The sequence below is a fragment of the Amycolatopsis rubida genome (assembly GCF_900115345.1).
Classification (GTDB): domain Bacteria; phylum Actinomycetota; class Actinomycetes; order Mycobacteriales; family Pseudonocardiaceae; genus Amycolatopsis; species Amycolatopsis rubida.
This window is the reverse complement of sequence record NZ_FOWC01000013.1, coordinates 57672-170348: the sequence shown is the minus strand read 5'-3', so window position 1 is coordinate 170348 and position 112677 is coordinate 57672. Positions and strand designations below refer to the sequence as shown.

At 69.9% G+C, this 112677-nt stretch carries 108 protein-coding genes, 2 tRNA genes and 3 pseudogenes (2 of these 113 running past the window's edge); 57 read left to right on the top strand and 56 right to left on the bottom strand.

Features of this window, described 5'->3' with window-relative positions:
* The 3 genes in view from BM362_RS35890 to BM362_RS35880 are tightly spaced (at most 56 nt apart) and all read right to left on the bottom strand, a layout consistent with a single transcriptional unit that may run on beyond the window.
* On the bottom strand, positions 1–1406 hold the 5' portion of the coding sequence (locus BM362_RS35890; protein ID WP_067595290.1) for an LCP family protein. The gene continues 16 nt to the left of window position 1, outside the view; only the first 1406 of its 1422 coding nucleotides appear in the window; it begins with the start codon at positions 1404–1406; its stop codon lies off the left edge, out of view.
* 56 nt (positions 1407–1462) lie between these two features.
* Positions 1463–2206, bottom strand: a complete 744-nt coding sequence (locus BM362_RS35885) for an SDR family NAD(P)-dependent oxidoreductase (RefSeq protein ID WP_067595287.1) — start codon at positions 2204–2206, stop codon at positions 1463–1465.
* Positions 2203–2625: a VOC family protein gene (locus BM362_RS35880; protein WP_067595284.1), complete on the bottom strand. Its 423-nt coding sequence runs from the start codon at positions 2623–2625 to the stop codon at positions 2203–2205. Before BM362_RS35880 ends, BM362_RS35885 begins: the two co-directional genes overlap by 4 nt.
* A gap of 72 nt (positions 2626–2697) precedes the next feature.
* On the opposite strand from BM362_RS35880, the gene BM362_RS35875 reads away from it, so the two are divergent.
* Entirely contained in the window at positions 2698–3375 is a 678-nt protein-coding gene (locus BM362_RS35875; protein ID WP_093576168.1) for a GntR family transcriptional regulator, read from the top strand.
* A 276-nt stretch (positions 3376–3651) separates the two neighbouring features.
* On the opposite strand, the gene BM362_RS35865 is transcribed toward BM362_RS35875, so the two are convergent.
* Genes BM362_RS35865 through BM362_RS35855 form a run of 4 tightly spaced genes read right to left on the bottom strand, consistent with a single transcriptional unit; the run spans position 3652 to position 6977 of the window.
* Complete coding sequence (locus tag BM362_RS35865; RefSeq protein ID WP_093576167.1) at positions 3652–4896, bottom strand: MFS transporter; 1245 nt, start codon at positions 4894–4896, stop codon at positions 3652–3654.
* Positions 4893–5435 (bottom strand): ArsR/SmtB family transcription factor, encoded by a 543-nt coding sequence (locus tag BM362_RS35860; protein WP_208865433.1) that lies wholly within the window; start codon positions 5433–5435, stop codon positions 4893–4895. The genes BM362_RS35865 and BM362_RS35860 overlap by 4 nt, the downstream gene beginning before the upstream one ends.
* Before the next feature lie 58 nt (positions 5436–5493).
* Positions 5494–5625 carry an MFS transporter small subunit gene (locus tag BM362_RS50115; RefSeq protein WP_255366233.1) on the bottom strand — a complete coding sequence of 44 codons (132 nt, stop codon included), beginning with the start codon at positions 5623–5625 and terminating at the stop codon, positions 5494–5496.
* Positions 5625–6977 (bottom strand): OFA family MFS transporter, encoded by a 1353-nt coding sequence (locus BM362_RS35855; protein WP_067595273.1) that lies wholly within the window; start codon positions 6975–6977, stop codon positions 5625–5627. Before BM362_RS35855 ends, BM362_RS50115 begins: the two co-directional genes overlap by 1 nt.
* Before the next feature lie 139 nt (positions 6978–7116).
* Here BM362_RS35855 and fdhD point away from each other — a divergent pair, with 139 nt between their 5' ends.
* Entirely contained in the window at positions 7117–7941 is an 825-nt protein-coding gene (fdhD, locus tag BM362_RS35850) for a formate dehydrogenase accessory sulfurtransferase FdhD (protein ID WP_067595270.1), read from the top strand.
* Here fdhD and BM362_RS35845 read toward each other — a convergent pair whose 3' ends face one another.
* On the bottom strand, positions 7942–9255 hold the full coding sequence (locus BM362_RS35845) for a carotenoid oxygenase family protein (RefSeq protein WP_093576165.1): 1314 nt from the start codon (positions 9253–9255) through the stop codon (positions 7942–7944).
* 65 nt (positions 9256–9320) lie between these two features.
* Between BM362_RS35845 and BM362_RS35840 the strand changes: the two genes are divergently transcribed.
* Together BM362_RS35840 and BM362_RS35835 are read left to right on the top strand one after the other, a co-directional pair.
* Entirely contained in the window at positions 9321–9971 is a 651-nt protein-coding gene (locus BM362_RS35840) for a TetR/AcrR family transcriptional regulator (protein ID WP_093576164.1), read from the top strand.
* 48 nt (positions 9972–10019) lie between these two features.
* Entirely contained in the window at positions 10020–10949 is a 930-nt protein-coding gene (locus tag BM362_RS35835) for an alpha/beta hydrolase (protein ID WP_067595261.1), read from the top strand.
* 108 nt (positions 10950–11057) lie between these two features.
* Here BM362_RS35835 and BM362_RS35830 read toward each other — a convergent pair whose 3' ends face one another.
* From BM362_RS35830 to tig, 5 genes are all read right to left on the bottom strand, one after another.
* Positions 11058–11456, bottom strand: a complete 399-nt coding sequence (locus tag BM362_RS35830; protein WP_202505556.1) for a hypothetical protein — start codon at positions 11454–11456, stop codon at positions 11058–11060.
* 70 nt (positions 11457–11526) lie between these two features.
* Entirely contained in the window at positions 11527–12822 is a 1296-nt protein-coding gene (clpX, locus tag BM362_RS35825) for an ATP-dependent Clp protease ATP-binding subunit ClpX (protein WP_037813853.1), read from the bottom strand.
* A gap of 223 nt (positions 12823–13045) precedes the next feature.
* Entirely contained in the window at positions 13046–13708 is a 663-nt protein-coding gene (locus tag BM362_RS35820; protein ID WP_067595255.1) for an ATP-dependent Clp protease proteolytic subunit, read from the bottom strand.
* A gap of 25 nt (positions 13709–13733) precedes the next feature.
* Positions 13734–14339 (bottom strand): ClpP family protease, encoded by a 606-nt coding sequence (locus BM362_RS35815; protein ID WP_067595252.1) that lies wholly within the window; start codon positions 14337–14339, stop codon positions 13734–13736.
* A gap of 143 nt (positions 14340–14482) precedes the next feature.
* Positions 14483–15874, bottom strand: a complete 1392-nt coding sequence (gene tig, locus BM362_RS35810; protein ID WP_067595249.1) for a trigger factor — start codon at positions 15872–15874, stop codon at positions 14483–14485.
* Between the two features lie 174 nt (positions 15875–16048).
* On the opposite strand from tig, the gene BM362_RS35805 reads away from it, so the two are divergent.
* From BM362_RS35805 to BM362_RS35780, 6 genes are all read left to right on the top strand, one after another.
* The gene (locus BM362_RS35805) at positions 16049–16897 is read left to right on the top strand and encodes a fructosamine kinase family protein (RefSeq protein ID WP_093576163.1); all 849 of its coding nucleotides are present in this window, start codon (positions 16049–16051) and stop codon (positions 16895–16897) included.
* A 382-nt stretch (positions 16898–17279) separates the two neighbouring features.
* Positions 17280–18800, top strand: a complete 1521-nt coding sequence (locus BM362_RS35800) for a sensor histidine kinase (protein ID WP_093576162.1) — start codon at positions 17280–17282, stop codon at positions 18798–18800.
* Between the two features lie 39 nt (positions 18801–18839).
* A complete protein-coding gene (locus BM362_RS35795) occupies positions 18840–20651 on the top strand; it encodes a glycosyltransferase family 39 protein (protein ID WP_093576161.1) in 1812 nt (603 codons plus the stop codon).
* Positions 20652–20721: 70 nt separating this feature from the next.
* The gene (locus BM362_RS35790) at positions 20722–21987 is read left to right on the top strand and encodes a bifunctional glycosyltransferase family 2/GtrA family protein (RefSeq protein WP_093576160.1); all 1266 of its coding nucleotides are present in this window, start codon (positions 20722–20724) and stop codon (positions 21985–21987) included.
* Entirely contained in the window at positions 21984–23816 is a 1833-nt protein-coding gene (locus BM362_RS35785) for an ArnT family glycosyltransferase (protein ID WP_093576159.1), read from the top strand. The genes BM362_RS35790 and BM362_RS35785 overlap by 4 nt, the downstream gene beginning before the upstream one ends.
* A gap of 88 nt (positions 23817–23904) precedes the next feature.
* Positions 23905–24606 carry a PP2C family protein-serine/threonine phosphatase gene (locus BM362_RS35780; protein WP_093576158.1) on the top strand — a complete coding sequence of 234 codons (702 nt, stop codon included), beginning with the start codon at positions 23905–23907 and terminating at the stop codon, positions 24604–24606.
* Here the strand turns inward: BM362_RS35780 and BM362_RS35775 are convergent.
* From BM362_RS35775 to BM362_RS35760, 4 genes are all read right to left on the bottom strand, one after another.
* Positions 24603–25088 carry a DUF2127 domain-containing protein gene (locus BM362_RS35775; RefSeq protein ID WP_067595229.1) on the bottom strand — a complete coding sequence of 162 codons (486 nt, stop codon included), beginning with the start codon at positions 25086–25088 and terminating at the stop codon, positions 24603–24605. The genes BM362_RS35780 and BM362_RS35775 overlap by 4 nt on opposite strands.
* Positions 25089–25251: 163 nt before the next feature.
* A complete protein-coding gene (locus tag BM362_RS35770; RefSeq protein ID WP_093576157.1) occupies positions 25252–25725 on the bottom strand; it encodes a hypothetical protein in 474 nt (157 codons plus the stop codon).
* A 184-nt stretch (positions 25726–25909) separates the two neighbouring features.
* Entirely contained in the window at positions 25910–26140 is a 231-nt protein-coding gene (locus BM362_RS35765) for an HC3 family zinc finger protein (RefSeq protein WP_067595226.1), read from the bottom strand.
* A gap of 594 nt (positions 26141–26734) precedes the next feature.
* On the bottom strand, positions 26735–27361 hold the full coding sequence (locus BM362_RS35760; RefSeq protein ID WP_067595221.1) for a maleylpyruvate isomerase family mycothiol-dependent enzyme: 627 nt from the start codon (positions 27359–27361) through the stop codon (positions 26735–26737).
* A 486-nt stretch (positions 27362–27847) separates the two neighbouring features.
* On the opposite strand from BM362_RS35760, the gene BM362_RS35755 reads away from it, so the two are divergent.
* The 5 genes from BM362_RS35755 (at position 27848) to BM362_RS35735 (ending at position 31943) form a co-directional block, all read left to right on the top strand.
* Positions 27848–28186 carry a hypothetical protein gene (locus BM362_RS35755; protein ID WP_143132580.1) on the top strand — a complete coding sequence of 113 codons (339 nt, stop codon included), beginning with the start codon at positions 27848–27850 and terminating at the stop codon, positions 28184–28186.
* A 976-nt stretch (positions 28187–29162) separates the two neighbouring features.
* A complete protein-coding gene (locus BM362_RS35750) occupies positions 29163–29432 on the top strand; it encodes a DUF397 domain-containing protein (RefSeq protein ID WP_425285753.1) in 270 nt (89 codons plus the stop codon).
* A gap of 141 nt (positions 29433–29573) precedes the next feature.
* Positions 29574–30452: a helix-turn-helix domain-containing protein gene (locus BM362_RS35745; protein WP_244287394.1), complete on the top strand. Its 879-nt coding sequence runs from the start codon at positions 29574–29576 to the stop codon at positions 30450–30452.
* 32 nt (positions 30453–30484) lie between these two features.
* Positions 30485–31354 (top strand): SAM-dependent methyltransferase, encoded by an 870-nt coding sequence (locus tag BM362_RS35740; protein ID WP_067595305.1) that lies wholly within the window; start codon positions 30485–30487, stop codon positions 31352–31354.
* A gap of 40 nt (positions 31355–31394) precedes the next feature.
* Positions 31395–31943: a phosphoribosyltransferase family protein gene (locus BM362_RS35735; RefSeq protein ID WP_067595214.1), complete on the top strand. Its 549-nt coding sequence runs from the start codon at positions 31395–31397 to the stop codon at positions 31941–31943.
* Here BM362_RS35735 and BM362_RS35730 read toward each other — a convergent pair whose 3' ends face one another.
* Positions 31944–32786, bottom strand: coding sequence for an NAD(P)H-binding protein (locus BM362_RS35730; protein WP_093576154.1), 843 nt, complete (start codon positions 32784–32786; stop codon positions 31944–31946). It abuts the gene before it with no gap.
* An 89-nt stretch (positions 32787–32875) separates the two neighbouring features.
* Here BM362_RS35730 and BM362_RS35725 point away from each other — a divergent pair, with 89 nt between their 5' ends.
* Entirely contained in the window at positions 32876–33253 is a 378-nt protein-coding gene (locus tag BM362_RS35725) for a winged helix-turn-helix transcriptional regulator (protein ID WP_093576153.1), read from the top strand.
* 56 nt (positions 33254–33309) lie between these two features.
* Here the strand turns inward: BM362_RS35725 and BM362_RS35720 are convergent, their stop codons facing one another.
* Positions 33310–34149, bottom strand: a complete 840-nt coding sequence (locus BM362_RS35720; RefSeq protein WP_093576152.1) for an MmyB family transcriptional regulator — start codon at positions 34147–34149, stop codon at positions 33310–33312.
* A 101-nt stretch (positions 34150–34250) separates the two neighbouring features.
* Between BM362_RS35720 and BM362_RS35715 the strand changes: the two genes are divergently transcribed.
* Complete coding sequence (locus tag BM362_RS35715; RefSeq protein ID WP_067587735.1) at positions 34251–35015, top strand: SDR family oxidoreductase; 765 nt, start codon at positions 34251–34253, stop codon at positions 35013–35015.
* Position 35016: 1 nt separating this feature from the next.
* Here BM362_RS35715 and BM362_RS35710 read toward each other — a convergent pair whose 3' ends face one another.
* Complete coding sequence (locus BM362_RS35710; protein WP_093576151.1) at positions 35017–36471, bottom strand: amidohydrolase; 1455 nt, start codon at positions 36469–36471, stop codon at positions 35017–35019.
* A gap of 598 nt (positions 36472–37069) precedes the next feature.
* Here BM362_RS35710 and BM362_RS35705 point away from each other — a divergent pair.
* Together BM362_RS35705 and BM362_RS35700 are read left to right on the top strand one after the other, a co-directional pair.
* A complete protein-coding gene (locus tag BM362_RS35705; protein WP_093576150.1) occupies positions 37070–37405 on the top strand; it encodes an ArsR/SmtB family transcription factor in 336 nt (111 codons plus the stop codon).
* Positions 37402–37872 (top strand): SRPBCC domain-containing protein, encoded by a 471-nt coding sequence (locus BM362_RS35700; RefSeq protein ID WP_093576149.1) that lies wholly within the window; start codon positions 37402–37404, stop codon positions 37870–37872. Before BM362_RS35705 ends, BM362_RS35700 begins: the two co-directional genes overlap by 4 nt.
* 216 nt (positions 37873–38088) lie before the next feature.
* Here the strand turns inward: BM362_RS35700 and BM362_RS35695 are convergent, their stop codons facing one another.
* Complete coding sequence (locus BM362_RS35695; protein WP_093576148.1) at positions 38089–39315, bottom strand: alkaline phosphatase; 1227 nt, start codon at positions 39313–39315, stop codon at positions 38089–38091.
* Between the two features lie 134 nt (positions 39316–39449).
* On the opposite strand from BM362_RS35695, the gene BM362_RS35690 reads away from it, so the two are divergent.
* Positions 39450–40172, top strand: a complete 723-nt coding sequence (locus tag BM362_RS35690; protein WP_093576147.1) for a dienelactone hydrolase family protein — start codon at positions 39450–39452, stop codon at positions 40170–40172.
* Here BM362_RS35690 and BM362_RS35685 read toward each other — a convergent pair.
* Positions 40169–41302, bottom strand: a complete 1134-nt coding sequence (locus BM362_RS35685) for an ROK family transcriptional regulator (protein WP_093576146.1) — start codon at positions 41300–41302, stop codon at positions 40169–40171. The genes BM362_RS35690 and BM362_RS35685 overlap by 4 nt on opposite strands.
* Before the next feature lie 79 nt (positions 41303–41381).
* Between BM362_RS35685 and xylA the strand changes: the two genes are divergently transcribed.
* Together xylA and aspS are read left to right on the top strand one after the other, a co-directional pair.
* The gene (gene xylA / locus BM362_RS35680; protein ID WP_067587718.1) at positions 41382–42533 is read left to right on the top strand and encodes a xylose isomerase; all 1152 of its coding nucleotides are present in this window, start codon (positions 41382–41384) and stop codon (positions 42531–42533) included.
* A gap of 387 nt (positions 42534–42920) precedes the next feature.
* Complete coding sequence (gene aspS, locus BM362_RS35675; protein ID WP_093576145.1) at positions 42921–44165, top strand: aspartate--tRNA(Asn) ligase; 1245 nt, start codon at positions 42921–42923, stop codon at positions 44163–44165.
* Between the two features lie 55 nt (positions 44166–44220).
* Here aspS and BM362_RS35670 read toward each other — a convergent pair whose 3' ends face one another.
* Positions 44221–44673 carry a MarR family winged helix-turn-helix transcriptional regulator gene (locus tag BM362_RS35670; RefSeq protein WP_067587712.1) on the bottom strand — a complete coding sequence of 151 codons (453 nt, stop codon included), beginning with the start codon at positions 44671–44673 and terminating at the stop codon, positions 44221–44223.
* Positions 44674–44873: 200 nt separating this feature from the next.
* Between BM362_RS35670 and BM362_RS35665 the strand changes: the two genes are divergently transcribed.
* Together BM362_RS35665 and BM362_RS47860 are read left to right on the top strand one after the other, a co-directional pair.
* Complete coding sequence (locus BM362_RS35665) at positions 44874–46145, top strand: serine/threonine-protein kinase (protein WP_093576144.1); 1272 nt, start codon at positions 44874–44876, stop codon at positions 46143–46145.
* Positions 46146–46242: 97 nt separating this feature from the next.
* Positions 46243–46392, top strand: a complete 150-nt coding sequence (locus tag BM362_RS47860) for a hypothetical protein (RefSeq protein WP_157905028.1) — start codon at positions 46243–46245, stop codon at positions 46390–46392.
* A gap of 29 nt (positions 46393–46421) precedes the next feature.
* Here the strand turns inward: BM362_RS47860 and BM362_RS35660 are convergent, their stop codons facing one another.
* Positions 46422–47933: a SpoIIE family protein phosphatase gene (locus tag BM362_RS35660; protein WP_093576143.1), complete on the bottom strand. Its 1512-nt coding sequence runs from the start codon at positions 47931–47933 to the stop codon at positions 46422–46424.
* A 155-nt stretch (positions 47934–48088) separates the two neighbouring features.
* Here BM362_RS35660 and BM362_RS35655 point away from each other — a divergent pair, with 155 nt between their 5' ends.
* A complete protein-coding gene (locus BM362_RS35655) occupies positions 48089–52816 on the top strand; it encodes a HAMP domain-containing protein (protein WP_208865432.1) in 4728 nt (1575 codons plus the stop codon).
* On the opposite strand, the gene BM362_RS35650 is transcribed toward BM362_RS35655, so the two are convergent.
* Positions 52785–52858: transfer RNA gene (locus BM362_RS35650), tRNA-Gly, on the bottom strand. The genes BM362_RS35655 and BM362_RS35650 overlap by 32 nt on opposite strands.
* A 124-nt stretch (positions 52859–52982) precedes the next feature.
* Here BM362_RS35650 and BM362_RS35645 point away from each other — a divergent pair.
* Both BM362_RS35645 and BM362_RS35640 read left to right on the top strand, forming a co-directional pair.
* Positions 52983–53056: transfer RNA gene (locus BM362_RS35645), tRNA-Pro, on the top strand.
* Between the two features lie 1611 nt (positions 53057–54667).
* A complete protein-coding gene (locus BM362_RS35640; protein ID WP_093576142.1) occupies positions 54668–55237 on the top strand; it encodes a dihydrofolate reductase family protein in 570 nt (189 codons plus the stop codon).
* Between the two features lie 43 nt (positions 55238–55280).
* Here BM362_RS35640 and BM362_RS35635 read toward each other — a convergent pair whose 3' ends face one another.
* The 3 genes from BM362_RS35635 to BM362_RS35625 all read right to left on the bottom strand — a co-directional run bounded on the left by BM362_RS35635 (position 55281) and on the right by BM362_RS35625 (position 59433).
* Positions 55281–56282, bottom strand: coding sequence for an RNA polymerase subunit sigma-70 (locus BM362_RS35635; protein WP_093576141.1), 1002 nt, complete (start codon positions 56280–56282; stop codon positions 55281–55283).
* A gap of 129 nt (positions 56283–56411) precedes the next feature.
* Entirely contained in the window at positions 56412–57923 is a 1512-nt protein-coding gene (locus tag BM362_RS35630; RefSeq protein WP_093576140.1) for a S1 family peptidase, read from the bottom strand.
* 472 nt (positions 57924–58395) lie between these two features.
* Positions 58396–59433 carry a M48 family metallopeptidase gene (locus BM362_RS35625; RefSeq protein WP_093576139.1) on the bottom strand — a complete coding sequence of 346 codons (1038 nt, stop codon included), beginning with the start codon at positions 59431–59433 and terminating at the stop codon, positions 58396–58398.
* A gap of 276 nt (positions 59434–59709) precedes the next feature.
* Here BM362_RS35625 and BM362_RS35620 point away from each other — a divergent pair, with 276 nt between their 5' ends.
* A complete protein-coding gene (locus BM362_RS35620) occupies positions 59710–60534 on the top strand; it encodes an SAM-dependent methyltransferase (RefSeq protein ID WP_093576138.1) in 825 nt (274 codons plus the stop codon).
* A 65-nt stretch (positions 60535–60599) separates the two neighbouring features.
* On the opposite strand, the gene BM362_RS35615 is transcribed toward BM362_RS35620, so the two are convergent.
* A complete protein-coding gene (locus BM362_RS35615) occupies positions 60600–61553 on the bottom strand; it encodes a hypothetical protein (RefSeq protein WP_067584735.1) in 954 nt (317 codons plus the stop codon).
* Positions 61554–61655: 102 nt separating this feature from the next.
* On the opposite strand from BM362_RS35615, the gene BM362_RS35610 reads away from it, so the two are divergent.
* The 4 genes from BM362_RS35610 (at position 61656) to BM362_RS35595 (ending at position 64681) form a co-directional block, all read left to right on the top strand.
* Complete coding sequence (locus BM362_RS35610) at positions 61656–62240, top strand: TetR/AcrR family transcriptional regulator (protein ID WP_232791757.1); 585 nt, start codon at positions 61656–61658, stop codon at positions 62238–62240.
* Between the two features lie 86 nt (positions 62241–62326).
* Positions 62327–62752, top strand: coding sequence for a HutD/Ves family protein (locus BM362_RS35605; RefSeq protein WP_067584728.1), 426 nt, complete (start codon positions 62327–62329; stop codon positions 62750–62752).
* Positions 62753–63869: 1117 nt separating this feature from the next.
* Positions 63870–64199, top strand: coding sequence for a tetratricopeptide repeat protein (locus tag BM362_RS35600; RefSeq protein ID WP_093576137.1), 330 nt, complete (start codon positions 63870–63872; stop codon positions 64197–64199).
* Entirely contained in the window at positions 64187–64681 is a 495-nt protein-coding gene (locus tag BM362_RS35595) for a DinB family protein (protein ID WP_067584722.1), read from the top strand. Before BM362_RS35600 ends, BM362_RS35595 begins: the two co-directional genes overlap by 13 nt.
* On the opposite strand, the gene BM362_RS35590 is transcribed toward BM362_RS35595, so the two are convergent.
* The gene (locus tag BM362_RS35590; RefSeq protein ID WP_143132579.1) at positions 64671–65918 is read right to left on the bottom strand and encodes an outer membrane protein assembly factor BamB family protein; all 1248 of its coding nucleotides are present in this window, start codon (positions 65916–65918) and stop codon (positions 64671–64673) included. The two genes, BM362_RS35595 and BM362_RS35590, sit on opposite strands and share 11 nt — an antisense overlap.
* A gap of 270 nt (positions 65919–66188) precedes the next feature.
* On the opposite strand from BM362_RS35590, the pseudogene BM362_RS50810 reads away from it, so the two are divergent.
* The 3 genes and pseudogenes from BM362_RS50810 to BM362_RS35575 form a co-directional block, all read left to right on the top strand.
* Positions 66189–66825: pseudogene (locus tag BM362_RS50810) on the top strand (molybdopterin-dependent oxidoreductase); the annotation flags it as partial.
* A gap of 103 nt (positions 66826–66928) precedes the next feature.
* A complete protein-coding gene (locus tag BM362_RS35580; RefSeq protein ID WP_093576135.1) occupies positions 66929–67111 on the top strand; it encodes a hypothetical protein in 183 nt (60 codons plus the stop codon).
* Positions 67112–67125: 14 nt separating this feature from the next.
* A pseudogene (locus tag BM362_RS35575) lies at positions 67126–67528 on the top strand (fasciclin domain-containing protein); the annotation flags it as partial.
* Between the two features lie 48 nt (positions 67529–67576).
* On the opposite strand, the gene BM362_RS35570 reads toward BM362_RS35575, so the two are convergent.
* From BM362_RS35570 to BM362_RS35545, 6 genes are read right to left on the bottom strand one after another with little or no spacing between them, the layout of a single operon-like run.
* Positions 67577–68926 (bottom strand): MFS transporter, encoded by a 1350-nt coding sequence (locus tag BM362_RS35570; RefSeq protein WP_067584712.1) that lies wholly within the window; start codon positions 68924–68926, stop codon positions 67577–67579.
* On the bottom strand, positions 68916–69317 hold the full coding sequence (locus BM362_RS35565; protein WP_067584709.1) for a RidA family protein: 402 nt from the start codon (positions 69315–69317) through the stop codon (positions 68916–68918). The genes BM362_RS35570 and BM362_RS35565 overlap by 11 nt, the downstream gene beginning before the upstream one ends.
* The gene (locus tag BM362_RS35560) at positions 69314–70006 is read right to left on the bottom strand and encodes a hypothetical protein (RefSeq protein WP_093576134.1); all 693 of its coding nucleotides are present in this window, start codon (positions 70004–70006) and stop codon (positions 69314–69316) included. Before BM362_RS35560 ends, BM362_RS35565 begins: the two co-directional genes overlap by 4 nt.
* Complete coding sequence (locus BM362_RS35555) at positions 70003–70992, bottom strand: membrane dipeptidase (RefSeq protein ID WP_093576133.1); 990 nt, start codon at positions 70990–70992, stop codon at positions 70003–70005. Before BM362_RS35555 ends, BM362_RS35560 begins: the two co-directional genes overlap by 4 nt.
* Positions 70993–72645, bottom strand: a complete 1653-nt coding sequence (locus BM362_RS35550; protein WP_093576132.1) for a hypothetical protein — start codon at positions 72643–72645, stop codon at positions 70993–70995.
* Positions 72642–74102, bottom strand: coding sequence for an aldehyde dehydrogenase family protein (locus BM362_RS35545; protein ID WP_198545418.1), 1461 nt, complete (start codon positions 74100–74102; stop codon positions 72642–72644). Before BM362_RS35545 ends, BM362_RS35550 begins: the two co-directional genes overlap by 4 nt.
* A gap of 112 nt (positions 74103–74214) precedes the next feature.
* Between BM362_RS35545 and BM362_RS35540 the strand changes: the two genes are divergently transcribed.
* From BM362_RS35540 to BM362_RS50110, 4 genes and pseudogenes are all read left to right on the top strand, one after another.
* Positions 74215–75093 (top strand): LysR family transcriptional regulator, encoded by an 879-nt coding sequence (locus BM362_RS35540; RefSeq protein WP_067584690.1) that lies wholly within the window; start codon positions 74215–74217, stop codon positions 75091–75093.
* Positions 74996–75580 (top strand): annotated as a pseudogene (locus BM362_RS35535) (sigma-70 family RNA polymerase sigma factor); the annotation flags it as partial. The gene BM362_RS35540 and the pseudogene BM362_RS35535, both read left to right, overlap by 98 nt.
* 178 nt (positions 75581–75758) lie before the next feature.
* The gene (locus BM362_RS35530; protein WP_093576131.1) at positions 75759–77027 is read left to right on the top strand and encodes a cation:proton antiporter domain-containing protein; all 1269 of its coding nucleotides are present in this window, start codon (positions 75759–75761) and stop codon (positions 77025–77027) included.
* Between the two features lie 494 nt (positions 77028–77521).
* Positions 77522–77653 carry a hypothetical protein gene (locus BM362_RS50110; protein ID WP_255366180.1) on the top strand — a complete coding sequence of 44 codons (132 nt, stop codon included), beginning with the start codon at positions 77522–77524 and terminating at the stop codon, positions 77651–77653.
* Between the two features lie 517 nt (positions 77654–78170).
* Here the strand turns inward: BM362_RS50110 and BM362_RS35525 are convergent.
* Both BM362_RS35525 and BM362_RS35520 read right to left on the bottom strand, forming a co-directional pair.
* Entirely contained in the window at positions 78171–80840 is a 2670-nt protein-coding gene (locus BM362_RS35525) for an alpha/beta hydrolase (protein WP_093576130.1), read from the bottom strand.
* 31 nt (positions 80841–80871) lie between these two features.
* Positions 80872–81063: a hypothetical protein gene (locus tag BM362_RS35520; RefSeq protein ID WP_093576129.1), complete on the bottom strand. Its 192-nt coding sequence runs from the start codon at positions 81061–81063 to the stop codon at positions 80872–80874.
* Between the two features lie 121 nt (positions 81064–81184).
* On the opposite strand from BM362_RS35520, the gene BM362_RS35515 reads away from it, so the two are divergent.
* Positions 81185–81649, top strand: a complete 465-nt coding sequence (locus tag BM362_RS35515) for a hypothetical protein (protein WP_093576128.1) — start codon at positions 81185–81187, stop codon at positions 81647–81649.
* On the opposite strand, the gene BM362_RS35510 is transcribed toward BM362_RS35515, so the two are convergent.
* Positions 81636–82538: an NmrA/HSCARG family protein gene (locus BM362_RS35510; RefSeq protein ID WP_093576127.1), complete on the bottom strand. Its 903-nt coding sequence runs from the start codon at positions 82536–82538 to the stop codon at positions 81636–81638. The genes BM362_RS35515 and BM362_RS35510 overlap by 14 nt on opposite strands.
* Before the next feature lie 95 nt (positions 82539–82633).
* Between BM362_RS35510 and BM362_RS35505 the strand changes: the two genes are divergently transcribed.
* Positions 82634–83203, top strand: a complete 570-nt coding sequence (locus tag BM362_RS35505) for a TetR/AcrR family transcriptional regulator (protein WP_067584670.1) — start codon at positions 82634–82636, stop codon at positions 83201–83203.
* Here the strand turns inward: BM362_RS35505 and BM362_RS35500 are convergent.
* A complete protein-coding gene (locus tag BM362_RS35500) occupies positions 83178–84041 on the bottom strand; it encodes an NmrA family NAD(P)-binding protein (protein WP_093576126.1) in 864 nt (287 codons plus the stop codon). The two genes, BM362_RS35505 and BM362_RS35500, sit on opposite strands and share 26 nt — an antisense overlap.
* A gap of 115 nt (positions 84042–84156) precedes the next feature.
* Between BM362_RS35500 and BM362_RS35495 the strand changes: the two genes are divergently transcribed.
* Positions 84157–84723 (top strand): TetR/AcrR family transcriptional regulator, encoded by a 567-nt coding sequence (locus tag BM362_RS35495; protein ID WP_093576125.1) that lies wholly within the window; start codon positions 84157–84159, stop codon positions 84721–84723.
* 15 nt (positions 84724–84738) lie between these two features.
* On the opposite strand, the gene BM362_RS35490 is transcribed toward BM362_RS35495, so the two are convergent.
* On the bottom strand, positions 84739–85380 hold the full coding sequence (locus tag BM362_RS35490; protein ID WP_093576124.1) for a TetR/AcrR family transcriptional regulator C-terminal domain-containing protein: 642 nt from the start codon (positions 85378–85380) through the stop codon (positions 84739–84741).
* Positions 85381–85445: 65 nt separating this feature from the next.
* On the opposite strand from BM362_RS35490, the gene BM362_RS35485 reads away from it, so the two are divergent.
* From BM362_RS35485 to BM362_RS35475, 3 genes are read left to right on the top strand one after another with little or no spacing between them, the layout of a single operon-like run.
* Complete coding sequence (locus BM362_RS35485; protein WP_093576123.1) at positions 85446–86405, top strand: PDR/VanB family oxidoreductase; 960 nt, start codon at positions 85446–85448, stop codon at positions 86403–86405.
* An 11-nt stretch (positions 86406–86416) separates the two neighbouring features.
* Complete coding sequence (locus BM362_RS35480) at positions 86417–87079, top strand: MSMEG_1061 family FMN-dependent PPOX-type flavoprotein (RefSeq protein WP_067584653.1); 663 nt, start codon at positions 86417–86419, stop codon at positions 87077–87079.
* A gap of 45 nt (positions 87080–87124) precedes the next feature.
* Positions 87125–88003, top strand: a complete 879-nt coding sequence (locus BM362_RS35475) for a phosphotransferase family protein (RefSeq protein WP_093576122.1) — start codon at positions 87125–87127, stop codon at positions 88001–88003.
* Positions 88004–88489: 486 nt separating this feature from the next.
* Here the strand turns inward: BM362_RS35475 and BM362_RS35470 are convergent, their stop codons facing one another.
* Entirely contained in the window at positions 88490–89497 is a 1008-nt protein-coding gene (locus tag BM362_RS35470) for a 4,5-dihydroxyphthalate decarboxylase (protein ID WP_167545563.1), read from the bottom strand.
* Between the two features lie 73 nt (positions 89498–89570).
* Here BM362_RS35470 and BM362_RS35465 point away from each other — a divergent pair, with 73 nt between their 5' ends.
* Positions 89571–90038: a MarR family winged helix-turn-helix transcriptional regulator gene (locus BM362_RS35465; protein ID WP_067584643.1), complete on the top strand. Its 468-nt coding sequence runs from the start codon at positions 89571–89573 to the stop codon at positions 90036–90038.
* Between the two features lie 55 nt (positions 90039–90093).
* Positions 90094–90954 carry an alpha/beta fold hydrolase gene (locus BM362_RS35460; RefSeq protein ID WP_067584639.1) on the top strand — a complete coding sequence of 287 codons (861 nt, stop codon included), beginning with the start codon at positions 90094–90096 and terminating at the stop codon, positions 90952–90954.
* 2 nt (positions 90955–90956) lie between these two features.
* On the opposite strand, the gene BM362_RS35455 is transcribed toward BM362_RS35460, so the two are convergent.
* Together BM362_RS35455 and BM362_RS35450 are read right to left on the bottom strand one after the other, a co-directional pair.
* On the bottom strand, positions 90957–91397 hold the full coding sequence (locus tag BM362_RS35455) for a nuclear transport factor 2 family protein (RefSeq protein ID WP_067584636.1): 441 nt from the start codon (positions 91395–91397) through the stop codon (positions 90957–90959).
* 1 nt (position 91398) lies between these two features.
* Positions 91399–92274, bottom strand: coding sequence for a TIGR03619 family F420-dependent LLM class oxidoreductase (locus BM362_RS35450; RefSeq protein ID WP_093576121.1), 876 nt, complete (start codon positions 92272–92274; stop codon positions 91399–91401).
* Between the two features lie 141 nt (positions 92275–92415).
* Between BM362_RS35450 and BM362_RS35445 the strand changes: the two genes are divergently transcribed.
* Positions 92416–93228, top strand: coding sequence for a hypothetical protein (locus tag BM362_RS35445; protein WP_067584629.1), 813 nt, complete (start codon positions 92416–92418; stop codon positions 93226–93228).
* A gap of 645 nt (positions 93229–93873) precedes the next feature.
* Here BM362_RS35445 and BM362_RS35440 read toward each other — a convergent pair.
* Positions 93874–94683 (bottom strand): Fpg/Nei family DNA glycosylase, encoded by an 810-nt coding sequence (locus tag BM362_RS35440; RefSeq protein WP_093576120.1) that lies wholly within the window; start codon positions 94681–94683, stop codon positions 93874–93876.
* A complete protein-coding gene (locus tag BM362_RS35435; RefSeq protein ID WP_067584623.1) occupies positions 94683–95156 on the bottom strand; it encodes a ribose-5-phosphate isomerase in 474 nt (157 codons plus the stop codon). The genes BM362_RS35440 and BM362_RS35435 overlap by 1 nt, the downstream gene beginning before the upstream one ends.
* A 44-nt stretch (positions 95157–95200) precedes the next feature.
* Here BM362_RS35435 and BM362_RS35430 point away from each other — a divergent pair, with 44 nt between their 5' ends.
* Positions 95201–95938, top strand: coding sequence for a 2-phosphosulfolactate phosphatase (locus tag BM362_RS35430; RefSeq protein WP_067584620.1), 738 nt, complete (start codon positions 95201–95203; stop codon positions 95936–95938).
* Entirely contained in the window at positions 95935–96726 is a 792-nt protein-coding gene (locus BM362_RS35425) for an MBL fold metallo-hydrolase (protein ID WP_093576119.1), read from the top strand. Before BM362_RS35430 ends, BM362_RS35425 begins: the two co-directional genes overlap by 4 nt.
* 42 nt (positions 96727–96768) lie before the next feature.
* Here the strand turns inward: BM362_RS35425 and BM362_RS35420 are convergent, their stop codons facing one another.
* Complete coding sequence (locus BM362_RS35420; RefSeq protein WP_067584614.1) at positions 96769–97389, bottom strand: mycothiol-dependent nitroreductase Rv2466c family protein; 621 nt, start codon at positions 97387–97389, stop codon at positions 96769–96771.
* 176 nt (positions 97390–97565) lie between these two features.
* Here BM362_RS35420 and pepN point away from each other — a divergent pair, with 176 nt between their 5' ends.
* Complete coding sequence (gene pepN, locus BM362_RS35415) at positions 97566–100133, top strand: aminopeptidase N (RefSeq protein WP_093576200.1); 2568 nt, start codon at positions 97566–97568, stop codon at positions 100131–100133.
* Positions 100134–100627: 494 nt separating this feature from the next.
* Here pepN and BM362_RS35410 read toward each other — a convergent pair whose 3' ends face one another.
* Both BM362_RS35410 and ctaJ read right to left on the bottom strand, forming a co-directional pair.
* Positions 100628–101110, bottom strand: a complete 483-nt coding sequence (locus BM362_RS35410; RefSeq protein ID WP_093576118.1) for a DUF5130 family protein — start codon at positions 101108–101110, stop codon at positions 100628–100630.
* Complete coding sequence (ctaJ, locus tag BM362_RS35405; RefSeq protein WP_037814055.1) at positions 101097–101351, bottom strand: aa3-type cytochrome oxidase subunit CtaJ; 255 nt, start codon at positions 101349–101351, stop codon at positions 101097–101099. Before ctaJ ends, BM362_RS35410 begins: the two co-directional genes overlap by 14 nt.
* A 466-nt stretch (positions 101352–101817) precedes the next feature.
* On the opposite strand from ctaJ, the gene BM362_RS50805 reads away from it, so the two are divergent.
* Positions 101818–102081: a hypothetical protein gene (locus BM362_RS50805; protein WP_244287393.1), complete on the top strand. Its 264-nt coding sequence runs from the start codon at positions 101818–101820 to the stop codon at positions 102079–102081.
* A 100-nt stretch (positions 102082–102181) separates the two neighbouring features.
* On the opposite strand, the gene BM362_RS50385 is transcribed toward BM362_RS50805, so the two are convergent.
* Positions 102182–102634 (bottom strand): HNH endonuclease, encoded by a 453-nt coding sequence (locus BM362_RS50385; protein ID WP_051171840.1) that lies wholly within the window; start codon positions 102632–102634, stop codon positions 102182–102184.
* A 452-nt stretch (positions 102635–103086) separates the two neighbouring features.
* Between BM362_RS50385 and BM362_RS35390 the strand changes: the two genes are divergently transcribed.
* From BM362_RS35390 to BM362_RS35380, 3 genes are read left to right on the top strand one after another with little or no spacing between them, the layout of a single operon-like run.
* Entirely contained in the window at positions 103087–104088 is a 1002-nt protein-coding gene (locus BM362_RS35390) for a mechanosensitive ion channel family protein (protein ID WP_067594391.1), read from the top strand.
* Positions 104089–104116: 28 nt separating this feature from the next.
* Positions 104117–104506, top strand: a complete 390-nt coding sequence (locus BM362_RS35385; protein WP_369806064.1) for a globin — start codon at positions 104117–104119, stop codon at positions 104504–104506.
* Positions 104506–106095 (top strand): glycoside hydrolase family 13 protein, encoded by a 1590-nt coding sequence (locus BM362_RS35380; protein WP_067594394.1) that lies wholly within the window; start codon positions 104506–104508, stop codon positions 106093–106095. The genes BM362_RS35385 and BM362_RS35380 overlap by 1 nt, the downstream gene beginning before the upstream one ends.
* A 64-nt stretch (positions 106096–106159) precedes the next feature.
* On the opposite strand, the gene BM362_RS35375 is transcribed toward BM362_RS35380, so the two are convergent.
* Entirely contained in the window at positions 106160–106348 is a 189-nt protein-coding gene (locus tag BM362_RS35375; protein ID WP_009081303.1) for a hypothetical protein, read from the bottom strand.
* A gap of 389 nt (positions 106349–106737) precedes the next feature.
* On the opposite strand from BM362_RS35375, the gene BM362_RS35370 reads away from it, so the two are divergent.
* On the top strand, positions 106738–106941 hold the full coding sequence (locus BM362_RS35370) for a cold-shock protein (RefSeq protein WP_037814060.1): 204 nt from the start codon (positions 106738–106740) through the stop codon (positions 106939–106941).
* Positions 106942–107328: 387 nt separating this feature from the next.
* Entirely contained in the window at positions 107329–108225 is an 897-nt protein-coding gene (locus BM362_RS35365) for an acyl-CoA desaturase (protein ID WP_067594398.1), read from the top strand.
* Positions 108226–108328: 103 nt separating this feature from the next.
* Here BM362_RS35365 and BM362_RS35360 read toward each other — a convergent pair whose 3' ends face one another.
* The 5 genes from BM362_RS35360 to BM362_RS35340 all read right to left on the bottom strand — a co-directional run.
* Positions 108329–108775 carry a DUF6292 family protein gene (locus BM362_RS35360; RefSeq protein ID WP_232792028.1) on the bottom strand — a complete coding sequence of 149 codons (447 nt, stop codon included), beginning with the start codon at positions 108773–108775 and terminating at the stop codon, positions 108329–108331.
* A gap of 278 nt (positions 108776–109053) precedes the next feature.
* Positions 109054–109311 carry a hypothetical protein gene (locus BM362_RS35355; RefSeq protein WP_093576116.1) on the bottom strand — a complete coding sequence of 86 codons (258 nt, stop codon included), beginning with the start codon at positions 109309–109311 and terminating at the stop codon, positions 109054–109056.
* A 45-nt stretch (positions 109312–109356) separates the two neighbouring features.
* Positions 109357–109992 carry a DUF8010 domain-containing protein gene (locus tag BM362_RS35350; RefSeq protein WP_067594401.1) on the bottom strand — a complete coding sequence of 212 codons (636 nt, stop codon included), beginning with the start codon at positions 109990–109992 and terminating at the stop codon, positions 109357–109359.
* Positions 109985–110407: an acyl-CoA thioesterase gene (locus tag BM362_RS35345; RefSeq protein WP_067594404.1), complete on the bottom strand. Its 423-nt coding sequence runs from the start codon at positions 110405–110407 to the stop codon at positions 109985–109987. Before BM362_RS35345 ends, BM362_RS35350 begins: the two co-directional genes overlap by 8 nt.
* Positions 110404–112677, bottom strand: partial view of an NAD-glutamate dehydrogenase gene (locus BM362_RS35340; protein ID WP_093576115.1) — the 3' portion only. 2709 nt of this gene lie beyond the right edge of the window; the window shows 2274 of its 4983 coding nt (coding positions 2710–4983); the start codon falls outside the window, past its right edge; it ends in the stop codon at positions 110404–110406. Before BM362_RS35340 ends, BM362_RS35345 begins: the two co-directional genes overlap by 4 nt.

Genomic DNA, 112677 nt, shown 5'->3' with positions numbered 1-112677 from the left:
TCACCGTCTGACGTGACGGGCGGCGGCTGGTCGGCCTTCACCGGCCCGCCGGCCGCGGACCCGCCGTCCGACACCCCCGGTCCTGAGTAGACCTTCCCGAGCACCACCTGGATGTGCCCGGCCGGAACGTCTGCCGATTCCTTGGTGGACAGTCCGCCCAGTTCCTTCGCCACCTCCGCGCCCTCGGCGGCGAGCGCGGCCGGGTAGCGCACGATCGACGTCCGCTGCGCCGGGGCGTTGCCCGCGGCGGTGGCGGCGAACCCCTTGCCCTTCAACACATCCGCGACCCGTGCCGCCAGGCCTGCGGATTCCCCGGCGTTGGAGATCTCCACCGCCGCCTTGGGCTCGCCCGGCCGCGCGGCGGGCGATGCGGCTCCGGCCAACCCGGCCGCAAACGCTTTCACCTGCGCCGGATCCACCTGTACCGCGGTCGCCGCGGGATGGGACTTGTCATAGCGGTAGTCCGGGTTCAGCACCGGGACCGTCGTGAACTGGATGCCGCCGCCGGACACCCCGCGCATTTTGTTGACGAAGTCCAGGATGTCCCAGGACTGGTCCAGCACCACCGTGTTCTTCACCGCGTCGATGAGGCCGTTCAGCTTGCCCGGGTCGGCGAGCGTCCCGGCCGAAAGCACCTCGTGCGCCATCGAGGCGAGAAAGACCTGCTGCCGCCGCATCCGGCCGAAGTCGGTGCCGGGCAGGTTGTCGCGCTGCCGCACGAAAGCCAGGGCGGCACCGCCGGAAAGCCGCTGCTTGCCCGCCGGGAAGTCCGCGCCCGAGTTCTCGTCCTTGGTGGCGCGCTTCAAGCACACCTCGACCCCGCCGACGGCCTTGCTGATCTCGGAGAAGCTCAGCAGGTTGACCTCGGCGTAGTGGTCGATGGTGACGCCGGTGAGGTCCTCGACCGCCTGTCGCGTCGCCTTGCGCGCCGCGGTCATCGACTCCTGCTCGATCTTGTCCTTGTCGGTCTCCCCGGCCGCGCGCAGTTTCGAAGCCTCGGCCGCCTTGCCCCGGCCGAACGCGGCGTTGATCTTGCCCTTTCCGCCGGGCATGGAGACATACGAGTCGCGCGGGATGGAGAAGGCCTTGACCTCCTGCTGCCCGTCCGGGATCCGCAGCACGATCAACGTGTCGGTCAGGTCGTCGCCGTTCGCGCCCGCGCGCAGTTCGTCCAGGACGCTCTGCGGCAGCATCTGCCCGTCCGGTCCCTTGCGCGAGTCCCGGCCGACCATCAGGATGTCCAGCGCCCCGTCGGCGTGCTTTTGGCCTTCGTCCACCGATCCGCCGCCGATGACGTCGCTGCGCGTGATGTCGTCGAGCGCGCTCAGGGTCGAGAACCCGTAAGCCGTGCCGGCGAACACCACCGTCGACAGCGCTCCGGCGATGACTTTTCCTGCGATCCGCACGCCTCTCTGGACGCCCGGCGGGCGCGATGTGCTGCATTCGTGACGCAGCTCACAGCTCAGCGCAGGTGCGAGGCTCCGTTCAGATCCAGGATCGAACCGGACGCCCATGGCGTCTCCGACGAGGCCAGGAACACCACCGCTTCGGCGATCTCCTCCGGTTCGGCGACCCGCCCGAACGGGCTCTGCTCGCGCACCTGGTCGGTGACCCGGTCGGCGACACGCTCGGTCGCGGTGAAGCCCGGGGCCACCGAGGTGACCGAAATGCCGTGCGGGGCCAGCTGGACCGCCAGCGACTGGCCGAACGAATGCAGCGCGGCCTTGCTCGCCCCGTAGGGCAGGAATTCGGGCTCGCCGCGGAACGCTCCGCGCGATCCGATGTTCACAATCCGGCCGGGCACGCCGCGGGCGATGAGGTGACGCGCGACGTGGAAGGACACGTTCGCCGCGCCGAGGAGGTTGACCTCCAGCGTGCGCCGCCACGCGTCCTGCCAGTCCGCGTAGGACGTTTCGGCGATCGGCGTGCGGGTGGCCGGAGTCGTGCCGACCGCGGCGTTGTTGACCAGCACGTCGACCCCGCCGAGCTGTTCCTCGGCCACGTCGGCGATCCACTGCGCGGCGTCGGGGTTGCCGAGGTCGCCGGACACGAGCACGTGCCCGGAGCCGGGCAGCGCCTCCAGCGTTTCGCGCGCGGCCTCCCGGTTGGATCCACAGTGGACAGCGATCCGGTCGCCCCTGGTGGCGAAGGCGACGGCGATGGCGCGGCCGATCCCGCGCGAGGCTCCGGTGACGAGGACGTTCATTTCGCGAACAACTGCGTCTCGTCGCGGAAAGCCTTGAACTCCAGCGCGTTCCCGGCCGGGTCGTGCAGGAACATCGTCCACTGCTCCCCCGGCTCGCCGGCGAACCGCCGGTACGGCTCGATCACGAACTCGGCGCCCGCCGCGCGCAACCGTCCGGCCAGCTCGTGGAAGGTGCCGACGTCCAGCACCAGCCCGAAGTGCGGCACCGGCACGTCGTGCCCGTCGACCGGATTGCGGCCCGCTTCCGCGCGGGCGCCCGGGACCACGTGCGTGACGACCTGGTGGCCGTGGAAGTTCCAGTCGACCCACGCGTCCGCCGAGCGTCCCTCCGCCAGCCCGAGCACGCCGCCGTAGAACTCGCGGGCCTTCGGCAGGTCGTCGACCGGTATGGCCAGGTGGAAGGCGGGACGGACGGCCATGAGGCACTCCTTCGGCGCGGAAATCGGCATCTTCACGTTGACTGGCTGATGTCTGAATGTCAACATTAGGACGTGGAAGTCACCCCCCTGAGGAAGGCGGCGCGCCGCGGGCTCGCCGACGAGGCCGCCGACCGGGTGCGCGAAGCGATCTTCGCCGGGCATTTCCGGCCTGGCGCGCCTTTGCGCGAGGTCGAACTGGCCGCGTCGCTGGAGATCAGCCGCGGTTCAGTCCGCGAAGGCATCTCCCAGCTCGCCAGGGAAGGCCTGGTCCGGTGCGGCTGGCATCGCCCGACCACGGTGGTCGACGTGACCGCCGAGGACGTCGACGAGGTCTACTCGGTCCGGGCCGCGCTCGACCGGCTGGCCGCGGTCACCGCGCGCGCCAACGCGACCGCGGCGGATCTCGACGCACTGGACGCGCTGGTCGCCGACCTGGCGAAGACAGTCCGGATCAACGCCCCCGGACCACAGTTGCTGGCGCTGGACATCGCGTTCCACGACCGCGTGTACGCCGCCGCGGGCAACGGCCGCTTGACCGAGGCGTGGCACGCGGTGCGGTCGCAGGTGTTTCTGTTTCAGCTGCAACGGGTTTCGCTCGGACATGAGCATTACCGGGCCCGGGTGGTCGACGAGCATCGCGAACTGGCGGAACTGTTGCGCAGCGGTGGCCGGGAGCGGCTCGCCCGGCTCGCCGAGCACCACGTCGAGTCCGCGAGGGAAAGTCTGCTCGGCCGCATCCGAACCGGGTAGTTCCCCGCATCCGCCCGCCGCGCCGGACTGGCGAGCTCGTCAGGCGGACACCGAGCCGAGTACCCGGCGGGCTGCACGGCACCAGCGCTTTCCGGGTCTCCGCCCTCGTGCCGTGCGTGATCGCGGCCGTGCTGGCGGCAGGCTCGCAGGTGCTGAGCCTGCCGGTCGCAGCCGGAGCCGGCGCGCTGATCGCCTCGCTGGGCCGAGCAGCGCGCCGCCTGTGGATCACCGTTTCCGCGCTGGCCGTGGTGGTCCCGATCGGCTTCATCGCGGCGACTACGCGACTGGGGCAACCGCTTTCGCCCGCGCGAGCGCCTCCTCGATCTTCTTGTTGCTGGTCATGCTCATCGTCACCAAAGTCATCGACACGAGCACCCCCGCCGCGGCCACGTAGGGCACTCGCACCCCGGCCGTCGCGGCGAGCCAGCCGCCCAGTACGGCGCCTGCCGGTGCGGCCGAGGCCGCGACCAGGCGCGACGCCGCGGCGACCCGGCCCATCAACCGCGCCGGGACCACGACCTGGCGCAGCGATCCGCCGAGCACCATGGTCGTCGCCATGGCGCAGCCGCACAGCGCGAACATCGCCCCGGCGAGCCACGGGTCCCGGGCCAGGCCGAATGCCAGTACCGCGCCGCCCTCGACCACCGCGGTGACGGTGAGGGCCGTGCCGGTGCCCAGCCGTTTCTCCAACGGCCCGGCGAGCACCATCGCGCCGGCCAGTCCGCCGGCGGCTTCCGCGGCGAGCAGGAAACCGTACCCGGCCGAGTGCAGTCCCAGCGCGTCCTTCGCGAACACCACCAGAACAGCCCCGAACGCGCCGAACGCCAGGTTCCCGACCGCGGGTCGCAAAGCGAGGCCGAGCAGCAGCCGATCCTTGACTACGTAGGCGAAACCCTCCTTCGCGTCCGCCCACACCGAACGGCCCGGCTCGCGTTTCGGCACCGGTGCCGGCGGCAGCGTCCGGATCAGCACCGCGCTGGCCGCATAGGTCAGCGCGTTCACCGCGAACGGCAGCGTTCTCCCTACGGCGAAGAGGAAACTCCCGACCGGCGGTCCGGTGAACTGCCCGGCCGCGGTGGACGCCCCGCGCAAGTAGCCGTTGGCGCGGCGGAGCAAGGTCTGGTCCCGAGCGAGCAGATCCGGCAGGTACGCCTGCGCGGCGGTGTCGAAGAACAGCGTGCCGGTGCCGAGCAGGAACGCCACTGCGAGCAGGACGGGAATGCTGAGCCAGCCGAACGCGCCCGCGGCCACCGTCAGCGCCAGCAACACCGCCCGCGCCAGGTCCGCGATCCACATCGTGCGCCGCCGGTCCCAGCGGTCGACCAGCGCGCCGGCGAACAGCCCGGCCACCGGATACGGCGCGAGCACCGCCACTGTCACCAGGCTGACCACCAGCGGATCGCTGTCCAGCAGCACCGCCAGCAGGGGCAACGCCGCGGAATACGCGCCGTCGCCGAGGGAACTGACCGTCGCGGCCGTCCACAAGCGACTGAACGCGGGAGGCATCTTCGTCTTGGTCATCGGGCCGCTCCCGGCCCCGGGCGGAAGAACGCGACCGCGACGGTGGCGGCGGCCTCGTCGGCGTCGCGCGCGTCCCGCAGCTCGTCGAGCAGTCCGGCCAGCCGCCGCTCGAACTCCTCGAACTGCGACTCGCTGATCCGCGTGTGCTGCATCCGGACGAACCGGTGCGAGCCCTCGGGCGCGGTCGCGAGGTCGTCGAGCGCGTGCTGCAGCAGCACGTCCCGCTGCCCCGCGGCCGGTTCGGGCAACTGGATGGCCCGCCCGACATGCGCGTAGTAGCGCTCCAGCACGCCGCGCACCTTCCGGGTGCGCACGACGTGCACGATCCCGGCCCGCTCCAGCACCCGCATGTGGTAGCTGGAGCTGCCTTTCGCGATCCCCAGCCGCTCGGCGACCTGCGTGATCGTCGCGGGCCCGTCGCGCAGCACCGCGAGCACGCGGTGCCGCACGACGTTGCTCACGGCGCGCAGCTGGTCGGTCGTCTCGACCTCGACAGTGTCCTGCGGCGGGCGATAGCCCGCTTGATCGTCCCCAGTCACAGGGACAATGGTCAACGACTCTTGACCATTTGTCCAGTGGGTATTTTTCCGGCCGTGCTCAGCCGCCGAACAGCCCGACCACCTTCTGGATCAGCTCGACCACGCCGTAGGCGAACGGGGCGAGCACCCACAGCCAGGCGATCACCAGCAGCAGGGTCCGGCCGCCGGAACGGCCCTCGGCACTCGTCATCACGCCTCGCTCCCCACCGCGGCCGCACCGGCCGGTTCGTGGAATTTCTCCTTCACCGGGCGCACGCATTCGTTCGCGACGAACCCGACCACCAGCAGGCCGATCATGATCCAGAAGGACAGCTGGTAGAGGTCCGGCCCGGTCTTGCCCGCCGCCTTCTGGCTGTCCGCGATCCCGTCCACGATGAGCGGCCCGAGCACGCCCGCCGCCGACCACGCGGTCAGCAGCCTGCCGTGGATCGCGCCGACCTGGTAGGTGCCGAACAGGTCCTTGAGGTAGGCCGGAAGCGTGGCGAATCCGCCGCCGTAGAAGGACAGGATCAGCATCGCGCACAGCACGAACACGAGCTTCGAGGAGTTGGTGGTCACCGCGATCACCAGGTACAGCAGCGCGCCGACGCCGAGGTAGAACCGGTAGATGTTCTTGCGCCCCACCAGATCCGAGGCGGACGACCAGACGAACCGGCCCAGCATGTTGGTCAGCGAGAGCAGCGCGACGAACCCGGCGGCGGACGCGGCGCCGACCGGCGCGGAGGTGCCCTTGAAGAAGTCGGTGATCATCGGCGCGGCCTTCTCCAGGATGCCGATGCCCGCGGTCACGTTGAGGCACAAGACGATCCAGAGACACCAGAACTGCGGCGTCTTCAGCGCGTTCGCCGCCGAGACGTTCGCCGTGGAGATCATCGGCTTCACCGCGGCCTGCTTCACCGCGCCCGCCGGACGCCAGTCGTCGGCCGGGACGCGGACGATCAGCACGCCCATGGTCATGAACACCGCGTACACGATCCCGTGGATCAGGAACGCGGTCGCGATGTCGCCGGTGGCGGGCGAGGAGCCGAGCATCGCCGACGACCACGGCGACGCGATCAGCGCGCCGCCGCCGAAGCCCATGATCGCGATCCCGGTGGCCATGCCCGGCCGGTCCGGGAACCATTTGATCAGCGTCGACACCGGCGAGATGTAGCCGATGCCGAGGCCGATCCCGCCGACCCCGCCGTAGCCGGCCACCACGAGCCAGAACTGCCCGGTCGCGACGCCGAGCGCGGCGAGCAGGAACCCGGCGGAAAAACAGACTGTGGCGACGGCCATGGCCCAGCGCGGACCGTTCTTCTCCACGAGGGTGCCGCCGAACGCGGCGGACAGGCCCAGCATCACGATGCCGAGCTGGAACGGCAGCCCGGACTGCGTGCCGGACAGCCCCAGGGTCTTCTCCAGCGGCGTCTTGAAGACGCTCCACGCGTAGGCTTGGCCGATCGACAGGTGGATGGACAGCGCGGCGGGCGGCACGAGCCAGCGGGTCCAGCCAGGCGGTGCGACGATGCGGGAACGGGCAAGGAAGCCGGGGACAGCCATCGGCGGTCTCCTCCCAACAGTGACGAGGTGCTGGGAATGGTTTACCAGATCCTCGGCGTTGCGCCGGATGACTGTCGAATGTCTTGTCGATGACACCAAAAGACAGCGCCAAAGACGACAAATCGAGTGGAGCGGACTGATGGGCAGAGTGACGGTGCGGCGGCCGGTACGGCGGATCTCCGCGGCCGGCGAGCGGCGCCGGCCGGACTCGCTGGCCGCCGAGGAGCCCCTGGAACTGCGGGTCGGCGGCAAGGCGCTGGCGGTGACGATGCGCACGCCCGGCCACGACGTCGAACTCGCGCACGGCTTCCTGCTTTCGGAGGGCGTGCTGGGGTCCCGTGAGGACGTGGCCGTGGCGCGTTACTGCGACGGTGTCGACGACCAGGGCCGCAACACCTACAACGTGCTCGACATCGCACTCGCCGAGGGAGTCGCCCCGCCGGACACCGGCGTCGAGCGGAACTTCTACACCACCTCGTCGTGCGGCGTCTGCGGCAAGGCCGCGCTCGACGCGGTGAAGCTGCGCAGCCGGTTCTCCCCCGGCGCGTCGGAATTCACCGTGAAGACCGACATCCTCTCGCAGCTGCCGGATCGGTTGCGGGAACAGCAAAAGGTGTTCTCGTCGACCGGCGGCCTGCATGCTGCCGGACTGTTCACTTCGGACGGTCAGCTCGTCGTCGTGCGCGAGGACGTCGGACGGCACAACGCGGTCGACAAAGTGCTCGGCTGGGCGTTGCAGGCGGGCCGGATCCCCGCCCCGGACCTGGGGCTGCTGGTCTCCGGCCGCGCCTCGTTCGAACTCGTGCAGAAGGCCGCGATGGCGGGCATCGGACTGCTCGCCGCGGTGTCCGCGCCGTCGTCGCTCGCGGCCGAACTGGCCGAGGAGAACGGCATGACGCTGATCGGGTTCCTCCGCGGCGACAGCATGAACCTCTACACCGGAGACCAGCGTCTGCTCACCTGATCACGCTTCGGCGGGCACCCAGTTGCCGTGGAAGCCGTGCGGGACCCGGTCCGGAAGGTGCACGGCGGCAACGGTTTCGAGGGTGCCCGCGTCGAGCAGGACCAGATCGCTGCGCGCCTCCGCCGCGTCGTAGACGTAACCCATCAGCACGCCCTCGTCCTCGCCCGCGTCCGCACTGGACGGAACGAACACGAACTCCCCCGGTTCGCGTCCGGGACCGAAGCGGTGCGCGTCGACCGAACCCTTGCGCAGGTCGTGTTTGTACACCGTGCCGACGCTGCGCGACCGATCGTCGAGCGCCGTCGCGTAGCCGTACCGGTGCGGCAGGCCGACCAACCGCTCGTCCACCCGGGGGAACTCCTGGCCGTGCTCGTCGATCCGGTCTTCGACGACCTTCCCGAGCGCGAGGTCTACGGTCCAGCGGTCGAGCGTCGGCTCGCCCTCGGCCGGGCCGTGCAGCGCGCGGTCGAACATCTTCGGGTGCCGGACCACGTCGAGCACGATCCGGTCGTCCTCGTCGTAGGCGTTGAGCGGGTGGAAGACGTAGCACTGGCCGACATCGAACCAGCGGACGTCGCTGGTGTCCCCCTCGCGCGGCATCACGCCGATGCGCGCCGGATAATCCGGATTCCACCGGTACGGCAAGGAACTCACGCCGCGGCCGGTGCGCGCGGTCAGCGGGTCGGGCACGTCGATCGGCACCGGCGCCTGGTCCGGATCGAAGGTGACCGGCAGGTCGTAGAACACGACATACCGTTCGGTGAGCGAGAAATCGTGCATCATGGGTGCCCCGGTGACCTCGATGTCGACCGTCCGCCGCGCCCGGCCGTCGGTGCCGACCACCGAGTACTGCACCCGGTTCCCGAGTCCGAATTGGTACGAGACGGCGTGCAGCTCGCCGGTCCGCGGGTCGCGCTTCGGGTGTGCGGTGTACCCGGAGAGGGTGCCGCCGAAGTCGCAGACGCCCAGCGTGTCCAGCTCCTCGCTGAGCTCCCACTGCGGCAGCCCGCCCTCGACCAGCGCGATCGTGCGCCCGGCGTGCCCGATGACGTTCGTGTTCGCCCCGCCCTCGTCGGTGCCCACCCGGCGGCTGCGGTACCACTCCGCCCGGCCCTCGCGCAGCCGTACGCCGTGCACCATGCCGCGGCCGAGGAACCAGTGGTGTGTTTCGGGATCCGGGTCGGCCGGGTTCGGCCCGTTCCGCAGGTAGCGGCCGTCGAGGTAGCCGGGCAGCTGTCCGGTGACCGTCAGCCGGGTGCTCGTGTACTCGCGCTCGACCGGTGCGAAGTTGCCTTCGAGGAAGTGATTTCCCATGACCCGCTCCGTCCATAACGTGGTTATGACCATCGGTATAACAGGGTTATGGGATACTGGCAAGCATGAGCGAGCGGACTCGGGGCGAACACGCGCGGACGCAACTGGTCGAGGCGGCGATCCGGCTGCTGGCCGACGGCGGCGCCGAAGCACTGCAGGCCCGCAAGCTGGCGGCCGAGATCGGCGCGTCCACGATGGCGGTCTACACGCACTTCGGCGGGATGGCCGCGCTCATGGATGCCGTTGCGCGAGAAGGGTTCCGGCGGCTGATCGCGAACATGGCGACGGTCGGGCGCTCCGACGACCCGGTCGCCGACCTGTACCAGCTGGCGCTCGCCTACCGCCGCACCGCGGTCGAGCACCCGGAGCTGTTCACGCTCATGTTCCGCGAGGCGGGCGCCCACGGCCAGCCGGTCGGCGACCTGCTGAAGGACAAACAGGACAGCGAGGCGGCATCGTCGTTCCGGGGCGTGGTCGCCGCCGTCAGCCGCACTATCGACTGCGGACGGCTGCAAGGCGACCCGCTCGCCGTCGCCGCACAGGTGTGGAGCGCGGTGCACGGCTATGTCACCCTTGAGTTGCTGGGCCACTTCGGCCGGGACGACCGCGGGGTGACCGAGGTGCTCGCGCCACTCTGCGTGACGCTGGTCGTCGGGCTCGGAGACCGCCCTGCCGCCGCCCGGGCGTCCGTGGGGCTGGTCACAACAACCGAGTGAAGATCTTCAGAAGGCAACGTTTCGTCCCTTCCTCACGTCTTACGCTATATGGGTGAGGGGGATCGGGTGACCGAGGAGACTGAGGGCCGAAGGCGGGTGAGCCGCCGGTCCATGCTGATCGCGGGTGCCTCGGGCCTCGGCATCGCCGGGCTCGCGGTGGGGAGCGCGACCGGCGTCGTGCCGTTCAACCAGGCCATGCAGCGGGCGCTGGGGGTCACGTCGTCGACGCCCGTCACTCAGCTCGGCAGCATGCGGGTGGAACGCGTCTATTCGCACGCCCGCGGCCGGGAGGTGGACCTTGTTTTCCTGCTGCCGAGCAAGAAGCCGCCAGCAGGTCTGCCGATGTCGCTGATGCTGCACGGCCTGCACGGTTCCGCCCGCTCCGCCGCCCCGAGCGGCCTGCTCAAACAGCTCGGCAGCGACGTCGCCCGCAAAGCCGTGCCGGCGTACGGCTTCGTCGCGGTCGACGGCGGCGACAACTACTGGCACCAGGTCCGCCCCGGCGACGACCCGATGGCGATGCTGCTGGAAGAAGTCCCGCAATGGCTGCGCGCCCGTGGCTTCGGCGGCACGGACGGCCAGCCGTTCGCGTGCGCCGGAGTGTCGATGGGCGGATTCGGGGCACTGCTGTACGCCCGCCGCCGAGCCGAACGCCGCCAGCCGCCCGCCGCGGTCGCCGCGATCGCCCCGGCGCTGATCACGTCGTGGCCGGAAATGGCGAAACGCCGCATTTTCACCGGGCTGACCGACTGGACGTCGCTGGACCCGCTGCGCCACCAGTCAGCGCTGCGGGGCATTCCGACGGCGGTTTACTGCGGTACGGAGGATCCGTTCATCACCGGCGTGCGGCGGTATATCGCGGAAACGCGTCCGACCATCGGGTACACGGCGCACGGGAAGCACAGCGACACGTTCTTCCGCACTGCGGTGCCGAGCATGGTGGGGTTTCTGGGGAAGCATCTGCGGCAGAAAGCGTGAGTGCGGGCTTGTGCACGCCGCCGCACACCCCCGGCACCGCGGGAAGGCGGCGGCTGCGCCTGAGCCGAGGTCGTGAGTGCTGATCACGGTTCTGACCGGGATCAGCACTCACGAGACCCAGCGGGCCACGACGGACATCACCCAGAACCCGACCATCGCCGCCAGCGCCATCAGCAGCGACCACCGCAACTGCTGTGCCCGGGTCTCCGAGCCGCGCAAGCGACGCAGGAACAGCCACGACACCACGAACAGCGGGATCGGCAGCAGCGGCAGCGCCGACAACCGGGTGCCGACCGCGACCAGGCACACCAGCGTGCACAGCGCGAGCAGGACCTCGGACGCGCGGGTCAGCCACGGGCACCGCGTCAGGACGGACGCGGCGACCCGTTCGCTCAGCTCGACAAGGCCGGCTACCGGCGCTGCGGAAGGCTCGGTATCGGCAGGCACCGCTTCGCCGGGGTCGGCAGTCTCGTCCCCCCGGGGTGCGGTCAGCGGCACGGTTGTCATCCTGTCCATTATCGCGCCTGCCGCCGGCACCCGGACAGCCGACTCCTGCTAACGCCCGGCGGCGGCCGGGTCAGGCCGACTTCTCGCCGCGTTCGCTGCGAGTGCGGCGCGACGGCTGGCGAGCCACGATCGTGGGGTTGACGTTCTCCCGCACGGTCTGCTCGGTGATCACGACCTTCGCCACGTCCTCGCGGCTCGGGATGTCGTACATGACCGGCTGGAGGACTTCCTCCATGATCGCGCGCAGGCCGCGGGCGCCGGTGCCGCGCAGGACGGCCTGATCGGCGATGGCCTCAAGCGCGGTCTTGGTGAACTCCAGCTCGACGTTGTCCATCTCGAAGAGCTTCTTGTACTGCTTCACCAGCGCGTTGCGCGGCTGCGTCAAGATCGAGACGAGCGATTCCTTGTCCAGGTGGTTCACCGTCGCCACGACCGGGAGCCTGCCGATGAACTCCGGGATCAGCCCGAACTTGATCAGGTCCTCCGGCATGGTGTCGGAGAACACGTCGCTGCCCTCGATCTCGGCCTTGGTGCGGATCTCCGCGCCGAACCCGAGACCGCGCTTGCCGACCCGCTCGTTGATGATCTTTTCCAGCCCGGCGAACGCGCCCGCGACGATGAACAGCACGTTCGTGGTGTCGATCTGGATGAATTCCTGGTGCGGGTGCTTGCGCCCGCCCTGGGGCGGCACCGACGCGGTGGTGCCCTCGAGGATCTTCAGCAGCGCCTGCTGCACGCCCTCGCCGGACACGTCGCGGGTGATCGACGGGTTCTCGCTCTTGCGGGCGATCTTGTCGACCTCGTCGATGTAGATGATGCCGGTCTCGGCGCGCTTGACGTCGTAGTCGGCCGCCTGGATCAGCTTCAGCAGGATGTTCTCGACGTCCTCGCCGACGTAGCCCGCCTCGGTGAGCGCGGTGGCGTCGGCGATCGCGAACGGCACGTTCAGCAGCTTCGCCAGCGTCTGCGCGAGGTAGGTCTTGCCGCAGCCGGTGGGGCCGAGCATCAGGATGTTGGACTTGGCCAGCTCGACCGGCTCGTCCTTGGAGTCCTTCGGGCCGGACTTGTCGTCGGCCTGGATCCGCTTGTAGTGGTTGTACACCGCGACCGCGAGCGTCTTCTTCGCGTCGTCCTGGCCGATGATGTACTGCTCGAGGAACTCGTGGATGTCGGCGGGCTTCGGCAGCTCGTCGAGCTTCACGTCGCCGGCTTCGGCCAGCTCCTCTTCGATGATCTCGTTGCAGAGGTCGATGCACTCATCGCAGATGTAGACCCCTGGCCCGGCAATGAGCTTCTTCACCTGCTTCTGGCTCTTGCCGCAGAAAGAACACTTCAGCAGGTCGCCGCCGTCACCGATCCGTGCCATGGCCGTTGACCTCGTCCCCTCCGGTGCGCGAGACGCACCTGCACCACTGTCTGGCGGTCCCGGGACTGCCAGCCGTTCCCGGGACCAACACGCATTGCCATCGACGGTACCCGTCCGAAGGCGCGGCCGGGAACACCCGACCGTCTTCGGGCACGTCGACGACCGACACTAGACCAGCGGGCCGGTGCGCGTCGCGGATTCGCCGCGCACCGGCCCGTCGCGGTCAGTTCGCCGAGGCCTTCCGGTACGGGAGCACCTCGTCGATCAGGCCGTAGGCCTTGGCCTCTTCGGCGGTGAGGATCTTGTCCCGCTCGATGTCGGCCTTGATCTCGTCCGGTTCCTTGTTCGTGTGCTTCGCCAGGATGACCTCCATCTGGCGGCGCACGCGCTGGATCTCGTTGGCCTGGATCTCCAGGTCCGAGACCTGCCCGTAGGTGCCCTCGGTGGCCGGCTGGTGGATCAGCACGCGCGCGTTCGGCAGCGCCATGCGCTTGCCCGGCGTGCCCGCCGCCAGCAGCACCGCGGCGGCCGAAGCGGCCTGGCCGAGGCACACGGTGGAGATGTCCGGGCGGATGTACTGCATGGTGTCGTAGATCGCCATCAGCGACGTGAACGACCCGCCCGGGCTGTTGATGTAGATGCTGATGTCGCGGTCCGGGTCCTCGTGCTCGAGGTGCAGCAGCTGGGCCATCACGTCGTTGGCCGACGCGTCGTCCACCTGCACGCCGAGGAAGATCGTCCGCTCCTCGTACAGCTTGTTGTACGGGTTGGACTCTTTCACGCCGTAGCTGGTGCGCTCGACGTAGGACGGGAGGATGTACCGCGACTGAGGAGACAGTGCGGAATTCGGAGCCCGGAAGTCACCCGGGAGCCGGAAGTTGCTCATGATGCTCTCCTGTGTGCTTCGGGGCTCAGTTGCTCGACGTCAGGCCGCTGTCGCGGGTCAGCACGTGGTCGACGAAGCCGTAGTCCTTCGCCTCCTGCGCGGTGAACCAGCGGTCGCGGTCGCCGTCCTTGATGATCTGCTCGGTGGTCTGCCCGGTCTGCTCGGCGGTGATCTTCGCGAGCTCCTGCTTCCACTTGTTGAACAGGTCCGCCTGGATCGCGATGTCGGAGGCGGTGCCGCCGACGCCCGCGGACGGCTGGTGCATCAGGATGCGCGCGTGCGGGAGCGCGTAGCGCTTGCCGGGGGTGCCCGAGGAGAGCAGGAACTGCCCCATCGAGGCCGCCATGCCCATCGCGTAGGTGGCCACGTCCGGCTTGATCAGCTGCATGGTGTCGTAGATCGCGAACCCGGCGGTCACCGAGCCGCCCGGCGAGTTGATGTAGAACCGGATGTCGGATTCGGAGTCGTCCGCGTCGAGCAGCAGAAGCTGCGCGGTGAGCCGGTTGGCGACCTCGTCGTTGACCTCGGAGCCGAGAACGACGATGCGCTCCTGGAGCAACCGCTCGAACACCGAGTCGGTGAGGTTGAGCCCCGCGGTGCCGGTCCGCCCCTCGGGCATGTGCTGCTTCACGTCTGCCTGCCTTTTCACCGGCGGCGGGCCGGCCGGAGGGCCGCGCCGCCGCTGTCGTGTTCAGATGCTTGAGATCTTGCAACCGACCCTAACGAACTTGGGCGGTGCAGAATGCCTGACACCGCCCAAGTTCGCTCAGAGCTTTACTCCGCGGGGGTCGCCGCCGCTTCTTCGGTGACCTGGGTCTCCTCTTCGGAGGCCGCGGTGTCCGGCTCGTCAGCGCCGAACAGCTCGCTCAGGTCGACCTCGGACCCGGACTCGTTCTTCACCGTGGTGCCGCGCACGACCGAGGCGAGCGCCTTGCCGCGGCGCACGTCGGCGAAGATCGCGGTCAGCTGGCCGGACTGCTGGGCCCGCTGCACGTACTCGTCCGGGCTGACGCCGAAGCGCTGCGCCTGGTAGATGATCCGCTCGGTGAGCTCGCCGTCGTTGACCGACGTCTGCTCCTTGTCGGCGATGGTGTCCAGCAGCAGCTGCGTGCGGACGGCCTTCTCCGACTCCTCCTTGACCTCGGCGTTGAACTCGTCGAGGGTGCGGCCCTCGGCCTCGAGCGCCTTGGCGAACTGCTCCTCGTCGTGGTCGAACGGGTGAATCGCGTCGTGCTTGCGGTTCTCGATCTCGGCCTCGACGACCTTCTCCGGCAACGGCACCTCGGTGCGCTCCAGGAGGATCTCGAGGACCTTGTCGCGCGCCTGGACGCCCTGCTGCATCGTCTTGACGCGGCCGAGGCGGGTGCGCAGGTCCTCGCGCAGCTCGTCGATCGTGTCGAACTCGCTCGCCAGCTGGGCGAACTCGTCGTCGGCCTCGGGCAGCTCGCGCTCCTTGACCGACTGCACGGTGACGGTGACCTCGGCGTCCTGGCCGGCGAACTCGCCCGCGACCAGCTTGGTGGTGAACACCTTGGTCTCGCCGGCGTTCGCGCCGACGATGGCCTCGTCGATGCCGTCCACGAGCTGGCCGGAGCCGATCTCGTAGGACAGGCCGGTGGTGGAGGCCTCTTCGACGGTCTTGCCCTCGACCGAGGCCGAGAGGTCGATCGAGACGAAGTCGCCGGTCTGGGCCGGGCGCTCGACGCCGGTCAGGGTGCCGAAGCGGGCGCGCAGCTCGTCGAGCTGCTCGGCGACCTCTTCGTCGGTGGTCTCGACGTCGTCGACGCTGATCTCGATGCCGGCGAGGTCGGGCAGCTCGATCTCCGGCCGCACGTCGACCTCGGCGCTGAACTCCAGCACCTCGCGGTCCTCGAGCTTGGTCACCTCGAACTCGGGCTGGCCGAGCGTCCGGACCTCGCCCGCGCGGACGGCCTCGATGTACTTGGCCGGGATGGCCTCGTTGACGACCTCGTCGAGCACCGGCGCGCGGCCGATCCGGCTTTCCAGGACGCGAGCGGGGACCTTGCCGGGACGGAAACCGGGGACCCGCACCTGCTGGGCGATCTTCCGGTACGCGGCGTCGAAGTTCGGCTTGAGCTCGTCGAACGGCACCTCGACATTGATCTTCACTCGCGTCGGGCTGAGCTGCTCGACGGTGCTCTTCAAGGTCTTCTCCTCGAGCGGTAAACGATGGGGGCGGACAGTCCCTCGGGACCGCCCCGGTCACCTGCTGACCGGGATATCCGAGTCTAGGCCAGAGGGTTGACAAGACTGGCCGCGGGTCACCTGCCGCATCCGCGCCGATCAGCGGCCGTCGCAGCGCGCCCGTAGCGTCGGGACGTGGTTTCCGGGCAGCAGAACGAAGGTCCGGCCGCTGCGGCGGCGCGGCTCACCGGGTGCGAGACGGTCTCCCACGGCGCTTCAGGCGCCCTGAGTGAGATCGCGTTAACCGATGGCGCCCACCGGTTCGAGACGGTGGTGAAACGCGGCCACGCTCCCGGCGCGACCCGAGCCGAGGCGGCCGGACTGCGCTGGCTCGCCGAGGCGGACGCAGTACGGATCCCCCGGGTGCACGGCGCGGACGACACGTGGCTGGTGCTGGACCGGGTGGCTGAGAGCACCCCGGCACACGCGGAGGAGTTCGGCCGAAACCTTGCGCGGTTGCACGCGGCCGGAGCCCCAGCGTTCGGTGCGCCTCCCCCGGACGGCTTGACCGACGCCTGGATCGGCACCGCGCCGATGCGCAATGCCCCGGGCGAGTCGTGGCCAGAGTGGTACGCGGAGTACCGAATCCTCCCCTACGTACGGATGGCCTCCGAGATCCTCGACCCGGCGGTCTTCGAGCGAGCCTGCACGCGAATCCCGTCGGTGACTGGCCCAGCGGAACCGCCTGCCCGGCTGCACGGTGATTTGTGGAGCGGCAATGTCCTGTGGGACTCCGGCGGAGCGGTGCTGATCGACCCCGCCGCGCACGGCGGACACCGGGAGACCGATCTCGCGATGCTGCACCTATTCGGCTGCCCGCAGTTAGAACGGATCATGGCCGCCTACGACGAGGTCGCGCCACTGGCCGACGGTTACCGGGAGCGGATCGCACTGCACCAGCTTTTCCCGCTTCTGGTGCACACAGTCCTGTTCGGACGGTCCTACGCCGGACAAGCAACCGCCGCCGCACGCTCACTGGGCTGACCCCCGCGCTTTGCTGTCCGTGAGGGCCACCCTCATTGACCCTGCTTCCCTCACGCCCCCCACCGCCACCAGCCCCCTGCACGCTCCACGTGCGAACCCCCGCCCACACCCATCACCCACCGCAGCCCGACGCACCCAACCATCGAGGCACCCACACCACCCCCGCACCCCGATACGAAGCCCCCCTGCGGGCGGCGGGTGCTTGTCAAGGCATCTTTCCCGCCTTGACAAGCACCCGCCGCCCGTCAGCACAATCAAGCTTCGGGGTGCCCCACGCCAGCGACCACGGCAATGTCGCCCCCAGGCGACGAGCCGCCCCCCGCACAGCCCACTCACAGCGAGCACACATCGCCCCCACACCGACGAACCGCACGCTCAAGACATGAGCTTCCGCGCAAGGTTCGCCGCCGCCCACCCGGCCCGGCAATCCCTGCGCACCAAACTGACCGTCTCCGTAGTAATCCTCCTCTCCCTGGTCTGCCTGACTATCGGCGTAATCAGCGAATTCGCCCTCCGCGCCTTCCTGATGACCCAAACCGACACCCAGCTCTCCGCAGCCACCGCCCGCGCCCTGGACTTCGCCACCCACCCCGGCCCTCCCGGCAGCGAACGCAACCTCCTGGACGCCCCGGGACAAGGCGCGGGCACAGTCACCGCCCGCTTCTCCCCGGACGGCACGAACGGCACCGGCGGCTGGCTGTCCCCGCACGGCCAACGCGTCGCACTGAACCCCGACGAACTGGCCGCCCTGCGAGATCTCCCCGCCAACGGCCGTCCCTACACCCGCACCATCAGCACCCTCGGCGACTACCGCCTCACCGCGTTCCCGGTCTCCGACGGCGTAGTCATCACCGGCGTCCCCCTGGCACCGATGCAGCAAACGCTCCTGACCGTCGGCCTGATCCTCTTCGGAGTAGCCGCCGCCGGAGTAACCGGCGCAGCGTTCCTGGGCGCCTTCGCCGTCCGCCGAACCCTCCGCCCGCTGGAACGCGTCGCGGAAACCGCCTCCCGAGTCTCCGAACTCCCGCTGGACCGAGGCGACGTCGACCTGTCCGTCCGAGTCCCCGCCCAGGACACCGACCCCCGCACTGAAGTCGGCCAGGTCGGCGCGGCGCTGAACCACATGCTCGGCCACATCTCCTCCGCCCTCGAAGCCCGGCACGCCAGCGAACTGCGCGTCCGCCGCTTCGTCGCCGACGCCAGCCACGAACTGCGCACGCCGCTCGCCGCCATCCGCGGTTACGCCGAACTCGCCGGACGGTCCGGCAGCCACGCCCCACCGGATGTCGCGCATTCGATGACCCGGATCGAGTCCGAAGCGGACCGGATGACCGCGCTCGTCGAAGACCTCCTCCTGCTCGCCCGCCTGGACGCCGGCCGTCCGCTGGACGTCGCCGAAGTCGACCTGACCCGGTTGGTCGCGGACGCGGTCGGCGACGCGCATGTGGCCGGCCCGCACCACGTCTGGCAGCTCGCGATGCCGGACGAACCGATCCTCGTCCTGGGCGATGTCCAACGGCTGCACCAGGTTCTGGCGAACCTGCTCGCGAACGCCCGCGTCCACACGCCGCCCGGCAGCACGGTCGTCACCGCACTCACCCGATCCGCGGACGGAAGCGCCGTAGTGACCGTGACCGACAACGGCCCGGGCATCCCGCCGCAGTTGCAGCCAGCGGTGTTCGAACGCTTCGCCCGCGGCGACTCCTCACGGTCGCGGGCAGCCGGTTCGACCGGGCTCGGCCTGGCGATCGCGTCCGCCGTGGTGACCGCCCACCACGGCGCCATCGCGATGCGCAGCCGCCAAGGCCGGACGGAATTCGAGGTGCGGCTGCCGATCGCGGTCCCGGCCCAGCGGACGCCGCTCGTGAATGACCGCAAGTCCCACAGCGGGCACACAGGGTAGGCACAACCCGGCCCCAGGTCATCCCGCGAGGCTGGCCGCATGACCGCAGTCGCGACTCCTTCAGCCGTTCCCGCCGCGCCAGTGCGGCGCGCCGAGCCGAGGTGGGTGCGCCCGTCCCTCGGGCTGCTGCTCGTCGCCACCGCTGCCCTGTATCTGTGGGAGCTCAGCGCTTCCGGCTGGGCCAACGCGTTCTACTCCGCCGCCGCACAAGCGGGATCGCAGAGCTGGAAAGCGTTGTTCTTCGGCTCCACCGACGCGGCCAACGGCATCACCGTGGACAAGACGCCAGCCGCGCTCTGGGTGATGAGCCTGTCCGCGCGGCTGTTCGGGGTGAACGCGTGGAGCATCCTGGTGCCGCAAGCGTTGCTGGGTGTCGGCTCCACGTGGCTGCTGTATGCGACTGTGCGGCGCACTTCCGGTGCGGCTGCGGGATTGCTCGCTGGCGCGGTGCTCACCCTCACCCCGGCGGCGGCGCTGATCTTCCGCTTCAACAACCCGGACGCGTTGCTGGTGCTGGTGCTGATCGCCGCCGCCTACGGCACGGTGCGGGCGATCGAGAAGGCCAGCCCTCGATGGCTCGTTTTCGCCGGTGTGGCAATCGGATTCGGCTTCCTCGCCAAGATGTTGCAGGCGTTCCTCGTGCTGCCCGCTTTCGCCCTCGCCTACCTCGTCGCCGCACCGATCGCCCTGGGCAAGCGTCTGCTGCATTTGCTCGCCGGGCTCGCCGCGGTGGTGGTTTCGGCAGGCTGGTACCTCGCCGTCGTGGCGTTGTGGCCGGTCGCGGACCGACCGTACATCGGCGGATCGCAGAACAACAGTCTGCTCGAACTTACCTTGGGCTACAACGGTTTCGGCCGCATCACCGGCGACGAGACCGGCAGTGTCGGCGGAAGTCCGGGCGGCGGCTGGGGCAGCACCGGGCTGTTCCGGTTGTTCGGCAGCGAGATGGCGGGCGGTATCGCGTGGCTGCTGCCCGCGGCGGTGCTCGCGCTCGGCGCCGGCCTCTGGTTCACCCGTTACGCGCCCCGCACCGACCGCAGCCGCGCTTCGCTGCCGCTCTGGGGCGGCTGGCTCATCGTGACCGCCGCGGTGTTCAGCTTCATGGGCGGGATCATCCATCCGTACTACACCGTCGCGCTCGCCCCGGCGATCGCCGCGCTCGTCGGGACCGCAGCCGTCCAGTTGTGGCGGATCCGCACCGATCCGGCCGCCGTCGGGCTGTTGAGCGGCGGAGTCGCGCTGACGACGGTGACGAGCTATCTGCTGCTGAACAGTTCCTGGCAACCGTGGCTGGCCCCGGCCGTGCTCGTTCTCGGGCTTTTGGCGGCTATCGCACTGTTTTTCGTTCAGCACTTCGGCCGGATCGCCGCGGTGCTGGGGCTGGTCGTGCTGCTCACCGGAACCGGCGCGTACAGCCTCGCCACCGCGGCGACCCCGCACAGCGGCGCGATCCCGTCCGCCGGACCGAATACGCGGCAAATGTTCGGCGGCGGCGGATTGCTCGGCACCACCCTGCCCGGCGCGAATCTGACCGCACTGCTGCAGAAGTCCGGCGACCACCGGTGGGCCGCGGCGACCGTCGGGTCCAACAATGCCGCCGGTTACCAGCTCGGCAGCGGCAAACCAGTGCTCGCGGTGGGCGGATTCAACGGTACCGACCCGTATCCGACGCTCGCGCAGTTCCAGCAATACCTCCGGCAGGGACAGATCCGTTACTTCCTCGGCGACGGCATGACCATGCGCGGCTCCCGCAGCGGGAGCGACGCCGCCGAACAGATCGCGCAGTGGGTAGCCGAGAACTACCAAATGACCACAGTGGACGGTGTCGCCGTCTATGACCTGACTGCCTGATTCCGCGTCGCACAGCGCAGGCACAGGAACACCACAACGTGGCCAAAGCCCGGCGGCCGACAGTGAAATCATGAACGCCACCGCCCCCTCCCGCAGCGGCGCCCCGCGGCCCGGGACGACTCCGGTCGGCCTCGGCGGCCCGCATCCCGTGCTCGACGTCGTCATCCCGGTCTACAACGAGGAAGCCGACCTCGAACCGTGCATCCGCAGACTGCGGGCGCACCTCGCCGAACGGGCCGGCTACCCGTACCGGATCACCGTCGCGGACAACGCGAGCACCGACAAAACCCGTGCCGTGGCCGGGGAACTGGCCCGTGAGTTCCCCGAGGTCGAGGTGCGCCACCTGGACGAGAAGGGCCGCGGCCGCGCGCTGCAGGCCGTCTGGTCCGTCTCGGACGCCGCCGTGCTGGCCTACATGGACGTGGACCTGTCCACCGATCTGGCCGCGCTGGACCCGCTCGTCGCGCCGTTGCTGTCCGGACATTCGGACGTCGCGATCGGCAGCCGCCTCGCCCGCGGCGCCCGCGTGGTCCGCGGGCCGAAGCGCGAGTTCATCTCCCGCTGCTACAACCTGCTCCTCCGCGGCACGCTCGCGGCGAGATTCTCCGACGCGCAATGCGGGTTCAAGGCGATCCGCGCCGACGTCGCCCGCGCGCTGCTCCCCCACGTGCGCGACACCGGATGGTTCTTCGACACCGAACTGCTCGTGCTCGCCCAGCGCGCCGGGCTGCGGATCCACGAGGTGCCGGTGGACTGGGTCGACGACCCGGACTCGTCGGTCGACCTCGTCGCGACCGCCACCGCCGACCTCAAAGGCATCGCCAGGGTCACCCGGGCGACCTTCACCGGCGAGATCCCCGTGCACCGGCTGCGCGCACAGCTCGGCCGCGAACCGATCGGCGTCCAGGCCCCCGGAGTGTCCCCGAGCCTGGTCAAACAACTCGTGCGGTTCGCCGCGGTCGGCGTCGCCAGCACCGTCGCGTACCTGCTGCTTTTCCTGCTGCTGCGGACCATGGTCGGCGCGCAGGCGGCCAACTTCACCGCGCTGCTCGTCACCGCGATCGCGAACACCGCGGTGAACCGGCGGGTGACGTTCGGCGTCCGCGGCCGGGCCGGAGCCGGCCGGCACCAGTTCGAAGGGCTGATCGTGTTCGGCCTCGGCCTGGCGCTGACCAGCGGTTCGCTCGCCCTGCTCAACCACACCACCCATCCCGGCCTCGCCCTGGAGACGACCGTGCTCGTGCTGGCGAACCTCGCCGCCACGGTGCTCCGTTTCCTGCTGCTGCGGGGCTGGGTCTTCAATCCGCGCCGTACCGCTGTCGAGGAGTCGTCTTGAGCGCTGTCCTGTCCGCCCGGCCCGCCGCCCCGGACGCGCCGGATCGCGCGAAGCCTCGCTGGATCCGTCCGTCGGTGTCCGGCCTCCTGGCGTTCACCGCAGTCCTGTACTTCTGGGACCTGACCGCTTCCGGGTTCGGCAACTCGTTCTACGCCGCGGCCGTGCAATCGGGCACACAGAGCTTGAAGGCGTGGCTGTTCGGCTCGCTGGACGCCGGAAACGTGATCACTGTCGACAAACCGCCTGCCGCGCTGTGGGCGGGGACGGCTTTCGCGCGGGTCTTCGGGTTCTCCAGCTTCACCGTGCTCGCCCCGCAGGCGTTGATGGGCGTCGGCTCGGTCGGGTTGCTGTACCTGACAGTTCGCCGGGTTTCCGGGCCGCTGCCCGGGTTGCTGGCCGGTGCGATGCTCGCGCTGACGCCGGTCGCCGCGCTGATGTTCCGGTTCAACAACCCGGACGCATTGCTCACGCTGCTCCTGATCGCCGGCGCGTACTGCACGGTGCGGGCGGTCGAGAAGGCCAGCCCTCGGTGGCTTGTGTTCGCCGGCGTGGCAATCGGTTTCGGTTTCCTGACGAAGATGATGCAGGCGTTCCTCGTGCTCCCCGCGTTCGCGCTGGCGTACCTCATCGCCGCGCCGGCCGGGCTCGGGAAACGGTTGCTGCACTTGGTTTACGCCGGGGTCGCGGTGATCGTGTCGGCTGGCTGGTTCGTGGCGCTGGTGGAGATCTGGCCTTCGGCTTCGCGGCCCTACATCGGCGGGTCGACCGGGAACAGCCTGCTGGAGCTGGCGCTCGGGTACAACGGGCTCGGGCGGATCTTCGGCGGGCAGGGCAACGGCTTCGGCGGTGGCGCCGGAGGCGGGATGGGCGGCGGGAACACCGCGTTCGGCGGCAGCTCCGGTCTCGGGCGGATGTTCGGCGCGAGCTTCGGCACCGAGGTCTCGTGGCTGCTGCCGGCCGCGCTGACCGGCCTGGCGGCCGGGTTGTGGTTCACCCGGCGGGCCGCACGCACCGACCGGACCCGGGCGTCGCTGCTGGTCTGGGGCGGGTGGCTGCTCGTGACCGGGTTGGTGTTCAGCTTCATGGGCGGCACCGTGCACCCGTACTACGCGGTGCAGCTCGCGCCCGCGATCGCCGCGCTGGTCGCGATTTCCGGGCACGCGCTGTGGCGCGGCCGGGCGCACACCGCGCCGCGGACGGTGCTGGGCGGGATGATCGCGGCGACCGCGGTGTGGGACTTCATCCTGCTCGACCGGACGCCGGACTGGTTTCCCGCGCTGCGCTGGGTGATCGTGGTGCTGGGGTTGCTCGTGAGCACCCTGGTGGCGGTCGGGGTGCCGCGAGTGCGCACCGTCGTGATCGGCTTGGCGGCGGCGGTCGTCCTGACGCTCGGGATCGGTACCGCCGGGTACGCCGTCGAGACGGTTTCCGTGCCGCACAGCGGTTCTATCCCGACTTCGGGTCCGCGTAGCAACGGCATGGGCGGTTTCGGCGGCGGAATGGACGAGACCAGCGGCTCTGTCGGGCAGCTTTTGGGCGGCACGACGACGAAGTGGGCCGCCGCGACGACCGGATCGCAGTCGGCGGCGAGCCTGGAGCTGGCGAGCGGCAAGCCGGTGATCGGCATCGGCGGCTGGGACGGCAGCGATCCGGCCCCGACGCTGGAGCAGTTCCAACAGTACGTCGCGGCGGGCGAAGTGGCGTACTACGTGGACGGCGGCCGGGGCGGCGGTCCCGGCGGCGGGTCGAACGACATCTCCGAGTGGGTGGCCGCGAACTTCACCGCGACCACGGTCGGTGGCGAAACTGTTTACCAGCTCACCCGGTAAGTCCGGAAATCCTCAGCCTCCTCCCAGGAAGGAGGCGCATTCTGGAAAGCACGGAGAGTCATCCGCCGCGAACGTCCGGGAGGTCACGATGGCCGCATACCCACGCTGGCACACCGCGAGCGAGCAGGGACCGCGCGAACGCAACGCGGACGCGGTGAGCGCCTACGCGGCCGCCGGGGCACGCGGAATCACCTTCGCGCTCGCCGACGGCGTCGGGGACGACCCCGGCGCCGGGCGAGCCGCACAGGTCGCAGCCGCGGCCGCCGCACGCACTCCCGTCGAATCCGGTCCGGTCCGGGCGATTTTGGCTGCCCAGCAAGCAGTTCACCGGTTGGGCGGCACCGGAGACGCAGTCCTCGTGGTGGCCATGCCCTTCGCCGGCGGATACCGGATCGCCTGGGTCGGCGACGCGCGAGCGTACTCGTGGGACGGGTCGATGATCCACAAACTGACGCGGGACCACACGATGGCGGAGTACTTCCGCTCGCGGCACCAGCCGTACTCGCCGCGAATGGAGCACCTGGTCACCACGAGCGTCCGCACGGCGAGGCCCGAGGAGATCGGCACGACGGAAACCCCGAGCGGCGGCCTCCTGCTCACCAGCGACGGCGTGCACAAGGTCCTGACGCCCGCCACGATCGACGAAATCCTCGCCGACCCAGCCCGCGGCGCCTCAGCTCTGGTCGCCACCGCCATCGCCCTGGGCGGCCGCGACAACGCGACGGCGCTGTTCGTGGAAGCTCCGGACGTGGCCGCGCTGGTCACCGAGAGGTTTCCGACGGCCGCCTAGGCGCGCTCGCGTTTGAGGTTTCGGTACTCGCGGTAGACGAGCACGATGATCACCGCGTCGAGCGCCGCGAAGAACGGCAGCGCGATGGAGTGCGTTTCGCAGGCGCGGTAGATCTCGTACACGACGAACGCCGCGAGCACGACCATCGCGACCGGATACGCGCGGACCCACTTGCGCGCGAGCGCCCACACGAGGCCGAGCTTGAGCAACCCGTGCGCCAGCAGGTACACGACGGCGAACGTCTTGGTGCCCCCTCCGGCGAAATGCTCGGCAGCGGTTTCCAGATGCCGCGCAAGCGTGCCGGAGGGGTCGCCAAGCAGGTCGCGGGTGATGACCGCGTTGACGAACCCGGTGACGACCGTCGCGGGGATGAACGCCAGGATCAGCGCCCCGATCAGCTGAAGGGCTCCGTCGAGACCCTTCAGCGTGATCGCGATCTTGAACAGCCGCTCGGTGGAACGGGTGGAGGTCTCCTCGCTCATCGGTACAGGAAACCGGAAAAGGCCCGCGGGTGCTGGGTTGCTAGCCGGTTTTCGAACAGGTGATCCGGTTTGCGTCACTGCGACTTGGCCGTGGGACGGGTGTTTCGGTTCGCGCACGCGGTGGGTCAGTGCCCCGCTCCGGCGCCTCACCGCGCGGCTTCCTTCAGTCGCGGAGCATTGCCACACCGCCCTTGCTCTGGCAATCCGCGCAGCGCGGATACCGTTTCGTGTGATTGTGCGGATCCTGCCCGAACGCCGGATAACACGCGGCTCCGCACAATCCGAGATACACCGGCCCGCAGCGCAGCGGACGGCGCCCGACTTGATGCGCGAGCCGCGCCGCGTTCTCCGGCGCGCCCGCCTGCGGCAGCCAGCCGTGCGCGGGCAGGCTTGCCAGGACGACCTCGTTCAGGTGATCGGCCCGCCGGACCAACGCCCGGCCGAGGTCGAGGAGACGCTCGCCGAGATCCCGCACCGCGTCCGGCCGCGGGCATCGTTCGTCGAGCGCACGAGTCAGGAACGCGAGATCCAGTGCCAGGGTGGCTTGCAGGTCTCGAATCCAGGCAACCAGCTCTGGGCCGGTGAGCCCGACTGCCGACGTGCGCTGTTCGGGCAGCCTGCTCCAGCGGCCGGTCATGCGCTGTTCCCGGTCCGCGCCCGGCGGCCCCGTGCTGCACCGACCACGCGCCGGACGCCGGCGTCCCTGCGCGTCGACCCCGCGCTCGATGCTCCGGCCGATCCCGACGGCACTGCCTTTCGCGCCATGCGCGCCGAATCCGGCCCCGCCGCGACCCGTGCACGCACAGCCGTCACCGCACTGTTCACGCCAGGCACCGTCCATCGCTCGAGCGCGCCCGTCCCTCCCGGCGGAGCCATTCGTCCGCGCAGTCAGTGCACGTCGGATCGAACCAATGGCCGCCGAGCTGCGGCACGTCACTGCGCGCGACCGTGACTTCGGCTCCGCACAGCGCGGTGAATGTTTCCCCAGGTCGCGGCGCGAACGGCTCGTCCAGCGCGTGCCGTTTCCCCTCCGCCTGTTGCCATCTGAACACCGGGCTCCTCCCCTTGTGGTGCGTGGAGTCCCATTTCGGATGTCGCCGCCGCGTAACGCAAGCCCCCGTTCCGGGTGATCATCAGAACCGGGATTTTCCCGTAGCCACAAGCACTTTCCCCGCGCGCCGGGGGCTGAGCACGGGTTACCGCCGAGTAAGCTGTCACCAGATGGTGACACCCCGGAGGGCGGACGCCGCCGCGAGCGTTACGGTGCCCGTGCTGCCTCAGCGATGCGAAGCGCGGCAGCAGCCACGGGTGCCGCGAGGGGGAAGGCGGCGGACGTCCGCGGGGACATCACCTCGCTTTCTGGAGTGCGGTCGCGGCAATGACTGCTGTCGCCGAGCGCATACGCAACCCCGCACGAGGGTTGTCACACGACAGTGGCGCGAATCGCCAGCGCGGGCTCGATCACGCCACGATGGCGGGCACGCCGCGTCCGAGTCACGCAGTGCGGTCACCACAGCCACGGGTCGCGGCGCAGCGGGCGTTGCACCGCGTCAGGCCGGGTCGACAACGGTGCGGCTGATCAGCACACCGGCCTCATGGTTATGCAATGCGGGCCCGACACGCGCCTTGCTCAGCAACGAGCCGGGTCACGGCACGGTGGTACGACTGATCAGCACGTCGAGGCCGGGGCCGGTCAGATCGTCCGCCGCCGCGCGTCGGCCCGCCAATGCGAGCAGCAAGGCCTCCGCCGGGCCGCTGACTTCGACGCCGTTCCCGGACGCCCAGTCCAGGTCGGTCGCGACCGCACGCAGACCGGTCAGCCGGCGCGACACCCCGATCGGCGGAGCGCGCAGCGACAGCTCCAGCGCCCGGCGCAGCCGCACCGCCGGGATCGTCCTCGGCAGCCCGAGCGGGCGGCGGATGTCCTGTTGGTGGATCAGGCCGTCGAGAAACCCGATCATCCCGCCGAACCTGCCCAGGATCCGGCCCGGCTGCGGGTGCCGGCGCATGACGCCGATCAGCTCCTCCGGCGCGCGCACGCGATATTCGGCGAGGCCGGTTTCGTTGGCCCGGCTCAGCGAGAGCCTCGCTCGGGCCAGCCGTCGCGCCAGCTGGCGTCCGCTCAGTTCGTCGTAGCTCACGACGTGGGCGACGACCGAGCGAACGTTCCAGCCGGTGCACAGCGTCGGCTGGTCCCACTGTTCCGGCGTGAGCGTCTCCAGGAAGTCCGCGAAGTCGGCGCGCTCCTCGCGAGCCAGCGTCCGTACGTCCATGCCCTCCCCCGTCTGCGGCGGACACTCACCGTAGCAGCGCAGCCGTCGCGTTCGCCGGGTTGGTCAGGAGGGGAACTCCAAAGTGGACCTCTGCACACATTCATCCGATCGGGTCGAATACGCACGGATGGATAACACCTGGAATAGTCCGGCAGATCGTGAACACCCGTTCCGGGAACACCAGTGCGCACGGCTTCGGCGAAGAATTTTCCGCACCGGGTTAGCGCTATCGGCAGCGGGCGTGCAAAGATAGCGTTGCCGCAGGCAGGAGGGATTAAAAGGGTGGAATATTCCATTCCCCGGACGCCCGCCGCGGCCGCCGGGACCAGTTCCCCTCGGGGGCGGGCCGGGAACTGTGTTCCGGCACTTTTTCCGGCGGACAAGAAAGGATGCGCAATGACCGTTCCTGGCGCGGAAAATGCAGGCCAGGCGTGCCGCCAGGCAGAAGAACCGGACATTGGCGACGACAGACCGTATGCCGTCGCCGTGAGTCAACGCCCCGGCCGGGTGACAGTGACGTTTCACGAACCGGGCATGCCCCCGCCGGCTCCGGTCGCGCCCTCGCCGCGGCCGAGCACCAGACCGGCCTATCCGTCGTGGAAGACCGCGTGGACGTCGGTCGAGCTGGCCGCGCAGCGGCCGGACGGCGGGACTCAGCCGTGGCAGCTGATCGCGCTCCTGCTGATCCTGCTCGCCGGGGCGACCGCGATCGTCTTCGCGACCGCCGGCGTCCTGGCTGGTCTGGCCACCGCGAGCGGAGTCGCCCTCGTCAATGTCACCGGCGCCGTGCTGCGCAAGCGGCACGCCGCGAACCGGGACGCCTGACCACCCTCGAAGCGGACGCCGGCGGCGGCTCGCAGCCGCCCGCGTTCTGCGCTCCCGGTGCCCGGCCGGGCAGGGCCGGGCACCGGGAGACGAGGTTGCCGTTCCCGCGCCGAGTGCTGGCGACGGGTGACGGCGGGAGGGAAGGCCGGAGCGCGCTGCTCCATCGGACCTGCGCGAGTACGGCACGCCTGCTCGACGCGGCTTCGCCTGACTCGGCGGCCCGCCCCACGCTCTCGGCCGACCCCGCTTGGCGTGACTCGGCCCGGCATGACTCGATCCCCCGACACGGCGCGGACAACCTCGCCTAACCGGCCCGCCCGACCCCGCACGGCCGGGCGCAGACTCGGATCAAGCTCATGCGGCTCGCGGGGACTGGGCCCGCCCCTCCCCGCTCGACCACGGCCCCTCCCGGCTCACCTGCTCGGCTCGGCTCGGCTCACCTGCTCGGCTCGGCTCGGCTCGGCTCGGCTCGGCTCGGCTCGGCTCGGCTCGGCTCGGAGAGAGTCGGCCCGCCGACCCGGATCCGCAACCCTCGGCCGCAACCCGGATCCGCAACCCTCAGCCGAAAGCCCCAGAGCCCAGTCTCCCGAGCCATGACCCCGATCCCGCGGGCCCGCCCTTCGCGCCCAGGCAGCCGCCTCACGGAGCGGCGCAAACGGGACTGCGCCGAACAGCTCAGCTGATCAACCGCTCGACAGGTGTTCTCGACGGCAGGACACCCCAACCCCTCCACCCGTCAAAAAACCACGAAAAAAGCACCACCGCCCCACCTCAACAACGAAATCCACATCACCAATCCGAAATTGCACGTGCGAAAGCATCACCGAATGCACGAGAAGTGTCCATTCAGGTGAAATCCCCGCCCCGCGGCGCGAATGATCCACCAGCCCACTACCCTCAGGAATATTCCGGACACATTCCGTACTTCGCGGAATATTCCATTCACTGACCGAAACCGAGAAAACGAGGGGTTGCAGTGGACGCCTACGACCCGCACGAGCAGCAGCACGCGCACCCGACCCACGCCCCGGCGGCCGGGCTGGCGGCGCGCTTCCCGGACCACGCCTGGCGGAAACCCTCCGCCTGCGGGCCGAATTCCGGCAACTGCGTCGAGGTCAACCTGGCCGAGCACGGGCTGGTCGGGGTGCGGGACAGCAAGATCGGCAGCTCCCCCGTCCTGGTCTTCGACCGGGGCGAGTGGGCGAGTTTCGTCGAGGCCGTGCGACGCGGGGAATTCGACGGCTGACCAGGCACGACACCGCGGTGCCCGCCGAAAGCAACGTGAACCTCGCGAAAAAGGCGCCGACCCGGCCTATTGCCCGCCGGGTCGGCGCATTATCATCGGAGGTTCTCACATCGGCCCCTGGACGAAATGACGGAGCCCCTGGTGACCTCCCCGATCCGGCAACCGCCGCCGTCTCTGCGGACCCAGCGTTCCCGGCTGGGTTCCCGGATCCTCACGTGGCGCACCGCGCGCGGGCTGACCCAGGTCGACCTCGCCGACGGGATCGGCTGCAAACAGCCCAAGATCCAGAAAATCGAGTCCGGCAAGGCAGGCACCCGGCCCGACGACCTCGAACGGATCATCGAGGTGCTGGACATCCCGCCCGCCGACGCCGATCAGCTGCGGGAGCTCAACCAGGCCAACGATCCTTCCGCACGCCGGGCCGAGCGGAGGATGATCACGCCGCAGTGGTTCCGCGAGATCCTGGAACGCGAACAAGCGGCGGCGGAAATCCTGAGCTGGACCGGGAACCGCATCCCGGGACTGCTCCAATCGGAGTATTACATGCTCGCGCAGTTCCAGGCCAGCCGCCAGGAGCGGGTCACCGACCGGGTCGCCGAGCGCAAGGCGCGGCAACGGCTTTTCGACGCCTGCCCGGCTCCGCGGGCGGTCTTCATGCTGGAGTACAGCTGCATCGAGAAACTCGTCTGCGGCACCAAGGCCAGCATCGCCACCGATCAGCTCGAGCACATGATCCGGATCGTCGAGACGCATCCCTTCGCCGAGGTCCGGATCCTCCCGCGCGACGCGGCCGCCTATCCGGACGAGGACTTCACCATCCTCCGCTTCGACCATCCCGACCTGCCCGATTTCGCGTACCAGGAAAGCAAAGTCAAGCTCATCACCGTGCCGCGGGGCCAGGACGAGTTCGCCTCCTACGAGGAGTCGTGGGAAGCCCAGCTCGCCGCCACCCTCTCGCGCGACCAGTCCCTGCAATACCTGAAGGAATGGGCCAGCCGCTGCGCGACGCCCGCCCGCTGACCAGCAGTCCCGAACGAAAGGAACAGCCACCGGTGGCCGACGAACCCTTCCCGCCTCCCGGGGTCGACCTCGACCACCCGAGCGTCGCGCGGGTGTATGACTACTACCTCGGCGGCACCACGAACTGGACGATCGACCGGGAGTTCGCCGACGAGGTGATCCGCGAGTTCCCGCTGATCCGCCCGATCGCGAAGGCCAACCGGCTGTTCCTGCACCGGCTCGTGCGGCACCTGGTGAAAAAGGGCGTGCGGCAGTTCGTCGACATCGGCTCCGGCGTGCCGACCATGGGCCACGCGCACCAGGTCGCCGACGAACTCGCGCCGGGCGAGAGCCACGTCTGCTACGTCGACTACGAACCGGTCGCCGTCGCGCATTCGGAAACCCTGCTCCGCGAGTCGGGCGACCTCGGCAGGCACGCGGTGATCCACGCCGACATGCGCGATCCGAAACGGATGTGGGAGCAGATCGCCGCCACCGACGTGATCGACGTCGAGAAGCCGCTCGCGTTGCTGCTGATCGCGGTCCTGCACGTTCAGCAGCCGCCCGCCGAGGAGAGCGGCGGCACCGAGGATCTCGGCCCCTCCCTCGCCGCGCAGTACCGGGATCTCCTGCCCTCGGGCTCCTTCCTGGGGATCTCGCACGTCACCGACCGGGATATCCCGTCCGACGTCGGTGCGCGGCTGGCCGAGCTGAAAGCGGCCTACGACCGATCGAGCAGCCCGGTGATCTTCCGGTCGCGCGAGGAGATCCAGGCGCTGTTCGGGTCGTTCGAGATGCTCGAACCGGGGCTCACCTGGACGCCGTCGTGGCATCCGGAGGAATCCGGCGAGGGCGCGCCGCAGGTGGAGTTCCCGACGCCGGCGCATTCGGTGATCCTCGCCGGAGCCGCGCGGAAACCGTAATTCGCTCGCCTCGCGCGGGCGCCGCTGCGACCATCGACCCATGCGCACGAGCACCGTGGCGGACCGGATCCGCGAAGCCACCGTCGTGCTCGGGGACCGGACGGACGAGGGCCGCTACCCCGACCCGACGGGATGGTGGCGTGCGCCCGAACTGCTGCGCGAACTCGGTCCGGCGCTCGCCGGGCTGTTCGCCGGCGAGCGGCCGAATGTCGTGCTGGGCCCCGAATCCCGCGGGTCGCTGCTGGGTCCGCTGGTCGCGGTGGAACTCGGCGCGGGCTTCGTCGAGGTGCGCAAGAACCGGTACCCGGCCTGCGATTCCGACCGGTGGCTCCAGCGCACCTCGCCGCCGGACTACCAGGACCGGCACCTGCGGCTCGGCTTCAGCCGCCGTCTGCTGCGGGCAGGCGATCGCGCGCTGCTGGTGGACGACTGGATCGACACCGGCGGCCAAGCCTTCGCCGCGCAAGCCCTGGTCGCCGACGCCGGGGCGACGTGGATCGGCGTCGCGGTGATTGTCGACGGGCTGCGTCGCCACGAGCCCCGGCGGCGGCTCCGCGTGCGCTCGCTCCTGCACTCGCGCGACTTCTGATCACCGGAACGCGTCGATGCTGCGCCCGGCCCAGGAAGCGAACGAGGTCGCCGGACGGCCGAGCACCTTCTCGACGTCAGGGCTGCTGCGAATCTCCTCCGCAAGCGGCTGGCCAAGGATGTCGAGCGTTCCGTCGGCGACCGGTTCCGGCATCTGCCGCAGCATCTGCTCTCGTGCCTGCGCGCGGCCAAGCTCGACGACTTCCAGCGGCTCGCCGAGGGCAGCACCGAGGATCTCCGCACGCTGTCGCGGGCTCGTCGCCTCCGGTCCGGTGAGGACATAAGCCTGTCCGGCATGGCCGCCCTCGGTCAGTGCGGCGGCGGCGACTTCGGCGATGTCGAGCGGGTCCACGGCCGGGAGCGCGACGTCGGCAAACGGCGAGAAAACCGTGCGCTGGGATCGAATCGACGGGATCCACGCGAAGGTATTGGTCGTGAACCCGCCGGGCCGCAGGACTGTCCACTCCAGACCGGACGACCGCACCGCCTCTTCCAGCGCGGCGAGCGGCGCGTGCGAAACCGCGTCCGGCCGGGTCCCCGCGGCCTGGGACGACTGCAGGACGACCCGCGAGACGCCAGCGTCGGCCGCCGCGCGCAGGACAGCTTCCCCGTCGACGTGCGCTCCCGCGCCGGAGACCAGCAGAAACAGTGCGTCCGCGCCCTTCAGCGCCGGAACCAGGCTTTCCGGGTCGGCCAGGTCCGCGACCATCGGGGTCACCCCGGGCCTCGACGGCGGCGGGGAAGTCACGCCGCGGGAAACGGCGGTCACGGCGTGCCCGGCTTCGGTCAGGGACTCGGCAAGCAGGCGGCCGACGTTGCCCGTGGCGCCAGTGACGACGATCATGACTTGCTCCTCAGCTAGGGGTCGAAAGCGACACAGCGAGGCTAAAAGCCGCCGTACAGTAGGTTCCCCAGGGAAAGTATTGGAGCCGCATGACCACCACCGCGCAGACCGGCGCCGATCCGCTCGCCGCGTGCCGGATCAGCCCGGCCGTCGACCTGCTGTTCAGCCGGTGGACGACCCCGATCCTGTGGACGCTCAGCCAGTCCGGGCCGGTGCGGTTCGTCGAACTGGAGCGGCGGCTCGGCGCGACGGGGAAAGTTCTGACGCAGCGGCTCCGCCAGCTTGAACGCGACGGCTTGGTGGAGCGGCGCTCCTACGCCGAGGTGCCGCCCCGCGTCGAGTACGAGATCACCGAACTCGGCCGGAGCCTGTCACCGGTCTTCGCCGCACTCGCCGACTGGACCGACAAGCATCTGCCAGCGGTCGAGAAGGCTCGCGACGCGTATGCGGGGCGGCTGCCGCGTTAGGTGTCGTGAGTGCTGGCACCCGGTTCTCACCGGCATAAACACTCACGACACCTCAGCTACCCGGCGAACTGCTCGTTCCCCAGCACGCCGAGCAGCTGGATCTTCTCGAACGCCTCGCTGCGCGGCGGCGCGGTCAGCACGAGCAACGCCTGCGACTGGTCCTCGGTGAACAGCACCTGGCAGTCCACCTCGATCTCGCCCAGCTGCGGATGCACGAGCACCTTGTGGTCCTCGAACCGTTTGGCCACTTGGCGTTCTTCCCACAACCGCGCGAACTCGGGGCTCTCCCGGGTCAACGCGCGCACCAGTTCGCCCGCCCGCGAACGCGGACCCATCGACCCGTGCACCACCCGCAGATTCGCCACCAACGCGCGGCTTTGCCGGTCCCGGTCGTGCGCCGGGTAGACGAGCCGCTCGCCCGGGTTAGTGAACCACCGGTAGATCTCGCTGCGCGCCAGTCCGGTGTACTGCGATCGGTCGCCGTACAACGCGTCCGCGAACCGGTTCTGCACCAGCACCTCACCGAGGTTCGACAGGATGAGCGCGGGCGTGTCGGACAGCCGGTCGAGGACCCGCATCAGCGCCGGCGCGACGTGCGTCGCCGCGACGATCGGTGACGGCGCGGTGCGGCCGGCGAGGCGGAACAGGTAGTCGCGCTCGTCGTCGGTGAGCCGCAATGCCCTGGCCAGCGCGGCCAGCATCTGCTCGCTCGGCTGCGGTCCGCGTTGCTGCTCCAGCCGCGTGTAATAGTCGGTGGACATCGCCGCCAGCGCCGCGACCTCCTCCCGCCTCAGTCCCGCCGCCCGCCGCCGCGCGCCCGCGGGCAGCCCGACGTCCTCGGGCCGCAATCCCTCGCGACGGCTGCGGAGGAAGGCAGCCAGCTCAGCTCGATCCATGGCTCCAGTATCGGCTCGGCCCGCCGCGCCAGCCAGGGATCGCCGGTCCCCCGATCTGCGGTCTCTGCCGCCGCGCCGCCGGGCGGCCGAGACTCAGTGGCATGGACATCACCGGAAACACCGTCTTCATCCCCGGCTCGACCAGCGGCATCGGCCTCGCTCTCGCCCTCGAACTGCGGGCGAAGGGCAACACCGTCATCGTCGGCGGGCGACGCACCGAACTGCTCGCGCGGATCGCCGCCGACCACCCCGGTCTCGACACCGTCCAGATCGACACCACCGATCCGGCGAGCATCGAAACCGCGGCCGAGGAGGTGCTCGCGAAGCATCCGGATCTCAACGTGCTCGTCCCGATGGCGGGCATCATGCGCGTCGAGGACTGGCACCGCCCGGAGTCCTTTTTGGACAGCGCGGAAGCGACCCTGACCACCAACGTCCTCGGCCCGATCCGGCTCATCGCCGCGTTCGTCGAGCACCTGCAAACCCGTCCGGACGCCACCATCCTGACCGTTTCGTCCGGCCTCGCCTTCGCGCCGCTGAAAGCGACGCCGAGCTACAACGCGTCCAAGGCCGCGATCCACCTGCTCAGCGAATCGCTGCGGCTGCAGCTGGCCGACACCTCGGTGAAGGTCGTCGAACTGGAGCCGCCGTCCGTGCGCACCGCGCTCCTGCCCGGCCAGGAGGAAAGCGAGTTCGCGATGCCGCTGGACGCCTTCGTCAGCGAGGTCATGACGTTGCTCGAAACGCAGCCGGACGCGACCGAAATCCAGGTCGAGAACGTCAAATTCCTCCGCCACGGCGAGGCCCGCGGCGACTACCACGAGGTGGTGGCGATGCTCAACGCCGCGGACCCGCACGGAAAGTGAACTACGCCAGGTACGTCGGCCATCCCGCCACGATCGTCGCGGACACCGGCATTTCCCGAAGTTCCGTTGCCGACAGTCCGCTCGGGTCGGCCGCCGTCAGCACCAGGTCGGCCACGTCGCCGACCTGGACGCCGCGGCGGCCGCCCGAGGACGCGGCCAGCGCGTCGGCGAGCGGGATGGCCTGCTCCGGATGCCATGGCGGCCGCTCGTCGTCGGTCCGCCCGACCGCGGCGGCGATCCCGTCCCACGGATCGAGCGGCGCGACCGGCGCGTCCGAGCCGAGTTCCAGCCGGGCGCCGGATTCCAGCAGGGCGCGGTAGGCGTACGCGCGATCGGTGCGGCCGTGCCAATGCCGGTCGGCGACGTCGCGGTCGTCGGGCTGGTGCGCGGGCTGCACACTCGCGACCAGCCCGAGCGCGGCGAACCTCGGCACGTCCTCGGGCCGCAGCAACTGCGCGTGCTCGATCCGGCCCGGGCAGCCGACCTCGGCGAACGCGTCCAGCGCGATGGTGTTGGCGTGGTCGCCGATCGCGTGCACCGCCGGAATCAGCCCGTGTTCGTGCGCGCGGCGCAGCAACGGCACCAATTCCTCCGGCGGCAGCTCCAGCAGCCCGTTTTCGCCGGATCCCGGGTACGAATCGTGGCAGTAAGCGGTGCGGGTGTTGAGCGAGCCGTCGACGAACAGCTTGAACGGGCCGACTGTGAGCAACCCTTCGCCCGCGGCGAGAACATCACCGGTCCGGTGTCCTCTTTGGATGGTCTCGTCCAGCAAGTACCGGGCGATCACACAGGAAACCCTCGTCGCTGGTTTGGCCGCGGCCGCCCGCCGAGTCCAATCCGCGACCGTGTCCGCGTATTCGTAGTCGACCACCGACGTCACGCCCCGCTTCGCCGCGGCCGCCAACGCATCGGCAACCCAAGCGTCCTGGACCTCGACCGGCGCGGACGGCAACGCGGCCGTGGCGCTCATGCAGTCGTTCTCCAGCAGGACGCCGGTCGGATGCTCGCGGCCGATCAGCTTCAACGCGGCCGGGCTGAGCCACAACGTATGCAGATCCGCGCTGAACAGCGCCACCGCGCGGCCCGGCAGCGCGCGCTGCAGCAGATCCTTGTGCGGCCGATCCGGCCAGAGCCCGTCCCGAAACCCGGCGCCGACGACGAGTTCCCCAGCCGGAGCGTCGAGCAGCTTCTCCATCAGCAATTCGACCGCGCCCACTGCGGATCGCGCCCCGTCCAGCGGGATGCGCCTGCGGAAACCGGCCCACTGAACGAGGTGCGCGTGCGCGTCGACCAGGCCAGGCAGGAGCGTGCCGCCGTGTCCGTCGAGCACGCGGGCCGCGAACCCGGTTCCAGCGCCCGGTTCCTCGACAGCCGACACGACACCGTCGCGCACCCGAACGTCGGCGAGCGGTCCCCGCAGCCCGACCCGGACGCGGCGGAGGAGAAGATCGTCCATGTGCCCAGCCTGCCAGTCAGCCCCGTTCGGGTGAAGCGGGAATTCTCGTGCTGGGGCGGGCGTTGGAACGGGTACTCGCAATGCATGGCAGCCGTCGCCCGCCGAAGGGTCAGGGCCGGTCAGGAGCGCCGCCTTCACAAGCCGCGCAGGGTTCGACTCCCTCGGTTGCCGCTTCTTTTCGCCGACCCGCGCGGGTCGGTGCGGATCACCCTGGCTCGCGGATGCGGGCGGGTGGCCGTTGACCGGCCGGCCCCTCGCGCAGGCTGGACTTTACGCACCGACGTCGTCTCCACGTCAGCTACCGCGCACCGACGTCGTCTCCACGTCAGCTACCGCGCACCGACGTCGTCTCCACGTCAGCTACCGCGCCACGACCGGCTTGAGCGGCGGGACCGGTTGCCCGCCCTGGTCCGGGCGCGCAGCGGAAGCCGCATCAGGCAGCCGATAGGGCCTCGGGAACGCTTCGAACTCCGACTGTGCGCGGAGTGCGGGTCCCGCTTCAGCAGCCAGGCGCCGTCCTGCCCCGGCTGCCGCAGCCCGTCAGGCCGGCCTTCGAAACACTTAGCGCTCACCGTTCCCGCCCGCAATACTTAGCCTCATGGCTCAGTATTCGACCACGCTCGACGGGGTCTTCGCCGCCCTCGCCGATCCGACCCGGCGAGCTGTCGTGCGGCGGCTCGGGCAGGGGCCGGCGAGCGTCGGGGATCTGGCGGGCGACGCGCCGATGACGTTGCCGTCCTTCATGAAGCACGTGCGGATGCTTGAGTCGCACGGGCTGATCCGCACCGAGAAGTCCGGCCGGGTGCGGACGTGCGTCCTCAACCGCGACCGGTTCGCGCTCGTCGAGGACTGGCTCGCCGAGCAGCGGCGCGTCTGGGCCGGGCGCACCGACCGGCTCGAACAGTTCGTCACCAGCCAGGAGGACCAGCCGTGAACCCCGACCTCGATCTCGCCATCGACCGCGTCATCCGCGCGCCCCGCAAGCGCGTCTGGGACGCCTGGACCGACCCGGCCAGCCTCGCCCGGTGGTGGATTCCCGCCCCGCTGCGGTGCCGCGTCGAGGAACTAGACGTGCGCGCTGGGGGTGCGTTCGTCACGCGGATGAGCGAGGACGGCGACACCTTCGTCCCGCATCTCGACGCGTGTTTCCTCGTCGTGGAAGACTGCGAGCGGATTGTTTTCACGAATGCGCTCGACAGGGCGTGGCGGCCGGCGAACCCGCTGCCGGTCGCGATGACGGCGGAGGTGCTCCTTCGGGACCATCCGGACGGCACGGACTACCGTGTCGTCGTCCGGCACGGGGACCCGGCGGCCCGGGAACGGCACGCCGGCCTCGGGTTCGCTGACGGCTGGGGCACGGTCACGGCTCAGCTCGCCCGGGTCGCGGAAAGCGGGGCCTGACACAGATCTCGATGACCGCGTTCGGCACTCTCGACGGGGCAGGCCAAGGGCCCGGATCGTCCACAGTGGACACCAGCGACCAGTTCGCGGGTTCGTTCCGCATCTCGACCAGGTCTTCGTCCAGCGGGCGCCGGAGTGGCTGACGGGTTGCTCTTCGGCCGTCGCACGTACACGTCGTTCGCCAAGGGCTGGCCCGCGATCGGGGGCTCACGAGCATCACAGGCGGGCGGCGGAGACCATCGCGCGGTAGACGTCGGTGTTGTCCACCGTCCCGTCGAGGCGGTCCGCGCCGGGGCCGGTCGCGGTGACCGGGGTCGGCACCCCGCTGTGGTCGCCGGTCGTCCAGTCGACGGTCAGCGAAAGTTTGGTGCCGGGAACGGGAAACAGACCGTCCTCATCGCCCTCGGGAGCACCGTCAGTGTCCTCAATGGCCAGTCCGCCGGTCTCGTGGTCGCCGCCGACGATCACCAGGGTGTCCGGATGCGAGCGGGTGAAGCGAAGCACCTCGGCGACAGCCGCGTCGAGTGCCCGGCCCGCGTCGAGGACGCCGTGCGCGTTGTTTTCGTGGGACATTCCGTCGATGCCTTCTTCTTCCAGGAACAGGAAGAAGCCGCGCGGGTTGGCGGAAAGCGTGTCGAGCGCCTTCTTCGCCATCACCGGCAGCGCGACCTTCGGCTGGTACGCGCCCTTGCCATCCGGGCCGTAGTCGACCATGTCCTCGTTCGCGAACAGTCCGAGCAGCCGCGGCGCGCGAGTCGCGGCGAGCTCGCCGGCGTTCCGCACGTAGGTGTAGCCGGAGCGCTTCGCCTGCTCGATGAGGTTGCCGTGCGTGCTGCGGCTTTCCTCTCCCGGCTTGTCCGGCCACGCGCCCGGATCGCCCTTCGGCAGCCACCAGTCTTCGCCGCCGCCGAGGAGAACTTCCGGACGGCTTTCGGTGAGGTACTGCTGCGCGATGTCGCTCTGCAGATCCCGCGAAGGCACGTGGGAGGCGAACGCGGCCGGCGACGCGCCGGTGACCTGCGCGGTGGTGACCAGGCCAGTCGACTTCCCAGCGCGTTTCGCCTGTTCGAGCACCGTCAGCAGGCGACGGCCCTGTGCGTCCTGGCCGACCGCGCCATTGCGCGTCTTGTGCCCGGTGGCCAGCGCGGTCGCCGCCGCGGCCGAGTCGGTGACGAGTTCGTCCGGGTCGCCGGGGTCGGTGTGCACCATGCCGGTGACCGGGAGCCGGTTCATGACCAGGTCGCCGGTGCGGCCGGTCGTCGCGAGCCGGACGAACTCCCGCTGCGCCGCGCCCATGCCGTCGCCCTGGATGTAGACGATGTTGCGCGCCTTCGGATGCCAGCCGCCGGAGGCCGCCGAGGGACTGTCTCCCGCCGTCGCGACCGCGGGCACCGCCCCGGCCACTGCGAGCACGGCCGCGGTGAGCACCATCGTCTTGCGCATCCGGATCCTCCTTTAGTTAGGAAGCTTTCCTAACATGTTTCCCGGAGCGCTGCGAGAGGGTCACCTGAATGGACGTGTCCGCCGACGGTGAACAGCACCCCGCCGGGTCTCGGTGCTCACTACGGTGGGTTCTCATGGAGACCGTCACGACGCGCACCGTCGAGTACCCGGCAGACGGCCTCACCATGGTCGGACGCCTCGCGCTCCCCGCAGGCACCGGCCCTCGGCCCGCGGTCCTGATCGGGCCCGAGGGCACCGGCCTCAACGACTTTCAACGCGCACGGGCCGACGCGCTGGCCGAACTGGGCTACGCGGCACTCGCGTTCGACATCCACGGCGGCCGCTGGTTCACCGATCCCGACGAGATGCTGGCCCGCTGCCTGCCGCTGCTCGACGACCCGGACCGGATGCGCGACATCGGCCACGCGGCGCTCGACGTCCTGCTCGCCGAACCGCGGACCGACCCGAGCCGGATCGCCGGAATCGGCTACGGCACCGGCGGCGCGATCGTGCTGGAACTCGGCCGCGCGGGCGTCGAGCTGCGCGCGATCGGCACGGTCAACGGACTGGTCACCGGCCGTCCGGGCGAGGCCGCGAACATCCGCTGCCCGGTGTGGGCGGGCGTCGGCTCGGAGGACCCGATCATGCCGCCCGCGCAACGGGACGCGTTCGCCGCCGAGATGCAGGCGGCGGGCGTCGACTGGCGGCTCACCGTCTACGGCGGCGCCCAGCACGCTTTCCACCACCCGCCGGTCGGCCCAGAGCAGCGGCTCCTCCCCGGCGTCGGCTATCAGCCGGTGCAGGCCGAGCGGGCCTGGCGCGACGTCGTGGCTCTGCTGGCCGAGAACCTGGGCTAGCGGGCGAGAAACGGTCCCGGATCGGCCACAACGCCGTGGATGGTGCGGCCCGCGGCACCCAGTGTCGCGGCGGATTCGCCGAGTGCGGACGGGCTCAGCACCGGCACCGAACCGCGGAGGCCGGTCAAGCGCGTCCGCAGCACGGCCTCCGCGGCGGGAGCCAGCCAGGGAAACAGCGGCCCGAACACGCCGCCGAGCACCACCCGGTCCACATCCACCAGATTGACCGCCGACGCCAGCGCCAGCCCCAACGCCTCCCCTGCCGCCGAGACGGCCGACAACGCCGCGTCGTCGCCCGTCGTCAAGGCAGCAGACAGCGCGTCCACTGTGGATACTCCGGCCGCGGTCAGCATCGCTTCCTGCCCGGCGTAGGTCTCCAGGCAACCGGCCGCACCGCAGCGACAGGACGATCCGGATCGGGACACCAGGACGTGGCCCAGCTCGCCGCCGGTGCCGCGGAACAGCCGCGAGTCCACGACCAGCCCCGCGCCGATGCCGATCTCGCCTGACACGTAAAGGAAATCCGCCGTCCCGGCACCGAACCACAGCTCGCCCAGCGCACCGAGATTCGCCTCGTTGTCCACCGAAACCGGGACCGGCAGCTCCAACTCGACCGGAACGTTCCGCCAACCGAGGTTCGGCGCGCTCAGCACCACGCCGTCCCGCACCGGGCCGGACACCGCGAGCACCGCGCCAGCGACCGTCAAACCCAGCTCGCGCGCCTGCGCCAACTCCGCGGAAGCCAGCTCCCGCACCGCCTTCAGCACAGTTTCCGCCGACACGCCGCGGTTGTCCCGCTCGACGCGGACCGACCGGCGGACCGCGCCGGTCAAGTCCAGTACGCACGCGGCGAGATAGTCCACATTGGCCTCAAGCCCCAGCGAAGCCATCCGCGCGCCGCTCAGCGAAACCTCGACCCCGGGCCGGCCGCGCTCCCCCGCCCGCACGGCGGCGGTCTCGGACAGGAAGCCCGCCTCCAGCAGCGAGCCGACCAAAGTGGACACGGTCGACTTGGTCAGCCCGGTCAGCTCCGCCAGCGCGGCGCGGGTCAGCGGGCCGCCGCGGCTGATCTCGCCGAGCACCAGTTCGAGGTTCCGCGCCCGCATCGCGTCGTGCCGGACCGGTTCCATCCACACCTCCGCTCTTGACGGCCGGGACGACCGTAGCGCAGTATTTAGTCTACAACGTGAACTAAATGAAGGGACGGGCATGGCCGACTACGCCCCCGCGCCGGAGGACAAATTCTCGTTCGGATTGTGGACCGTCGGCTGGCCCGCGGCCGACCCGTTCGGCGTCGCCACCCGGCCGCCGCTCGACCCGGTCGAGAGCGTGCACCGGCTGGCCGGCCTTGGCGCATACGGCGTGACCTTCCACGACGACGATCTGCTCGCCACCGAACCGGACCGCGACACCGCGATCGCCAGGTTCCAGCGAGCGCTGGCGGAAACCGGCCTGCGCGTGCCGATGGCGACGACGAACCTGTTCAGCCATCCCGTCTTCAAGGACGGCGGCCTGACCAGCAACGACCGCGACATCCGGCGGTATGCGCTGACCAAGGTCCGGCGCAATCTCGACCTCGCCGCGGAACTCGGCGCGCAGACCTACGTCCTGTGGGGCGGCCGCGAAGGCGCGGAATCCGATGCGGCGAAAGACGTCCGCGCCGCACTCGCCCGGTACAAGGAAGGTCTCGACGTCCTCGCCGACTACGCCGTTTCGCAGGGCTACGACCTGCGGTTCGCGCTGGAGCCGAAGCCGAACGAACCGCGCGGCGACATCCTCCTGCCGACGATCGGCCACGCGCTCGGGTTCATCTCCCACCTGGAGCGGCCCGAGTTGTTCGGGCTGAATCCGGAGGTCGGCCACGAGCAGATGGCCGGGCTCAACTTCGTGCACGGCATCGCGCAGGCGCTGTGGCAGGGCAAGCTGTTCCACCTCGACCTCAACGGCCAGCACGGCCCGAAGTACGACCAGGACCTGATCTTCGGGCACGGCGATCTCACCAGCGCGTTCTTCCTCGTCGACCTCCTGGAACACGGCGGCTACGACGGCCCGCGGCACTTCGACTACAAACCGCTGCGCACCGAGGATCCCGAGGACGTCTGGGTTTCCGCGGCGGCGAACATGCGCACCTACCTGATCCTGCGCGAGAAAGCCCGCGCGTTCCGTGCCGATCCGGAAGTCGCCGAAGCGCTCGCCGCCTCGCGGGTGCCGGAGCTGGCCACGCCGACGCTGTCCGAGGGCGAAACCCTGGACGATCTGGCCGCCGACGAGTTCGACGTCGAGGCGGCCGGTCGGCGCGGGTACCATTTCACCCGGCTCAACCAGCTGGCGCTGGAGCATCTGCTGGGCGTGCGGCACTGAGCCGATCGTTTCTGATCCGACCACAGCCACGGCCCAATGGCTTCGCAGCAGCAGTTACGTGCCGGACGAGGTCGGCCTGCTCGTGGCCGGATCAGTAAATCAGGCGACGCGGGCGGCGGCGGTGTTTTACCGTTGCGGGCAACACGTTGACGGAGACAAGTAGCGCAGGGCACCGCGAGGGACAGAGAGCTGCCGCCGGTGCGAAGGCAGCGTCGCGGCCCAGCGCGAAGACACTCCCGAGTGCGGGGAGGAAATGCCCCGCCGGCCCGGCCGCCGTCATCCGGCCAGAACGAGGCCGCCCCTCCGGCGGCGAAGGTGCGGTGGCACCGCGAGTGTCCCTTCTCGCCCGCACCCCCAAGGGGTCGCCGAGTGCGCTCAGGAGAAGGAATGAGTACCCGCACCCCGGTGGCCTGCCTGCGTGACCGCGTAGGCTCCACCGTGACGATCGCCGGCTGGGTGCACCGCCGGCGCGTGCTGAAATCCGTGGCGTTCCTGGTCGTTCGCGACCGGTCCGGCACCGCGCAGGCGGTGTTCGCCGAGCCGCCGGAGGTCGCCGAGGAGACCGTTGTGCGGCTCACCGGGCAGGTGGTCGCCAATCCGCAGGCCCCGCAAGGAGCCGAGCTGCGGGAACCCGCGATAGAAGTGCTGTCCGCGCCGGAAAAGCGCCCGCCGTTTGCTCTTTACCGGCCTGAAGCGGCCGCTGGTTTGCCGGTGGTGCTGGACAATGCCGCGGTCGCGTTGCGGCATCCGGTGCTGCGGCGGCGATTCGAGGTAGCCGCGGCCAGTGTCGCGGCGTTTCGGCGAGTGTTGGACAGGCAGGGATTCACTGAGATCCATACGCCTAAGATCGTTGCCACCGCGACGGAATCCGGGGCGAATGTGTTCCAGCTCGACTACTTCGGCCGTCCCGCTTACCTCGCACAGTCGCCGCAGTTTTTCAAGCAGGCCATGGTCGGGGTGTTCGAGCGGGTGTATGAGGCGGGGCCGGTCTTCCGGGCTGAACCACATGACACCGCACGGCATCTGGCTCAGTACACGAGTCTCGACGCGGAACTGGGCTTCATCGCCGACCACCGTGACGTGATGGCCGTGCTGCGCGACGTCGTAGCGGAGATGGCCGCTGCGGCCAGGCCGGACGCGCCAGCGGTGCCGGCAGAGATCCCGTCGATCGATTTCGCCGTGGCGCAAGAACTTCTGGCCCGGAACACCGGCGAGGACCCGCGCGGCGAACCGGACCTCGCGCCCGCGCACGAACGGTGGCTGTGCGAATGGGCCGCGCGGGAGCACGGGTCGGAATTCCTGTTCGTCACCGGATACCCGATGGCGAAACGGCCGTTCTACACCCATCCGGACCCGGCGAACCCGGTCCGGTCGAACAGTTTCGACCTGCTTTTCCGCGGCCTGGAACTGGTGACCGGCGGCCAGCGGCTCCATCGGCACGCGGACTACCTTGCCGTGCTCGGCGAGGCGGCCGGGCAGTACTCGGACTACCTCGACGCGTTCGCGTACGGCATGCCGCCGCACGGCGGGTTCGCGATCGGGCTGGAGCGCTGGGTCGCGCGCGTACTCGGCGTGGCGAACGTGCGCGGGGCGACGCTCTTCCCCCGGGACCTGCACCGCCTGCGGCCCTGACCGTCGGTGAGGGGAACCCTGCGGGAACCAAGATTCCCGCAGGGTTTCCCTCACGTCACTTGGCAGCGAAGGTGAGCGACCCCAGCGCGGTGACCAAGGGGGCCAGCTCCGGCAGTTCCTCCGCCTCGGCGAGCGCGGCGGAAAGCGCCGTGTCGTGCGTCGGGCGGGCGGCGGCCAGCAGCTTCTGCCCGGACGGCGTGACCTCGGTGTAGATGCCGCGCCGGTCGTCCTGGCACAGGTAGCGCGACAGCAGGCCGCGCTCTTCCAGCCGCGTGACCAGCCGGGTCGTCGCCGACTGGCTCAGCACCACCGCGTTGGCCAGCTGGCTCATCCGCAGGTGGAAGCCGTCCTGGCGGCCGAGCACGTCGAGCACGGTGTACTCGCTCACCGACAGCTCGTGCTCGCTTTCCAGCGCGCGGTTCAGCCGGTCTTCGATCCGCGCGTGCAGCGCCGCCAGCGTCCGCCAGCCTTGCGCGCGCGCCTCGACGGCGTCGTCCGACACCGACATGGTGCACCTCCTCCAGACGGCCCCGGTTGCGGGCGGCCGCGGCCCCGGGCAGCATGAGCGCGGCTCAATGCCACTGCAAGTATTGCGCGCGCCGGTAGTACCCAGCCGCCACTGTACTCGCGAAACCGACCGGCTCCGCTTTTGCGCTCGCCCGCCGGCGAGTAAGTTGTCCCGCTACTCGGGGGAAAGGCGATCGGCAGATGACCGGCACCGGCGATTCGGACGCGGGCACGACCGCGAGACGGTTCGCGCTGGGCCGGCATGGGCCCGTGCCGCCGGTCCTGGCCGGCCGGTACGAGGTGGGCGAGCGGATCGGCGAAGGCGCGACAGCCTGCGTGCATCGCGCCGAGGACCGCGAAACCGGAGCCGCGGTCGCGGTCAAGCTGTTCCACGCCGGGGCGGTCGAACTGGGCCGCAACCGCCGGGACCAGGAGATCGCGGCACTGCGCGCGGTGCGGCATCCGGGATTGGTCGGGTTCGTCGACGCCGGGGTCGACGAGGGGTACGCCTACCTCGTCATGGACTGCGTGCACGGGCCCAACCTGTCCGAATGGCTGCGCTCCGGGCCGCTGCCCGCCGACCAGGTCGTCGAACTGGGCGCACAGCTGGCCGAGGCGCTCGCCCACGTCCACGCGCACGAGGTGACCCACCGCGATCTCAAGCCCGCCAACATCCTCATGTCCGGCGAGGGCCCGCGGATCGCCGACTTCGGCGTCGCGCGCATCGTCGACGCGACCCGCGTGACCGACACCGGCGCGGTCGTCGGGACGGCGGCCTACCTCTCCCCGGAGCAGGTGCTCGGCGAGCACCCGGGCCCGGCTTCCGACGTGTACGCGCTCGGGCTCGTCCTCCTGGAATGCCTGACCGGCGTCCGCGAATACCCGGGCACGGCAGCGGAAACCGCGGTGGTGCGGCTGCATCGGGCACCGCGAGTGCCGTCGGACGCGCCGGAACCGCTGGCGAGAACTCTGCGCGCGATGACCATGCGCAATCCGGAAGAAAGACCCTCCGCGGCCGCTGTGGCGCGTGCGTTGCGCGGCACGGAAACGTTGCGGCTTCCGCTCAAAACGCGGCTGGCGGTCTTCGGCCGCCACCACCGGGTCTCACGGCGGCGCGCGGTGCTCGCCGCGGGTCTGCCGGTGGCGCTGGTCGCCGCGGGGACGCTTCTGCTCACGGCTCCGCTGCGGCCGGGCACCGAGTCCGCGCCCGTCCCCGGACCGGCTCCGGTTTCGCCGCCTTCTTCCGCCGCGGCCGATTCACCGGACCCGGCTCCCTGGCATCCGCCGGTCCGTTCGGGGAGGGGGCCCGCGCACACCACGGCTCCCCCGCCCAGCACGACGACTCGCACCGTCACCGCGCCCCCGGGCAAAGCGAACCGTCCGGACCGGAAACCGCCGAAAAAGCCGCCGGGACACCCGAAAAAGCCCCGTGCTCCGGGCAACGGGCCGCCGCGCGGCAGGCCTCCACATTAGACAGACCGGACCACCCGGCCGGCTGACGCGGCGCAATTCGGTGGCGAACTCCGTCCCGGCGCGCGATCCTGGTGGCGAGGCGGGGAGGGGGAAGGCGATGACCGCACACGCACGCCGGTTCGGGCGGCAGTGCCGGGAACACTTCGAGCGCCCGGAAACCGCCAGCGCGGCCGAGCCGGAACGCGACGCCGAGACCGTTCCGGCGCCAGCGCCCGAACCGGAGCCGGAAGTCCGGCCCGGGAAGTAGCTTCCCTGGCCGGGCAAGAAAATTCCGGCTTACTCCGCGCGCGGCGCGGCCTCGATCGCCAGCACCGCGATGTCGTCGTGGCCGGAATTGCCGAGCCATTCCCGCACCTCGTCGCGCAACCGGCGCACGACTTCCCGCGCCGGTTGCCCGACGCAGTCCTCCAGCACCGTGTAGAGCCGTTCGTCGCCGAACAGTTCGGTGGATTCCGTGCGGTTGCGGGCTTCGGTGACGCCGTCGGTGTAGAGCAGGCAGACGTCGCCGTCGTCCAGGTGCGTCGTCGCCTCGGCGAAGCGCGCCTGGGGCGAAACGCCGACCAGCGTGCCGGGCACGCTGATCTCCTCGACCCCTCCCCCGCGCCGCAGCACGAGCGGGGCGGGATGGCCGCCGGAGGCGAGGGTGACGTCGAGCCCGGACTCCGCGGCGGCGATCGAACCGAGCACGAGCGTCGCGAACCGGTTGCTGCCGCCGGAGATCAGGAGTTCGTTGAGCAGCCGCAGCATCGTCCGGCCGTCGCGTTCGACCAGATGCAGCGCGGCCAGCGAATGCCGCACCCGCCCGGTCAGCGCGGCGGCCTCGGCGCCTTTGCCGCAGATGTCGCCGACGACCACGAACGCGCTGCCGTCGTCGCGGGAAAGGACGTCGTAGAAATCGCCGCCGACGCCCAGCACGCCGCCCGCGGGCTCGTACCACAGCTCGAAATTCGCGCCGTCGACCTGCGCGGGCGGCGTCGGCAGCAACGTCGATTCCAGCCCGCGCGTGGCTTCCTCCTGGCGGGCGTAGCGCTGCGCGTTCGCCAGCGCCGTGCCGGCCGCGTCCGCGAACGCCTCGACGGCCTCTCCTTGCGACAGGCCGAAAGCGGGCTCGCCGCGCCTGCCGAGCAGCACCGCGCCCGCCATGCCGGAACCGAACGAGACCACCGACACCTCAAGGTGCCCCTCGAACGGTTCGGCGACCGCCGCGGGCAACGCCGCGACCTCGGTCGCGGGCACCGCGCGGACCTCGGGCCGGGCGACGTCGGCGACCGCGTCGGACACCACCGGCGCCAGCTGCGCCGGCACCCGCCGGATCCGGCCGTGGCCCGCCGCGCCGTGCTCGGTGCAGCTCCACCATTCCCAGCGGCCGCGGGTCGTCGGCAGCAGCACGAAGGCGCAATCGCCCAGAGCGGACGCCGCCAGCTCGGCGATCACCCGCGCCGTGCCGTGCCGTCCGCGCGCGAGCGCCAGTTTCGGACCGGCCTCGGCGAGGAACTCTTCCGGACGGCGGCGGCCGTCGTCGACCACGGTCCAGGCGCGCCAGCCGCCGGGCAGCGCGCGGACCTTGGCCGGCCGGTGGCCGACCTTGCCGGTGGTCTCGGTCACGCTGACGAGCTCGGCCGGGCCGAGCCGTTCGGCGGCCGCGTTGGCCCAGCGCAGGACGCCTTCGGAATCCTGGAGGAACACCGGCTCCCGGACGTCGTCGAGCACCGAGCGCCAGAAACCGGCGTGCCCGGGCAGCTCGGCGCCGGGTGGCAGGGCCGACGCCGGAGCGGGCCGTGACACCATGCACGAACCTCCTGCCTCCGGGTCGACCTGACGGTCCTGGTCCTTCCAGGTTGGCACAGTGTGTGCGGGCGGACTGGGTCGAAGTGTAGGGCGAACCGTGGCAGGCTGGGTCGACGACCATGGCTGGCACACGCGTGGTGGGAAGGTCGGCAGAGATGACAGAGACTCCCCAGGCTTCCGGGAGCCCCCGGAACTCCGGGGCCCATGACCCGGATTCCGTCCCGGCCAACGAGGTCGCGGCGCTGGAGCGGCTGCTCGCCGCGGTGCACGACCTCGGGGACGGCAACTTCCGGCGGCGCTTCGTGGCGCACGGCGACGGGATCACCGCCCGGCTCGCGTCGGCGTTCAACGACATCGCCGAGCGCAACCAGCGGCTGGTGACCGAACTCATGCGCGTGCGCGGCGCGGTCGGCCAGGAGGGCAAGCTCACCGAGCGCGTGCACACCGAGGTCGGCCCCGGCGGCTGGGCCACGGCGGTCGAAACGGTCAACGGGCTGATCGAGGACGTCAGCCGCCCGGTCGTGGAGCTGGACCGGGTGCTGGGCGCGGTCGCCGAGGGCGATCTGTCGCAGCCGATGGCGCTGCAGCTGGACGGCCGCCCGCTGCGCGGGCAGTACGCCGAGCTGGCGAAGACCGTGAACGGCCTCAACGCGCAGCTGTCGCGGTTCGCCGCCGAAGTGATCCGGCTCTCCCGGGAGATCGCCGGAGAGGGCCGCCTCGGCGGTCAGGCCGAAGTCCCCGGCGTCGCCGGGACGTGGCGCGACCTCACCGACTCGGTCAACTTCCTCGCCGACAACCTCACCGAGCAGGTCCGGAACATCGCCTCGGTCACCACCGCGGTGGCTCGCGGCGACCTGACGCAGAAGATCAACGTCGACGCGCGGGGCGAAATCCTCGAACTCAAGAACACGATCAACACGATGGTCGACCAGCTCTCGTCCTTCGCCGACGAGGTCACCCGAGTGTCGCGCGAAGTCGGTTCCGAAGGACGCCTGGGCGGCCAAGCACGCGTGCCGGGCGTGGCAGGCACCTGGCGCGACCTCACCGACTCGGTGAACCTGATGGCGGACAACCTGACCGACCAGGTCCGCAACATCTCGCAGGTCGCCACGGCGGTCGCGGCGGGCGATCTGACGAAGAAGATCGACGTCGACGCGCGGGGCGAGATCCTGCAGCTGAAGACGACGCTGAACACGATGGTCGACCAGCTCTCGTCCTTCGCCGACGAGGTCACCCGGGTCGCCCGCGAGGTCGGCAGCGAGGGCCGCCTCGGCGGGCAGGCGGAGGTCCCCGGCGCGGCCGGCACGTGGCGCGGCCTGACCGACTCGGTCAACCAGATGGCCGACAACCTGACCGACCAGGTCCGCAACATCTCGCACGTGACCACCGCGGTCGCGAAGGGCGACCTGACGCAGAAGATCACCGTGGACGCGCGCGGCGAGATCCTCGAACTCAAGACCACGATGAACACGATGGTCGACCAGCTCTCGTCCTTCGCCGACGAAGTCACCCGGGTCGCCCGCGAGGTCGGCACCGAAGGGCAGCTGGGCGGCCAGGCCACCGTGCCCGGGGTCGCCGGCATCTGGCGCGATCTGACCGGCTCGGTGAACTTCATGGCCAACAACCTCACCGCGCAGGTCCGCAACATCGCGCAGGTCGCGACGGCGGTGGCACGAGGCGACCTGACGAAGAAGATCGCGGTCGACGCGCGCGGCGAGATCCTGGAGCTGAAGACGACGCTGAACACGATGGTCGACCAGCTCTCGTCCTTCGCCGACGAGGTCACCCGAGTGTCGCGAGAGGTGGGCACGGAAGGGAAACTCGGCGGTCAGGCGACCGTGCCGGGCGTGGCGGGGACCTGGAAGGACCTCACCGACAACGTCAACTTCATGGCCAACAACCTCACCGACCAGGTGCGGAACATTTCCCAGGTCACCTCCGCCGTGGCGCGCGGCGACCTGGCGCAGAAGATCACCGTCGACGCGCGCGGCGAGATCCTGGAGCTCAAGAACATCCTGAACACGATGGTCGACCAGCTGTCCGCCTTCGCGGACGAGGTCACCCGCGTCGCGCGCGAGGTCGGCACCGAAGGACGGCTGGGCGGCCAGGCGCGCGTCCCCGGCGTCGCGGGGATCTGGAAAGACCTCACCGACAACGTGAACGTCATGGCCGACAACCTGACCGTGCAGGTCCGGAGCATCGCCACGATGGCGAGCGCGGTGGCGAACGGCGACCTGTCGAAGAAAATCTCCATCGACGCGGCGGGCGAGGTCGCGGCGCTGGCCGGGACGCTGAACGACATGGTCGAGACGCTGCGCGCGTTCGCCGACGAGGTGACGCGGGTCGCGCGCGAGGTCGGCACGGAAGGCATCCTCGGCGGTCAGGCGCGGGTGCCCGGCGTGGCCGGGACGTGGAAGGACCTGACCGAGAACGTCAACTTCATGGCGCACAACCTGACCAGCCAGGTGCGGAACATCTCGCAGGTCACCACGGCGGTGGCGCGCGGCGACCTGTCGCGCAAGATCGACGTCGACGCTCGGGGCGAGATCCTGGAACTCAAGACCACGATGAACACGATGGTCGACCAGCTGTCCGCGTTCGCCGCGGAGGTCACCCGGGTTGCCCGCGAGGTCGGCACCGAAGGCAAGCTGGGCGGTCAGGCCGAGGTCGAAGGCGTGTCCGGCACCTGGAAGCGGCTGACCGAGAGCGTGAACCAGCTGGCGGGCAACCTGACCACGCAGGTCCGCGCGATCGGCCAGGTCGCGACCGCGGTGACCGCGGGCGATCTGACCCGGCACATCACCGTGGACGCGTCCGGCGAGCTGGCGGACCTCAAGGACAACATCAACCAGATGATCGCGAACCTCAAGGAGACCACCTCCGCGAACCGCGAACAGGACTGGCTGAAGACGAACCTGGCGCGGCTGTCCGGCCGGATGCAGGGCCACCGCGACCTCGCTTCGGTGGCGACGCTGATCCTGTCCGAGCTGGCCCCGCTGGTGAGCGCGCAGCAGGGCGCGTTCTTCATCGCGCACGACGACGAGGACGCCGGCGACCCGGACAAGCTGCTCGACTGCATCGCCGCCTACGGCCTCGCCCAGGCCCGCACCGGCCTGCGGTTCCGGCTCGGCGAATCGCTGATCGGCCAGGCCGCCGTGGACCGCCGGACGATACTGGTCAACGGCGCTCCCCCGGAGTACGCGCTGGTGTCGTCCGGGCTCGGCTCGGCCCCGCCGGTGAACGTGATCGTGCTGCCGGTGCTGTTCCAGGGCGAGGTGCTCGGCGTGCTGGAACTGGCGTCGGTCAACGAGTTCTCCGCGGTGCACCTCGACCTGCTGGAGCAACTGCGGCACACCATCGGCGTCAACGTGAACACGATCCTGTCGAACTCGCGCACCGAGGCCCTGCTGACCGAATCGCAGCGGCTGGCCCAGGAACTGCGCGCGCGGTCCGAGCAGTTGCAGGCCCAGCAGGGCGAACTGCGCCGGTCGAACACCGAACTGGCCGAGAAGGCGGCGCTGCTGGCTCAGCAGAACCGCGACATCGAGGTCAAGAACATCGAAATCGAGCAGGCTCGCCAGGAGCTGGAGGAACGGGCCGGGCAGCTGACGGTCGCGTCGCAGTACAAGAACGAATTCATGGCGAACATGTCGCACGAGCTGCGAACTCCGCTCAACAGCGCGCTGATCCTGGCGAAACTGCTGTCGGAGAACCCGGAGGGCAACCTCACCGAGAAGCAGATCCAGTTCGCGAAGACGATCTGGGCGGCGGGCAGCGACCTGCAGCAGCTGATCAACGACATCCTCGACCTGGCGAAGGTCGAGGCGGGCAAGCTGGACCTGCAGATGTCCGACGTGACGCTGCCGGAGCTGGTGAACTACGTCGAATCCCTGTGCCGCCCGCTGACCGCGGACAAGGGCCTGGAGTTCGCCGTCCTGATCGACCCGCCGGTCCCGGGCAGCGTGCACACCGACGAGCACCGCTTGCAACAGGTGCTCCGGAACCTCTTGTCGAACGCCGCGAAGTTCACCGACGAGGGCGGCGTACGCCTGCACATCCGGATGGCCGACCCCGAGGAAGTCGAACAGGAGTCCCTGCGCTCGGCGGCCGGGATCATCGCGTTCGGCGTCGAGGACACCGGCATCGGCATTCCCGAGGAGAAGCTGGAAGTCATCTTCGACGCCTTCCGCCAGGCGGACGGAACGACGAGCCGCAAATACGGCGGCACCGGCCTTGGCCTGTCGATCAGCCAGCAGCTCACGGAACTCCTGAGCGGCGAACTGCGTGTCAGCAGCGTCCCCGGCCGAGGCAGCACCTTCACGCTGTACCTGCCGGTCGGCGCCGCGAACCTGATCGCCCCCACGACCCCCGTGCGGCCCACCCCGAAGCTGCCGGTCCTGCCGAGCACCATCACCGTGGCAGAGCCGAACAGCGCCCCGAAACGCTTCAACGGCGAGAAGGTCCTCATCGTCGACGACGACCTGCGCAACGTCTTCGCCCTCGCAGCGGTCCTGGAACAGGAGGGCCTGGAAGTCATCTACGCCGACACCGGCGTGGCCGGAATCCGGGCCCTGGAGCGCCACGAGGACACCGCGCTGGTGCTGATGGACGTGATGATGCCGGAACTGGACGGCAACGCCACCATCGCAGCCATCCGAGCCGAAGCGGCCCACGAAGACCTGCCCGTGATCGCCGTCACAGCGAAAGCGACGGAGGAAGACCGCGAACGAACCCTGGCATCCGGGGCCGACGACTACATCACGAAGCCGGTGGACACCGATCTCCTGCTGGACGTGATCGCCGCCCGCCTGGAGGCGGATGCGGCGTCGTCCTCGTCGGAGGTGGAAGCGTTGGAGCGGGTGACGGGAATCGAACCCGCGTAGCTAGTTTGGAAGACTAGGGCTCTACCATTGAGCTACACCCGCAGCGCCCTCGGTGACCCGGGAGCGAAGCAAGCTTAGCGTGCCCGCTAGGGTGGGTCGTACACCCCCCGGGTACCGGGGTTCCGGAGGCCTTGAGCGGCTCCGGAGACCAAGGCTTCGGGGGTGCCGGGATGTGGCGCAGCTTGGTAGCGCATCCGCTTTGGGAGCGGAGGGTCGCAGGTTCAAATCCTGTCATCCCGACCGAGAGGGGCTGGACCTGCGGGTTCAGCCCCCTTTTTCGTGCCGCCGGACGCGGGGCGGGAGCTAGCACAGCGCTTGGCAACCCTCCTGCTTGAGGATTTCACTTGTGCACCCGAGCACTGGTTCCCGCTCCCTGGCAGACGCTGATCATTGAGTGCGCCATGTCACTCGAAACTGAGATCAAGGGTCCCCGTACGCTCCGCAGCTACTGCGACGCCGCGCGCTTCTTCCGCCCGGCTCGCCGACCCGGCCGCGCCGCCGGAAGCCGAGACCCCGGAACCGTGGCTGGCGGCGCAGGTTTACCCATTCACGACATGCGCATGCCTTCCCGGACGCGAACGGTCGCGGAGAATGCCCTTACGCTCTAACTGGTCATGCGCGCGAAGGCCGCTGAAGTCGGCACCGTATCTTCCGCCCTGCATCTTCACCGAAGGGGCAGCAGCCAACATCATTGCACCCGCCGAGTCCGCTGGGGTCGCTCTCCGTCATCGGACTGTTACCGGAGTAGTCGCATCCGTTCATCTGCCGTGCGAAGGCCGTGTCGAATACCGGGTCCGGGGTCATGGACTGGCCGGTCGACGACAAGGACCCGCGGGCGTCGAGCTGGGTCAACCCCGCCGAACAGGAGTTGACGCTAGTGGGACACCGCGGCTCGCTGAATCGATGGCGACCTGGCTCGTGCCGTGGTGCTCGCCAGCCAGTCGCACCGGTCCAACGTTCTGGACGACACGCGTGCTGCGAGCGCCACCGGCTTCTAGCACAATTTTCCCGATAGCAGCGCTATACAACACGACGACTATGCACCCGCAGAGGTCCACGCCGCGAATTCGCCCAGCGCACATTGCAGATCATCCCGGGTGTGAATTTCCCTGTGATCGTCTCGATCTATGCCCAGAAGAACATCCGCACGCATCAGCTGAACCTCTCCAGTCTGGCGTGGGTGGATTTCTCCATCGCGCGACCCGCCCCGGACAACCTCCGGTCGACGACATCATCATCCATCCGGGATCACTGGCAGAATAGATCGATCATCTCATCGCATTCATTGCGACCCGCGATCTATTCAGCTTCATCGACATCATCCGAATGTTCCAAAATATGGATCCATGCCACCCGGCACGCAGCGAGCCCAAAGCACGCCCGCTCTCGTTTCAGCCATGCGACGGGTTCTTTCGCGAGCAGCAGTGGCCGGAGTGTCTCGTACTTCATACGATCCAAATTGAGAACCTTGAGCCATACCCATACTAGAGTCGCAGCGACGATCTCCAGGCAAAGCATTTTGCGGTGACTTTCCGAGAGAGCCAGCCTGTGCTTATCGTCCACTCGGCAGGTCAGCTTCACGCACCCGCCGACGGCCGCTGAGCCGAGGTCGGCTGATCCTCGCTCCGGCACCGAACGCGTTGTCCGCGATTGCCAGGCAGTCAACTGGTCTCCCGGCCTGGGTCAGTTCGGGCATCGAGCCAGCGTTTTGCGGAGCTTGCGGTCCGCATCGGGACCGCCGGCGGATTGCCCGGAGCGGGGAGCAGGATCTGTCGCGCGAACACCAAGCACCGATGAGGTTTTCGCGCCTCGCCCGTCTGTATGTGTGCGACAGACACACAGGAGGCTGACATGACACGGAAACTGATCTTCGGCATGAACCTGACGCTCGATGGCTACATCGCCGCGACTGGCGCCGACATCGGCTGGAGCGGGCCGCCGAGCGAGGAACTGTTCCGGTGGTGGCTCGACCAGGAACTGGCCAACAGCATGTCGCTCTACGGGCGCAAGCTGTGGGAGGCGATGAGTTCCTACTGGCCGGCTGGCGACCAGCAGCCGGGTGCCACGTCGGCGGAGGTCGAGTTCGCGCGGAACTGGCGGGATACGCCGAAGGTGGTGTTCTCGTCGACGATCGGCAAGGTCGGCTGGAACACCCGGGTGTTCGCGGGCGACGCGGCCGCCGAGATCGCCCGGCTCAAGGCTGCGGACGGCGGGCCGTTGGGCATAGGCGGCGCGACGCTCGCGGGGGCGGCCATGCGGGCCGGGTTGATCGACGAGTACGCGGTGGTCACCCATCCGGTCCTGGTGGGCGGCGGTACGCCGTTCTTCAGTGCGCTGGAGAGCTGGGTGGACCTGACTCTGGTGGAAACGCGGACGTTTCCCGGCGGCGTGGTGCTGACCCGCTACGAGACTAGGCGGTGAGCGTGGGCCGGGTGAGAGCGTGTCCGCCCCGCTGGAGCTGCGATCACAGTGCCGGAGCCAGGCCCAGCCACGGTTTGCCGGCGACCTCGAATCCGGTGAGCTCGGCGATCTGCCCGTCGGCGATGTGCAGCACCGCGAGGTTCAGCAGCCGGTACGCCGGGTCGCCGGGAGTGCGGAGGTAGAGCGCGGCCGCGGGCATGCGGTTGACCGTCGTGGCGATGCAGCGCCAGTCGTCGTAGCCGCGCTGGAAGAGACCGCCGGAGACCCAGCCGTCGACCGCGTCCTTGGCCGTCGTGATCACGGCGCCTGGGTCGGGCAGCATCGCGAAGCGCAGGTCGTCGCGGAGAAGGGCTGTCAGCCGGTCGAGGTCATTGCGTTCGTGGGCGTCGATGTACGACTTCACCACCTCGCGCTCGTCTCGCGACAGTTCGTGGGTGGCGGGGCAGCGCCAGTCGAGGCGGCGGTCGGGCAACTGTTCGCGCATTGTCACGCGCGCCCGTTGCAGTGCGCTGGTCACCGACGCGACGGTCGACTTGAGGGCCTCCGCGGCCGTCGGTGCTGGCCAGCCGAGGACGTCGCGCAGGATGAGCGCTGCCCGTTGCCGCGGCGGCAGGTGCTGGACGGCGACGATGAACGCCAGCTCGATCGTCTCCCGTGCCACCACCGATTCCTGCGGGTCCTCGGGGAGCATCCGGTCGGGGTACGGCTGCAGGTACGGCAACTCAGCGTCCGGAAGCTCGGACGGCACGGGGGTGCGGTCGTTGCGCTTGTCCAGGAAGTCGAGGCAGGCGTTGGTCGCGATGCGGTAGAGCCAGGTACGCAATGCGGCGTGGCCCTTGAACGACTCCCGCTTGTTCCACGCCCGCAGGAACGTTTCCTGGGTCAGGTCCTGGGCGTCTTCGTAGTTCGCGAGCATCCGGTAGCAGTGCACCTGCAGCTCACGCCGATAGCGCTCGGTGATGAGCGCTAACCGCGCCGGGTCGCCTGTGCGGACTGCCTCGATGAACGCGGCTTCGGCGGTGCCCAGCGGGCTAGCGTCGGTCATGGTCGTCGATCCTCCCACCGGCGCGAGGGGCCGCAAGAACTGACGACCGGGCGGAGGACCGCTGGAGGTGGAGGGCCCCTTGGGGGAGTTCGATTCCCGCAAGGGGCCCTTCACGGCCGAGGCTCAGGATCAGTCGGTGGCGAGGGCCCGGGTAGCCGGGCCGATCGACGCCCAGCTGCCGGAGGCGGCACTCCAGCGGTAGATGCCGCCGCTGTTGACGCCGTAGACGCCGTCGGCATTGGCCGCGAACGAGTCGCCGGAGCCGCCGATCCGGGACCAGCCGGTGCCGGTCAGCAGGTTGACGTCCTTGGTGGCCGGTTCGATGCCGAGCAGCGTGTGCGCGCCCGCGTACAGCGCGCTCTGCGCCTTGCCGACGCTGGCCCAGGTGCTGCCGGTGCCGGTCCAGTGGTACACACCGCCGCCGTTGGCCCCGTAGATGCCGTCGTCGTTGATCGCGAAACCGGTGCCGGAGGTGCCGATCTTGACCCAGGTGCCGGGCGCGGTCATCAGGGAGAGATCGCCGGTGCCGGGCACGGTCCGGGCGAGCAGATGGCCGGCGGCGTAGAACGCGGTCCCGGCGGGCCCGACCGTTTCCCAGCCGGTGCCGGTCCAGCGCAGGACACCGCCGCCGTTGTAGCCGTAGACGCCGTCGGCGTTGACCACGAACCCGTCGCCCGGGCCGCCGATCTTCGCCCACTGGCCGGGGGTCCCGATGTAGCGGTAGACGTCGTGGGTGTCGGCGCGAGTCGCGACCAGCGCGCTTTCGCCGGCGTAGACCCGGTCGAACCCGGTACCCAGGGTCGTCCAGGCGCTGCCGGTGCCGGAGTAGCCCAGAACCGCGCCGTTGGCGTCGATTCGGTACAGGCCGTGGTGTCCGGTGACGGTGTGCGCCGTGACCCACTCGCCGAGGTCGTCCACCCGGACGGCGCTCACTGCCGGGTTGGTCGCGGTCTCGCCGAGGCAGTTGTGCTGGTACGAACCGGTGACCACGCCGGTGATCCGGCCGTCGGCAGTGAACACCGGCGCACCGGCATCGCCGCGGCACACGCCGCTCGTGCCGGTCGCTTCAAGGGCCAGACCGTGATCCGGTGCACCGGGCGCGACGGTCAGCGGAGCCGACTGCGGAACGTCCGGGATCCATTCGGTCGCCGTGCGGCCGAATCCGGCCACCGTCACCTGCCCGCTCGACGGCGGCGGCGTGGCAGCGAGAGTCCCCGGGCTGGCCCCGAGAACCGGCGCGACCAGCCGCAGCAGCACGACGTCGCGGTCGGTCCGCGGCGCCACTCGGTCCACGGCGATCTGCCGGGTCGGCTTACCGGTCTCGGTCACCGCGGCATTTACCGCGACGGCAGGCGGCGCGCCGTCGACCAGCCCGTCGCCGGCCTGCGCGCCGGTCTTGCCGGTCAGGCACGACGCGGTCGTCAGAACCCATTGCGAGGAAACCAGGGTTCCCGTGCAGGCGTGGCCGCCGCTGGTCGCGTCGCCCCCGATCGCGAGCCGGACCAGCGCGGACGCCGCCGCACCGGTGACCGGCGCGCCCCCGGCCACCGCGCTCGCCGGCGACGCGGCGGCCAGCAGTCCCGCGGCGGTCACCCCGGCGACGCAGCCGGCCAAGCGCGCGGCTTTCCGGTTGACTCCCATCAAGAAACCCTTCGTTCAGTACGCCTAAGCGGTTCAGGCCAACGCATTTCAGGCTGGCCGGGCCAGCTGGGCCGACGATGAATTCAGTGGATGCGCTCCGGAGATACCCGCCGAATGGGCTGACGCCGTGCTCGCCCGCATTTCCGCGATCCCAGTCATCGGGACAGCGAATGCCTCCGGCGACACCCGTCGAATTCACGCCGACGAATCCACCGCAGCACGAGAACTCGCTCCCCCTTTTGCCGCATGCCCCTCCCCCGCCTGTCAGCGCACCCGATCTGCTGGTGCGCCGCAAATACCATCGCGTACACCGTGCCGCCATTACCGCGGCGTGCGGTGACGTACACCACATTCCGCCAGCTCTGCGCATCCGGTTAGGATGCGACGCTCAGCCGCCATCCGCGCGGACAAGAATTGTCAGTTAGTTCGCCGCGGCTTTTCCCGGGTTTCGCATTTCCGCACGAGGGCAACCTCAGGCGTTGCCGTTCTCCGAACTCCCGCCGAACTTGGCCCACACCTTGCTCGCGGTATCCGCGACCGTCTCCCCGACCTCGGTGAAGACCTTCGTCAGCGGATCAGCCGAGGCCGTCCAGGAATCCTTGTACGACTTCGCCGCGGACTTCAGGTCGTCCTTCCAGTCCGCGGCCGGCGCGTCGTCGTCCCGGCGCGGGTAGTCGCCGGTCAGGATTGCCCGATAGCCCTCGGACGCGGCCCATTTCTGCAGTTGCGTCGCCCGGACCACGGCGAACGGGTGGGTTTCGGTCTCGACGTACTTCAGCTTCAGCAGGCTGTCCCGGATGTCTTCGCCCGACTCGTATTCCGCGCCCTGCCGCAGGAAGGACGGGATGTCGATGCGGGACGGGTCGACGCCGCCGGCGAGCTGGATTTGCGCGCGCAGCGCGGCGGTCGGGTCCTGGCCGCAGAGCAGGCCGGCGCGGTCGCAGGACAGTTCGGCTTTGCGGTACCACTCGCTCAGCGCCGCGATGATCGCCCGGATGCCGAGTGCGCTGACCGGTGTCCAGGACATCGACATCTGGAGGTTGATCAGGCGCACCATGATCGTGCGGTAGACCGCGTGCCCGGACAGCACGTGCCCCATTTCGTGGCCGATGGCGAACCGCAGCGATTCGTGGCTCATCTGGCCGATGAGCGCGGTGCTGATCCGGATGAACGGCTCGTCCATGCCGAGGGCGGACGCTTGCAGCCGCGGGTCCTGGTAGACGAACAGGTTCGGCACGACGGGAAGATCGAGCGTCTCGGCGCATTCGTGACGCAGGCGGTCGAGTTCGGGGTACTGCCGCGGTCCGACGCGGATTGACGACGCCAGCGCCATCAGCCGTTCGCCGCGTTCGTTGTAGAAGCCGGAGACGGCCTTGATCACCTGGGCGAATCCCGGCACCGCGCGCAGGGTGGCGAGCGCGCCGCGATCCACCGGATGCTCGTAGGCTCTCGGGCTGATTCCCGGAAAACGGACGGCGGTCCGGTGCGCAGGCTCGATTTCGTCGGTCATCGCTCCCCCAATGAAGTCGTTGGCAGCAGCCTACTCAAGGATTCCTCGGCACTGAGCATCGACGGTTCCGTTGCCCATTAACGGAAACGTGGCGGATCAAGCAAGCGAGAACCCTGGTGTCCGGACCACTGCCCGAGCACGGTGCTTGCCACCGCGCACCCGGCAGGCGGTCGCCGCCGCCGTGCCCGTCCGGCGGGATCGGCTGGATTGGATACGATTGGTCACGACTGCGGGGGAGGCGGCGTGGCGCACGGACCTGAAGAGCCCATCCCGGGCGTGGACCTCGACCGGCCCAGCGTGGCGCGCGTTTACGACTGGTATCTCGGCGGTACGGCCAACTGGGCCATCGACCGCGAGTTCGGCAAGATGGTCCTTTCCGCGTTTCCGGCCGGGATGTACTGCGCCCGAGCCAACCGCGCGTTTCTGCACCGCGCGGTGCGGCATCTCGTGGGACTGGGCGTGCGCCAGTTCGTCGACATCGGTTCCGGCGTCCCGACGATGGGCAACGTGCACCAGATCGCCGACGAGGTCGCGCCGGACTCCCGTGTCGTCTACATCGACCGCGAACCCGTCGCGGTCGCGCATGCCCGGATCCTGCTGGAACGCCACGGGGATCCCGAACGCCACGCGGTGATCCAGGGCGATCTTCGCGAACCGGACGAACTGTGGCACTCCGTCGCGGACACCGGCGTCCTCGATCCCGGCCGGCCGCTGGCCCTGCTGGTCACCGCGGTCCTGCACATCCAGCAGCCCGGCCCGGACGGGCGCGACCTCGGGCCGGAGGCCATCGCGCGGTACCGGGAAATGCTGCCTCCGGGCTCGTACCTGGTGCTGTCGCAGATCACCCACGAAGGATTGCCGGAGGACATCGCCAGGCAGTTGCGTGCGGTGATCCAGTTGTACGACACCAATGTGAGCAAGCACGTGCTGCGCTCGAACGTGGAAATCCGCGCGCTGTTCGGCGATTTCGAGTTGCTGGACCCGGGCGTCACGTGGACTGCCGCCTGGCATCCCGAGGAAAGCGGGCTCAACACACCAGTAGTCGACTTCGCGGATCCGAGCGAGGCAGCGATGCTGGCCGGGGTCGCGCGCAAGCCTTGATCCGCGCGGAAGCACCGCGAAACCCTTCCCGGCCAAGGCCTGCGGTCGTCATCCCCTCAAGCGCCTCACGGACGCAGCTCAGCCCGCAGCAGCATGGCGTTGCGAAGGAGCCCGTCCGGCGGGGCGGTGGTGCCGCCGTCCGTGGTCACGTAGAAGGCTCGGCCTTCCTGCCCCGGAACCCAGGCGGCGCTGGACGGCCCGACCAGGCGTTCGTCGAACGGCTCGCCCGCGACGTGCCGGACTTCGCTGCCGTGCCGCGGAATGAGCGGCACTCGGTCGAGCGTGTTGGCGCGATGCCTGGTGACGTAAGCGAACCCGGCCTCCTCGTCGAGGACGAAGTCGTCGGCGTTGTCGATCGCGGCGACGAATTCCGCGCCACCGGCCGGGTCGAGCGTCGCGGGGTCGACCGGCACTCGCATGAAGACTTTCTGCGCGGTGGACGTGTAGTAAAGGTATCCGGTCCGCGCGCTGTACCGGACGCCGTTGACGCCCGGCTGTCGCGGCGGGGCGATCTCGGCGTCCGGGTCGTCGGCCATGGTGTCGTGGGCCAGCCAGATCCGGGCCTGTGCCCCGCGCGCGCCGGCATCGAGGTCGACGCGCCAGATCAGCCCGGCGAAGCAGTCGGCGACGGCCAGTACCCCGCGGCCGAGCAGGCAGCTGCCGTTGAGTGCGCGCACCCGGTCGTCGAAGGTGAAGACGATCTCCGGGGCGACCGGTTCGCCGGGCGTCCAGCCGGTGAGGTCGAGCCGGACCAGATGCGATTCGTGGGTGGTGTACCCCTCGGTCAGGCTGAGCACGAAGACGTCCGGCCGGACCTCGACGATCCCCGTCACGGGATGGTCGAAGCGATGCACCAGAACGGGACGCCGCGGCTCCGGCACGATCCACAGCTCCCGCTGCAGGAGGACGGTGACCAGCACCGAACCGTCGGAACGGACGGCGAGGTTTTCCGGGAAGTACTTTTCCGGGAAGGACGCGACCGGGGTCAGCGTGACGTCCGGGACGGGGGTCATCGGCATGGCGGGCTCTCCTGACATTAAAAGAGGACGGACATCCGCTTTTCTTCTACGCTAGGCTGCCCCCGAGCCGGGTGTCAAGGCGAGGAGCGGACGTTGCCGAGGGTGAGCCAGCAGTACAAGGACGACCAGCGGGGCGAAATCCTGGCGGCCGCGCGCCGCTGTTTCCTCCGCGACGGGTTCCACCGCACGTCGATGCAGGACGTCTTCACCGAGGCAGGCAAGTCCGCGGGCGCGGTTTACCGGTACTTCCCGAAGAAGGAGGACATGATCGTCGCGGTCGCCGCGCAGAACCTCGACGACGTCACCGGCGTGCTGCGCGCTGCCCTTGCCCGCGGCGGCGGCGGCGAGCACGGTGTCGGCGAGGTGATGGCGGAACTGCTGGAGGCCGTGACCGGCCTGCACCGCGACCGGGAACTGGCGAGCATGGCGGTGCTGGTCTGGTCGGAAGCCCAGCGCAACCCGGAACTCGCCGAGCGCCTCGCCGCCGCGTCGGCCGAGATGAGTGCCGAGGTGGCCGGCCTCGTGCGCGGCCGGCAGGAGAGCGGGATCTGGGCCGGCGCACCGGCCGAGGCTCTCGCGCAGGCGATTTTGGCGCTCCTGCCCGGGTTTCTCTTCAACCTGGCGCTGTCCGGACCGGACGGAGTAAGCGGATTCCCGGACGCGGTCCGCACGCTGTTTCCGCGGTGAACCCCGCCTGCCGACGAGACGTGCCGGGCGGCTTCTCTCTCTCGGCCGGGTTTGCGTCTGCCGCGGAGAACGAGTGTGATGCTCTGATGCTCATCCCGTCCGAAGCCGCCCCGGTCCCCTGGCGCAACGGAGCAGGCACCACCCGGGAACTCGCCGCCGACGCCGATCCGTCCCGGTGGCGGATCAGCGTCGCGGACCTGCTCGAAGACGCGCCGTTCTCGTCTTTCCCGGGAATCGACCGGCTTTTCACCGCTCTCGGGCCGCTCCGGCTGACCGTCAACGGGACCGTCACCGACCTCGAGCGCGGCGACCAGATCCGGTTCGCCGGGGAAGACACCGTGCGGGCGACCCTGGACCAGCCGACCCGGGCCCTCAACGTGATGACCCGGCGCGGGCTGTACCGGGCGGAGGTCGTCCTTCGCTCCCCCGCGGAGAACGGCGGGGACGGAGCGGTCGCGTCGGTCGACCTCGGCGAGCAAATCGCCGATGTTTTCCTCACCGCGCTGGCATGATCCCGCGCCTCCAGCCGCGCCTTCATCCGGCGGCATTCGCGCAGGATCGCGTCGCCGCCCGAGGAAGGGCCGCTCGCCGGCCTGGCCGACCATGGTCACGATCATGAAGCCCAGCTGGACCAGCGTGGACAGGAAGGTCATGAACGCGAACGAGTACGGGTCCAGCCGCTGCACACCGAGCACGGCCAGTCCCGTCCACACCACCTGCGTCCCGGCCGCCGGGTAGAACGCCCCCATGCCGCCAAGCCGCTGCGTCAGCCTGGCCGCGATCCGGCTGTTGACGCTCACCGCCTGGGTCGAGCGCCTGCGGCGGCCGGTGCTGCTGGATCCACGGATGCGGGCTCGACTCCAGCAGGCTCACGCCGCGGCTGAGCGTCCGGTCGTGCTGGTCGAGATGCCGCTGCAGGTCCGCGATCTGTTCGAAGACGGCCTCGGCGTTTTCGTAGGTCTGCACCGAACGGCGGTCGACCGCGCGCAGCGGACCCCAGGCCGCGGCGACGAGCGCGAGGACCACGTACAGCGCGGGCATCGATCCGATCGCGCGAGTCAGCGCGGCCGCGAACGCGCCGGTGAACCTGATCTGCTCGTCCGCGGTCGTGGCCGGACGCCGCGGCAAGCGCGGCAGTCACGGCATGCGGCGGCGGTTCACCCGATCCGTCCGGATTCGGCGGCCGCACCGGCTTTCCAGCACGTTTTCGTTTGCTCCGCCGATCCGCGCCGCGCCACCGTCGAGCCCCTTTCGCTGCTTGCCGGTTTCCGCGCACCAGTATCCCGGCGAGGTTCCGGGAGGGATGCCCGGCACCCGTGCTCGACTGTCCACCGAGGACTGTCAGCGGCCGGGCGCGCGGCAAACAGGACGGCGATACGGAAAGGAAATCGTTGTCCGGGCCGTCTCGTTCACCGCTGGCGAAAACGCGGGCTCCCGGCCGCGAGCACACCGCGGGAGCGGTGACCGTGTTCGGCGCGAGCCCGGACGCGCAGGTTCTCGCCGCGGTTGACCAGATTCAGGGCTCCGGCGAGATGGCCGAGGGCGTCGTCGTGCCGGGCTCCGCGGGCGCAGGCCCGGCCGCACTGCGAACGCGCACTCCAGCTTTACCGGACGGCGAACCATCCGGCGGTGGCCGACGTCCTCGACAGCCTCGCGCACATCGCCCATCACACCGACGCCATCGAGCACCACCGCGAAGCGCTCGTGCTGTACCGGGAGTCCGGCAACACCTATTTGGAAGCCGACACCCTCGAACACCTCGGCCACCCCCACCGCGAGACGGGCGACTCCGGCAAGGCACGCGCGGTGTGGCAGCTGACGCTCGACTTGTTCCGTGCACAGGGCCGGTTCGCGGAGGTCAACGCAGTGGAAACCGCGCCGGCCCGGCTCGGCTCCGGGCTTCGCTCCCGCAGCGGGCCACGATGCGGCAAGCTGGACCCGTGCCCATGGAATCAGTGATCGGCAACCACGCCAAGGACCAGCTCGAATACTTCGTCGACGAGCACCGCGAGGCGCTTCAGCACTGCCTCGACGGACTCACCGAGGAGCAGGCCCGCCGGTCGCTCGTGCCGTCGAAGACCACGCTGCTCGGCCTGGTCAAACACGTGACCTTCGTGGAGAAGGTCTGGTTCGACGAAGCCGTCACCGGTCGTTCGCGCGCCGAGATCGGGATCCCGGAGACGCCGGACGAATCGTTTGCCCTCACCGATGACGACACCATCGCGTCCATTCAGCAGGCGCACCGCGAGGCATGCGAAGCCGCGCGGCAGGCCACCGCGTCGCTCGAACTGACCGACATCCTGCCCGGCAACCGGCGCGGCCCCTTGCCGCTGCGGTTCGTCTATCTGCACGTTCTGCGGGAACTCGCGCAGCACTGCGGGCACGCGGACATCCTCCGCGAGCAGATCCTCGCGGAGGACGGGGCACCGGCTACTTCTTGACCGGATAAGCCTTGGGCGAGCCGTCCTTGTCAACGCCTGCCGCGGCGTACTTGCTGACCCAGTCCGGCACGAAGCCCACTTCGGTGGACAGGTCCTTGCCGGTTTTGGCGTCGAGGACGATCGGCTGCTTTCCGTTGGTGTAGCCGTACAGCGCGCCGTGCCAGGCGACGGTCAGGCCGCCCGGCGGGACACGGTTCGCGGCCTGGTCGGGCAGGCTCCACAGTGTGGTCCCGGCCTTCGCGTCGTACGCGGTCAGCACGCCGGAGTCGGTGCAGGCGAGCACCGACTGCTCGTCGTACAGGCAGTCGCCGTACGAGTCGGGGCCCAGGTTCCGGGTCCCCTCCACCGAGAACTTCTCCGTGCCGGTCGACGCGTCGAGGAACTTCAGGAAGGCGTGGCCGCTGCTGTACTCGGTGGCCTTCAGGACCACCATCGCGGGATCGGCGGGCAGGATCTCGACCGCGCTCGATTTGGCGGCGGCGACCCACTTCTGCTGGCCGGTGGCGACGTCGAGCGCGGTCGCCTGGACCATCGAAGAATTCTCGGCCACAGTGGAGTCGACTCCCACCACGACCTCGCCGTTCAGGCTGCCCGCGACGTAGTCCTTGCGCTCCCACAGCTGCTTCCCGGTCGCCGGATCCAAGGCGACAGTCAGGGTGTGGTCCGACTGCGCGAAGCTGGCCACGACCGCCTTGTCGGTGGCCGCGACGACCTGCGTGACGGAACGGTCGCCGGTGATCCCGTACTGGTCGTCGGCGACCTTCGCGTTCGTCTGCCAGGCCTTCGCCCCGGTTTCCGGGTTCACCGCGATGACCGCGAGCGCGACATAGCCCGGTGTCGTGCCCTGCTCGGGCATCCGCAGCGGGACGGCTCCGACGGCGAGCCGGTCGGTGACGAGCGGCGGACGCGGCCCGCTCTGCTCGACGAACGGCCCCTGGTGCGCGTTCGGGTCGGCGGCCGGGCCCTCGATCTTGGTGTTCCACTTCTCGCGGCCGGTGAGGACGTCGACCGCGCTCAGCGATTCGGGGGCGATGAGGTAACCGGTGCGGTCGCGCAGCGTCATGAACTTCGACGTCACCGAGCCGCCCATGGTGGCCTGCAGCGCCGTGCGGGGCAGCGAAACACCCTTGCCGGTGTCGAACGCCAACGGCGGATCAGCGGTGACCGCTTCGGGCTCGGCGGAGGACGCGGGCGGCTGGCCGGCCGGTCCGGCCTGGCCGGTGGGCAGAGTCGGCACGGACCCGCCTCCGCACGCGGCCGTGGCTGCCAGCACCCCCAGGCAGGCCGCAGTGATCAACGTTCGCCGCATCGGTGTCCCCATTCTCCCGAATCACTGCTCCATTCGGAGTCGTCCGGGAACTTAGCCGACAGAACGGCCGCATGCGCACGAGTTCGCGCAAATCCGGCGAAAAAGGTGTCGCGGGCCCGCGCGGGTACTCGGACGAGTGACGGACGCCCACCCATCCGCGCTCGGTCCGGCTGCGAATGCCCGGTGTGACCTCCCGTCCACGGAGCCATCGACTTGACGCCGCTGCCGCTGAAAGACTTCGCGGTGCGGGCCTTCGGCGCCTGCGGCAAAGCCGTCCGGGTTGCTGTCTCGACGGAAGCCGTGGCCGGGTGTCGCGATCATTGTCGCGTTTGGACTGATCGGCGGGGTCGCGGTGGCCGCGCGGCCGGATCTGACCGCAGTCGCGTTGCCGGCTCCGCTGGCCAGCCTCGTAGCCGGAGTCGCGGTTTTCCCGCTGCTGCACCGAATCGCGGCACAACAGCAGGCGACAGACTCGTCGCGCCGGTCGGCAGCGTCGGTGCCGGAGTGCTCGGCTGTGCCGGACAGGCGATCAGCGTAACGCGAGAGGCCACTGCATCCCGGGAGGCGGTCGGACCGCTCCTGCCCGCGGTTTCGGCTCCGTCCATTCCCTGACGCGGATTTCGCCAAGCTCGGGATCCCGGCGTTCCGCACGCCCAACCGGAACTTCTATCGCGTCGACACCGCGTTGTCGGTTCCGCAGGTGCGCACCGAGGACTGGAGCCCGCGGATCCGCGGGATGGCCGAACGGGAAATCCGGTACCGCTACCGGCCGCTGGTCGAGCGCACGGTGACGATGACGTGCGTGTCCACTTCGAACTTCATCGGCGTCGATCTGCTGGCGGAAGCCCGGTGCGGATCGCCTGCGGGGCCCGGCAGCCGACGACCTTGCGCGCCGAGGTGAACCGGAATACCCGGCGAGGTGATGGATCCAGATTTCCGTGAAGCCCGGCGCCCATCAGGTTTTCGTGCGCACGGCCGACAAATCCGGCTGCGTCCGGATCGAAGCCCGGCGGGGCGACCGGATGGCATTCCACGACTTTTATCGCTTCCTGGCCAATCCGGCTCCGGCCCGGCGCCGAATCCCCGCCGAACAATCCACTGTGAACGGAGAACTGCCGTGAAGACCCTTCGCCTCGCGCCGGGTTCGCTCGACTCGATGGGCCCGCTGCTCACGAAGCTGGTCGCGGCGGTCAAGGCCACCAATCTGGTCGACACGCTCGACAGCCAGCAGGCCATCACCGTCTTCGCCCCGGCCGACCCGGCGTTCACCGCGCTCGGCGACGCGAAGTTCAAGGAACTGGCGGCCAACCCGAACCAGCTCGCGCCGATCCGGCAGTACCACGTCGCCGCCAAGGGCCTCGCACAGGCCGGGTGCCGTCACCTCGCTGAACAGCGCGGGCGGCCCGCTGAAGATCGAGGGTTCCGGCGACACCATGACGGTCAACGGCGCGAAGATCCTCTGCGGCAACATCCCGACCGAGAACGCCACCGTCTTCGTCATCGACAAGGTGCTCACCCCCGGAACCAACAAGAACTGAAGCCACCGGGCCCGGCGCGCCTCCCCAGCGCCGGGCCCGGTTTCCCGCTCAGCTGAGCGAAGAAGCCACGTGCAGATCGACGTTCTTGGTCTCCGGGGCCATCAAGGCGCTCACGATCGCGCCCAGCGCGGCGATCCCGGCGGCGATGTACATCGTGGCCGACAATCCGAGATTGGTGAGCGACCACGGCGTCGCGAAGGTGCCGACAGCCGCGCCGATCCGGCTGATCCCGGTGCACAGTCCCACCGCCGACGCGCGGACCTCGGTCGGGAACAGCTCGTTCGGATAGATCCATTCCAGAATGGACGGTCCGCCGTTGAACACCGCGTACACCGCGAAGGCGAGCGCGATCAGCCACAGCGCGGCACCCGGTTGCAGGCCGAGGTAGAACAGTCCGGCCGCGGAAATCGCGAAGCCCCAGATCAGGACGGGACGGCGGCCGAGCCGGTCCACCAGCAGCAGCGCGGCGATATTGCCGACGAAGAAGAAGAAATTGATCAGGCCGTAGCCGAGGTGCGACAGGTTGCCGCCGCCGAGGTTGAACAGTTCGAGGATCTGCGGCCCGAAGGCGTAGATCGCGAACAGCGGGACGACCGTGCACGTCCAGAAAATCGAGATGAACACGACCCGCTTGAGATATCCGCGGCGCCACAACGCGGACATCGGGGTTTTGGTTTCGGCTTCCGGCAGGTCGTCCAGCGTCGCGTGCTCGCCGATCGTCGTGCGCAAAACCTCCAGCGCTTCGGCGTCGCGGCCCTTGCTGTGCAGCCAGCGCGGCGATTCCGGAATGCTGGTGCGGGCGATCACGATCAGCAGCGCGGGCACCGCCGAGGACAGCAGCATCCACTTCCAGCCCTGGTCCACGTTCAGCAGGAAGAACCCGACGAACGCGGCGACCGTCGCGCCGACGAACCACATCGCGTTCAGCCCGCCGACCAGCCGCGCCCGCCACGCTTTCGGCGCGAATTCGGTGACCAGCGCGGTCGCGATGGGATAGTCCGCGCCCACCGCGACGCCGATCAGCAGCCGCAGCACGAACAATTGCGCGGCGTCGGCGACGAAGAACTGCAGCACCGAGCACACGATGATCGCGATCAGGTCGATCGTGTACATCAGTTTCCGGCCGATCCGGTCGGTGAGCGGGCCGAACACCGCTCCCCCGATGAACACGCCGACCAGCGCGGACGCGCCGATCAGGCCGGACCACAGCGAGTCCATCCGCCACTGCGGGCCGATCTGCACCAGCGCGATGCCGATGATGCTGAGGATGTAGCCGTCCAGGAACGGCCCGCCGGAAGAGTACAGCGCGAGCTTGCGGTGAAACCCGTTGAGCCGGGCCGAATCCAGGGTTGCGCGGACAACAGAGCCCGCGGTGTCCGGTGCGCGGTCAGTCTTCATGTCGGTTGGTCTCCTCGCTGCCGACCGCCGCCACGGCGTCGATCTCGATGCGTTTCGTCCCCCGGAACCCGGCGACCTGGACCGTGGTCCGCGGCGGCAGGTCGATGCCGGCGAATCGGTCGAGGTAGGCCTGGTGGTAGGCGTCGAACTCGCCGAGGTCGGCGAGGAACACCGTCAGTTTGAGCAGCGTGCGCAGGCTCCCTCCCGCGGCCCGCAGGGTGTCCTCAAGGTTGTCGAGGGCGACCCGCACCTGCTCGTCGATTTCTTCCGGGACGCTGCCGTCCCGCCGGGCCGGGACCTGCCCGCACGCCCAGATCACCCCGCCGAAAACGGCGGCACCGGCGTAGGGACGCGGTCCGTGCGGATGCGCTACCAGCTCTCGCGAAGTCATCGGCCCTCCCGGTGGTCCGGAATCAGGAACCCGCACGCGATCGAGTACGCGAGAGTCCACAGTGGAGTTTTCACGGACACACCATGGGCGACCGCTTCGCGATGCCGCTGTTTCCGTTCCGCCGCAGTGGAAATCACCGGTCCGTCCGGAACCTCGCGCAGCGGGCGGATCACCAACCCCACGACCGGTGGACGCGGTTCCGCGGCGGCGGGCAGCCTCAGCAGGTCCCCGCTCGGAGTGACGACCGTGCGTTCCCCGCCATCCGAAAGGGACAGGACCCGGCCGGATCGTTCGGCGATGTCCAACGCAGCCCAATCCAGCACCGGACTGCCAGTCATTCCCGGCACGACCACCGTGCCCACCACGGCGGCCGTTTCGCAGGCGGGCACGAACGCCTGCAGCGGACCGCGCGAAGCCGGGTCGTGCGCCACCGCGTACCCGTCGCAATGTTCCAGCCTGAGACCGACCCGTCCGGCCGGGATCCGGGCTGTTTCGGTGGCCAAGGCGTCGAGCCCGGCACCCTCGTGCACCTCGGCGGACGCGATGACTTCAGCCAGGTACTCCGCCTCGCCGCTGCTCAGCCCCGACGCCCGCAAGGCACGGAGCGAAACCTCGTGGATCTCCCGCACGGACACCCGGGTGCGCACGGTTTCGGCCGCCGCGACACGCTCGGCCCTCGCCGCGGTCATTGTCCGGCTCCGGGGAACACCGTGTCGAACAGCCGGAGCCAGTTGCCGCCCAGCACCTGCGCCACGACGGTTTCGTCCAGGCCCACTTCCAGCAATCCCTCGGTGAGGACCGGGAAGTCGGCCGGACCGCCGAACCAGGTCGGCCACACCGGCCACTGCGGCTCCACCGGAACCGCGGACGCGGGCCGCCACCGGCCGTTGCGGAGCCACGCGACGTAGTCCTGCGACCAGTTGCGCGTGCAGTCGCTGCCCAGCGCTACGTGGTCCGGCCCGATCCGCTCGACCAGTCCCGCGACCATCTCGCAGAACTGCCGCCGCGTCGTCTTCTCGCCGCCGATCACGTTGGGGTACAAGCAACAGCCGAGCACCCCGCCGCGCGCGGCGAGGGCGTCGATGACGTCGTCCGGCTTGTTGCGCGGCGAATCCGCGAAGGACAGCGGGTTCGCGTGCGTGATCGCGACCGGTCCGGCCGAGGCGTCGATCGCGTCGCGGCTCGTGCGGTTCCCGACGTGCGACAGGTCGACCAGCATCCCGACGCGGTTCATTTCCGCGACGATGAAGCGGCCGTACGCGGTGAGCCCGGAATCGTGGTCGTCGTAGCAGGCACCGCCGACGAGGTTCTGGATGTTGTAGGTCAGCTGCGCGATGCGCACGCCGAGGCGGTGGAAGACCTCGACCATCCGGTAGTCGTCGCCGAAGGGCGAGGAGTTCTGGAAGCCGAGCAGCACCGCCAGCCTGCCGTCGCGTTTCGCCTGCCGGATGTCATCGGCGTTCTCGGCGAGGACGACCAGATCGGCGTTGTCCCGCGCGAGTTCGTACCAATCCGCGACCGCGCGCAGCGTTTCCTGCGGGCCTTCCCAGACCGCGCAGGTCGCGTTCACGCCGGTGACGCCGCCCGCTTTCAGTTCCTCCAGGACTTTGCGGTCCCAGTTGTTGATCTGCAGTCCGTCGACGACAGTGAGGTCGCCGTGCTCCAGGGGGTCCACTCAGGACTCCTTTCCGGGCTTGCGGGTGAACAGCCAGTCGTCGTCCGCTCCGGACTCGACGTCGCGCGCCCGGGGCGCGCCGGAGAACAGCGTGACGCGCAACCAGTCGGTCGACTGCGGGCTGTAGTTCTCCATGCCGTAAAGGGCGAGCTGGAATCGCTGCAGGTGCAGCGGAAGGAAATCGCCGGCGAGCAGGTTCGCGCGGACCTCGCCGTAACGGAGCCCGGCGACAGACTGCACGCGCGCGACAATTCCGCGATGCCACGGGAATTCGAGCAGGAACTCCGCCACCGATCGGCCCGCGTCCGCGGCGGCCAGGTCGTGCCGGAGGGCGTGCACGGCGCGGGCGACGTCGATCGGGTGCTCCATCGATTCGCCCGGGTCCTGGCCGCGGTTGCCGCGCCGGGGTTCTTCGTTGTCCTCTGCGGAGAACCAGAACCTCGCCTGTTCGTTCGGATCGGTGAAGTCGAACTCGCGGGTCCAGTCGTACCGGTCGGCGAGCAGGTCGCGCAGCTCGCCGCAGGTCTGCGCGAGGTCGACTCGCCGGCGTTGGTCACAGGTCAGCAGGTGCTCGATCTCCGCGTCGAGCGAGTCGTCCAGTTCGACCAGGACGGTGTGCAGCACGGCCCGGGCCTCGGCGCCGAACTCCGCGGCTCGGTCGTCGAGGTCCCGCCACCGGAAGCCGCCCGCGGGGAATTCGCTGAGCAGCGAGGCGATTCCGCCGAGCCGGTCAGCCAGTTCGGGACCGGTCAGGTACGGCGCGGTCGTCAGGGTGTCGCGTTCGGCGAAGTACCGGCGGGCCCGGTCGAGCAGTTCACTCGCCCGCCGGACCGAACCGGCGTCCGCCTCGGCGTCGAGGGCATGGGCCAGCGGGAGTTCCCGTGCCGAGCACCAGGCGTCGAGGATGTGCGGATGGTTCACCACGAACGGGACCATGCCGAGTCCGGTCGCGTTGCCGAGGCCGAGATACCGTCGCCATTCGCCGGAAAGCTTCGCCGCGGCCGGGTTTCGGCAGGCGGCGCACTGTTCGACCAGGTCATAGCTGAACTCGCGCAGCAGCCACGCGGCCAGCATCTGCGCGCGGTAGGGCACCTGCAACGGCGGGATTTCGGCAAGCCGGTCGAAGTCGGCGAGACCGAACTTTCCGTTGCTGTAGAAGGCCGTACTGCGCAGGATGTAGCAGGCGTCGCCCATCGTGGCGCAGTCCGGCTGTGCACCGGCAGCCAGTTGCGCCACCACGTAGTCGAAGAATCGCTCGCTCCGGTTGGCCCGGGTCCACACCAGTGTCGCGGCGTCGGCGCGGCCAGCTTCCTGCCGGGGCACTTCCCGGCGCAGTTCGGCCAGCCGATCGTCGGGAACCGGCCCTTCCACCAGAGCGGCAGTGACATCCCAGCGCTTCGCGATCACGCGGTCAGTACGCTCGTTTTCCCGCAGTACCGTGGAAAACACCGCGAAGTGCAGCAGAGTGCCGTCCGCGTCGATCCGGTAGACCGCCTCGCCGTGGCCGCTGTCGTCGAACTCCCACCGGGTGCGGGACACTGCCCAGCGTTCCCGCGCCGCCTGACGGAGGAACGACCGCGCGAAGCTGTGCCGGGTGTAGCGGGCAGCGCCCAGTTCCGCCGGAGCGAGCGCGGTGTCCGCGGGCCGGGTCACGATTGTTCCCGAGGCGCGGACGTCCGCAGGTACGCGGTTTTGGTCCAGGTGAAGAACTCCGCGGCGGATTCGCCGTTCTGCTCGCGGGGTGCGGGGAACGACGAGTCTTTGAGGCCGCCGAACGGGGCATGCACCTCGGACCCGGTGTTCGGCGCGTTGACCTTCACGATGCCCGCGTCCAGGTCGCGCAGGCACTGCCGGACCGCGCGCTCGTCGTCGGTGAACACCGCCGCGGTGAGCCCGAACCGGGTGCCGTTCGCGAGCCGGATCGCCTCGTCCAGGTCGACGGCGCGCAGCACGGTGGCGACCGGGCCGAACACTTCCTCCTGGCTGATCGTCAGTTCGGGCGTCCCGGCCAGCAGCGTCGGCGCGACGAACGCCCCGCCCCGCGGGCAGTCCGCGCGGGCCAGCACCGTCGCGCCCTCGCCGACCGCCTGCTGGATCGCGCCCTCGACCTCTTCCGCCGCCCGGGCGGACACCAACGGCCCGATCTCGGTTCCCGGCGTCGTCCCCGGCCCGACGACGAGGCCCTTGACCCGGGCGGACAGCTCGGCGACCAGCCGGTCGTAGGCATCCCCGACCGCGATGATCCGGCGAGCGGCCGTGCACTTCTGCCCGGTTCCGCTCATCGACGCGGTGACCAGCGCCGCGGCGGCTTGGGCCGGGTCGGCGTCGGGCAGGACGATCGCCGCGCTGTGCCCGCCGAGTTCGAGCTGCACTTTCGCGCCGCGCGGCACGACCGCGGCCTGGATCGCGCGGCCGACCGGCACCGATCCGGTGAACGTGACACCGGACAGCTCCGGCCGCTCCACCAGCTCCGCGCCCAGCGAACCGGGCGCGAGCAGCAGGTTGAGCACGCCGTCCGGCACCCCGGCCTCGACGAGGATCTCGGCGAACGCCACCGCCAGCGCGACCGTGTCGCTGGCCGGCTTCCACACCACGGAGTTGCCCCACAGCAGCGCGGGGGCGAGCTTCCACGCCGGGATCTGCACCGGGAAGTTCCACGGCGTGATCACGCCGACGACGCCCAGCGGACGGCGCACGGTCCGCACGACCTCGTCCGGGTTGCCGGAGGGGTAGAGCACGCCGTCGGCACTGCGCGCCCGGCCCGCGTGATAGTGCAGCGTCTCGACCGAGGCGGCCACCTCGCCGCGCGACTCCGCCAGCGTCTTGCCCTGCTCGCGGGTCATCAGCGCGGCCACCGATTCGGCGCGCTGGGCGAGCAGTTCCGCGGCCCGCCGCAGCACGAGACCTCGGGCGATGGTGCCCTGGCGATCCCACTCCGGCTGCGCCGCCACCGCCGCGCGCACTGCCTGGTCCAGCAGCTCCGGACCGGCTGTGCGGTATTCGGCCACGATCTGCGCGGGATCCGCCGGGTCGACACTCTGCGTGACCGGTCCGTCGCCGGGAACCCACCGTCCCGCTACGAAGTGCTGCAACGACAATGCGTGATCCACGGGTGCTCCTCGACGTTCGCGACGGTGCTTGTCTTCCATCACGCTAAGTCGCGCGGAACACAGAGTGAAGTATCTATTGCCTACTCACTGATAAGGAACCATTATCACCGGCGTGGAACTCCGCCAGCTTCGCTACTTCGTCGCGGTCGCCGAGGAACGCAGCTTCCGCCGCGCCGCCGAACGGCTGCACCTCGCCCAGCCCGCGCTCAGCCAGCAGATCGCGAAGCTGGAGAAGGAACTGTCCGTGCGGCTGCTCCTGCGGACGACCCGCAGCGTCGAACTGACCGAACCGGGCCGCGTGCTGCTGACCGAAGGTCGCCGTGTGCTCGCGGACAGTCAGCACGCCCTCACCGCGGTCGCCCACGCCGCACGCGGCGAACTCGGGCTGCTGCGAATCGGGTTCGTCAGCTCGGCCGCGCTGGAAATCGTGCCCGCCACCGTGCTGGAGATGCGGCGGCAATGGCCCAATGTCCGATTCGAACTGACCGAATCGACCACTGACGCGCAGATCGCCGCGCTCGGCGACGGCCAGCTCGACGTCGGCATCGCGCGCGAGGTCGGCGACGCCGCCGGACTGACCGTGCACCCGCTGGGCCGCGAACGGCTGATCGTGGCCGTGTCCGAGACGCATCCGCTGGCGGACAAGGAAACCGTCGAGATGGCCGAGCTGGCCGACGAGCCCTTCCTCGCGTTCCCGCGCACGCGCGTCTCGCGGCTGCACGACCACATCGAGACGCTCTGCCTGCGGGCCGGATTCCGGATTCGCGTGGTCCAGGAGGCGGTCCAGTTCCCGACCATGCTCGGCCTCGTCGCCGCCGACACCGGCATCGCGATCGTGCCGAACGCGTTGCGCGCCTTGCAGTTGCCCGGACTGCGCTATCTGGCTCTCGCCGATGCGGGCGCGTTCTCGACCGTCTCGGCGATCTCCCGCACCGACCACGAGAACAACCCGGTCGTCGACCGTTTCCTCAGCGTCGCGCGTGCCGGATGATGACGCGGTGGACTTCGAACCGCACCGCGGCGAACTGACCGCCTACTGCTACCGGATGGCCGGCCCGTTCCACGAGGCCGAGGATCTCGGGCAGGAAACGCTGCTGCGCGCGTGGAAAGCCCGCGACCGGTACGACCCGGCGCGCGCTTCGGTCCGGACCTGGCTGTACCGGATCGCGACGAACGTCTGCCTGACCGCTTTGGAAGGCCGGGCCCGGCGTCCGTTGCCGTCCGGTCTCGGCGCCGCCGGCGACGATCCGGGCGCACCGCTGCGACCGGCGATGGACATCCCGTGGTTGCAGCCCTTCCCCGACGCCGGCACCCGTGCCGGACTGCGGCTTGCGTGGGTCGCCGCGACCCAGGTCCTCCCGGCGCGGCAACGAGCGGTCGTCGTGCGCCGGTCGGTGCTCCAGTTCAGCGCGGCCGAGGTCGCCACGCAGCTGGAGACGACCGTGCCGGCGGTCAACAGCGCGCTGCGACGAGCCCGCGCCGCGCTCGCCGACGCCAGGGAGCCGAACCCGCCGAATCGTCCGGCCATCGACCGATTCCGGGTGGACGTGACCTGTACCCGGAATGCCGGGACTGACGGGCCCCCGCCGGTACACTGTGGAGCGTCAGCGGCCGAAGACGGCTGGGCACGATCAGAGCCGTGGAGCCGGACGAACGATGATTCCCGCATTGCTGGTCCTCTCGACCGCGGTTCTGCTGCGCGCGCTCGCGGCCAAACAGCTCGACCGGTGGAACATCGCCGCACCCGTGCTGATGGTGCTGTGCGGGGTCGCGACCGCGTTGTTCGCGAATCCGGAAAAACTGCTCGACGTCTTCGACACCGAAATCGCCCAGCACGTCGCCGAACTGATTCTCGCGATGCTGCTTTTCGTCGACGCCACCGAGGTCCGCGGCGGACGGTTGTGGGGACACGCGCCCAGCCTGGTCGCGCGAGTGCTGTTCCTCGCGCTGCCGCTGAGCCTCGGGCTGGCGATGCTGGCGGGTTGGGCGTTCTTCCCGGAACTGTCGTGGCCGTTGCTGCTGATCGTCGCGTGCATCGTCGTCCCGAGCGATTTCGCCGCCGCCGAACGCGTCGTGCGGGACAAAACCTTGACGCCGCAAGTGCGCAGTGTGCTGAACGTCGAAAGCGGCTACAACGACGGATTGGTCTCGCCGCTGTTCCTGTTCGCGCTCATTCTCGCGCGCAGCGACAACACCGCGAATACCGCCGCGAAAGCACTCGCGACCGCTTTGCCGTTCGCGATCAAAGCCATTGTCGCCGGGGCCGTCCTCGGCACGGTGATCGGCATCCTGCTGTTCCTCGCCGTCCGTGCCGGCTGGACTTCCGGACAGGGACGACGCATCACCCTCCTCACGACGCCCCTGCTGACCTACGCGGTGACAGTCGCCATCGACGGCAACGGATTCGTCGCCTGTTTCGTCAGCGGGATCGCCTTCCGCTATGTCTACCGCGCCTTCGCCGCACGGCACCTTCGCACCTCGGACAGCGACGCCCGAGAGCACTTCGTCCGGCCGTCGGAGGACCTGCGCCTGCTCGAAGAGGTCACCGGAATCCTGACCATGACGATGTGGTTCGTCGTCGGCGCCGCCGCGGTCGTCGTGGTGTCCTTCGGCATCGCGTGGCAGCCGATCGTGTTCTGCCTCCTCGCGCTGACCGTCCTGCGGATCGTCCCGGTGATGCTGTCGCTGACCCGGACCCGGATGCCGCACCGGGACCGGTTCCTCGTCGGTGCGCTCGGCCCGCGCGGCACGACGTCGGTCGTGTTCGGACTGCTGGCGATCAACGGCCTGACCGGCGAGGAGAGCGACCTCGTCCTGACTCTGACGGTCGTCTGCGTCCTCGGCAGCGTAGCCCTGCACGGACTCGGCTCGACGCCGCTCATCACCCGGCTGATGACTTCGCGGGCACACCGTCGATCCCGGTAGGATGCACGCACAGTCTTACTCCTCCGCGCGGGCGGCCCGCCCGTAGCGTTCCGTGACCGCGGACAGAGCAAGGGTCAAGCACGACGCGCACAGAGGCCCCGTCCATGCCCGCACCCACGCTCGCCGAACCCCGAGCCGGACGGCAGCGTGCGCGTCGTCGCCCGTCATTCCCGCACACGACAAAGAAGCCCAGATCGGACACCGTCGCCGCCTTGCGCGGAGACCGGAGCCAATTGTCTGCCGGGATACTGCCGCGTCCGGACGCCGGCTCCACGGAAAATGCCTGGCTGAACGGAACCGCGGGGATGTTCCGCGTCCGCACCCTCCGCGAAGTCTCCGCCTCGCCGAACTCGCTTTCGCTCTGCTGCGCCTGGGCCACCGCGTGCTCTCGCCCAGCGCCTGCACGCTGGAAACCGAGGTGATGACCAGCTGGAGTGCACTGTGGACGCAACGCCCGGGATGGAAGCGCGGCGCGGTGGAGAACTGTGTCCAATATGGACTCTCCCCGGCCCGCGGCGGTAGTGGGGCGGGCAGCCACGTCGATGTACGAGCTGGTGCCCGGCTATTTCCGGCAAGCCTGCCACCTCAAGGCGGACGCGCTCCTGCGCACCCGCAAGAACTGGTGAACACCCAGGCGGAAGAGAAACCCATGTACCAGAAAACGACACGGCCTCGGCTGCGTGAGCGCCCGGCGGACTGGCGTGAACGTCCTTTTGCTGGCAGCGGGGAACGGCCATGCTGCGGATTCCGCCGAGGGCGCGGAAGCAGGATCAGTAACCGCGATACCCTGAGCCGCGATCTGGGGCTGGGACGACGAAATCCAGCGCGACTACCACGACCGCGCCTTCGCCCCCGGCCAGTGGCAGGTGCTCACACTCGACGGAGCGGACGCCGGTCTGCTCGTGATCGAGTACCGGCCGAACTCGACCCACGCTACCAGGGCCAAGGGATCTGCGGGCGGCTGCTCCGCCAGCTGATCGGCGTCGCGGCGGAGCGGGGACAGCCGCTCGTGCTCGAAGTCCTCGCGGTCACCACGCGCGTTCGCCCTGCGGCACGGATTCCGCGAAACCGGCCGCCGCGAACGGAAAATCCTCCTGGCCCGTGACCCCCGGCCAGGAGGATTGACCACACCGGCCGCTGCGGTCAGCCCGCGTCCGTCACCGTCCCGGTAAGGTCGATGTCCGGGCCGGATTCCGTCATGTGCAGCAAGACATGCTTCACCGGATCAGTCCCGTCGTGCCGCACCGTTGGAATCGTCAGCTCGGCGCTCAGCTTCCCCGCCAAAACCGGTGCCGCCACCGTCACCCCGGTCGCCGACAGCGGCTGCGACTTCTTCGGGTCCACGCCGTGCTGGATCAGCCACTGCGGGTCGACGTCCGAGGTCATCAGTTCCGGCCCGGTCTTCGGCGCTTTCACCTCCGCCGTCACATAGAGGTCCGAATCGGCCACAGCGGACAGGTTGACCGGCCAGGCCAGCGCGCCGCCCTCGACCGCCGACACGTCCGTCTTGCCGACGCTCACCTCCGGCTCCGGGTCGTCGTTCTCGACGTTCACCGCGCCCTCGGCCGCCCCGACGACCGTGCCGCGGGTGGCTTTCACGTCGGCCAGCAGCCGGTACGGCCAGCTCCACCGGGTGTTCCCGACGACCGTCGCGGGCAGGTCGAGCGTGTGCTGTCCCGGCGCGAGCGTGACCGCCTGATACGTCCACTTCGCCGACGTCGGCGAGTCCGGGTCAGTCCGGAAGACGCGCAGCGAACCGCCGCCGTCCCCGGTCACCGTGACCGGGATCTGGTACGTCTTCGACCCGGAATCGCCTTCCTTGACCGTCAGGGCGCCGAGATCGACCCGCGTCAGCGGAGCAGGGGCCGGATCGGGCAGGCCGGGCCGCCACGCGTACGCGTCCAGCAGCCACGCTTCGCTGCCCGCGGTCCGCGGCGTCAGTTCCAGGCTCGCCACCTCCAGGTGCGGCGGCAGCGGAACACGGACTTCCTGTCCCCAGAACGACTTCGTCCGTTCGGTCCCGGCCAAGCCGGTCACCGTGAACGAGCCCAGCTTCGTGCGCTTGCCCCGGGAATCGGCGACCGCGACGTCGAACGAAGCGGCCGGGGCGTTCTCCGGAGCGATGACCCGCATCGCCAGCGTTCGCGCGCCGTCCGCGGAAACCGGGCGGGGCAACCGGATCTGCGCCGGAGCCCCCGCCGAGCGCACATGCACGGCAGTGCGAGTCGGGTCGGGAGCGTCTTCCAGCCCGACGAAATGCGGCGACTTGGACGCGCCGGTATTCGCGAGGCACCGCTGATCCGGACCGACCTGACGGCAGACGTCTCCGCCGCCGGTGACCTCGGTCGACGAATCCGGGATCAGCACCGGCGTCCGCGCACCGCCGAGCGCGTGCGTCAGCACGTGCGCCGGATCGGCCGACGGCGCACGCACGCCGGAGCCGTCCAGCAACGGCTGCACCCGCGGATCGTGCTTCTGGAACAGCTGCGCCGCCGCGGCGACATAGGTCGCGCCGACCGCCCGCTGCTGCGCGTCGGTCAACCGCGCGGGCACGCCGGGCGAGCAATTCGGGTCCGGATCGCGAGAATAGAAATCATCATTGGCCGGAGCCACCGCGACACCCGGAGTCCATTCGGCATTGAAGTAGTTGTGATTCGCGCCCGAGACATAAAGCGCGCTGTGCAACGCCGTGTCCCGGCTGACGCCGCGCGCCCCGTCGATGTATTGCTGTCCTTGGAGATCCGAGACATCGCCGTCGCAGGAGGGCAGGAAGGTGACCGACGGGACGTCCGGCACCGGGTTGAGCCCGAACACCGTCGGCGCGATGAGCACGTCGCCGCGGATCTTCCAGCGGACCGGCCCGGAGAACCCGGTGTCGCCCGGCGGCGGGTAGAGGCTGTCCATCGCCGCGCGGTTCACGCCCTCGCCGCCGCGGGAATGCCCGACCAGCAAGACATTCGACAGGTCTGCTGCCGGGGAATCCCGGACGACCCGCGGAGCGCTCGCCCGGGCGCTGCCGGACCAGTCCGCCCAGTGCGCCAGGTGCAGCCGGACCAGCGACGACCGGGCCTGCGCCCCGCCGTCCTCCGCGGCGTTGTCGAGCGCGTTGATCGCGTTGGCCGAAATGGACACTGTCACGAATCCCTGCGACGCCAGCAATTCCTGGGTCTGCAGATAGCCGCGATAGCTCGGGATCGGCAGCGTCCCGGCGGCACACGGCCAAGCCGTCGAATAGTGGTCCGGATCAGCCGGGTCGTAGCAGGGCTGGTGACGGCCGTGCAGGAACACCACCAGCGGCCGGTTGCCCGGCGCGTGCTTCGGCGCGACGACCACGCCCCGCATCTCGATCGGCCCGTCCAGTCCCGGCAGCCGCACCGGGTCGAGCGAGTACTCGCCCTTGACCGTCGAGAACTGCCCGGGTTTACCGGGATCCACCGCATTGGCGGGCAACTCGGGCAGCGGTGCCGGGGCTGGTTGCTTCGCCGTCGCGCGAGGCGGCTCGGTCAGCGAACGGCCGCCGACGCGCACCTCCAGCCCGCGCAGATCGCTGATCCCGCCGGCCGGCAGCGAGAACGTCCGCAGGTCAGCCCGCGGCTGGGCTCGACCGAGCAGCTTGCCGCCCGACCAGAACTCCACCGCACCGTCGCCGAACAGCGGTTTCGGCGCGGTCCACAGCAGCTGGCCGTCGGCGACGCGCCACTCGGGCGAGGCTGCCGGACCGGCGGCCGGACTCGCCGCCGCGGGCTGTGCCAAGGTGACCGCCAAGACGGCGGCTGCCGCGACAGGGACAAATTTGCGCAGAAGGACCTTCACTGGTTGCTCCCTCCCCGGTGATCTTTCCTTTTTACCGGGAAAGCAGCCCGCCGTGCCAGAACGACGACGAGCGGTCCAGGACCGGATCTCCGCCGGCGACCCGGTCCGCGAACACGAGCACCCGCGCGGTCGCGACCGGTTTGGACGCGCCGTTCCCGGCGAGCGCCTCGCGGATCCGCCGCGGCCGGAAATCCGTGAACTGGCCGTGGATCTGGTGCAGCACGTCCGCATTGGTCTCGAAATGCGGCAGAACGCGCCTTTGGCGAGCGCCGCGGTGTCGACCGGGCTGAACCGAACGGAGCAACGCGGCCCGGCTTACCAGGGACCGGAGCGGCGGAAAGGCGGTGCGCGAATGGCGGTTCTCCGTGCTGCACACCGCCGACCTGGAGCAGTTCCGGGCCGCCGCGGCGCGGTATCTCACCCCGCACCCGCTCTCGCCCGCGGGCCCGGACGACGGGCTGCAGACCGACGTGGCGATGGTCGAACTGGGCCCGGTCACCCTCGTCTGCTGCCGCGATACCGGCTGCCGTTCCAGCGCGCGCCGTTCGACGCGGACGTGCAACTGCCGGCAGCAGTCGCGCACGCCGAAACCCACGCGATCCCGCTCCCGCACGTCGCCGCCTTCACCCTGCCCGCCGCCCGCGGCCCTGACCGAACTCGCCGCGAACACCGGCGCGGCGACCAACCTCGCATCGGGGGTCAGGGAAACCGAGCTGGCGGCGGTCGTCGACGAGGTGCTGGCCAACCCTCGCCCAGTGCACCGCCTGGACCTGGAAGCCTTGCCGCACCAAGCATTCAGGCCCGCATAGCCGTCTCCGCCCATTCCTCGAAGCTGGTCAGCGGGATCCCGAGTTCCCGCGCGAACTCGGGCCGCGCCGGTTGTCCGAGTTCGTTCAGCATCGCGTGCGAAAAGCCCATCGGCGGCATCCCGGCGGCGAGCGCCTCCTCGACGGTCATGTCCGGCACCGGCAACGGCACGCCCAGCACGCGGGACAGAATCGGCGCGATCTCCGCCATCGGCCGGCAGTCGCTCGCCAGCTCCAGTTCGACCCGGTGGAACCGCTCCGGCTCCGCGATCGCCGCGGCGGCCGCCCGGCCGATGTCCCGCGTCGCGACCAGCGACAACCGGGTTTCCGGACGCAAGATCGTCACCAGCCCGCCCTCGATGCCGCGCGGGAAAACGTACTGCGTGGCCGGCAGGAAGTTCTCCATGAAGAACCCCGGCTTGAGCAGCGTCCACCGCCGGAATTCCGCTGCCCGGAGCCGATCCTGGATCGCCGCCTTCGCCTCCATCGCCGGAGCCAGGAACGCCCAGCGTTCCTCGGCCAGTTCCGGCGACCCAGCCCCGCTCACCGAGGTGTGCACGAACTGCGGCACGCCCGCGTCTTTCGCCGCCTCGACGAGGTTCACCGCCTGGGTCACCTCCCCGGCGAAATCCGGTTCGGCCCCGCTCATGTCTGGCATCTGCACGCTGAACACCGCCCGCGCGCCCTTCACTGCCCGCGCCAATGCGTCCCGATCGCGCAGATCCCCGACGACGAGCTCGGCGCCCGCCGCCTCGACCGTCTTCGCCCGTTCCGCCGCCGGATCCCGGACCAACGCCCGGACGGGAACGCCTGCCGCCAGCAACTCGCGCGCCGTCGCGCCACCCTGCCGTCCCGTCGCGCCGACGACCAGTACCGGTGCTTCCTCGCCCATGATTCTCCCTCGGAACACTAAGTGGCGGGGCCCGCCGTTTCGTGTCCGCTACGATACGGCGGGGCCCGCCACTTAGCAAACCCGGAGGTCACGCCATGTCCGGCCAGCAGCGCGCGGACGCGCGGCGCAACTACGCGCGAATTCTCGAGGTGGCCGGGGCGGAGGTCGCCGCGCACGGGGCGAACGCGTCGCTGGAACAGATCGCGCGCACCGCCGGAGTCGGCTCCGCGACCGTGCGACGGCACTTCCCCACACGGCACGCGCTGCTGGAAGCCGTTTCGCAGGACCGGATCGCGCTGCTGGCCGCGCGCGCTCAAGAACTGGCCGGAGAAGCCGACAGCCGCCGAGCCCTCCTGGAATGGCTGGACGACGTGGTCAGCTACTGCGTGACCGCACGCGGCCTCGCGGCCGCCCTGGCGTACGACACGCCGGATCCGGTGCACGGAAACTCCTGCTCGACGACCCTGGAGGAATCCGCAGCGCCGCTAGTGGCCCGCGCCGCCCGCGACGGGGCCGTCTCGCCGGATGTGACGGTCGGCGACCTGATCGCGTTGATCGTCGGCATCACTCTGACGACCGAACGCCATCCGGAACCGGCCGCCGAGGCCAGCCGGCTGTTCCGGATCGCGGTGGCGGGCATCAGCCCGCGGCCGGGTCGAGGCTGACGGCCAGCCGGTCCGCGACAGTGCGCGGCTCGCGCCCGAGAAGCTCCGCCAGCACGGTGCCGGACTCGGCGAAATAACCAGCACGGGAGGCCTGATACCAGGTCAGCATCAGGCGGGTCAGTTGCTCCGGGACGCCGAGCGCGACCTGGTCGGCAACCCACTGTTCGTCGTCCACGACAACACGTTTGACGCTCCGGCCGGTGAGCCTCGAAGCGATCTCGGCGAAATCGTCGAAGGTGACAGCGGCCGGAGCGGCGAGCGTGACGGGGCCGTCGAAGGCGCGGGCGCCAGCGAGGACGAGCGCGGTGGCCTCGGCGATGTCGGCACGATCGGTGTACGGGACGGGCCCGTCTTCCGGCTGAGCGATCTCGCCGGTCCGCTGCCACGGGCCGAGCACCTGGCCGAGCGGGCCGTAGGCGCCGTTGCGCAGTGCGGTCCAGGCAACTCCGGAGCCGGCGAGGATCGCCTCGGTGGCGATGTGGATGTCCGACGGCCGGTACGGGTTGCCGGGTACGGCTCCGTGCTGGCTCGTGTAGACGATCCGCTGGACCCCCGCCGCCACGGCCGCGCCGACAGCGGCTCGGTGCAGGCTGGCCAGGTCGGCAGCCGGGTCGTTGCCGGACACCAGAAGGACCTGCTCGGCACCGGCGAACGAGTCGCGCAGCGCGGCCGGGTCCTCGTAGGAACCCTGCCGCACGCGCACGCCGCGGTCGGCGAAGTGCCGCGCCTTCGCGGGGTCCCGGACGCTGACGCCGATCCGGTCGGCGGGCACGCGCTTGAGGAGGTGCTCGACGGTGGTGCCGCCCAGCCCGCCGGCAGCGCCGGTGACAACGATCATTTCTTCTCCCGGGTCTAAGTTGACCCCACCGGTCAACTTCTCCTCCCCCGACTTTAGGTAAGCTGACCAAGTGAGTCAACTTACGTCGCGGGGCGACAGCGAGAGGAGGAACGAAGTGCCTTCGAAATCCCGGCTGCGCGCCGACGCCAGGCGCAATTCCGAGCAGATCCGCTCCGCCGCGATCGGAGCCTTCCAAGGCCGCGGCCTGACGGTCCCCCTGGAGGAGGTCGCGCGAGCGGCGGGAGTCAGCAAGGCCACGATCTTCAACCGGTTCGGCGGCCGGATCGGTCTCATCGAGGCTGTCATCGAAGAGGTCGTCGCGACGGAACTGTTCGCCGTCATCGACCGTATGCGGACCATCGACGACCCCGGCGAGCAGATCACTTACTACCTCACCGCGCTGCGCGACCTCCAATACCGCCAGCCCGCCGTCAACGACGTCCTGCTGCGGATCTATCCGCACTCGCCGCAGCTGATGGAGATCTGCCGCGTCGGGAGCGCGGCGAACGACGAACTCGTCGCGGCCGCGCGGGCCGCAGGCGTGGTGCGGCCGGAGTTCACCGCAGGCGACCTCCACGCGCTCGTCGCCGACAACGCCCTCGCCCTCAAACACGGCGAACGTCCTGCCCGGGACGCCTACGACCGTCGCACCGCTTACCTGCTGGACGGCATCCGCCGGTAACTGCCCGCGGAAAACCTAGCGCCGCCCCGCCACCGCGTCCACCCCGGCAAGCAGCAACTCCAGCCCGAACTGGAACCGCTCCTCGAAATCGAGCATGGATTCCACCGGCCCTGCCTCCAGGTGCACGTACTTCCGCGCCCCCAGCACGCTCTTCAGCACCTCGACCTCGTCCCCGGTCGCGCCCTGTTCCTCAAGCGCTTCGCCGAGCACGTAGCAAAAAACCGCACTCGTCGCCCAGATCGCCCGCTTCCGCGGCAACCCCGACCCCAGCAGGCCGCCGAGCAGACTGTCCACAAAGGTCAGATTGCTGCGCTTCGCCGCGTAGTTCCCGCCGACGATCCGCGCCCCGTCCCGGTGCGCGAGCAGGGCCGTGCGCAAGCCCGCGGCCATGCTCCGCACGCGAGTTTTCCAGTCGCCGCCCGGCGCGGGCAACTCCGAGACAGCTCCGGCGAGGATCGCCTCGGCCATCTCGTCGATCAGCGCGTCCTTGCCGTCGAACAGGCGGTAGATCGCGGGCAGGTGCAGCCCCATCCGGTCGGCCAGCTGGCGCATGGTGAGCGCTTCCAGCCCGCCCGCGTCGACCAGGTCCAGCGCCTCGGCCACCGCCCGCTCGGCGCGCGTCGCGGCGATTCCCGCCCGTTTCGTGTCGGTTGACATGTTAACGATGTTACCAATATCCTCGGCGAGGCAGCAAGTAACATCGTTAACAAAAGGAGGGACCGATGCCCCCGAATGCCGGAACCGCCGGGCAGCTGGACGTCTTCGTCCGGCAGCTGCGCTGGGAAGCCGACGGCGTCGTCTCGCTTGACCTGGCGGCTGCCACCGGGAAACCGCTGCCGAGCTGGGAGCCCGGCGCGCACATCGACCTCGTGCTGCCGAACGGCGTCGAGCGGCAGTACTCGCTCTGCGGTCCGCCCGGCGAACGCGCGTACTACCGGATCGGCGTCCGCCGGGAACGCACGAGCCGCGGCGGCTCGGAATACGTGCACGCATTTCTCCGGCCCGGCCAGCGCGTCGCGATCAAAGGCCCGCGGAACAATTTCGGCTTCCACCCCGCCGCGTCGTACGTCTTCGTGGCGGGCGGCATCGGCATCACCCCGATCCTGCCGATGGTCCGCACCGCGGCCGCCCAGTGCGCCGACTGGCAGCTGTACTTCGGCGGCCGCACCAGCACGTCGATGCCGTTCCTCGACGAACTCCGCGGCTACGGCGGCCGCGTGCACTGCCACCCGTCGGACACCATCGGCCGGATTTCGTTGTCCGCGCTGGATAAGCCCGTCGAAGCGGGCGCGAAGGTCTACGCGTGCGGACCGGCTTCCCTGCTGTCCGATTTGGACACCGCGGCGGCGAGCTGGCCCGCGGAAGCACTGCGCCTGGAACGCTTCAAAGCCCCGCAGGCTCCTCCCGCGGAAAACCAGCCGATCGAGGTCGAATGCGCGGCCTCGAAGAAAACCGTGTCCGTCGGCGCCGGCGAAAGCATCGTCAGCGCACTCGAAAAGGCCGGCATCCGCCCGGCGACCTCGTGCCGGTCCGGAATCTGCGGTTCGTGCGAGACCAAGGTGCTCGACGGCGTCCCCGACCACCGCGACGGCATCCTTTCCCCGAGCGAACAAGCGGCAGGCGACCGGATGTTCGTCTGCGTGTCCCGTGCCCGCACCCCACGCCTCGTCCTCGACCTGTGACGGGAGAGAGCATGCCCACCGCGGCCGACGCCTACACCCCGATCACCATGGCGCGCATCCGGGAGATCATCGGTTTCCCGGACCAGTTCATCGCCGAGAAAAAAGAGCCGCAGCTCGGCGAATTCGCCATGCGGTTCATCGCGCACAGCCCGTTCTTCTGCGCCGCCACCTCCGGCGCGGACGGCCTGATGGACGTCAGCCCGAAAGGCGACCCGCCCGGTTCGGTGCGGATCCTCGACCCGTGGACGCTCGCCATCCCCGACCGTCCCGGCAACAAACTCGCCGACACCTTCGAGAACGTCACCGCCACCTCGTCGATCGGGCTCGTCTTCTTCGTGCCCGGCCTGCGCGAGGTGATCCGGGTCAACGGCGACGCCTTCGTCACCGACGACCCGGAACTGCTGAGCATGCTCAGCGCGGACAGCAAACCCGCGGTGCTCGCGACGGTCGTCCGCGTGCGCGAAGTGTTCGGGCAGTGCGGAAAAGCCGTCATCCGGGCGAAACTGTGGGAGGGCGACACGCGCGGACTCGCCGAAGCGGCGACCCTCGGCGGCGACTTCTACACGCTCTCCATCGCCGAACAGGCGCAGAAGATCAACAACAGCCTCGGCGACCTCGTCAACGGCGGCCTGTACGACGTGGTCGACGAAAACTACCGGACCGAACTGTTCTAGAAACTCCGTTGCTCCCGCCGCGAAGCCCTGCCTAGTATCCGTTTCGTGCGATCCCGACCGGCCTTCCCCACCGACCACACCATCGCCCGCGCACTCGCCGAGCATTGGCAGCCCGTCACCGAGATCGCCTACCTTCCTTGGGGTTTCGGCGCGCACCACTGGCGCGCCGACTCCCTGTTCGTCACGCTGGACCAGCTCGAACCCCGGCACACCGCGGCGTCGCTGGAAAGCACCTACGCGAGCGCCGCCGAACTGGCCGCCGCCGGGCTGGCGTTCGTCTGCGCCCCGATGCCGACGCGGTCCGGCCGCTTCACCGTCGGCACCGGAGCCGGCGCGCTCAGCGTCACCCCGATGCTGGACGGCCGCAGCCCCGCGGAAGACGAGGTCGACAAACCGGCAATCCTCGCCGCGCTCGACGCCCTGCACCGCACCCCGCCGCCCGCCGGACTGCGCGCGTGGGCACCGCAGGTCGGCCCGGGCTTCGCCGCCGAACTGCGGGCCCGCACCGCCGAACCCTGGCCGTCCGGCCCGCTGGCCGAAGAAGCCCGCACCGCCCTCGCTTCCCGCGGCGACGCGATCGACCGCTGGAACGACCGCTACCTCGAACTGGCCGCTTCAGCCGCCTCCCGGCGCGGCTCCTGGGTCCCCACCCACGGCGAACCCCACAACGACAACCAGGTCGTCACGCCCGACGGCCTGCGCCTGGTCGACTGGGAAACCCTCGCCGTCGCCCCGCGCGAACGCGACTACGCCGACCTGCCCGGCGCTCCGGGTCTGGACCCGGAAATGACCGAACTGTTCGCCCTCGACTGGCGGCTTTCCGAACTGCGCGAGTACGCGGACTGGTTTTCCGCGCCGCACACCGGGAATGAGGACGACGTCATCGCACTGGAAGGCCTGCGCGAGGAACTGGGGCTTGCCTGACCGACGTCCCGGCTGGCGGCGGGGCTGCGAAAACTCCCCCGCGTGCCCAATTTGCTGACCGCGGAAGCGCCTGCCCGGCCCGGCGAGCGAGGGCCCCTCAGCGCGCCCAGGTCAGCTGACGCGAGTCGCGGCATCCGGCTGCCGCAACCCCGGGCGTCGCCCCAGCGCCCGCCGTCGAGGCGACCGGCGGCGGCCAGCCGGTCAAGCTGGCCAGGCGGAGAAAACCTGCGGCCGTCCCCGCCGGTCTCCCGCTGTCCGCGAACAGGCAGATCTGCCGCGTGAGCGTCCGTTCGCAGCGCACAATCGGGCGACGCGGGATGGCCCCGAACCCGTTCGCCGCCTGGGTCGCCAGTTCTTCCGGATCGCCGGTCGCAGTGCGCGACGGGATCGGCCAGCGGAAGGTCCGCGTCAGGCGGATCCGATCGGCTGCCGAGCGGGCAGGTGCGCCATTCGTCCGTCGCAGTCAAAAACGTCCCAGCGGGACGGCTAAGCATGCAGTAATTCGGGCACGAAAATATCCTCCGCCTTCATCAGCCTCTTCGACAATCCCTGCTCGAAGTGCCACCGCAAGAACGCCTCCAGCGACAGCCGGTTCTTCTCAATCCCGTACGGCCACCAATCCTCCCCGAACAGCCGGCGGTTCTCGTCGTACAACGCACTGAACCACGGCAGCATCCCAGCCTCGCCCATATGATTGAAAACGCGGCCACGCCGGTAATCCGCCATCGCGACTTCCTTCGCTTCGACAAACCCCCGATACAACCGCTCCGCCAACCCTGGCTGCTCCGCCAGCAGATCCCGCCGGACGACCACCGTGTGCATGATCGGCCGGATCCCGGTGCGCCGGTAATACTCGCGCTCCACATTCAGATAATCCGGGAACAGCTGCGCCACCTCCGGCGAATCCTCTCGAATGCCGCGCGGCGGATCCGCGGAGACAAAGGCGTCGATCTCCCCGCTCTCCAGCATCGGCCCGAGCGCTTTCCCCGCCGGAGCCTGCCGCACCCGCACCTGCGCGGGATGCAGGCGCGGAACGAAATCGAACCACTCCATCGGCCAGTCGAATCCGCCGATCACCCACCGGCTTTGTTCCGGTCGCACGCCGTATTCGTCGGACAGCATGCCTTTCGCGACCACGCCCGCGTCGTGCCCGTAGGTCGCGAACTCGCCGATCGTCTTGCCGATCAGGTCGCGCGGCGCCCGGATGCCGCTGCGGGCGTTGACGTAGATCGCCGAATGCCGGAACTGCCGGTTCGGGAACACCGGCAGCGCGACGAACGGCGGATCCGGCAGATCCAGGGTGCGCAGGTAGAACGTAAGCCCCAGTTCGGCGACAGCGAACTCCCTGCCCCGCACCATCCGCTCGAACAGGTCCGAGACGATGCCGGCGGTATGCAGGGTCGCGTCGACGCCCTCGAAGCGGACGCGGCCGTCGAACAGCGGGCGGGTGTTGTCGTAGCGGTACAGGCCGAAGTCCAGCCGCAGGTCAGTCATCCCGTTCCCCTCTCCGTCCCGGACAATACTAAACGCGTTTACTATCTGCGGGCAACCGCTACGATGCCTCCCGATGGACAAGGACGCGCTCGCCGAACTCTTCGCCACCGTCTCGCTCGGCGCCCCCGAGAACGCGGTGGGGTTCGTCATGTGGCGCGTCGTGCACCGCTACGTCCGCGAGGTCGACCAAGCCCTCGCCCCGCTCGATCTGACACATCTGCAGTTCCAGACACTCGCGCTCGCCGGCTGGCTCAACCGCACCGGCGGGCCGGTGACCCAATCCGGTCTCGCGGCGTCCGGCGACATCCACCCGATGCAGGTGTCGCAGATCCTGAAAACACTGGAACGCAAGGGATTCGTCGCCCGCGCGCGCAGTGCCGAGGACGTCCGCGCCAAACGCGTCGAGGTCACCGATTCCGGCGGAGCCGCCCTGCGCGCCGCGCTGCCGCTCCTGATCGAGGTGCAGCACCGGATCTTCGGCGACGAGGGCCTGCCGGGCGGAAGCCTGCTGAATACTCTGCTGCGCCTGGACAATTCCTGACCAGGCCACTTGCCGCGCTGCTACGGTGGAAACGCACCTGTCTCGGGGAGGGACGATGCTGGGAGCTTTCACCGACCGCAAAGCACAAGAACGCTACTTCGCCGTCTACGCGGAGGTCCTGCGAAAGTGGCCGGTCCCGGCCGAGGAACTGGACATCCCCACGAAGTTCGGCCCCACGCGCGTCCGGCGCAGCGGCCCTGAACACGGCAGCCCGATCGTGCTGCTGCACGGCGTCATGGGCTCGTCGTTGTCCTGGTACCCGCACCTCGCCGAACTGGCCGCGCACCACCCGGTCTACGCCGTCGACTCGATCGGCGAACCGGGCCACTCGGTCGAGACCGCCTCCGCGAGCACCGACGACGACCTCGCCGAATGGCTCTCCGAAGTCCTCGCCGCTCTCGGCCAGGAGAAGGCCTACCTGGCCGGGGTTTCGCGCGGCGGGTACCTGGCACTGAACCTCGCGACCCGCTCCGCCGACCGGATCGCGGGCGTCATCGGCCTGGAACCGGCCGGATTCGCGGAGATCAACGTCCCGAAGTTCCTCCTCTGGAGCCTCCGGGAGATCTGCCTGTGGCTGCTGCCCTCCGCGATCCAGCGCCGGATCGTCGCCGGCGACCCGGCTGTGCGGCGCACCTTGCGGCCCCTGCTGTTCGCCAGCATGAAATACCAGGCGCGCCTGCCGCCGCAGCACGTCTTCACCGACGACGACCTCCGCGCGATCGAAGTCCCCGTTTGCCTGGTCCTCGGCGAACGCAGCCACATCCACCGCGCACGCGAAGTCGCCGCGCGGGTCGCGAAGCTGAATCCCCGTATCAGCACGGAAATCGTGCCGAAAACCTCGCACGCGCTAACGCTTCAGCAGCCCGACCTCATCACCACACTCGTTCTCGATTTCGTCGAAGCAGACCCGGCCTGACGTCAGACCTGCCGCGCCGTCGCCATCGCCCGCTCCGTTTCCCAGAACGCCCGCATCGAAACGACCAGCCCGTCCTCGTTGACCCGGTACACGAACACCCCGTCGGTGTCGACCCGGTAGCCGCCGGGCAGGTACGTCGTGATGGTGCCGACGTTCGCGACCTCCGAACCCGCCGCGTGCGAATCGCGGATCACGAACTCGAACTTCTCGACGTTGCCGATCGTCTTGTCCCAGAACGCGGAAAGACCGGCACGGCCGTGGTGGCCCTTGCCCTCCTCGTCGAACATCGACGGGCCCACCGGGTCCTCGACGACCGCGTCCGGGGCGAACAGCGCGAGCCAGCCGTCCTTGTCCCCCGCGGTCGCCGCCGTCATCGACTTGAACGCCGCTTCCCGCGCGGGCGGCTGCTTCGCCGCGGGGTCCCAGCAGACCTCGACTCCCATGTCACTCCTCGATTTTCGCGATGATCTCGTCGCCGAACCTGCGGATCGCATCGACCTTCGGGCCGAGTTCCGCGTCGAATCCGTGCCCCTCGAACACCCACGGCATGGTGATCGCGTCGGTGACGCCCGCCTCGGCCTGTTCGCGGAACCCGTCGAGGCCGAACCGGTCGACGCACACCGCCTGGAACTCGAACGGGTCGTCGGCGCGCCCGCGCTCGGCGAGCAGGTCCTTGAGCTTGCCGATGGTCTCGCGCAGCTGGTCGAGCGTCATCATCGCGGACGACCAGCCGTCCGCCACGCGCGCGGCCCGGCGCAGCGCGACGTCGGTGTGCCCGCCGATGTAGAACGGCACGCGCGACGGCGGCGCCGGGCTCATCTTGAGCTTGTCGAAGTCGAAGAACTCGCCGTGGAACTCGACCATGTCGCCGCTGAGGATCAGCCGCAGCACCTCGATGGCCTCGTCGAACCGTTTGCCGCGCCGCTGATACGGCGCGCCGCACCATTCGAATTCCTCCGGCGACCAGCCGATCCCCAGCCCGAGGCCGAACCGCCCGCCGGTCAGCGCGGCGACCGAGTTGACCTGCCGGGCGAGCAGCACCGGATTGCGCGAGCCGAGTTTCAGCACCGACGTGTAGAACTGGATCCGCTCGGTCACCGCGCCCATCGAGGCGGTCGCGACCAGCGGATCGGCCCAGGGCGTGTTCTCGTCCCAGAACCGGCTGCCGTCGGGGGTGTAGGGATAGTCGGCGGACACTTTCTCGGAATAGAAGAGCGAATCGGGCAGCACGATCGAGGAGAACCCGGCCTCCTCGGCGGCGCGGGCCAGCCCGGTCAGCTGGTCGAGCGGGCTCATCGCGATCGACAAGGAGAATTTCATGCCGCGGACTATAACGTGTTCTAGTTTTATCGGCCACCGCTCGATCGGAGGCGCCGCCGGGAACTCTCCGCGCACAGTCCGCGTTGTCCGTTTCAGAGACGGCTGCCCGGCCGTCGCGCAGATCGAGACACGGAGTGACCCATGGGCACCGCGATCCTCCTGATCGTGCTGGTCGTCGTCATCGTCGGAGGCGGGTTGTACCTGTCCAGGAAGCAGGCCGCGACCAGGCAGAGCCAGCTCGACGACGCGAAGGCCGACGCGCGCCGCCTCGTCGAACGCCTCGGCGGCCAGGTCCTCAGCATCACCGGCACGGACACCGCCTCCCAGCAGGCGATGGCCGACGCGAGCGAGCGCTACAACGCCGCCGGTTCGCAGCTGGAGCAGGCCAAGACGGTCGAACAGGCCCGGCTGGTGAAGGAAACCGCCGTCGAGGGCCTGTACTACGTGCGCGCCGCGCGCGTGGCGATGGGCATGGACCCCGGCCCGGCACTGCCGGACGAGGCCGAACGCGAACGCGCGGGCAAGGTCACCGAACACCGCGAGGTGGACGTCGAAGGCCAGCGCTACGCCGCCTCGCCCGACCCCGGCCAGGACACGCCGTACTACTACCCCGGCGGCCGCGTCGCGGGACGCCCGGTGCCGCAAGGCTGGTACAGCGAGCCGTGGTGGAAGCCCGCGCTCGTGGCGGGCGCGTGGGGCCTCGGCTCGATGTTCCTGTTCAGCGCCATGTTCTCCGGCATGGGCGGCATCGCCAGCGCCTCGGCCTGGGAATCCGGCTACGACGCGGGCCAGGCGGACGCCTTGGACACCGGCGGCATGGACGGAGCGGACGGCGGCTTCGACGGCGGAGGCTTTGACGGCGGCGGGTTCGACGGAAGCCAGGACTTCGGCGGCGGTTTCGACGGCGGAGGCTTCGATGGCGGAGGGTTCGACGGCGGCGGCTTCGACTTCTGACCGGCGACCCCCCGGTGAAGGCCCCGTGGCAGGCTTGCCGCGGGGCCTTCGTCCTGCCCTCTCGCGGACGAGCCTCGGCTGCCGCGTACTAGACCGGACGGATGTGCTCTCGACCGGACCTTCGCCCGTGAGGGCCGCAGTGCCGACGGCGTGCGGGGCCCTTCCAACCGCCGGGCCCGGTCCGGCGCTGTGGAAGTCCGTGGAGGGCTCTTGAGGGAATTAGGTTCCTTCAAAGAGCCCTTCACGGACTTCTGCGGGGCTCATCGCGGGCCCAGCCAGTGCTGCGCATCGCCGCGGTGCCCCGGACGAAAGCTACTGAGCGACCCAATGAGGTTTCGTGCGCGGCCGCAGGACTCTCTCCGCTCCCCCGCTGAGGTCCGTGAGGGAAACCCTGAGGGAATCAGAGTCCATGAGGGTGGCCCTCACGAACGTCCGCACTGGGTGGACCGGGCCCATCGACCAGGGACAACGTCGCGCACGCTCGCCACTTCGCCCGCTGCTGAGAAAACCCCGATGCGGCATTGGGTGCGTGCAGCGCAACCGATGTGGCATTGGGTGCGTGCGATGCACCCGATGCCACGTTGGGGCGCGGCGACCCGCCCTCGGCGAACCCGGCTCAAGCGCGCGAGGCCAGCTCCGCCGTGCTCAAGCAGGCTGGCAGGTAGGGCACCAATAAAGATTCCGCGCGGCCAATTCCTTCTGCGCCACCGGCGTCCCGCACACCAAACACGGCATCCCGGCCCGCCGGTAGACGTAAACCTCGCCCCCGTGCCGATCCTCCCGGGGAGCCCGCCCCATCGCCGCGGGCAGATGCTCGGGCGCGACCGTGTCGATCCGCCCGGCCCGGACCCCGGCGCGCATCAGCGTCACCAGGTCCGCCCACAGGTCCGCCCACAGCGCCCGATCGAGCGAACGCCCCGGAATCATCGGCGAAATCCCGTGCCGGAACAGCACTTCCGCGCGATAGACGTTCCCGACTCCGGCCAGCACAGCCTGATCCATCAGCAACGCGGCGATCGTCGTGCGAGAGCGCGAAATCCGCTCCCACGCCCGGTCCGGCTTCGCGTCGCGGCGCAGCGGGTCCGGACCGAGGCGGGCCTTGATCGCGTCGACCTGCGTCGGATCCAGCAGTTCGCACCGGGTCGGGCCGCGCAGATCAGTCCAGTGGGTGCGGCCGACGAGCCGCATCCGCACCTGGCCGACCGGCTCGGTCTCCGGCAGCTCCGCCTCGCCGAACGTGCCGTACAGACCTAAGTGGACATGGACTGTCCCCGCCGGACCGTAGTTGTGGAACAGGTGCTTCCCGTACGCCTCAGCGGAAACGAGCACCTGCCCGTCGAGTTTCTCCGCCTCCGCGGCGAACCGGCCCTGCGGGCTGCTGAGCCCGACCGGTCCGCCGGCGTACCGGCGTTGGTGGAGACGGGCCAGCCGATGGAGCGTGTGCCCCTCGGGCATCAGGCCTCCGGCAGGGCGGGCGGGGTGCCGGTGCGCTCGTAGTCGAGCAGCTGGCGCACGCGCCGCGCGTGGCGTTCGTCCGGGTCGACCGGCGTGGCCAGGAACGCGTCGACGATCTCGGTCGCCTGCTCCTCCGAGTGCATGCGGGCACCGACGCCCAGCACCTGGGCGTGGTTGTGCTGCCGGGTCAGCTGCGCGGTTTCGACGCTCCAGCCGAGCCCGGCGCGGATGCCCGGCACCTTGTTGGCGGCGATCTGCTCGCCGTTGCCGGACCCGCCGATGACGATCCCGAGGCTGCCCTCGTCGGCGGCCACGCGACGCGCGGTTTCGACGCAGAACGCCGGGTAGTCGTCGGCCGCGTCGTAGACGAACGGGCCGATGTCGGTCACCTCGTGCCCCTGTTCGCCGAGGTGGCGGACAAGGTGGTTCTTCAGCTCGAAACCGGCATGGTCGGATCCCAAGTAGACGCGCACAGCGGGAGTGTGCCATCTCGCCGCCGACCCGGCATGCTCCGGGGGTGGACATCGCAGCGCAGCACGGCGCGGACGTGCGACTCGAATGGGGCGCCGAAGGCGTCGGAATCCTCGGCCGGGAATGCGCCGTGCTGATCATCGTGGACGTGCTTTCTTTCAGCACCACAACGGATCTCGTCGTCAGCCGCGGCGGCCGCGTGCTGCCGGTGCGATGGCGCGACGAACGCGGGATCGCCGAGGCGCGCGGAGCGGGCGCAGTGGTCGCGGGCGAAGGGGAATGGACGCTCCGGCCGTCTTCTGTGACGGAGATCCCGTCCGGCACTCTGCTCGCTCTCCCCTCCCCCAATGGTGCGACGCTCTGCGCGGCCGCGGCGAAAACCGGCGCGCACGTATTGGCCGGTTGCCTGCGGAATGCGTCGGCGACCGCGGCGAAAGCCGAAGAAATCGCCGCCGGGCAGCCGATCGGCGTCATTCCCGCCGGGGAACGCTGGGGTGTGGACATGTTCGGAGAAGGCGCGGAATCCGGTCCGCTGCGGCCGTGCGTCGAGGACCAGCTCGGCGCGGGCGCGATCGTCAGTGCGCTGACCGGCTCGCGGTCCGCCGAAGCCGCGCTCTCGGCGGCTGCCTGCGCGGCCACCGACGTACCGGCCGCGCTGCGCGGCTGCACCTCCGGCCGGGAACTCGCCGCGACCGGCCACGGAACCGACGTAATTCTCGCCGCGCAGCACGACGTCAGCGATAGCGTGGCGAGGCTGTCACGCGGAATTCTGGAGGGGCCATGAGCTGGACCGAGGTGGCCGACCGGGTTTTCGCCCGCCGGTACGACGAGCTGGACCTCACCACCGGCTTGGTGCTCGGCCAGGAGCAATGCCTGGTGATCGACACTCGCGGCGACGTCGACCAGGGCGCCGAATTCGCCGCCGCGGTCCGCGAGCTGACCGAGCTGCCGTGGTCGGTCGTCTACACGCACGCGCATTTCGACCACGCCTTCGGCACCACGCCGTTCCTGCCGTGCGACGTCTGGGCCCACCCCGGCTGCCTGCGCGCGATGCTGAAGAACGGCGAAGCGGACAAACAAACCTGGGCCGCCCATTACCGCGAAGAGGGCAAGCCCGACATCGCCGGCGCCATCGAGCGCACCGGGCTCATGCCGCCGGACCGGCTGGTCGAGGACCGCGCCGAACTCGACCTCGGCGGCCGCACCGTCACCCTCGTGCACCCGGGCCCCGCGCACACCGACCACGACCTTCTGGTGCACGTGCCGGACGCCGAAGTCGTCTTCGCGGGCGACGTCGTGGAGCACGGCCCGCACGGCTTCACCGCGTACTCATTCGGCCCGGACGACCAGCTCGACGCGTGGGCCGCGGCGATGGACGCGCTGCTCGCGCTCGAACCGCGCGTCGTGGTGCCCGGGCACGGCGACCCGGTGGATGCGGCGTTCGTGCGGACACATCGGGGTGGGCTGCTGCGCCTGCATGAGCTGAAGGCGCGCGGGGCGTCGCGTGAGGAGGCGTTGCGCAGCTCGCCGTATCCGGAAGAAGTCACCAGGGCGGCACTGGGGTTCTCGTGAGTGTTTATGCCGGTTAGAACCGGCATAAACACCCACGACGGGTCAGTCGAAGTTCAGCTCGCCGGTCCGGGTGCGCTTCAGCTCGAAGAAGTCCGGGTAGCTGGCCAGCGCGACCGCGCCGTCGAACACCTTCAGCGCGTCCTCGCCCCGCGGGATCGACGACAGCACCGGGCCGAAGAACGCGCTCCCGTTGACGTGGATGGTCGGCGTGCCGACGTCCATGCCGACCGGGTCCATGCCCTCGTGGTGGCTCTTGCGCAGCGCCTCGTCGTACTCGGTCGATTCGCCCGCCTCGGCGAGTTCGGCCGGGGCGCCGATCGCGGCCAGCGCCTCCTTGATGACGAGCTTGCGGTCCTCGTTGTGCTGGTTGTGGTAGCGAGTGCCGAACTCGGTGTAGAAGTCGCGCACGGCTTCCTGGCCCCGGGTCTGCGCCAGCGCGGTCGCGACGCGGACCGGAGCCCAGCCCTCGCTCAGCAGCTCCTGGTACCGCTCGGGCAGGTCTTCGCGGCCTTCGTTCAGCACCGAAAGGCTCATCACCCGGAAGGTCAGGTCCAGCTCGCGGTGCTTCTCGACTTCCAGGATCCACCGCGACGAGATCCACGCGAACGGGCAGATCGGGTCGAAGTAGAAGTCCACCGTGGTGGGCTGGGACGAGTCAGTCATTTTTCACGGGCTCCTCGGCGAGGCTGCTCCCCGGCGCGCGCCGAGGGCGGGGCGAACCCCCGCACTGCGAGGCAACGCGGCGGCCCCTCCGCATTGTTCCCTGGTCGCCCCTTCCGGGCGCGTCATGATTGGATGCTGAACGTCGTGCCCACCGGATCCGAAGACCAGAGGTGCCCGTGCCCGCCCCCAACCTGACGCGTGACGAAGCCAAGCAGCGCTCCGGCCTGCTGGACGTGTCGTCCTACGACATCGAGCTGGACCTGACCGACGGCAGCGGCCGTCCCGGGGAGAAGACGTTCCGCTCCACCGCCACGGTGCGGTTCTCCAGCAGCCGTCCCGGCGAAGCGTCGTGGATCGACCTCGTCGCCGAAGGCGTCCGCTCCGCCGTGCTGAACGGCACTGAGCTCGACGTCAGCGGCTACGTCGAGGAAAAGGGCATCGCGCTGCCCGGCCTTGCCGCGGAGAACGAACTCGTCGTCACCGCGGACTGCCGCTACATGAACACCGGCGAGGGCCTGCACCGGTTCGTCGACCCGGTCGACGACGGCGTGTACCTCTACACGCAGTTCGAAACCGCTGACGCAAAACGCATGTTCGCCTGCTTCGACCAGCCGGACCTCAAGTCCGTCTACCGGCTCGCGGTGCACGCCCCGCGCGATTGGAAGGTCGTTTCCAACGCGCTCGTCGAAAGCGCCGAGGACACCGAGGACGGCGCGCGCCGCACGCAGTTCGCCGAATCCGAGCGCATCTCCACCTACCTGGTGGCGCTCGTCGCGGGCCCGTACGCGGAATGGACCGACGAGTTCCGCGACAAGCACCGCACCATCCCGCTCGGCATCTACTGCCGCGCGTCGCTCGCCGAGCACATGGACGCGGAGCGGCTGTTCGTCGAAACCAAGCAGGGTTTCGCCTTCTACCACGAGAAGTTCGGCACCCCGTACCCGTTCTCCAAGTACGACCAGCTGTTCGTGCCGGAGTTCAACGCGGGCGCGATGGAGAACGCCGGCGCGGTCACCTTCCTTGAGGACTACGTCTTCCGCAGCCGCGTCACCCGCTACGCCTACGAGCGGCGCGCCGAGACGCTGCTGCACGAGATGGCGCACATGTGGTTCGGCGACCTGGTCACCATGCGCTGGTGGGACGACCTGTGGCTGAACGAGTCGTTCGCGACCTTCGCGAGCGTGTTCGCCCAGGCCGAGGCGACCGAGTACAAGAACGCCTGGACCAGCTTCGCGAACATCGAGAAGTCCTGGGCCTACCGGCAGGACCAGCTGCCCTCGACGCACCCGATCGCGGCCGACATCGTCGACCTGCACGCGGTCGAGGTCAACTTCGACGGCATCACCTACGCCAAGGGCGCGAGCGTGCTGAAGCAGCTGGTGTCCTACGTGGGCATCGAGCACTTCCTCGACGGCCTGAAGGTGTACTTCGGCAAGCACGCGTGGGGCAACGCCACGCTGGCCGACCTGCTGGCGGCGCTGGAAGAGGCCTCCGGCCGCGACCTGTCGTGGTGGAGCGCGGAATGGCTGGAGACCACTGGCCTCAACTCGCTCAGCCCGCGCTACGAGATCGCCGCCGACGGCACCTTCGCGTCGTTCGCCGTCGTGCAGACCGGCGCGAAGCCGGGTGCCGGCGAACTGCGCACGCACCGCGTCGCGGTCGGCGTGTACAACGAGGACGGCGACGGCAAGATCGTCCGCACCCGCCGCGTCGAACTGGACGTCACCGGCGAGCGCACCGAGGTCCCGGACCTGGCCGGCCAGGCCGCGGGCAAGCTCGTGCTGGTCAACGACGACGACCTGACCTACTGCCGGATGCGGCTGGACCCGGCGTCGCTGACCACGCTGATCGACCGGATCGGCGACATCACCGAATCGCTGCCGCGCACGCTGTGCTGGTCGGCGGCCTGGGAGATGACGCGCGAGGCCGAACTGAAGGCTCGCGACTTCGTGACGCTGGTGGCGCGCGGGATTCACGCCGAGAGCGAGGTCGGCGTGGTACAGCGGTTGCTGCTGCAGGCGCAGACTGCGCTCAACTCTTATGCGGACCAGAAGTGGGCCGCTGCGGAGGGGTGGCCTGCGTTGAGCGGGCGGTTGCTGGAGCTGGCCCGGACCGCGGAGGCCGGGTCGGACCACCAGCTGGCGTTTGTGAACTCGCTGGCCGGTGGCGTGCTGAGCGAGGAGATTCTGGCGGAGATCGCTGGGTGGCTGGACGGGTCCGCGCCGTTGCCGGGGCTGACCGTCGACACCGATCTGCGCTGGCGATTGCTGCAGGCGTTGGTGGCACACGGCAAGGCCGGCGAGTCTGAGATCAATGCCGAACAGCAGCGCGACGACACTGCTGCCGGGCGGCGTCACGCGGAGCGTTCGCGCGCACTGCAGCCGACTGCTGAGGCCAAGGCTGATACCTGGCAGCGGGCTATTTACGATGACGAGATCCCGAATGCCGTCAGTGATGCGTTGATTTCTGGGTTCTCGCATCCGGGGCAGAAGCATTTGCTCGGGGAGTACATCGAGCGGTACTTCGAGGTTATCGACGATGTTTGGGCCCGGCGGTCCAGTGAGCGGGCGCAGCCTACGGCGATCGGGTTGTATCCGTCGTGGGCGGTTGAGCCTGCGACGGTGAATGCTTCGGATGAATGGCTCGAAGGGGATCACCCGGCCGCGTTGCGGCGGCTGGTCTCTGAGGGGCGGGCGGGGATTGTCCGGGCGTTGGCTGCTCGGGACTTTGACAGTCAGGCCTGAGTTGGTGCTTCGGCCATCGGCTGCGGTTTTGTTCGTGGTCGGTGGTTGCGTGGGGCACCCCGAAGCTTGAGTGTGCTGACGGTTCGGGGGTGCTTGCCCAGGCGGGAAAGATGCCTTGACAAGCACCCCCGAACCGCAGAGAGGCTTCGTATCGGGGCGCAAGGGCCAGGGCTGGGCGCCTCGACGGTCGGGCGCACCGGCTGCCGTTCCCGGGCGGGGCCTGGTGCCCTGATGTGACGTTCGGTGCGTCCCACGCACCCAATGCCACATTGAGGCGGCATCCCCGGCGGCCGCGGCCCAGGCCGGGCGGGTGGTCCGTGAAGGACCCCTTGGGGGAACCCAAGTACGTGACGGTGCCCCTCACGTACGGCGGCGGGTCGTGAGGGGAACCCTGAGGGAATCAGAGTCAATGAGGGTGGCCCTCACTGACGGCGGGGGTCCGAACGTAGAAGAGCCGTCCCGCTGCCAGCGGGACGGCTCTTGGCGTTTGCGGGTCAGTGCTTCGGGGCGGGGCCCGCCTGGTCGCTCAGCATGCGCAGGGCGTTGACCAGGCCACCGGTCAGATCGCCTTCCTTGAAGGAAGCCACCATGCTCGCCACGGCCAGGTTCGCGCCGCGGTCGGGCAGGCGCGAGTGGGCGCGCTCGCCGGTGACGATCTCGATCGCGCGCTGGGCGGGGGAAACGCCGAGCAGCACCGCGTTCGAGGGGTCGTCGGTGGCGGCGTGCAGCTTTTCCGCGCCGGCGCGGGTGTCTTCGCCCAGGTCGCCGAGATAGATGCTGAAGCCGAGGCCGGTTTCGCGCGTCGCGAAGGTCAGGGCCTCGTCAAGACGGGCGAGCTGCTGCACCGTGAACGGGCTCGTGGGGGCCGCGGGCTCGTACATCTTCGCCGCGGACAGCCTGCCGCTGTTGGTGATGACCTCGCCGAAGGCCAGGTCCTTTTCCGCGACCGCGGTCCGGGTCACCTCACCACTTGCCACGAGCGCCTCCTGCGGCCGTCGAAGCGCCCGCGGGCGCCGCATTCACGTCAACCGCCGGGCCGTGGCCGGCTCCTACGCCGTCCGGGTTGGCGGTCCACCACATCGCGGGGTATTCCCACGGCTGCCCCGGCCGGTACCGCGGCGTCCCCGAGAACTTCTTCCGCAAGGTCGCGGCGCCGACCACGAAGTAAATGGCCCCGGGGATGACCGCGTAGACCAGGATCGTCTCGACAACGTTCACGCCGGTGAGCGTATCGGATGCCTCCGGCAGCCACCGCGCGACACCGGCGACCGGGGGCGACCGTTCGTCGTCGCTGAGGCGCCGTCCGCCGCTTGGCCCGCGACCACTGGAACGTTGGGGCGAAGGGCTGCGGGCCGAAAGATGGCAACTCGCCGTACAGGCGGCCGTACCGGGCGATACCTGCTTGTCCGAACCGTGAAATCCTCGTAGCTTTTTCACCTGTACGGGCCTTGCGCCCGCCTCCCCAGCCCCAGCCCGTCACGCACCGGTCCCAGGAGGACACCTCATGCAGAGCGTCCAGCCCCCCGCTCAGGCGATCACCGAGACCATTTCGTCACCCAGCGAGACCGGATTCGTGCCCGGAACGCGGGTCACCTCCGGCACCAGGGTTACGCGGGGCACTCAAGTCACCCGCGGAACCCGGGTCACCGCGGGCACTCGCGTGACAATGGGTACCCGGGTCACCATGGGAACTCGAGTCACCAGGGGAACCCGCGTTACCCGCGGGACCCGCGTCACGGCCGGAACTCGCGTCACGATGGGCACCCGCGTCACGATGGGCACCCGCGTCACGATGGGCACCCGCGTCACGCGCGGAACCCGCGTCACCCGGGGCACGCGCGTCACGGCAGGCACCCGCGTCACGGCAGGCACCCGCGTCACCTGCGGCACCCGGGTCACGATGGGCACCCGCGTCACCTGCCAGGCCGACTACAGCCTCGCCGCCTGAGCACAGCCAGCACCGGAACAGAGACGTCGAGCACGACCCATCGGCTCGCCCCGGCCGCCGCACAGGCAGCCGGGGCGCCGGCGTCTCCGGAGCCGGGCGGCTAGGCCGCCGAGCCGAGATACGGCCGCCACAGCGGGTCGGCCTCTGTGGAATGCGCCAGCAGCCGCCAGTGCGGGCCGTGCGGGGCGCGGGGGACCACGCGCAGCCGCCAGCCGATCTCCGACAGGAGCCGGTCGGCCTTGCGGTGGTTGCATTTCGCGCAGCAGGCGACGCAGTTGGTCCAGCTGTGCGGTCCTCCCTTGCTGCGCGGGACGACGTGATCGATAGTCTCCGCGCGCCCGCCGCAGTAGGCGCAGCGGTGCCGGTCGCGGTGCATCAGCCCGGCCCGGGTGAGCGGCACCTGCGCCCGGTAGGGCACCCGCACGTACGTGCTGAGCCGGATCACCGAGGGAACGGGCAGCGACACCGTCGCGGCGTGCAGTTCGACGCCGCCCGGATCGCCGTGGACGACCTCCGCCTTGCCGCACATGACGAGCACCACCGCGCGCCGCATGGGCACCGCGGTCAGCGGCTCGAAAGTGGCGTTGAGCAGGAGGACCCTGCGACGGCCCCATGCCGGGGCTCCCGGATCGCGGGCTCTACGCTGTCCGGGCGGACGGGAAGCTCCCCCTGGACGGGTCCCCGGCCCGGACGGGACGGAGCCGCCGGATGCGGACCCTCCCGGGCAGGCACGCAGGATCGCCTCCGGCGGCAGCTCGGCCATGGCTTGGCCGGCGCCGCCGAGGGGGACGGGTTGTCGGTCTGGCACTCGACCACCTCCACCGGTGCAGGCATAGTCGACCACACATCAGGGCCCCCGCGCACGCGTGTTCTGTGACGTGTCACATACCCGCGACCCGGCGGCCACCCCGCGGCCGCCTGCCCGCTGCCGGGACCAGAACCGAAAAAGCCCAGCTACCACCCTCAATCGAGCGGCCGCGCCGCGAAGGAAGGACCAATCAGCCAGTGAATGCCGTGCTCAGCGCTCCGCCCAGCTGCATCTCCGAAACCGGGTCGTGGTGCGCCCAGATCTATTCGGTCACGCACAACGAGTGGCTCGCCGCGTCGGCGGGCTGGCTCGTCACGAAGCCGCTCAAGATCATCATGATCCTCGTCATCGCCTTCGTGGTGCGCTATCTCACCAAGCGGTTGATCGAGCGGGTCACGACGCTTCCGGCCTCGGGCAGCGACGGCAAGATCCCGTCGCTGTTGAGACCGCTGCGCGAGCGCGCGCCGGAGATGCTCGGGTCCGCCGTGGTGGAGCGCCGCAGGCAGCGCGCCAAGACGATCGGCTCGGTGCTGAAATCGATGGCGACGTTCCTGATCTACGGCCTCGCGTTCATCCTCGTGCTGGGCGAACTGGGCATCGACCTGGCCCCGATCATCGCCTCGGCCGGGATCGTCGGCGTCGCGCTCGGGTTCGGCGCGCAGAATCTGGTCAAGGACTTCCTTTCCGGGATGTTCATGATGATCGAGGACCAATACGGCGTCGGCGACGTCGTGGACGTCGGCGAGGCCACCGGGACCGTGGAGGCGGTCGGCCTGCGCATCACCACCCTGCGCGACCTCAAGGGCACCGTCTGGTACGTCCGCAACGGCGAGGTGCTGCGCGTCGGCAACTCCAGCCAGGGCTTCGCCTACGCCGTGGTGGACGTCCCGCTGAGCTACTCCGCGGACGTCGACAAGGCCACCGAGGTGCTCAGCGGCGCCGCCACGAAGGCGGTCGAAGCCGACGCGCTCTCGGCGAACGTGCTGGAGCCGCCGGAGATGCTCGGCGTCGAACAGGTCACGCCGGAGGGCATCATGGTGCGCCTGACGGTCAAGGTGCGACCGGGCAAGCAGTGGGCAGTCCAGCGGAAGCTGCGCGGGCAGCTGCTCGGCGCGCTGGAGGAGGCCGGTTTCGAACCGCCGCTCGGCAGGCTGCTGTCGTCGATGCAAGACAAACAGTCCGGCGCGCCGCGGAGCTGAGGCAGGGCAAGATGGAGGTGTGTCGACTGTGAGCGAGCCGGAACCGGCGAACCTGTACGAGGCGGTGGGCGGCGAGCCGACCTTCCGCCGGATCATCAAGCGGTTCTACGAGGAAGTGGCCCGCGACGAGGTGCTGCGCCCGCTCTACCCGGAGGAGGACCTCGGCCCGGCGGAGGAACGGTTCCGGCTGTTCCTCATCCAGTACTGGGGCGGTCCGCACACCTACTCCGACCAGCGCGGCCACCCGCGGCTGCGGATGCGGCACGCGCCGTTCAAGATCGGCCCGATCGAGCGCGACGCCTGGCTGCGCTGCATCCGGATCGCGATCGACGAGGAGAACCTGCCCGAGCCCTACCTCAGCCAGCTGTGGGCGTACCTGGAAATGGCCGCGCACAGCATGATGAACAGCTTCGTCTGATGAGACGCGGGGTCGCGGGACGGCGGCCGGAGCGCCCGCCGCGGCCGTCGTGGTGGTCGGACGCGGTGTTCTACGAGATCTACGTGCGGTCGTTCGCCGATTCGGGCGAGGACGGCATCGGCGATCTGGAGGGCGTCCGCAGCAAGCTCGGCTACCTGGAGCTGCTGGGCGTCGACGCGCTGTGGCTGACGCCGTTCTACCCCTCGCCGATGGCCGACCACGGCTACGACGTCGCCGACCCGCGCGGCGTCGACCCGATGTTCGGCACCCTCGGCGACTTCGACGTGCTGCTCACCGAGGCGCACCGGCGCGGCATCCGGGTCACCGTGGACGTCGTGCCGAACCACACGAGCAACCAGCACGCGTGGTTCAAGTCCGCGCTGGCCGCCGGGCCGGGCAGCCCGGAACGAGAGCGCTACCACTTCCGCGACGGCCGCGGTCCCGGCGGGGCGGAGCCGCCCAACAACTGGGTCAGCGTGTTCGGCGGCCCGGCGTGGACGCGGGTGCCGGACGGGCAGTGGTACCTGCACCTGTTCGCGCCGCAGCAGCCGGACCTGAACTGGGCCAATCCGGACGTCCGCGCCGACCTCGAACGCACCCTGCGGTTCTGGCTCGACCGGGGCGTGGACGGGTTCCGGATCGACGTCGCGCACGGGATGGCCAAACCCGCCGGGCTGCCCGGCATGGACCCGGGCACGCCCGCGCACGGCGGCGGCGCGCCCGGCGACCCGCGCTTCGACGACGACGGCGTGCACGAGGTGCACCAGCTGATCCGCAAGGTGCTCGACGAGTACCCGGACGCGATGGCCGTCGGCGAGATCTGGGTGCAGGACGAGGAGCGGCTGGCCCGCTACCTGCGGCCGGACGAGCTTCATCTGGCGTTCAACTTCCGCCTGGTGCTCACCCATTTCGACGCGGACGCCCTGCGCACGTCGATCGAACGCTCGCTGGCGGTGCCGCGTTCGGCGGGCGCACCGGCGACCTGGACGCTGTCCAACCACGACGTCTGGCGCGCGGCGAGCCGCTACGGCGGCGGCGCGGCCGGGGTCCGCCGGGCGCGTGCGATGGCGCTGGTGGAACTCGCCCTGCCCGGCGCGGTCTATCTGTACCAGGGCGAGGAGCTGGGCCTGCCGAACGCCGATCTGCCGCTTGAGGCGATGACCGACCCGCGCGCCCGCTCGCAGGGCCCGGAGTTCAGCCGCGACGGCGAACGCGTGCCGCTGCCCTGGGAGGGCACGCTCCCGCCGTACGGGTTTTCGCGCACCGCGCAGACCTGGCTGCCGATGCCCGCGGACTGGGCGGCGCTCACCGTGGAGCGGCAGCTGGAGGAACCGGAATCGACGCTGTCGCTGTACCGGCGCGCGGTGGAGCTGCGGAAACATCATCCGGCGTTCCGCGGCGGCGACGAGCTGCAGTGGTTCGGCGCGCCCGCGGGCTGCTTCGCGTTCCGCCGCGGCCGGGACGGCCTGATCTGCGCGCTGAACACCTCGGCCAGCTCGATCGCCCTGCCGCCGGGAGAGGTGCTGCTCACCAGCAGCCCGCTGGTGGACGGCAGGCTCGCTCCGGATTCGGCCGCCTGGCTCGGGTGAAGCTCAGCCCGGCTCGGGCGGGCCGGACCGCAGGCGGCGACGCCCGCGGCCCGGCCCGGCCAGGTCAGACGCGGGCACCCGCCTCCAGGCCGAGCATGGCGAGCAATCCCCGCAGGTCGTCGACGTCGTGCGCGTGTCCGGCAACGGTGCGGGCAGCGTGCTCCTGCTGGACGCGCAGGTCCTGTTCGGCGGACACCCGGGCACGGGCGAATTCACTGGTTTCGGCGGACAGCGGACGTCGTTCCGAGCGCATGTCGCTCCTCGTCGAGGTGGAAGGGGCCACCGGCGGCACCGCATGCGGCGGACCCGCCGGGGACGACGCCGGCTCGAACGCCGGCGCACGATGAGACTTCTCGACCCTGTTGACGCTACTCCCCGCCCCCGACCTGCCCGCGAGCCCGTCCCACCCGCGCGCGGGACCGCGTCCACAGTGGACACGCCGGGCGACAGCCCTGGTGAGACCGGCCTGGGCGTGCTTTACTGACGACGGTCGTGTTTTGTGTTCGTGCGGTGGGTACGTCCCGCAGCCACGCTCGCAAGATGTAGCGGGCGTGGTGTTTCTCTTTCCGGAAGGCACACCGTCGGTTGCCAGGCCCGGATGCCGAGGTGGCATCTGTTGTGAGTCCGATGGAGATCGTTTTTATGACGCAAGGCACCGTTAAGTGGTTCAACGCCGAAAAGGGCTTCGGGTTCATCAGCCCGGACGACGGCAGCGCCGACGTCTTCGTGCACTACTCCGAGATCCAGGGCAACGGGTTCCGCAGCCTTGAGGAGAACGCGCGCGTCGAGTTCGAGGTCGGCCAGGGCCAGAAGGGCCCGCAGGCCACCGGCGTTCGCGCCATCTGAGTTTCCCCGGTGTTTCCCCTGGTGCGATTGGCTTTTCGCACCAGGGGACCCACGCCGAAGCGGACTTTTCCGCCCACGGCAGCCGAAACAGCTCGGCATCCCGGTGCGCGCCGGTGAGTTTTCCCGGCCGCGCAAACTCTTCCGCGTCCCGGGAACCCGGACGCGAGATCACCCGTTGACCAGGGCAGGTCGCGACTGGCCTCGAAGCCCTCCCCTGCCCGGTCAGTTCGCAACGCACGGCACGTCCCCGAGGCGGCTCCCCTTCCGCCCGGCCGCGCCGCGCCGGCCTCGGCCCCGCAGAGCGCGGCGGCCGGACCAGCTCGAGGAGGAGCGTTACCCATCGACACCCAGAGCACCCTCCAGCGTCCCCCGAAATCGCCGCAGCCCATGCTCGCCGGCCGCAAGACCGGCACCGAGGCCTTCCTGGTGAAGCTCTTCGCCGTCGTCCCCCTCCTCGCGGTCGCCGCCGCGGTGCCGCTGGCCTGGGGCTGGGGGCTGAGCTGGCTGGACGTCGGCCTCGCCGCCGCGTTCTACTGCGTCAGCGGCCTCGGCATCACCGTCGGCTTCCACCGGTACTTCACCCACGGGGCGTTCCGCGCCCGCCGCGGGCTGCGGATCGCGCTCGCCGTCGCGGGCAGCATGGCCATGCAGGGACCGGTGATCGACTGGGTCGCCGACCACCGCCGCCACCACGCGTACTCCGACCGCGACGGCGACCCGCATTCGCCGTGGCGCTTCGGCACGTCGCCCGCCGCGCTCGCGAAGGGCTTCTGGCACGCGCACATGGGCTGGCTGTTCGGCCGCGACCGGACCAACCCGCGCCGCTTCGCCCCCGATCTGCTCGACGACGCCGACCTGAAGCGGATCGACCGGCTCTTCCCGGTGCTGACCCTCGCGACGCTGCTGGGGCCCGCGCTGCTGGGCGGGCTGATCACGATGACCTGGTGGGGCGCGCTGACCGCGTTCTTCTGGGCCGGGCTGGTCCGGGTCGCCGTGCTGCACCACGTGACCTGGTCGGTCAACTCGCTGTGCCACCTGATCGGCGAGCGCCCGTTCGAGGCGCGCGACCGTTCGGCGAACTTCTGGCCGCTGGCGATCGCGTCGTTCGGCGAGTCCTGGCACAACTCGCACCACGCCGACCCGACGGGAGCCCGGCACGGCGTCGGCCGCGGCCAGCTCGACATCTCCGCGCGGCTGATCTGGATGTTCGAGAAGTTCCGCTGGGCCTCGCACGTGCGCTGGCCCCGGCCCGAACGCCTCGCCCGCAAGCTCAAGGCCGCCTGAGCACCTCCGCCGAGGTGAGATTCGCGGTCGGTGAGGGGAACCCCGCGGGAATCAGATTCCCGCGGGGTTCCCCTCACCGACATCAAGACAGCGGCAGCGCCACTCAGGCCCCGCGGACCCGGTTCTCGAGCCGGGTCCGCAGGTCGCCGTGGCCGGACACCGCCAGCACCGGCCCCGGATTCCCGGCCGTCCCGGCCGAACTCACGACCTCCGCGACGAACCGCCGCACCCGTTCCGGCGCGGGCGTCACGTCGCCGCCCAGCTGGGCCACCGGCTGCGGGGATTCGGCGGGCGTGGTCTCCACCGCCACCGACCAGCCTTGCCGCATCGTCCACAACAGCATCAGATCCCGGCCGGGGTAACGCGGGGACCGGCCGCTCAGCGCGACGTACGCGGTGATCGTGTCGGTGACCTCGCACGACGTGCACTCCACCGACACTCCGACCGCGGCGGCGACCTCGCGCACATACGCGGCCAGCGCTTGCCGCAGCAGCTGCGGGTCGTCGGCGGTGGGCAGGGACATCGGGCGTTCGGGACCGGACAGGAGCATGGGTCTCCTCTTCCGCCGCCGCTTCCGCTTCGCGCGGAAAGCGAACCGGGGTTGTCGAATCGCGCGAAGGCAGGCGGTCGCGATGATCGGGGTCGCACCGGATCGGGCATCCGGCAGCTGGACCGGACACCGACTCTACCCGCTGGGACAAGCCCGCAGCCGGGATCGACCCGTCTGGCCGTCGCCGAAATCGCTCGATCGGCCGCGTCCGCCGGCCAAAGCCGCGCTCGACGTGGCGATCCGCCCGGCGCACAGTCCGATGAGGACGGACGCCGCATTCACCCCGATCGGCCGCCGAAATCGCCGCCGTCGGCCGACTCCGCGATCGACGTCGCGACCCATGCGGCGAACAACCCCGCCTGGACGTAGGGCGCGGCCTCGCCCACCGCGCGCACCACCGACCGGGCGCGCCCCGGTGCGGGTTCGGCTTCCGGCGCGGGATCAGCGGCCGCGGGCCGGTCAGTGCGCCACGGCGTCTCCTCGGGCCGGACCTCGGCGAGGAAGTCCGCGGTCGGGTCGCCGTCCGGTTCGGTCATGCCGTTCACGATGACACCACCGGACGGCGCCCGCCAGCAGAATCGTCAGAACAACAGCGGCAGCAACGCTTGGCGCCGCTTCAGCACCGCACCGTAACGGGCGTCGAGGCGCAGCCACGAATCGGTGGCGGTCACCCGGATGACGTCGCCGTCGATCGACGAGTCGAACAAGCCCATCCCGGACAGCGCGAACAGGCACCGCATCTGGACCTTGACCTCGAGGTCTCCCCCGGTGACGGTCAGCACCGCCTGGTCCATCAGCGAGGCGGGCGGCGTGCCGTGCGGCCCGGCGTTGTCGCGGGCGAGCGCGACGCCGCGGTCAGCGAGATCCGACACCACGCCGACCGGCAGCTCGTCGATCTTCTGCCACCGGCCGGACACCGGCAGCTCGGCGTGCCACAGCAGATCGCGCGCCGGACCCGGGTCCATCACCTCGCCGCCCGCGACAGCGAGCGCCGCGAGCAGTTCGTTGCCGGACACCGTGACGTCCGCCGGGGTCACCGTCCCCGCCACCGCGCGGGTCGCGAGAACCTCGAACGGCGTGGCCGTCCACGCCTCGACGACGTCCTCGCCCCGGCGGCGCAGCCGGACGGCGGTCGTGCCGTCCAGCCGCACCGCGCGGGCCACGAACGCACTGAGCGTCTCCCGGTCGCCCGGATCGGGAATCCGCAGCTCAGGCATCGGCCAGCACCCGCTTGAGGAATTCGGATTCCTCGTCGCTGAGCCGGCGCGGCCGGAGGTTGGCCGTGTCGTACGGGGCCAGCACGGTTTCCGCGGTCACCGCGACCGGATCGGTCGCGTCCGGGCCGGTCCGCACGACGTACCCGAGCGTCACCGTCGAGGCTTTCAGCTCGGTGAGCGTGATCTCCACGCGCACCGAACGGCCGGGCGCCGCGACGATCGGCGCGCGGTAATGCACGCCCAGCTTCACGACCACGACGCCCTTCGGCAGCTCGGTGAGCCCCGCGCGTTCGGCAGCGCCGAACAGCACGGGCACCCGGGCCTCTTCGAGCAGCGTCACCACGTTCGCGTGGTTGACGTGCCCGTACACGTCCATGTCCGACCATCGCGGCTGGACGTGGGAAACGAATGTCACCGCACCGTGCTCCGGATCTGGCGCGCGGCCACGGACAGCGTCGCGAGGTCGAGCCGCCCGGAACGGGTGATCTCGTCCAGCGCCACGCGCGCCCGCGAAAGCCGCGACGCGTTGGCCTTCTCCCATTGCTCGATCTGCTCGTCGACGGACAAGTCCTGGTCGCTGTGCCGCAGTGCGTCGAGCGCGATCGCGCGCAGCGAACCGTACACGTCGTCGCGCAGCGAGAGCCGGGCGAGGGCGTGCCAGCGGTTGCCGCGTTCCAGCGCGCTGATCTCGGTGAGCATCTTGTCGATGTCCAGGTGGTCCGACAGCGCGAAGTACAGCTCGGCGGTGTCCGCCGGGGTGTGCGTCGCGTCGAGCCCGACCTGCTGTTCGGCCAGCTCCGCCACCTCGACCACGTCGAGCAGGCCGTAGCTGTGCAGCAGCAGTGCCACCCGGCGGGCGAGATCGGCGGGCACGCCCTCCTCGACCAGCGCGGCCGCGTCCTGTTCCACCGACTCCAGTTCGCGCCCGCGCAGCAGCTCGCCCAGCTTCGGGCCGAGTTCCGCGAGCACCGGACCGAACCGGTTGATCTCGGCCAGCGGCGCGAGCGGCTGCGGGCGGTTGGTCAGGAACCAGCGCGCGGCCCGGTCGAGCAGCCGCCGGGTCTCCAGCACCATCCCGTCCGCGACCTCGGTCGGCACCACGTTGTCCAGCGCGTCGATCTCGGTCCACAGCTTCGGCAGGTCGTAGACGTGCGTGACCACCGCGTACGCGCGCACCGCGTCGGTGGCGGTCGCGTTCATCTCCTCCATCAGGCGGTAGACGAACGAGATGCCGCCGCCGTCGACCAGCTCGTTGGTGATGAGCGTGGTGATGATCTGACGGCGCAGCGGGTGCTGCGCGATCGCCGCGGCGAACGGTTCCCGCAGCGGGGCCGGGAAGTACTCCGGCAGCCTGCGGGTGAACACCTCGGACTCGGGCAGGTCGGAGGCGAGCAGCTCGTCCTTGAGGTCGAGCTTCACGTGCGCGAGCAGCGTCGCCAGCTCCGGCGAGGTCAGGCCCTCGTCCGCCTTCTCCAGCGCGCGGAACTGCGACGGGCTCGGCAGCGCCTCCAGCTTGCGGTCGAACGCGCCCTTCGCGACCAGCGCGGACACCTGCCGCGCGTGCACCGACACCATCGGCCCGGCGTGCGCCCGGCTGACGCCGAGCACCGCGTTCTGCCGGTAGTTGTCCGCGAGCACGAGCGCGCCGACCTCGTCGGTCATCTCGCCGAGCAGTTCGTTGCGCCGCGCGTGCTCCAGTTCGCCGCCCGCCACCAGGTGATCCAGCAGGATCTTGATGTTGACCTCGTGGTCGGAGCAGTCGACGCCGGCCGAGTTGTCGAGCGCGTCGGTGTTGATCTTGCCGCCGGTACGGGCGAATTCGATGCGGCCGAGCTGGGTCAGGCCCAGGTTGCCGCCCTCGCCGACGACCTTCACGCGCAACTGGTTGCCGTTGACGCGGATCGCGTCGTTGGCCTTGTCGCCCGCCGCGGCCTGGCTTTCGCTCTCGGCCTTGACGTAGGTGCCGATGCCGCCGTTCCACAGCAGTTCGACCGGGGCCAGCAGGATCGCCTGGATCAGGTCCATCGGCGCGAGTTTCGTGACGCTCTCGTCCAGGCCGAGCGCCGCGCGGACCTGCGGGGTGATCGGGATGGTCTTGGCCGACCGCGAGTAGATCCCGCCGCCCTCGCTGATCAGCGAACGGTCGTAGTCGTCCCACGAGCTGCGCGGCAGGTCGAACAGCCGCCGCCGTTCCGCGTACGACGCCGCGGCGTCCGGGTTCGGGTCGAGGAAGACGTGCATGTGGTTGAACGCCGCGACCAGCCGGATGTGCTCGGACAGCAGCATCCCGTTGCCGAAGACGTCGCCCATCATGTCGCCGATGCCGACGACCGTGAAGTCTTCGGTCTGAGTATCCTTGCCCAGCTCGCGGAAGTGCCGCTTCACGCTCTCCCACGCGCCCTTGGCGGTGATGCCCATGGCCTTGTGGTCGTAGCCGACCGAACCGCCGGAAGCGAACGCGTCGCCGAGCCAGAAGCCGTACTGCGCCGAGACCTCGTTGGCGATGTCGGAGAACTTCGCGGTGCCCTTGTCCGCCGCGACGACCAGGTAGCTGTCGTCGGCGTCGTGGCGCACGACGTCCGGCGCGGGCACGGTTTCGCCCTCGACCCGGTTGTCGGTGAGGTCCAGCAGGCCGGAGATGAACATCCGGTAGCAGGAGATGCCTTCGGTGAGCTGGGCGTCGCG

Bases quoted from the DNA above. Each gene is read 5' to 3' on its own strand.
- BM362_RS35885 (WP_067595287.1), bottom strand. From the start codon at position 2,206: ATGAACGTCCTCGTCACCGGAGCCTCGCGCGGGATCGGCCGCGCCATC.
- BM362_RS35660 (WP_093576143.1), bottom strand. From the start codon at position 47,933: ATGGTGTCACGGCCCGCTCCGGCGTCGGCCCTGCCACCCGGCGCCGAG.
- BM362_RS47860 (WP_157905028.1), top strand. From the start codon at position 46,243: ATGACCGCACACGCACGCCGGTTCGGGCGGCAGTGCCGGGAACACTTC.
- BM362_RS35835 (WP_067595261.1), top strand. From the start codon at position 10,020: ATGGGTGAGGGGGATCGGGTGACCGAGGAGACTGAGGGCCGAAGGCGG.
- BM362_RS35440 (WP_093576120.1), bottom strand. From the start codon at position 94,683: ATGCCCGAGGGGCACACGCTCCATCGGCTGGCCCGTCTCCACCAACGC.
- BM362_RS35715 (WP_067587735.1), top strand. From the start codon at position 34,251: ATGGACATCACCGGAAACACCGTCTTCATCCCCGGCTCGACCAGCGGC.
- BM362_RS35685 (WP_093576146.1), bottom strand. From the start codon at position 41,302: ATGGAACCGGTCCGGCACGACGCGATGCGGGCGCGGAACCTCGAACTG.
- BM362_RS35425 (WP_093576119.1), top strand. From the start codon at position 95,935: ATGAGCTGGACCGAGGTGGCCGACCGGGTTTTCGCCCGCCGGTACGAC.
- BM362_RS35840 (WP_093576164.1), top strand. From the start codon at position 9,321: ATGAGCGAGCGGACTCGGGGCGAACACGCGCGGACGCAACTGGTCGAG.
- BM362_RS35880 (WP_067595284.1), bottom strand. From the start codon at position 2,625: ATGGCCGTCCGTCCCGCCTTCCACCTGGCCATACCGGTCGACGACCTG.
- BM362_RS35500 (WP_093576126.1), bottom strand. From the start codon at position 84,041: ATGATCGTTGTCACCGGCGCTGCCGGCGGGCTGGGCGGCACCACCGTC.
- BM362_RS35570 (WP_067584712.1), bottom strand. From the start codon at position 68,926: ATGAAGACTGACCGCGCACCGGACACCGCGGGCTCTGTTGTCCGCGCA.
- BM362_RS35375 (WP_009081303.1), bottom strand. From the start codon at position 106,348: ATGCGCTCGGAACGACGTCCGCTGTCCGCCGAAACCAGTGAATTCGCC.
- BM362_RS35735 (WP_067595214.1), top strand. From the start codon at position 31,395: ATGCGCACGAGCACCGTGGCGGACCGGATCCGCGAAGCCACCGTCGTG.
- BM362_RS35760 (WP_067595221.1), bottom strand. From the start codon at position 27,361: ATGGACGTACGGACGCTGGCTCGCGAGGAGCGCGCCGACTTCGCGGAC.
- BM362_RS35690 (WP_093576147.1), top strand. From the start codon at position 39,450: ATGGAGACCGTCACGACGCGCACCGTCGAGTACCCGGCAGACGGCCTC.
- BM362_RS35665 (WP_093576144.1), top strand. From the start codon at position 44,874: ATGACCGGCACCGGCGATTCGGACGCGGGCACGACCGCGAGACGGTTC.
- BM362_RS35695 (WP_093576148.1), bottom strand. From the start codon at position 39,315: ATGCGCAAGACGATGGTGCTCACCGCGGCCGTGCTCGCAGTGGCCGGG.
- BM362_RS35770 (WP_093576157.1), bottom strand. From the start codon at position 25,725: ATGACCGGCCGCTGGAGCAGGCTGCCCGAACAGCGCACGTCGGCAGTC.
- BM362_RS35655 (WP_208865432.1), top strand. From the start codon at position 48,089: ATGACAGAGACTCCCCAGGCTTCCGGGAGCCCCCGGAACTCCGGGGCC.
- BM362_RS35460 (WP_067584639.1), top strand. From the start codon at position 90,094: ATGCTGGGAGCTTTCACCGACCGCAAAGCACAAGAACGCTACTTCGCC.
- BM362_RS35625 (WP_093576139.1), bottom strand. From the start codon at position 59,433: ATGACCGACGAAATCGAGCCTGCGCACCGGACCGCCGTCCGTTTTCCG.
- BM362_RS35635 (WP_093576141.1), bottom strand. From the start codon at position 56,282: ATGACCGACGCTAGCCCGCTGGGCACCGCCGAAGCCGCGTTCATCGAG.
- BM362_RS35530 (WP_093576131.1), top strand. From the start codon at position 75,759: ATGATTCCCGCATTGCTGGTCCTCTCGACCGCGGTTCTGCTGCGCGCG.
- BM362_RS35480 (WP_067584653.1), top strand. From the start codon at position 86,417: ATGCCCACCGCGGCCGACGCCTACACCCCGATCACCATGGCGCGCATC.
- BM362_RS35510 (WP_093576127.1), bottom strand. From the start codon at position 82,538: ATGGGCGAGGAAGCACCGGTACTGGTCGTCGGCGCGACGGGACGGCAG.
- BM362_RS35505 (WP_067584670.1), top strand. From the start codon at position 82,634: ATGTCCGGCCAGCAGCGCGCGGACGCGCGGCGCAACTACGCGCGAATT.
- BM362_RS35780 (WP_093576158.1), top strand. From the start codon at position 23,905: ATGGCCGCATACCCACGCTGGCACACCGCGAGCGAGCAGGGACCGCGC.
- BM362_RS35565 (WP_067584709.1), bottom strand. From the start codon at position 69,317: ATGACTTCGCGAGAGCTGGTAGCGCATCCGCACGGACCGCGTCCCTAC.
- BM362_RS35615 (WP_067584735.1), bottom strand. From the start codon at position 61,553: ATGCCGATGACCCCCGTCCCGGACGTCACGCTGACCCCGGTCGCGTCC.
- BM362_RS35360 (WP_232792028.1), bottom strand. From the start codon at position 108,775: ATGCTCCTGTCCGGTCCCGAACGCCCGATGTCCCTGCCCACCGCCGAC.
- BM362_RS35630 (WP_093576140.1), bottom strand. From the start codon at position 57,923: ATGGGAGTCAACCGGAAAGCCGCGCGCTTGGCCGGCTGCGTCGCCGGG.
- aspS (WP_093576145.1), top strand. From the start codon at position 42,921: ATGAGTACCCGCACCCCGGTGGCCTGCCTGCGTGACCGCGTAGGCTCC.
- BM362_RS35365 (WP_067594398.1), top strand. From the start codon at position 107,329: ATGCTCGCCGGCCGCAAGACCGGCACCGAGGCCTTCCTGGTGAAGCTC.
- BM362_RS35380 (WP_067594394.1), top strand. From the start codon at position 104,506: ATGAGACGCGGGGTCGCGGGACGGCGGCCGGAGCGCCCGCCGCGGCCG.
- BM362_RS35490 (WP_093576124.1), bottom strand. From the start codon at position 85,380: ATGTCAACCGACACGAAACGGGCGGGAATCGCCGCGACGCGCGCCGAG.
- BM362_RS35670 (WP_067587712.1), bottom strand. From the start codon at position 44,673: ATGTCGGTGTCGGACGACGCCGTCGAGGCGCGCGCGCAAGGCTGGCGG.
- BM362_RS35355 (WP_093576116.1), bottom strand. From the start codon at position 109,311: ATGACCGAACCGGACGGCGACCCGACCGCGGACTTCCTCGCCGAGGTC.
- BM362_RS50805 (WP_244287393.1), top strand. From the start codon at position 101,818: ATGGGAACTCGAGTCACCAGGGGAACCCGCGTTACCCGCGGGACCCGC.
- BM362_RS35485 (WP_093576123.1), top strand. From the start codon at position 85,446: ATGCCCCCGAATGCCGGAACCGCCGGGCAGCTGGACGTCTTCGTCCGG.
- BM362_RS35445 (WP_067584629.1), top strand. From the start codon at position 92,416: ATGGGCACCGCGATCCTCCTGATCGTGCTGGTCGTCGTCATCGTCGGA.
- BM362_RS35790 (WP_093576160.1), top strand. From the start codon at position 20,722: ATGAACGCCACCGCCCCCTCCCGCAGCGGCGCCCCGCGGCCCGGGACG.
- BM362_RS35350 (WP_067594401.1), bottom strand. From the start codon at position 109,992: ATGCCTGAGCTGCGGATTCCCGATCCGGGCGACCGGGAGACGCTCAGT.
- fdhD (WP_067595270.1), top strand. From the start codon at position 7,117: ATGGGCAGAGTGACGGTGCGGCGGCCGGTACGGCGGATCTCCGCGGCC.
- BM362_RS35775 (WP_067595229.1), bottom strand. From the start codon at position 25,088: ATGAGCGAGGAGACCTCCACCCGTTCCACCGAGCGGCTGTTCAAGATC.
- BM362_RS35795 (WP_093576161.1), top strand. From the start codon at position 18,840: ATGACCGCAGTCGCGACTCCTTCAGCCGTTCCCGCCGCGCCAGTGCGG.
- BM362_RS35720 (WP_093576152.1), bottom strand. From the start codon at position 34,149: ATGGATCGAGCTGAGCTGGCTGCCTTCCTCCGCAGCCGTCGCGAGGGA.
- BM362_RS35420 (WP_067584614.1), bottom strand. From the start codon at position 97,389: ATGACTGACTCGTCCCAGCCCACCACGGTGGACTTCTACTTCGACCCG.
- BM362_RS35370 (WP_037814060.1), top strand. From the start codon at position 106,738: ATGACGCAAGGCACCGTTAAGTGGTTCAACGCCGAAAAGGGCTTCGGG.
- BM362_RS35730 (WP_093576154.1), bottom strand. From the start codon at position 32,786: ATGATCGTCGTCACTGGCGCCACGGGCAACGTCGGCCGCCTGCTTGCC.
- BM362_RS35845 (WP_093576165.1), bottom strand. From the start codon at position 9,255: ATGGGAAATCACTTCCTCGAAGGCAACTTCGCACCGGTCGAGCGCGAG.
- BM362_RS50385 (WP_051171840.1), bottom strand. From the start codon at position 102,634: ATGCGGCGCGCGGTGGTGCTCGTCATGTGCGGCAAGGCGGAGGTCGTC.
- BM362_RS35560 (WP_093576134.1), bottom strand. From the start codon at position 70,006: ATGACCGCGGCGAGGGCCGAGCGTGTCGCGGCGGCCGAAACCGTGCGC.
- BM362_RS35465 (WP_067584643.1), top strand. From the start codon at position 89,571: ATGGACAAGGACGCGCTCGCCGAACTCTTCGCCACCGTCTCGCTCGGC.
- BM362_RS35865 (WP_093576167.1), bottom strand. From the start codon at position 4,896: ATGACCAAGACGAAGATGCCTCCCGCGTTCAGTCGCTTGTGGACGGCC.
- xylA (WP_067587718.1), top strand. From the start codon at position 41,382: ATGGCCGACTACGCCCCCGCGCCGGAGGACAAATTCTCGTTCGGATTG.
- BM362_RS50115 (WP_255366233.1), bottom strand. From the start codon at position 5,625: ATGACGAGTGCCGAGGGCCGTTCCGGCGGCCGGACCCTGCTGCTGGTG.
- BM362_RS35640 (WP_093576142.1), top strand. From the start codon at position 54,668: ATGACACGGAAACTGATCTTCGGCATGAACCTGACGCTCGATGGCTAC.
- BM362_RS35725 (WP_093576153.1), top strand. From the start codon at position 32,876: ATGACCACCACCGCGCAGACCGGCGCCGATCCGCTCGCCGCGTGCCGG.
- BM362_RS35470 (WP_167545563.1), bottom strand. From the start codon at position 89,497: ATGACTGACCTGCGGCTGGACTTCGGCCTGTACCGCTACGACAACACC.
- BM362_RS50110 (WP_255366180.1), top strand. From the start codon at position 77,522: ATGGACTCTCCCCGGCCCGCGGCGGTAGTGGGGCGGGCAGCCACGTCG.
- BM362_RS35705 (WP_093576150.1), top strand. From the start codon at position 37,070: ATGGCTCAGTATTCGACCACGCTCGACGGGGTCTTCGCCGCCCTCGCC.
- BM362_RS35855 (WP_067595273.1), bottom strand. From the start codon at position 6,977: ATGGCTGTCCCCGGCTTCCTTGCCCGTTCCCGCATCGTCGCACCGCCT.
- BM362_RS35820 (WP_067595255.1), bottom strand. From the start codon at position 13,708: ATGAGCAACTTCCGGCTCCCGGGTGACTTCCGGGCTCCGAATTCCGCA.
- BM362_RS35830 (WP_202505556.1), bottom strand. From the start codon at position 11,456: ATGACAACCGTGCCGCTGACCGCACCCCGGGGGGACGAGACTGCCGAC.
- BM362_RS35710 (WP_093576151.1), bottom strand. From the start codon at position 36,471: ATGGACGATCTTCTCCTCCGCCGCGTCCGGGTCGGGCTGCGGGGACCG.
- BM362_RS35605 (WP_067584728.1), top strand. From the start codon at position 62,327: ATGCTCATCCCGTCCGAAGCCGCCCCGGTCCCCTGGCGCAACGGAGCA.
- BM362_RS35595 (WP_067584722.1), top strand. From the start codon at position 64,187: ATGGAATCAGTGATCGGCAACCACGCCAAGGACCAGCTCGAATACTTC.
- BM362_RS35450 (WP_093576121.1), bottom strand. From the start codon at position 92,274: ATGAAATTCTCCTTGTCGATCGCGATGAGCCCGCTCGACCAGCTGACC.
- BM362_RS35800 (WP_093576162.1), top strand. From the start codon at position 17,280: ATGAGCTTCCGCGCAAGGTTCGCCGCCGCCCACCCGGCCCGGCAATCC.
- clpX (WP_037813853.1), bottom strand. From the start codon at position 12,822: ATGGCACGGATCGGTGACGGCGGCGACCTGCTGAAGTGTTCTTTCTGC.
- BM362_RS35455 (WP_067584636.1), bottom strand. From the start codon at position 91,397: ATGGGAGTCGAGGTCTGCTGGGACCCCGCGGCGAAGCAGCCGCCCGCG.